Here is a 101,154-nt window from a genome sequence, read left to right on the forward strand (position 1 = left end):
CCACCGTGGACCTGTTCGCGCAGGTGCCGCTGTTCGGCGCGCTATCCTCCGTCGTGCGGGCGGAGAACCTGCTCGATGAAACGGTCGTCACCCGCAACAGCGGGGGCGACCTCGATCTCGGTGCGCCGCAGACATTCTGGATTGGCCTACGCTATGGTTTCTGAAGTGGTAAATAGTTGAAAGCCGCCTAGGCTGGCCATCGAACAGGGGAGAGCGTGATGGGCAAAATGGAAGTCATCAACCCGCGCACCGGGGTGTCGGACCATGCCATAACACCGGCCAGCCGGGACGACGTGGCGGCAAAGGCCGCCGCGCTGCGCAAGGCCCAGCCCGCCTGGGAAGCGATGGGTGTTGGCGGGCGGTGCGGCGTGATGGCGCGCTGGTTGCAGGCGGTGAAGGCGCGGGCTGCCGATATCGGGGAGGCCGACGCCCACGACACCGGCGGCTGCCACACCAGCTACCTTCAGGGTTTCATTACCATGGGCAATATCGGCGGCTGGCTGGAGGACGCGCCCAAGGCCTTCGCCGCGCTGGACTTCGACGCGATGAGCCCCTCCATGCCCAGCGTGCGTGTGCAATCGCAGGTCGTGGCCTATCCGCTGGTGGGCGTCATCAGCCCGTGGAATGCGCCGCTGATGCTGGCGTTGCTGGATGCAGTGCCCGCGCTGTTCGCGGGCTCCGCCGTCCTGCTCAAACCCTCCGAAGTCACGCCGCGCGTGATCGAAACGCTTTTCGAAACCGTACGCGAAGTGCCCGAACTTGCCGCCGTCTTCGATTACGTCGCCGGGCCGGGCGAGGTCGGACAGACGGTGATCGAGCAGGCGGACACGATCTGCTTCACAGGCTCCGTCCCCACGGGGCGCAAGGTGGCCGTGGCCTGCGCGGAGCGGCTGATCCCTTGCCACCTCGAACTGGGCGGCAAGGATCCGTGCATCGTCACCCAGAGCGCCGATATCGAGCGCGCGACCACCGCCGTGCTGCGCGGTGCCGTCTATGCGACCGGCCAGGTCTGCTACTCGGTGGAGCGGGTCTACGTGCACGAGGCAATCCACGATGCCTTCGTCGTCAGGCTGCTGGAGAAAGCGGGAGAAGTGCGCCTCAACGCCGGGAACCCGCGCGCCGGGCATATCGGGCCGTTCACCCACGGGCCGCAGGCGGATATCGTGGCGGGCCACATCGCTGATGCCGTCGCCAAGGGCGCGAAGGTGGAATGTGGCGGCGAGGTCGAGAATATCGGCGGTGGCCGCTACCTGCGTCCCACGGTGCTGACGGGCGTGACGCACGACATGGCGATCATGCAAGACGAGACGTTCGGCCCTACGATCCCGGTCATGGCATTCTCCGATACGGAGGAGGCCGTGCGCCTCGCCAACGATACGCAGTTCGGCCTCACCGCCAGCGTGATCGCGGGGACCGCAGAGGAAGCCGAGGCTATCGGGCGGCGGCTGAACGCGGGCGGGATCTTCCTGCAGGACACGTTCCTCACCTTTGCCAAGATGCGCACCTTCGGCACGGACAGCTTCGGCTGGTCCGGCCACGGGAGCCCACGCATCGGGCCGGAGAGCCTGCGCCGGTTCCTCAGGCGCAAGAGCCTGCTGACGCAGACCGGCGAAGTCGCGGATATCCGCAATGATCACCATCTGGGAGAAGACGCGTGAAGATCACCGCAGCCCTCTCCGGACGGGGCGGCGAAGCGCCGCAATTGGTCGAACTGGAACAGGAGGCCCCGCGCGCGGGCGAAATGCGCATTCGCCTTGTCGCCACCGGCATCTGCCATACGGACCTGCACGAACATCCCGGCAGGCACTCGCCCCAGCCGATCGTGCTGGGACACGAAGGCGCGGGCGTGGTGGAGGAACTGGGCGAGGGTGTGACGGACTTTGCCGTGGGCGACCACGTGATCCTTTCGGGCAATTCCTGCGGCCAGTGCCCAAGCTGCCTCGCCGGTCTTCCGACATACTGTGACCTGGCCATGCCGCTGTGCTTCGGCGGCAAGCGGCTGGATGGCTCCACCGCGCTTTGTGCGGGCGACGAGACGGTGCATTCGCACTTTTTCGGCCAGTCCAGCTTCGCCACCCATTCCATCGTGCCCCAGCGCACGGCGGTGAAGATGGCGAAGGACCTGCCGCTGGAAAAACTCGGGCCGCTGGGCTGCGGTGTGGTGACGGGCGCTGGCGGCGTGATCGAGGCGCTGAAAGTCGGCTTCGGCGATACCATCGCTGTCTTCGGCACCGGCGGCGTGGGCCTGTCCGCCGTGATGGCGGCCAAGCTGGTGGGCGCGAAACGCATCGTGGCGGTGGACCTGTCTGACGAGCGGCTGGAAATGGCGCGCGAATTCGGCGCGACCGATACCTTCCGCGGCGACCAGGACGGGCTTGCCGATGCCATTCGCCAGGTGACCGGGCGAGGGGTGGACTACACTTTCAACACCACCAATGCGGGCGCGGTACACACCCTTGCGCTGGAAGTGCTGGCGATGAATGGCATGGCCGGGTTCGTGGCCGCGCCGCTGCCGGACAAGGACGGGCCGTGGTCGCCGCAGATGTTCGCGATGCTGGCGGGCGGACGGCAGCTTCGCGGCATCCTTGGCGGCGACGCCAACCCGCGCACTTTCCTGCCGCAACTGGCTGAGTACTGGCGGCAGGGCCTGCTGCCGTTCGACCGAATGCTGAAATTCTATCCCTTTGCCGATATCGAGCGCGCCTTCGCCGACGCGAAAAGCGGCGTCGCGATCAAGCCTGTCCTGCTGATGGAGAGCCAAGATGACGCCTGACATGCGAACCGAACTGAAAGCGCTGGGAACGGAGCTTTCGCCCGAACTGCTGGGCGGCACGCAGGCCATGATGAAGGCGTTGAACAAGGGGCTTGCCGCAGAAACGCAGGTAACGCGCGATCTCGCCTATGGCCCCGACGAGCGGCATCGGCTGGACCTGTTCACCCAAGGCTCTCCTTCCGGCGCGCCGGTGCTGGTGTTCCTGCACGGCGGCGGCTTCGTGATGGGGGACAAGCATTCCGAAGGCTCCCCGTTCTATTCCAACATCGGCGATTTCGCCGCCCGCATGGGCTGGGTGGGCGTGACGGCGACCTATCGCCTTGCGCCTGCCCACCGTTTCCCCAGCGCCGTGGAGGACATGCGTCTGCTGGCCGAATGGCTGCGGTTGAACGTGGCTGAACACGGCGGCGACCCGGCGAAGATCGTGCTGATGGGCCAGAGCGCAGGCGCCAGCCACGTGGCGAACTACCTCGCCCACGCGCGCGACCACGCGAAGGGCATTGCCGGGGCCGTGTTCCTCAGCGGCATCTACGATACGCGCACCAGTGCGCAGAACGATTTCAACAAGGCCTATTACGGCGACGACGAGAAGGGCTGGGGACCGGCTTCCGCGCTGGCGGGGCTGCTGGCATCGGGCGTGCCGATGCAGTTCAGCGTGGCGGAATTCGATCCCGACGATTTCCAGAAGCAGGCTGCGCAATTGGTCGCGCAATGGTCAGCAACCAAGGGCCGCCTGCCCGAGATGCATTACCTCACCGGCCACAACCACCTGACACCGGCCCTCTCGTTCGGCAGCAGCCAGACGGAGGTGGAGCGCATGGTGGCAGGTTTCGTGGATAGGGTGACGGGCTAGCCCTCCTCAGGGCCAGTAGGCTTCCTTGCGGCGACGCTTGCGGACGCGCTGCATCTGCCAGTAGGCGACGAGGCATCCGATAACGACCAGGGCGATAAGGGCGATCCCCACGAGTTCACGCATTTCACTTTCAACTTTCCGGTTTCCCCCCGGTCACATGGCTTTCAACACATGGACCAGGGGATGTATCCGGAAAATCCCGTGAATTCGCCGCTATCCCTTCTTCGCGCAGTTTATGCAGAGTGCTGATTCGGGTCGCGCTTCCAGCCGCCCGTCGGAAATCTCCTCCCCGCATTCGACGCAATAGCCGTATTCGCCCTTCTCGATGCGATCGAGCGCGCGCTTGGTAGAGGTGATCTCGCGCGTCACCAGCCTGCCCTGCGCTTCCAGGCTCTCGTCATCCTCCATCTGCACGGCGCGTTCGCTGGAATCGGGATCGTGCGGCTCGTCCAGATCGCGCTCGATCCGTTCGAGACGGCTTTCCAGTTCGCGCAACTGTTCTTCCAGGCGGGCCTTGTACTTGTCGTCGCTCATGCTGCTTTCTCCGAAGGAACCCAGCAGCCGTGAAAGGCCATGGGCATGGCAAAGGGTAGCTTGATGGTCGCCAGCGGCGGCTTGCTCACGTCGTTGCCGTCGAGGATCAGCAGGTCGGCCCGCTTTTCTTCGAACCGGTCGACCACGGTCAGGATATAACCGTCGCCTTCGGGCGCATCGGGTGCGCGGGGGATGAAGACAGGCTCCTGTGCGGCGGCACCGGCCAGTTCGTGGACCCGCAGTTCGCCCCCAAGGCCAGACTGGTCCCACATGATCTGGCCCACGCCCATCTGGGGAAAATCGCGCAGGGCGAAATAGCCGATGGAATGTTTCGACATGGCAAAGCGATCGTCGATCTTGGGCATGTCGCCCAGCGCACCCTCGACTGGGTGCAGGCTGACGGCCTCGTCTTCCGGTTTCGACAGGTCGAAGACGATGCGGGTGATCTGGGTGATCGTCTCAGGCATGGTGGGGAAGCGGCCGGACTTGTCGGCGAAGAAGCTGAAGCAATTGCCCGGCGATGCCGGCGTATCGAGGATCACGCGGTCGCCTTCGGTGTAGGCGTTCATCACGTGCCCCATCACGAGGCCGGGAATGTCGAACCAGCGCATGTCCCTGGCCGGGTCCCCGTCGCGGGGCATCACGCCCCACTTGCTCGGCAGGTCCGGATCGTATTCGTAATAGGCCCCACCTTCGCGCAGGCGGGCTTCGTCGGCAACCAGTGGCATGATCGGGAAGACGAGGTGCTCGCGCGTCACGCCCCAGTCGTGGCTAAGACCGGGGAAAGGCGTTTCGAACATCTGTTCGCGCACCAGCTTTCCGTCCTTGTCGAACACGTGGAGGCTGGCAGTCGTGCTCGGCTCTCCGTCGGCAAAGACGCCGTAGCTCCACCATTCGCCGGTTTCCGGATCGATTTTGGGATGCGCGGTCAGCGCCGTGCTCTTGAGATCGCCGAAATCGCCGACGCCTTTCGTTTCCAGCGTGTTCATGTCGAGTTCGTAGGGGCGGGAATCCTCGCGCAGTGCATAGAGCTTGCCGTGATGCTCGAATGCGTAGGTGTTGCCGGTGTTGTCGCGCTGCGGAAGGTTGGAGACGCTGGGATCGTCGGTGTATTTGTTGCGGTAGTGGCCGTAGAGGCGTCGCCGCGCGCCGCGCTCTGCCTTCAGGCGCTCGGTCTGCACATAGCGGCTGCGGAAGGACACGTGGCCGTCCTCGAAACGGAACGCGCTTACCATGCCATCGCCATTGAGGATGATGTCATCCTCCAGGCTGGGATACTGGCGATCGCCCCCGCTGCGGAAATAGGAGCCTTCCAGTTCCGGCGGGATTTCACCTTCCACTTCGCATTCGAACACGTCGGCCTCAAACCGCATGGGCTTGCGCTCCTGCAGCCCGAAACTGGCGAAGGGGTGAAATACTTCCGGCATTGCTCTCTCCCGTGTTACCCCTTGATTGAAATGCCTATAGCGCCGCATTGCAAGCGCGCATTTGACGGGAGACAAAATCAATGAGTGCAAGTCAGGGCGCGTGCTGGCCGGACGGGGTGCCGCAAGTGATGCCGGCAGAGGACCGCGGCGAGATCGAGGAACTTTACGCCCGCTATGCCTGGGGCATAGACCTGGCGGACGAGGAGCAGGCCATCGCCACCTTCGCCCGCGATGCCGAGTTCGATCACCTGTGGCAGGGCCGCGTGAAAGGGCACGATGCCATCCGTGAGAACCTGCGTTCGCTGTGGTACGATCGGCAGCACTGGTGGTATGGCCGCCAACACTTGATGAACCAGTTCATCATGGACCCGCATCCCGAAGGCGCGCGGGTGCGCTGCTTCTTCCAGATCGTGCAGTGGAACGCCGACTATCGTACCAATTTCGTGTTCGGCATCGGTACGCGGGACGACCGGCTAATCAAGGAAGACGGTCGCTGGAAGTTCTGGCGGCTGACAGTGAACGCCTGGACTGAGGTGGACCAGGTGCCGTGGAAGGGCGAGCGCAAGCTGCCCCAGCGCCCGCCCTATCGCAGCCTGCCCGCCGACACCCGGCCCTTCGACGAGCAGACGAAGGACCCCTTCGAGGATTAGGCTTCGACGATCCCCTCGCAGCCGAGCCACCCGGCGAGCTTCGCCAGTTCGGTCTCGACCTGTTCGGACACCAGCTGCGCGCGGCCCGGCTCCAGCCATAGCTTCAGCACGTCGCCCTCGCGCGTCAGCCTGCTCGACAGCAGTGACAGGCGCGAGCCTGCGCCGAGGCGGCGGCAGAGGCGATAGGCGAGGCCCCAAGCGGTCGCCTCGTGAAGCGCCTCCTGGCTCGCCACCGCTTCGAGTTCGGGCATCGGCGCAAGCTGGCCGTTCGCCCCGCGCAAGGCCGCAGCCAGCATGGCGCGGCCCTTGTGCGTGATGCCCAGCCAGCGCTTGTCGAGCGCCCAGTCTATCGAGTGCTTTAGCCGCATGTTCGGCTCCAGCCGCCACTGCGCCTGCGCCAGCATGTTCGCCGCCAGCCGCAAACGCTCGCTGCCGTTGGTGCCGGAGCGGGCGGCGTCGGATGTCCACGCGGCGATCTGCGCGGCCATTGTCTGCGATGCGCCGCGCGGTTCGGTGAAGTGCGAAATCGCCGCCAGCAGCGGGTCCAGCTTCTGCGCGCCGTCCGACAGGTCTCGGTAGAGCACCCCCTCGCGAAGGCCCCACGACGAAAACACGAGGCCTTCCGGTTTCAGCGCCGCCAGCAGCGGGCGCAGCATGGCGGCAGCGTTGGGCAGACCTTCCGCGCGGTTCGCAGAAATGCCGGGAATGTTGGCCAGCTTCTCGGGCGATATTTGCGCCAGTTTCTTGGCGTACTTGTCCGCTTCGGCAACGGACAGGGTGAAGCCCTGCGGATCGGTGAGCGGGTAATTGGTCTTGTGAATGGCGTAGGCTGCCAGAGCGCGCCATGTTCCGCCCACCATGAACAACGGGCCGGGATGCACGCTAGCCCAGTCGGCGCGTCCCATCTCGCCCTTGATCGTCTTGTTGAACGCCTTGGTCCCGCTTTCGCGCAGGGCTGGCAAGCGCAGGGTGCCGAGCGGCAGGCTGACGCCGTGCGAAGCCTCGCCATTGCCGATGGCCACCAGTTCCAGGCTGCCGCCGCCAAGGTCCGCCACCACCCCCGTCGCGCCGGGAAAGGCGCCGATCACGCCGTAGGCGGAGGTGATTGCCTCCTCCTCGCCGGAAAGCACTTCCACCTTGAGGCCCAGAGCTTCCACCTGCTTGACGAATTTCGGCCCGTTCTTCGCATCGCGCACGGCAGCGGTCGCGACGGTGCGCACGTTCGTCACCTCGATATCCTTGAGGATGGTGGCAAAACGGTTGAGCCCGCGCATGGCGATTGCGATGGCCTCGGGCGGCATCTTCCCCGTTCGCGCGAGATCGCGGCCAAGCTGCGCCGTCACCTTTTCGTTGAGCCAGACGTCGGGCGCGCGCTGCGGGCCGGAATAGACCACCAGTCGCACCGTGTTGGAGCCGATATCGATCACCGCGCGCTGCGGTCTTACGGCATTCTTCGCCCGCTGGCTGGCGAAGGTCGCCGTCATACGGCTCCCTTGCGCAGCGTCAGCTTGGGAATGCGATCTTCCTTCAGCGCGTCTCCGCGGCCGGACAAGGACGGGTTGGTCATGAAGTATTCGTGACAGTTGAATCCGTCTTCCTCAAGTCCGGGCTCGCTTTCCACGCGCTCGTAATCCCCGGTTTCGCCGTCCAGCAGCCAGCTCTGCTCTGTATCGAGAAGGTTCGCCAGCAGCACCTGTTCGAGCACCTGATCGTGCACGGTATCGTTGATAATCGGCACCAGCGCCTCCACCCGGCGATAGAGGTTGCGGTCCATAACATCGGCGCTGGAGATGTAGACCTTGGCCTTGTCGCTGGGCAGCGGCTGGCCGTTGCCGAAGGCGTAGATGCGGCCATGCTCCAGGAAGCGGCCGATGATGGATTTCACCGTGATATTGTCCGAGAGGCCGGGCACACCGGGGCGCAGGCAGCAGATGCCGCGGCACACTATCACCACCTGCACGCCCGCCTGGCTCGCTTCGTACAGCTTGTCGATCACGGTCTTCTCGGTGATCTGGTTCAGCTTCCACCAGATCGTGGCGGGCTTGCCCTCGCGCGCGAAAGCGATCTCCGCCTCGATATCGGCCAGCAGCCTGTCGCGCAGATTCAGCGGGGATATGGCCAGCCGTTCCAGCCGGTCAGGCTCGACATAGCCGGTGATGAAATTGAACAGCTTTGCCGCATCGCGCCCCAGCGCGGGATCGGCAGTGAAGTAGCTGAGATCGGTGTAGATCTTGGTGGTGACGGGGTGATAGTTGCCCGTGCCGAAATGGCAGTAGGTGCGATAGCCGCCGTCTTCCTGCCGCACTACCATGCTGATCTTGGCGTGGGTCTTCCAGTCGATGAAACCGTAGATCACCTGCACACCGGAGCGTTCCAGCTCGCCCGCCCACTTGAGATTCTGCTCCTCGTCGAAGCGGGCTTTGAGTTCCACCACGGCTGTCACGGACTTGCCGTTCTCCGCTGCCTCGCACAGCGCGTTGATGACGGAGGATTGCTGGCCCGCGCGGTAGAGCGACTGCTTGATCGAGACGACGTTGGGATCGGCTGCCGCCTGGCGCAGGAAATCGACCACCACCTCGAAGCTCTCGTAAGGGTGGTGGATCACCATGTCCTTTTCGTGGATGGCGGCGAATACGTCGCCGTCGTGCTCCATCACCCGTTCGGGATAGCGGGGGGAGAAGGGCGGGAACTTCAGGTCCGGGCGGTCCTCCTCCACCACTTCGGCAAGGCCGACGATGCCCAGCATCCCGCTGGTCTTGGTGATGGAGGCCTGCTCCAACTCCAGCTTGTCGCGCAGCAGCTCCTCGGCCTCGGCATCGAAACCCTCGTCGATTTCCAGCATGATCACCTGCCCACGACGGCGGCGCTGGATAGCGCTGCGGAAATAGCGCACGAGGTCCTCGGCCTCCTCCTCCACCTCGATATCGCTGTCGCGCAGCACGCGGAACACGCCGTCGCCGGTGATGGTGAAGCCGGGGAACAGCAGGTTGGCAAAGCGCACCACCAGCCGCTCGATGGCGACGTAGATCGCCTCGTCGCCGGCGACCTCTTCAGGGATGCGGACGAAGCGCGGCAGGGCGCTGGGGATCAGCACCATCTCGACAAGCTGGCTGCCGTCCTCGTTGCGCGTCAGATTGAACAGCGCCCCGATGCCGAGGTTGGCGACGAAGGGGAAGGGGTGCGCGGGGTCGATCGCCTGCGGGGTGATGACCGGCATGATGTGGTCAAGGAAATACTGCCGCAGCCACGCGTCGGATGCCTCGTCCAGCCGGTCCTCGCCCTTGATGTGGATCCCCTGCTCGGCCAGCAGCGGCAGCAGTTCCAGCAGGGCGGCCTGCTGCCGTTCCTCCAGCTCGCGGAACCGGGCGCCGAGCGCGGCAAGTTGCTGTTTGGGCGTGCGCGCATCGAGCGACATTTCCGCCACCCCGCTGCGTACCTGTCCCGCAAGCCCGGCCACGCGGATCATCATGAACTCGTCGAGATTGCTGCCGGAGATCGAGAGAAAGCGCATCCGCTCCAGCAGCGGGTAGGACGCCCGCCGCGCCTCTTCCAGCACGCGTTCGTTGAACGACAGCCACGACATCTCGCGGTTGAAATAGCGTTCCTCGGGAGGAAGCTGTTCCGGATCGATCGCGGCGGATTGCTCGGCTTCGGGCGTATCGGGGGCGGTGCTCATCGGTCCTCGAAAATGTCAGGGAAGGGCAGGGTGAATCGGCGCCTGCCCGTCAGTTCCAGGTTTCCACCAGATCGCTGGCGCGCGCAATGGCGGCGATGCCGCGCTTGCCCTCTGCGCGTTTCAACTGGACGATCACGTCGATCACGCTGGCGGCGTAGGCGATGGTGTCGCTGCGCGTCAGGCCGATGCCGGTCTGCATCACCATCAGGCTAAGCTGCTCCAGTGCACCGCGCAGGGAATTGGCGTGAATGGTGGAGAAGCTGCCGGGATGGCCGGTGTTGATCGCGCGCAGGAAGCTGACGCTCTCCGCGCCGCGCAGTTCGCCCAGCACGATCCGGTCGGGCCGCAGGCGCAGGGCAGATTGCAGCAATTCGTTGGCCGTCACCTTGGCCTCGCCCAGTTCGCCCTTCACGGCGACGAGGCCTACGGCGTTCGCGCCGGGGAACTTCAGTTCTGGCGTATCCTCCACCATAACCACCCGCTCCTCACGCGGGATTTCGCCCAGCATGGCGTTGAGGAAGGTGGTCTTGCCGGTGGATGTGCCGCCGGAAATGAGGATGGTCTTCTTTGCCTTGATCGCGGCGCGCAGGAAATCGATCGGCGCATCCTGCGGATCGGGCATGTCCGCCTCGCTCGGCTGCACGAGCGGACCGGCGTCGTAGGCATCGAGCGGCAGGTCCAGCCGGCGGTGGCGGCGCACGGCCATGGCCCAGTGCTTGCGCGTGGCGGGCGGACCGCAGAACTGGATGCGCGCCCCGTCGGGCAGGGTCGCGCCCAGCAACGGGTGTTCGCGGTTGATGCCCTGGTGGCTGATGCGCGCCACCTGTTCGGCCAGACGCTGGATCAGCTTGTCGTCGACCGCATCCAGCTCAACACGCTGCATTCCGGGATGGGCGGCATCCTCCACCCACATCTCGCCCGGCTTGTTGACGAGGATTTCTGTTACGGTGTCCCGCTCCAGCCAGTCCTTGAACGGCGCGAGGTAGGCGTCGAGGTAGACCGAGCCGCTGGGAACCTGCGGCGCATCGGCAGGAGGCCCTGCCGCGATCGGCGCGCCTTCGTCGTCACGCTCCGGCTTGTCGCCAAGGTGGTGGATTTCGGCGGTCACGGCTGGCCTCAGCGAACCTGCGGAGCCTGACTGAAATCGAGATCGCGCGCGGTGTAGACGCGGATCGGTTCACCCATGCGCACGCGCACGGTGGGCGGACGCTGGCCATCCTGCTGCAGGGCCGTGCTGGCAGCAGACTCGCCGCCACCCAGGATGACCGAGGCGCCGCCGCTGGCAACGGTCGTCAGCCCGCCGATCACCGACAGGAGCATGGCGCTGCCGAAGCGGCTGAAGAAGTGCGTGTTCACATCGCCCTGAAGGCCCGCCGTGCCATCGAAGCTGGTGGCCGGGCTCTGGATCGAGACGGTCACGCCATCGGGACGAATCACGCGCTGCCAGATCACGTAGGCGCGGCGCTGGCCCGCTTGGAGGCCGGACTGGTACTGGCCGACAAGGCGGCTGGAACGCGGGATCAGCACGCGGCTGCCGTCGAAGCTGCGCACGTCCTGGCTCACCACGGCGCGCACGAAACCGGGCACATCGGTGTTGATCGCGGTTTCGAGGATCGCGGGAATCATCGTGCCCTGCGTCACCGTGGTGGCGGGGTTCACGTCCTGCATGGCAACGGCCGGGCCACCGCCGACGCCGCCGATGCGGGCGGCAAACTCGTTCGCCGCGCCGCCGCCGGGTGTAACGGCGTTGCCGGGCGTCGCCGCCGCAGCAGCTTCGGCAGCAGCGGCATTGGCCGCGGCAGAGGCGGGGGCGGTGCCGCCGTCGAACACCAGCGTGGGCGAGGAATAGGGATTGGTGGCCGGGCCGACAGCCGTGGTGCCGTCGGGCGCGCGGGCCAGAACCGGCGCGGGGGAGGGATCGGCCTGCGGCACGGCGCCTGCATTGGCGCTGGGCAGACCGTCTGTGGGCGCAGCAGCCATGTCCACCGGCGCGGGCGGTGGCGGAGCGGGCTGCGCGGCCTCTGCACCGGTCGCGGCATCGTCCCCGCGTCCGGCGTTCAGGCCCCACAGCGTTGCAGCGCCCAGCAGGGCGACGAAGCCGACGCCTGCCAGCAGGCCGAGTGCGTCCTTGTTGCCCTTGCGGTTGGCCACCGCCGGGTAGGAGGTGCGGCTGGCAAGGTCGATGATCTCGGTGGTTTCACCGTCGCGCGGGTCCGCATCGTTGGCGTGACCGACGTTCTTCTCGGGAAGGCGCATGGCAAGTTTCATGGTGCTGTTCTCCGTTACGCCGGTCAGGCGCCCTGTTGCTGTGCGGTACCGTCGGCATTCGCCGCGCCGACGGTGCCCTGGTTCACCAGCAGTGCCGCATTGTCGCCGGACCGCAGGATGATCTCGCCCGGCACGATGTCGAGCACGATGGTATCGCCGCGCACGGCGAAGTTGACAGGGCCTTCGGTACCCTCGTGATCTTTCACCAATATGGCAGGCATGGGTGTGCCCGTGGGCCAGGCGAGGAAGGTGGCGGTGCCATCGTCGTAGATGCGTTCGGGCAGCAGGGCGCGATCGCCACTGGTGGCCCATTCAAAGTTCAGGCGCGTGGGATCGAGCACGGCATAGTCGTCGTTCGCGGCGGCCATTTCCACGGCATTGGGCTGCTCGCCCGGATTAGCGGAGGCCATCTGCGTTTCCTCTTCCACCGGCTCCACCTCGATAGGGTAGGTGAAAGTGAGGACGTAGAGCGGCGTGCGGTTCGTGGGGCTGGAAACCAGATCGAACAGATAGGTGTGGCGGTTCGTCACCACGGTCATGTTCGTCGTGGCCCGCGGGGCCAGCGGCTTCACGAACAGCAGGTTCGCGCGGCGGTTGGGCGTGACCTGCCAACTCTGGCTGTCACCGATGGCGACGTTCTCGATCACTTCGCCTTCGCCGAACTGGATGGTCGACTGGACGTTCACCTTGCCCTCGATCCGCACGACCTGCGTGGGATCGTAGAGGCGTTCGACCAGGCGCGGGTCCTGCGCGGCGGCGGGAGCGGCCAGGAGGGCGGATGCCAGCAGCATCGCGGCGATGCCATTACGCAACATTACATTTTCTCCGAGGAACGGACGGGTGCGCTCTTGAAACGGCTGCCAATGCCGCGCGCACGCGATGGGGTGGTGGAGCCGCTGCGGCCCTGCTCGGCACCGCCACCTGCCTGCACGATCTTCGTCTCGCGCACGGTGGAAGTGCCGCCGGTATCGTTCGCGGCCGCAAGGGTGTTCGCCGTCACGCGGATATCGCGCGAGGCGGGAGGAGTGGACTGAGCGGCACGATCACGCGCGGTGGTGCTGGTAATGGTTGGCGCAACCGGAGCGGCGGCGGGCGCGCTGGCGGTGTTGAACCCGCCGCGTTCGTCCGCACGGTCACTGGTGGCGAGGCCGAATACGTTCCAGCCGCTCACCATCGTGGTCGTGACCTTCAGCACCATGAACATCAGCGCCAGGTGCACCGCGCCGATCATGAAGAAGGCCATGGCCGGGCGCACGTCAATCTGGCCGGGCGTCGCCATCAGGCTGGAGAGAACCGGCACGGCCAGTTCCAGCATCAGCGATCCGCCCAGTACCGCGAAGAGCGGGGCCAGCGCCATCAGGGTAACGCCTTTCAGCCAGCCCACGAACAGGCCGCGAGTGCCGTCGAACAGGGCGAGCAGGATGAAGATCGGGCCAAGGCCCATCAGGATGGCGAGCGCGATCTTGCAGGTGGCCAGTACGCCCACGGTGCCCAGCAGCAGCATGGTGCCGCCCGACCACAACAGGCCCGGCGGAGAGAAGATCGAGGTGTCGTTCGCCATCGCATCGCCGCCCGATGCTTCCATCAGCGAGAGCATGACGACGTCCAGCTTGTCGGCGAAGATGGTGGTGGCGGAGCCGTCTGTGCCCATGATCGAGGTGGCGATCCAGTCCGGCGCGCCGACGGCGAGGTTCCAGAACACCGCCTGGAAAGCGATCCAGCTGGTGGCAAAGGTGGCGACAAGGCCCACCGTCACCATCTTGGGCGTGAGGGCAGACAGGCCAAGGCGCGTGCGCCCGGTGATGAGGCCGAAGCCGATGAAGGCGACGAACAGCGTCAGCGCCAGCGTGAGCGTGGTGCCCATTGCGCCGTTGGCGAACAGGTTGTTGAACGCGGCCTGCGCCATCTCGCTGGCGGCGCAGTCCACGCCGCGAAGGGACGCGCCGATGCCTGCGCCCACGCCTTCCATGGCGCGCATGCATTCGACGCCTACGCCGCTGGTGGGAGTGGTGACGCTCATTCCGCGGCCTGCCAGTTGAAGCTGTCGTCGTCGTCCTGCGGCTGGCCGGAACCGGGCCACGGACGGTTCGTAAGCGCAGGATACCACTGCGCGGGATCGTCTCCCACGGCTTCGCGCAGCAGGTCGAGGCGGCGTACGCTCGATTCGCGGCCGGAGAGGATGGTCAGCACTTCGGGCGCGCCAGACAGGTCCAGCCGCACCACGACGCTGGCATCGGGCTGGCGCACGAGGAAGCAGCGGCTGTGCGCGGGCAGAGACTTGATCAGCGCAAGCTCGTGCTCGGTCAGACCGAAGCCTTCGCAATAGTCCTCCGCACGGGCGCGGGCGTTGGGCATGAACACCATGGTGGCCGTCTGCTCCACCAATGCGGTGGAAATGCGGCTGTCCAGCGCATCGCGGGCGGACTGCGTGGCAAATCCGACCAGTGCGTTGCGTTTACGCAGCGTCTTCAGCCAGTCGCGGATGCGGGCGGCGAAAACCTCGTCGTCGAGCGCCTTCCAGCCTTCGTCGATCAGCACCATCGTGGGGTGCCCGTCCAGCCGCTCGTCGATGCGGTGGAACAGGTACATCATCACGGGCGTGCGCAGCTTGGGGTTCTCCAGCAGCGCGGTCATGTCGAAGCCCATCACGCGGGTGGAGAGATCCAGCTTGTCATCGGCATTGTCGAACAGCCAGCCGTTCTCGCCATCCTCGATCCAGGCGGAGAGGCGATCTGCCAGGTCGCCCGGTTGCGGGCGGCGCGCGCCGGAGACGAGTTCCTTGAAATAGCGGAGGCGGCGCAGCGAGGGATCGTTGGAATAGGCCGCGTCCACGGCGGAGGCGATGGTGGCGTGTTCCTCTGGCCCCTCCGCCTTCAGCAGCACGGAAAGCCAGTCGCGCAGGAAGCCACGGTTGGCGGGCGTATCGGGCAGGGCGAGCGGGTTGAAGCCGGTCGGCTCTCCCGAACGGATGCGGTCGTAGCTGCCGCCGATGCCGCGAATGAACAGTTCCGCGCCGCGATCCTTGTCGAACAGGATCGTGCGGGGGCTGAACTTCTGCGCCTGCGCGGCGAGGAAGTTCATCACCACGGTCTTGCCCGAACCCGACGGCCCGATGACCGAGAAGTTGCCAAGATCGCCGGTGTGGAAGTTGAAGAAGAACGGGGTGGAGCTGGTGGTCTGGAGCAGCGTGACGGCCTCGCCCCAGTGGTTCCCCTCGGCCTGTCCCAGCGCGAAGCCGTGCAGGCTGCCGAAGCTCGCCATGTTGGCGGTGGAGATCATTGCGCGGCGCACGAGGTACTGCTCGTTGCCGGGGAACTGGCCCCAGAAAGCCGGCTCCAAGTTGGTGTCCTCGCGCACAGCAATAGCGCCGGTATCGGCCAGCGACGCAGCGACGGAAGCGGTGGCATCGTCCAGCCGCTCCAGGTTGCGCTCGCGTACCAGCACGGTCAGGTGATGGTCGCCAAAGGCCACGGAGCCTGCGCCCAGCTCGTCACGCGCGGCCATCATCTCGGCCCGCTCGCTCTGGGCTTCCTCGTCGGCGCTTTTCAGGCGGCGGATAGCAAGGTCGATCTTCTCTCGCGCGGTCTGCCGTTCTTCGGGAGCGAAGCTCTCGGTCACGATCATCTCGTAAGGGAGGCGCAGCATACCGTCGAGCAGGCCGGGGCTGGTCGCGTCAGGGTAGTCCTTCAGGCTGAGGATCGAAGCGAAGTCCGCCCCGCCGCTGCCGCGCAGTTCCATCGCGTCGAGGCCGAAACTGGCGCGGCGGTAGGGCAGCATCCGGCCCACGTCGGTATCGAAATCGGGGCGGCGCACCGGGCGCATCTCGCCGTTGTAGAGCGCGCTGAGCAGTTCCAGCACTTCGTTGTTGGTGTTGCCCGACGGGCCGACATAATCACCCAGCGGCTGCGCGCCGTAATCGCCAAGGCTGGCTGCCAGCGCCTGCAGGGCACCGCGCAGGGAGCGCAGATCCTTGGGATCGACCGGCTCTTCCTCGTTGCGGCGCTTGAAAATCTTGCTGGCCTTTTCGGCAAGGCCCGCCTTGCCCCGCGCCGGGCGGCGCACCAGCGAGACGAACTGATCGTTCACGAACAGCGATCCGCTCGACAGTTTCTCGCGCCAGCGCGCATCGATATGGGCGGACAGCGGATCCTCGAAACTGGCGTCCAGTTCCACGCTCACCCGGCGGCGGATCACGTGGTGATAGAGCACGAAGCGTGCATCGAGGTTGGAGCGCAGCATCACCTCACGCGTCTGGGCGTGGGCGTTCAGCGCTTCGGTATCTTCCGTCTCGAACAGCAGGCCGGGCACCTGCATGGCGGCCATCAGCGAGCCGTCGCGCAGCAGCACCACGTTTTCATCGACCAGCCGCGCATAGGGCAGGCGCTCGCCCGCCTGCGCTTCCTTGGCGCTCCAGGCGGCGGCTCCCAGCCGGAACTTGGGCAGCTTGCTCTTCATGGTCTCACTCCATGCCGCCCACGAACGGGCGGCGGTTCAAATGGCGCGCGGCTTACGCGGCGTAACTGTTGCAGCCCCAGCGGCTGTAATTTCTCACCCGCGGACACTTGCTGACCTTGGTCAGCCACAGGTCGAAAATGCGCGGTTCGCGAAGGCAGGCGAAGTAGCCGATAACATGCATGATGACGGGGATCGGCAGGATCCACAGGCTTTTCAGAATCAGGAAGGCCTCCGTCGTCACCAGCGCGTTGATGATGAAATAGTTGAACGTCACGCCCGCAAACATCTGCGGCCGCGTGAGCGCGCGATGGACACGGTGGCGGACAAGCTGCATCGATCCCGCTCCCTTACCCTGCCGCGCCCTGGATACCGGCCACGATGGAGGCGGCACCGAAAATGATGAAGCAGCCCAGGATCACCGTCGCGCCAAAGCGCCAGTTCATCCGGCCTGTCAGCATCATGAAGCCGACGGCCGCCACGGCCATCACCGCAACTGCGGTCGCCACGCTGCCCAGCAGCGTGTTCTGCATCCACGCCAGCGCATTGTTGATCGGGCCCGAACCCGCCGGGTCCTGCGCGTAGGCAGCCGTAGGCGCGATCAGCACCGCGAAAGCAGCGGCAAGGCGGTAAAAAACATTCATTGTCAGTCGGAACTCCGGGAATGGTCTGCAAGACGGCCCATGATCGAGGATACATAGACCTGTGTTTCACGAATACGCGGGATACCGCCCGAACGGATCACCCGTCCGGGGCCCGCGTTGTAGGCGGCAAGGGCCTTTTCCAGGTCGCCGTCGAACCGGTCGAGCTGCTCGCGCAGGTAGCGCGCGCCGCCCTCCAGATTGGCGAGCGGGTTGTCCGGGTCCACGCCAAGATCGCGCGCGGTGCCGGGCATCAGCTGGGCAAGGCCTCGTGCCCCGGCGGGGGAGACGGCGTTCTCGCGCCAGCGGCTTTCCTGCCAGACCACGGCTTCCAGCAGCGCGGGCGAGAGGTCGAAACGCTCGGCCAGCTGCGCGACGTGGGCGGCATAGGCGGGCGGGATGGCGGAGGAATGGTCTGCCGTGATGGCAACGGCGCTGTCGGGCACGATCGCGATCGCTTCCACCGGCACTTCCGCCAGCGGCGCTGCAGCCCCGTCATGGGTCGCGTTCATGTCCACGCTGGTTGCCGCCATGGCCATCGGTCCGGCGATCCACTGCGCTTCCCCGTCAACTGACACTTCCAGCACATCGGCCTGCGCCGGCAGCGCGCACGCGGCGGCGACCGCGAACGCGAGCGTGGATGTGCAGAAACGCAGAATCATGTGGGACCCTCCAAAGCCGCCCCAATGCTTACAACAAATGACAACGGCATGACAGTGCAGGCCAATTCGGCCCTTCGCGCTGCCATACAGCAAAAGCCCGGCGAGCCGAAGCCAGCCGGGCAGTTTGCTGGGCCGGCGCGCTCTAACGGCGGCTCGGCCCTATATAATATGGTCTGTCGCGCCGATTAATCGGCACTCGAGTCCAGCGACAGAAGGGCAAGGCGCGCGGCCTGGCGGGAATCGACCCACTCGCCGCTGGCGAGTTCGAGGTCGTAGCGATCGTTACTGGCGATGGCTTCGCGATAGGCCTGCTCGGCCATACGGTATTCGCCGACGGCGGCGTAAGCCGCGCCGAGGTTGATCAGCAGTGCCGGGTCGCCAGGGTTCTCGGCGCGAGCGGCCTCCAGGCGTTCGATAGCGGCACGTGCCTCACCCGAGGCGAGGGTTTCGTAAGCGACATCGCGGGTCTCGATTTCCGACGGGGTGGTGGCGGCCGTAGGGCCGGCCTGGACCAGCATCAGGAAGGCAAGGGTGGTAGTGGCAAACATGATGGTTCTCCCAAACTCTTGCCGACGATAATGCGCCGTCTTGCCGACGACTGCAACAAAACCGTCATATTGTCACAAAACTGCAATATGCTGCAGCACGGAAAGATTTTTTCGCTCAATTCCAGCGATTCTCGGGAAATGTGACAATCCGTCACACAATTCCGTCACACGGTCGCCAAAGTGTCATTTGGCTCGCCTAGCCGTCCTCTCGCGACATCGCATTTCGCTTCGCTTCTTTTTCGATTCTCGGTTTTTTGAGGGGACCGTTCGCCGTGACTAATCTTTCTCGCTTCCTGATCCTTGGTTGTTCCGCCATGGCGCTTGCCGCTTGCGGTGCAGAGGAAATCGCTTCGCCGGGCACCGGCGGCAACGTGGTGATCAACAATCCGCCCGCACCCGCGCCGACGCCTTCGCCGACGGCAACTCCCGCGCCGACCATCACCCCGGCAGCCGGTTGCCCTACCATCAGCGACCCGCAGGGCCTGACTGACGAGGGCACCATTTCCAACAGCAACGGCGACGAATGGCGCGTGTGCGCCACGCCGCAGCGTTTCAACGCCTCTTCCACCCTGCGCCAGATCGACGGCCTGCTCTATCGCCTGCCCGGCCAGGTGAACGTGGGCACCGACGGCGGCCCGGCTCCGGACGCGAGCGACGGCCTTTCCGACACCAATGTCGAACTGACCATCGAGCCCGGTGTCATCATCTACGCTGCCGGTTCCTCGTTCCTGAACGTGACGCGCGGCAACACGATCGATGCCAACGGCACCGCCGACAGGCCGATCATCTTCACCAGCCGCGACAACATCGTTGGCCTGAACAACGAAAACTCCTCCGGCCAGTGGGGCGGCGTGGTGCTTTCGGGCCGCGCTCCGGTGACGGACTGCTTCGAACCTGCCGCAACCCCGGGCACCGTGGATTGCGAACGCCAGGTGGAAGGCGCGGCTGCGCCCAGCTTCTTCGGCGGCGCCACGCCGGACGACAGCTCCGGCTCCATGAGCTACGTGCAGATCCGCTACTCGGGCTTCGTGCTCTCGGGTGACAACGAGCTGCAGTCTCTCACCACCGGCGGCACCGGTTCGGGCACACAGCTCAGCCACATCCAGTCGGTCAACTCGTCGGACGACGGCGTCGAATTCTTCGGCGGCATCGTCAACATCTCCAACCTCATCGTTGCAGGTGCGGAAGACGACTCGCTCGATACCGACACCGGCGTGAAGGCGAACATGCAGTTCGTGATCGCGGCGCAGCGTGCGGGCATCGGTGACACGATCATCGAAGCGGACTCCAGCAACGGCCTGGAAGAGCAGACCCCGCGTCAGAACACCACGATCAGCAACTTCACCTTCATCCAGCGCCGCGCCGCCGACCAGGTGGTGCGTATCCGTGGCGGTGCCGACTACGGTCTCTACAACGGCGTGATCTTCGATGCCTCGGGCTCCACCCCCTGCATCCGTATCGACGACGAGGAAACGATCCGCGCGGCCAATGCCGGGCTGGACGATGTGGGCACCGTGCGCTTCAACTCGGTCGCGCTGGATTGCACCACGAACTTCCGCAACGGCAGCAACGGCGGTGCCACCGCCGCCCAGGCCGAGGCGATCTTCGATGCCGGCGCGGGCAACACGAAGGACTACACGCACACGATCACGGGCGGTTACCTGAACGGTGCCAGCGAGGATGGCTATACGCCGATCTTCGATCCGACCGCGCTGTCCAGCTTCTTCGTCACCACCACCTTTATCGGTGCCGTGACGGCGTCCGACGACTGGACGCAGGGCTGGACCTGCGACTCCTCGGCCGTGGCCTTCGGTAACAACACCGGCCTCTGCACCGAGATCCCGGTCCTTTAATGAAACGTGGAAGGGGGAGCGCAGGCGGGAAATCCGCTGCGCTTCCCCTTCCAGTCTTTTTACCTGATCGACTCATAGGGGAGTCACGACAATGACCACTGGCAAGCGGCTGGCGGGGCTGCTTCTGCTCACCACCGCGCTCACCATTCCGGGCGCGGCCTTCGCACAGGATTCGGCAGGCAGCGCCGTATCGCCCACGCAACAAGACGTGGAGCGGGACGAACTGCTGGACGACGAACCCGAAGGGCAGGAGGAAGACTTCGACGATACCGACGTCTCCATCCCCGGTGGCTCGATCATCGTGACGGGGCGGATCAACCGCAACCCGGAACGCAATTCCACCCAGGTGGTCAACGTCCTCTCGACAGAGCAAATCGCGCGAACGGGCGAAGGCGATATCGCCGGCGCGCTGGGCCGCGTGACCGGCCTCTCGGTGCAGGGCCAGGGCTTCGTCTACGTGCGCGGTCTCGGCGACCGCTATTCGCTGGCACTGCTCAACGGCCTACCGCTGCCTTCGCCGCAGCCGCTCAGCCGCGTGGTGCCGCTGGATATCTTTCCCACCAACGTGGTCGCCTCCAGTCTCGTGCAGAAGACCTACTCCGCCAACTTCCCCGGTGAATTCGGCGGCGGCGTGATCAACCTCACCACCCGCGCCGTGCCGGACGAGAGCTTCCTCGAAATCAGCGCCGGGATCAGCGGCAACACCGAGACGACCTACCAGCGCGGCCTGTCCTACTACGGCTCCGACTACGACTGGTTCGGCTTCGACGATGGCACGCGCGACGTCCCGCCCGCGTTGCAGACGTTCTTCGATAGCGGCATCCGCATGAGCGACGTCCCGCTCGACCCGCAGCAGAACGTGAACGGCGCGCCTTTCACGCAGCTCGACGTTGCCAAGCAGCTTGGCAACCCGAACCTGATCCTGGTGCAGCAGATCGGGGACGTGCAGCCCAACTGGTCCGCCGGCCTTACCGCGGGCACCTCTCTCGACGTTTTCGGTGACGGCCTGTTGGGCATCGTCGCCACCGCGTCGGTCAGCAACTCGTGGCGCACGCGCGACATCACCTCGCAGTCGATTCTCGCCGACTTCACGCTCGACAGCGATTTCCGCGACGTGGTGACGGACAATTCGGTGCTGGTGAACGCGCTGCTGGGCTTTGGCCTGGAAGTGGGCGATCACCAGTTCCGGTGGACCAACCTGTTCATCCGCGACACCTCGAAGCTCGCTCGCCTTTCCACCGGCGAGGATTTTCAGGACGACGATTCCATCGTGCAGCAGCAGACGGCTTGGTTCGAACGCCAGCTGATTGACACGCAATTGGTGGCCGAGCTGGAGTTCGGCGATCTCGGCATCGACCTGCGCGGCGGCTACGCCCGCACCGATCGCGAGGCACCTTACGAATACACTTTCACCTATGTGCGCGACAACGCCAACGGCCCGCTGAGCGACCAGTTCATCAACGTGCTGGACCGCCAGACCGGCGATGCCTCGGTCGTGTTCTCCGACCTGCAGGAAGAGCTTTACGCGGGCGGCATCGACGTGAGCTATCCGGTCCTCGAAGGACTGGGCGTGACCGTGGGCTATGCCTACAGCGATACCGAGCGCTTCTCCGAGCGCCGCGAATTCCTGTTCAACGCACCCACCAGCTTCCCCGACGGCATTGGCCTGCTGCGGCCGGACCTGCTGCTGGGCGATGCGATCATCGACTTCTTCGATATCGGGCTGATCGAATCCACGCAAAACGACCCGGCTTTCACATCGGCACTCACCGTTCATGCCGGTTACGGCAAGATCGAGTGGGAGCCGGTGCTGGGCGTGCTGCTGGACGTGGGCGTGCGTTACGAGGACGCGGAGCAGACGGTGGATCCGGTGGAAGTGTTCAACACCCCGCTCAACTCCGCCAGTTCCACCGCGCTCAACAATGATTACTGGCTGCCCGCCGCCACGATCACCGTGGAGCCGATGGACAACCTGCAGCTGCGCGCCAACGCTTCAAAGACGCTGGCCCGCCCGCAGTTCCGCGAGCTGATCTTCCAGACCTATTACGATCCGGAAACCAACCGCCAGTTCAACGGCAACCCGTTCCTGGTGGACAGCCGCCTGACGAACTTCGAGGTCCGCGGCGAATACTACTTCGGCGGCAGCGACCGGATTTCGGTGGCAGGCTTCTACAAGGATATCGAGAACCCGATCGAGGCGTTCTCCAGCTTCTCCGACAACGCTCAGCTCACCAGCTTCGCCAATGCCCCCAGCGCCACGCTGTGGGGTGTGGAGGCCGACGCGCAGTACACCTTCGATCTCTACAACTGGGGCGGCTTCTTCGAGAGCAAGGCTTTGGTGGTGCTGGGCAACTACACCTACACCAACTCCGAAATCTCGGTCGAGGCAGGCGATATCACGCGCCTGTTCCCCGGCGGCGACACGGCGGCGAGCAACCTGTTCGTGGACGGCGTGCCGCTGACTGGTCAGTCAGACCATCTCGTCAACTTCCAGATGAGCCTGGAGGACGTGGACACCCTGCAGCAGTTCACCGTGCTGGTGAACTACGCCAGCGAGCGCGTGACCAGCCGCGGCACCTCGGGCCTCCCTGATATCGTGGAAGACCCCGGCCTCACGGTCGATCTGGTCGCGCGGCAAGGGTTTGACCTGCTGGGCAGCGAGGCGGAACTGAAGCTGGAAGCGCGCAACATCTTCAACCGCCGCAACGAGGAATACCAGACCGACGGCGTGAACCGGGCTGAGATCAACACCTACGATCGCGGCACCGAGCTGGCGGCATCGCTGTCGTTCACCTTCTGAGACAGGACCAGCAAACAGGGGAGGGGCCTCTCGCCAATGCGCGAGGGGCCCCTTTTGTTATTCGCGATGGAAGAATTCAGATCAGGTCGAGGACATAGCCGCGCCCGTGGACGGTGCGCAGCAGGTGTCCGGCACCAGCCTGCCGCAATCCTTGCCGCAGCCGCTTGATCCACACGTCGACGGTACGCAGGTAATCGGGGTCGCCATCCTTGCCCAGCGCCTCGATCAGTTCCTGCCGGGTGAGTACGCGGTTGGGGTTCTCCGCCATGAAGCGCAGCACCCTGAATTCGTTGGGGCGCAGGCAGACGAGGTCACCCTGCCAGCGCGCCTGTTCACCCGCCACATTGATCTGCAGGTCGCCCAGTTCCATGATTTGCACCCGGCGGGCACAGGCACGCTGGGCGAACAGCGCCAGCACGCGGTCGAGCATTGCCTGCCGGTCCAGCGGGCCGACGGCGTAATCGTCTGCCCCTGCCTTCAGCGCGCGGCGGCGATCCTCGGGATCGTCCTCCTCCAGCACCATCGTGATGTGCGCATCCTGCATCCGCGGATCGGCGCGCAGGCGGCGCACCATCTCGAGGCCGGACAGGCTATCCATCACCCAGTCGACGAAGACCCACGCCTGCCCGTCCACCAAAGCCATCGGCCCCTCGGGCGGCAGGTGGCGGAACACGAACACGGCCTCGCCCTGCGTGAACTCGGCAAAGCGTGCCGCCGCGGCGTCTGTCGTGAATATGCTGATGCGGTCCATTGGCCCCGACCCGGTGAATTCCGGTTCGGTAAGTGCCAAGCCTGCATGACCGATCTATGACAGACGCGCGGCAAATTCGCGTTGCCGCCCGCCTGCCTCAGCCAACCGGCGGGGCGGGGCAGTATTTCGCGATGTATTCCGCGTGCGGCGGCATGTTCTTGACGAAGAACCGGATCGATTTCTCGATCTCGTCCAGCTCGCTCTTCGTCTCCCCCCGGTCCAGCGTATCGACCATGGCGATGTTGCCCTGCATCGGGATGCCCTGGCCCATCATCACCGCGGCCCAGCTGGTCTCGGTGAACAGTTCGTCCTCCTCGCGGAAAATCTGCCCGGTGGTCTGGAACAGCTCAACCTTCTCGGTCAGGCTGTCGGGCACGCTCATCGTGCGGCAGTAATTCCAGAACTCGGTGTCGTCGCGGCTGGTGGCGTTGTAGTGCAGGATCAGGAAGTCGCGGATGCGCGCGTATTCCTTGCCGGTCAGCCGGTTGAAGGTGTTGCGCGTCGCCTCGCTCACCCCGTCGAGGTTGAGCATGGCGATCAGCTTGTTGATGCCGGTGTTGATCAGGTGAATGGAGGTGGACTCGAGCGGTTCCATGAACCCAGCGGAAAGGCCCAGCGCCACCACGTTGTGGTTCCAGAATTTCTTCCGGCGGCCGGTCACGAAGCGCAGGTGATTGGGGTCCGCCGTAGGCTTGCCCGCAATGTTGTTCACCAGGATATCGGTCGCCTCGTCCGCCGACATGAAGGCATCGCAATAGACGTGCCCGTTGCCGTTGCGGTGTTGCAGCGGCACCTGCCATTGCCAGCCCGCGCCGTGGGCGATGGCACGGGTGAAGGGCGGGGGCGGCGATCCGTCGTCGCGGTTGCAGGGCAGGGCCACGGCGCGGTTGCACGGCAGCCAGTGCGTCCATTCCTCGTAACCCGTTTCCAGCACCTGCTCGATCAGCAGGCCGCGAAAGCCGGTGCAGTCGATGAACAGGTCGCCCTCGATCCGGGTGCCGTCCTCGAGCTGGATCGACGTGACGTCCCCGCTCTCGGCATCGCGCTGAACGTCGCAAACCTTGCCTTCCTGCCGCACCACGCCGCGCGCCTCGGCATAGCGGCGCAGGAACTTCGCATATTGCCCGGCATCGAGGTGGTAGGCGTAATTGACCGGCGGCAGGTCGTCGCGCTTCACGTCGGCAGAGCGCATGAAGCGGCCGAAGTAGGCGGCCATCGTTTCCACGTTGAAGGCCTGGATGGGGCGGTTGTCGCCCAGCGATTTCATGTGGTGCCACACCTGGTGGAACGACATGCCGCCGATGGTGTAGCCGTAGTTGCCGAAAGGGTGGATATACCTGTCACCCCTGGCGCCCCAGTTCTCGAACTGGATGCCCAGCTTGAACGTGCCCTGCACGTTGGAGAGCATTTCGCGGTCGCTGATCTCCAGTGCCTGGTTGAACTCGCGGAACGGGGGGATCGTGGCTTCGCCCACGCCCACGGTACCGATGACTTCGGATTCGACCAGCGTGACGGAGAGGTTGCGTCCCCCGTTCTGGCCACCTCTCATCAGGCGCGACAGCGGTGCGGCCGCCATCCACCCGGCGGTGCCGCCGCCGACAATCACGATCTTTTCAATAGCCATCAGTCTCTCGCCAATTTCCCGTTTTCCCGGTTCTAGCGTGAATGCCCCCTGTTGGTAAAACCCGCCCGAAAGGCGGTGATGCAGAGGGCGGCGAGGCCGGGTAATGCAAAAATGTTACACCATGCATCTGCAAATGGGAACGTTCATTTTTGCTATTGTGAACGCTCACAATATCGGTATGCAGAGGGTGAAGCGCCGCATGGGCGCTGTGAGTTTTGGAGCGATACCGCCCGCGAAAAAGCTGGCGGATCAAAGGGGAGAGCATTCTGTGTCAGCTCGAATCGATAGTCGTACTGTAGCCTTCGGCCGCCGCGGCCGCGCACTTGCCGGGGTTTCCGGCCTTGCCCTGTGCATGGTGGCCGCCAACGTGGCCCACGCGCAGGATACCGTCGAAGAAGAGATGGAGCAGGAATCCGGCGAGGCCATGCCCGCGGATGAAAACGTCATCATCGTCAGCGGCTTCCGCGCCTCGCTGCAGTCGGCGCAGGACTTCAAGGAAAACGCCGACACCGTGGTCGACGTGATCACCGCCGAAGACGTGGGCGCGCTGCCCGACCGTTCCGTGACCGAGGCGCTGCAACGCGTTCCCGGCGTCAACATCGGCCGCTTTGAGAAGACGTCCGACCCCGACCGTTTCTCGGTCGAAGGCACCGGCGTCATCATCCGCGGCCTGCCCTACGTGCGTTCCGAACTGAACGGGCGCGACATCTTCTCCGCCACCGGTGGCCGCAGCCTCAGCTTCGAGGACGTGTCGCCCGAACTCGTGGGCCGCGTGGAAGTGTTCAAGAACTCCACCGCCGACATGATCGAAGGCCAGATCGCCGGTCTCGTGAACCTGGTGACGCGCAAGCCGCTCGACAATCCGGGCCTCAACATCGCCGGCTCGATCGAGGCAAATTATGGCGACCTTCGTGAAGAGTGGTCGCCCACCTTCAACATCCTGGGCTCCAACACCTTCGACAGCGCCATCGGCACTTTCGGCCTGCAGCTGTCCTATTCCTATTCCGAACTGAAGAGCCGTACCGACGCCTCGCAGGTTGCCGATCCGTGCTACCGCAATGCCGACCTTTCGGGCGGCTGCCTGCGCGTGTTCGACGTGAACTCGGGCGGTTTCGGCGACACCCAGAATTTCGATGAGAGCAACTTCCCGCCCGCGAACTCGGTCATCGTGCCGCAGTACGCCGGTGTGCGCACGACCGACCTCGACCGTGACCGCGAGGCGATCTCCGCCGTAGCGCAGTACGAAAGCAACGACGGCCGCTTCCTGGTGACCGCCGAGTACCTGCGTTCCGAAGCGAATTTCTTCACCGAGGAATTCGCCCTGCTCGGCCGTATCGACGATGGCGTGTCCTCGCCCGATCCGCGCGAAGGCAGCACCTGGACCTTCGACGAGAACGGCCTGTTCCAGTCCGGCATCCTGACCGACCAGGTCGGTAACATTTTCAACAACCCGTTCGGTCGTGGCGGCATTCCGATCGATTCGCTGCGCTTCCTGCGTGACACCCAGACGGTGACCGAAGACTACTCGATGGATGTCTTCCTCGAAGTGACCGATCGCCTGCGCTTCAATTTCGAAGGCCAGGTCGTGAAGTCGGACCTGTCGCGCGATGCCGTGTTCGGGGCAATGAGCACCTGGGCCGACATCGATCTCGACCTGTCGGGCGAAACGCCTGACGTGCAGTTCCTCGCGCCGATCGGTTCGCCGGACGACTACTTCTCCAGCGGGTTCTACACCTACTACTGGTTCGGCCTCGACAGCCGCGAGCAGAACGACGGCGAGATGTACACGCTGCGCGGCGACGTGGAGTACGACATCGGCGACGGCTTCTTCCGCAAGGCCGCTTTCGGCGCGCGCTGGGCGGACCGCGATCGCACCACCCGCAACACCAACTTCAGCACCTGGGGCAACCTGTCCGCTCCGTGGGCCGGCCGTGGCGGTTGTACGCCGTGGGGCGAAGGTGGCGGTTGCCAGCCGGGCGCTCCGGGCACAGTGGTGCAGGACTGGAACGGCAACGGCGTGGTCGACGGCGACGACGGCTTCACCGGCTATACTCCGGGCCGCTTCTATGTCGGCGGTACCTATCCTGGCACCGAGTTCCTCGTGCCGGGCAACATCGACGGTATCGGCGGCGGTGCCTACGTCAGCGATTTTCCCGACTATGCCAACCTGCGCGATCCGTTTGCCAACGGCTTCCAGCGCGGCGAAGCGTCAACGCCTATCCCCATGGGCCAGGCGTGGTTCTATGGCGGTGACGATTTCCTGGCGGATTACCTCGCCGGCGACGTCGACGATCAGTGGGACGAGATCACCGAGTTCGGCCTTTCGCCGGAACGCTTCAACCTGGGCGTGAACGGCCGCACCTACACCAACCCGGTGAACGGTGAGACCATCGCCTGCGATCCCTTCTGCCCACCCGAAATCTCCGGCGTGTCGGAAATCACCAAGGCGGCCTACGCCCGTGTCGACTTCGGCCACGATTTCAGCAGCGGCTGGTCGCTGGCTGGCAACATCGGCCTGCGTTACGTCGAGACCTCCATCAGTTCCGATGCGCTGGTCGGCTTCCCGCAGGCCAACCAGTTCGACGATCCCTCGATCGGCGGCAACGGCGACGGCGTGGTGCAGGTGTCGGAAATCCAGGCGCTGTGCCGCACCCCGGTGCCCGCAGGCCAGGAGCGCCGCTATTGCGAACTGACCGGCGCCCGCCTCGAGGAATTCGCCTCGCTGTTCACCGGCGAAGCGATCCCCGATGATCGCGACATCACCTTCGACCACTGGCTGCCCTCGCTCAACGTCCGCCTCGACAGCGGCACGGGCTGGGTCATCCGCGGCGCGGTGTCCAAGGGTATCTCGCGGCCTGACCTGCAGCTCTTCAACGCCGGCGGCGTGCTGGGCTTCAGCGGCCGCGTGGACTCAGGGCCTCTGCTCAGCATCGATACCGGCAACCGCAACCTGCTGCCGGTGGAATCGTGGAACTACGACCTGTCGGCCGAATGGTACTTCGACGATGTCGGCTCGATCACCCTTGCCGGTTTCGTCAAGGACATCACCGGCATCATCAGCCGCGGCACGGGCATCGTGAACTACACCTCGCCCAGCGGCGTGTCGCAGGACGTGATCATCAACGGTCCGGCCAACGACATCAGCGGCACGCTGTACGGTATCGAGTTCGCGCACCAGCAGACCTACGACTTCCTGCCCGGTTTCCTCAGCGGCCTCGGAAGCCAGTTCACCTACACCTACGTGAACGGCAACGATTTCCCGAACCCGCTGATCTCGAACATCGGCAATCCGTCTGTGGCGAATGCGGGCAGGCCGCTGAACGGCAGCCCGTTCGTGAACCTCCAGCCGCTGCAGGGTATTTCGGAGCACACGGTAAACGCGACGCTGTTCTACGAGCGCGGTCCGCTGGCGCTGCGCGGTGCCTACAACTGGCGTTCGGCCTTCCTGATCACGCCGCGAGACGACATCTTCCCGTTCTCGCCGATCTGGCAGGAAGCCACCGGCCAGCTGGACGCGTCGATCTTCTACGACATCACCGACTCCATCAAGATTGGTGTGCAGGGCGTGAACCTGCTCGATGAAGTGACCGAAACCTCCCAGGTGATCGACTACGACGGCACGCGCGTCACGCGCTCCGCCTTCCGTAACGACCGCCGCTTCACCTTCCTCGTCCGTTTCGACTTCTAAAGTCGGAGCTCCTCCGGATGAGATGACCAGATGGGCTCCCGCGTGTTCCCTCGCGGGGGCCCATTTTTTCATTGCCTTAAGGCTGTCCGATAAGGACGACAAGCTTGGTGGCAGAGGGAAGGACGAACCGATGATTGCAGACTGGCCCGGTTGGCGCGCAAGAGGCGCCAGCGCGCTATTGGCAGCGATGCTCTCCGCCTGCGGTGGCGGTGAGGCACCCTCGGCCAACATGCCGCCGCCACTGTCTACCGCAACGCCTATTCCCACCCCGACTTCCAGCCCCGCAGCAAGCGGCAACTGGCAGCTTGTCTGGGCGGACGAATTCGACGCGCCGCAGCTCGATACTTCGCGATGGAACGTCATTGCCGATTGTTGGGGCGGCGGGAATCGGGAACGGCAATGCTACACCGCGCGGGCCGACAACGTTCGCGTGGAGAACGGCGCACTGGTGCTGTCCGCGCGAGAGGAGAGCTACACGGGCGATGCCTGGCCCGCGCACATGGCCCCGTTCCAGAACGATCCCGACGAGCAGAAGACGCAAGATTTCACCTCCGGCAAGATCACCACGAAGGGCAAGGCGGACTGGCGCTATGGCCGGTTCGAAATGCGCGCGCGCCTGCCGCAGGGGCAGGGCGTGTGGCCCGCGTTCTGGATGCTGCCGGAAGACGAGGTCTATGGCGGCTGGCCCCTGTCGGGCGAGATCGACATTCTTGAAGCGGTGAACCTCGGCGTGGAATGCGCCACCTGCGAGGACGGCGGAGAGAATTCGATCCTCGGCACGCTGCACTACGGTGCGCAGGTGCCGGGCAACGAATACACCAACCGCGAGGTTTCCGCGCCGCAGGTGCTGGACGGCGACTGGCACACCTACGCCGTTATCTGGGAGGAGGGGCGCTTCACCTGGGAGCTCGACGGGGTGCCCTATGGATCCATCGATTCCTCTGAATGGTGGACCGGGGCGAGCAGCGATCCGCTGGCACCGTTCGACCGCGACTTCCACCTTATCCTGAACCTTGCCGTGGGCGGCAACTGGCCGGAATCGACCGCGCTTGGCGGCGTCTCCACGGGGGGTTTTCCCAAGCAACTGGAAGTCGACTGGGTGCGCGTCTGGCAATGCGATGCCGATGCCGCTACCGGTCGAGGCTGTACAGGGAACTGAATACTCATGGCACGCCGCCGACAATCCGTGACCATCAAGCACGTTGCCGCCGATGCGGGGGTCTCGCTGCAGACGGTCAGCCGCGTCATCAACAACGAGGCCAATGTCCGCCCGGAGATGAAGGAGCGGGTGCAGGCATCCATCGACAAGCTGGGTTACGTGCCTTCCATCGCCGCCCAGCGCATGAGCGGATCGCGCAGTTACATCATCCTCGCGCTCAATGATCGCGAGCGCACGATTGAGGACTGGCGCGCGCGGGAGGGCAGCGACTGGATCGACCAGATGCTGCTTGGCGGAATGCTGAAATGCGCCGAATACGGCTATCGCCTGCTGTTCGAGCTGGTGGATACCCATTCGGATCACGTGGAGCGGGAGCTGAAAGGCGCGATTGCCGCGCTGCAGCCAGACGGCGTGGTCCTCACCCCGCCGCACGGAGAGAACAAGCTGATCACCGGTCTGCTCGACAAGCACAAGATCCCCTACGTGAAGATCGGCGCGCGCCTGAACGGCGGGCTGGCGATCACCATGGGTGACGACCAGCTGGCGCGCATGGCGACGGATTACCTGGTCGAGAAGGGCCATACCCGCATCGGTTTCATCGCCGGATCGCGGGAATACATCATCAGCCAGTGGCGCAAGGATGGCTGGCTTTCCGCGATGGAGGCGCACGGTCTCGATACCGAGGGTCTGTGCGAGCGCGGCGATTTCAGCTTTGCCTCTGGCGAACAGTCAGCGCGCATCCTGCTGGGTCAGGCGAACCGTCCTACTGCCATCATCGCCAGCAACGACCAGATGGCGATGGCGACGAACACGGTGGCCCACGAAATGGGGCTGGAAGTGCCGCGCGACCTCTCGATCATCAGCTTCGACAACACGCCCGTCGTCCGCTTCGTGCGTCCCCCGCTGACAGCGATAGACCAGCCGATCGCGGAAACCGTATCGCGCGCGGTGGAGCTGCTGATCAAGACGCAGCGAGGCGAGGAACTGCCGCCGATGCCGGTGGTGGTCGAGGGCGGGCTGGTCGAACGCGAATCGGTCGCGCCGCCGCCGAAACCCGCGTGAGCGAGCCGCCCGCCGAGCCGCCTGCGGGTGAACGGCAGCACCCGCGTTTCATGCTGCTCTATGCGCTCGCCGCTGCTGGCGGGGCGATGGCCTACGTTCCCTTCCTTACTATTCTGCTCCCCGTGCGGGTGGAAGCGATGGCGGGCGGCGCGCATGTCAGCTGGCTGGCCTACTGCGCCTTTGCGGGTGCGGTGATGGCGAGCCTTTCCAACGTCCTGTTCGGCTGGCTTTCGGACAAGACCGGCAGGCGCGGCCTGTGGGTCGCGGCGGGACTGGTGCTGACCTGCGCCCTGCTGCCGGCGATGGCCCTGGCAGAGGGGCTGCCCGCACTGCTGGGCCTGCTGGTCGCGTGGCAACTCGGCCTTAACATGATGCTGGCACCGCTGGCGGCCATGGCGGGGGACTTCGTGCCGGACCGACAGAAGGGCTTCCTCGGCGGCCTCCTCTCGCTCGCCCCGGCGATGGGCGCTGCATCGGGCGTGTTGGTGACGATACCTAGCCTGGCCGGGCCGGACACGCGCCTCGCACTGGTCGCCCTGCTTGTGGCGATGTGCGTGCTGCCGGTGCTGTTGTTCGGTCGTCCCCGCGCCTTTCCCGAACTGATGGCTGCGGTGCCGAAGCGGGACGGGCCCGTCGACCCGCGCCCGCGACAGGTGGTCGTTCGCATGTGGATCGCCCGCCTGCTGGTGCAGATCGCCGAGGCTGCGCTGTTCGCCTACCTCTACATCTGGCTGCGCTCCATCTCCGGACGCATCGAGGACAACGACGCGGCGCAGGTTTTCGGGGTGGTGCTGTTCCTGGCCGTTCCCGCCACCTTGCTGGTGGGGCGCTGGACCGACAGGACCAATCGCCCGATCCTGCCGCTGGCGATCTGCGCTACCGTTACCGGTGCCGCGCTGCTGGGCATGGCGCTCGCGGCGGAGCTGCCATTGGCGCTGACGGGCTATGCCCTGTTCGGTCTCGCCTCCTCCATCTTCCTCGCCCTGCATTCGGCGCAGACCCTGCGCGTCCTGCCGCGTCCGCAGCACCGGGGGCGGGACCTTGGATTGTTCAACCTCACCAACACCGTGCCTTCGCTGGTGATGCCGGGCCTGACGCTCGCCATGGTGCCGGTGTTCGGCTTCGGCGGCCTGTTCGTGGTGCTCGCCGTGCTGGTGATCCTGGCGGCCGCGCTGCTCTTCTCGATCCGGCGTCCAGAATAGCCTGTTCGAATAGGTGCTTGCCAAAGCGGCGATTGCGTGTAGGGATATTGTGAACGTTCCCAACATAAGAGGAAGTCAATGCGTTTCGGGATTGGATTGCGTGCAGGTGTGGCAGTGGCGGCTCTGGGTCTTGGCCTTGGGGCATGTGCTACCGTGCCTGCGGAAACTACGACGGCTGCGGTCGCGCCGACAGCGGTAGCGGACAGCGAAGACGCCGTGATCGCGGACATCGTTTCGCGCATGTCGCTGGAGCGCAAGATCGCCCAGCTGATCCAGCCGCAGATCAATTCCTTCACGCCGGAAGACATGGAACGCTACCGTTTCGGCAGCTACCTCAACGGCGGGAACGGTGGCCCCTACGGGGATGAATATGCGCCCGCCAGCGAGTGGCTGCGCTATGCCGACGAGATGTTCGATGCCTCCGTGCAGCCGATGGCGAACGGCGAGCCTGTGATCCCGACCATGTGGGGCACCGATGCCGTGCACGGGCACACCAACGTAGTGGGCGCAACCATCTTTCCGCACAACATCGCGCTGGGTGCGGCAGGCGATGCGGACCTGGTGCGCCGCATCGGGCAGGCGACCGCCGTCGAGATCGAAGTGACGGGCATCGACTGGAACTTCTCTCCCACCGTGGCCGTGGCGCAGGATGATCGCTGGGGCCGCACCTACGAAAGCTACTCGGAAAACAAGGAACTGGTCGCCACGCTGGGCGCCGCGCTGGTCGAAGGCTTGCAGGGCACGCGCGGCGATGCCGATTTCCTTGGCGACGGGCGCGTGATCGCGACGGCAAAACACTTCTTCGGCGACGGCGGCACGGACAACGGCGTGGACCAGGGCGAAGTCACCGGAGACCTTGCCGAACTGATGGACATCCACGCCTATCCCTACCCCGCCACGATCGAGGCGGGTGTCGAGGCGATCATGGCCAGCTTCAACTCCATCAACGGCCGCAAGATGCACGGTAACGAGGAGCTCCTCACCGGCGTTCTGCGCGAACAGATGGGCTTCGACGGGCTGGTCGTGGGTGACTGGAACGGCCACGGGCAAGTTGCCGGTTGCACTGTCACCGATTGCCCGCAGTCGCTGCTGGCCGGGCTCGATATCTACATGGTGCCCGACGACTGGAAGGGCCTGATGGAAACCCTGATCGCGCAGGTCCAGGATGGCACCGTCCCCATGGCCCGCGTGGACGAGGCCGTGACCCGCGTGCTGCGCGTGAAATACCGCGCCGGTCTGCTGGGCGACAACGTGGAGCGTCCTTCCGAACGCGGCGTTGGCGGCCGGTTCGATCTGCTCGCATCGCCCGAACACCGCGCCATCGCGCGTGAAGCCGTGGCGCGCTCGCAGGTGATCCTGAAGAACGACGGGGTCCTGCCGCTTGCTGCGGGTGCCAATGTCCTGGTGGCCGGCGCAGCGGCGGACAATATCGGCCAGGCGGCTGGTGGGTGGACGCTGACCTGGCAGGGCGGACGCGAGCTTGAGCGCGAATTGTTCCCCAACGCCACCTCGATCTGGGAAGGGCTGGAAAGCGCCATCGAGGGCAGCGGCGGCACGGCCACCCTGTCCGAGGACGGCAGCTTCACCCAGCGGCCCGACGTGGCCGTGGTGGTGTTTGGCGAGCGCCCCTATGCCGAGTTCGCGGGCGACCGTCCCGATCTCGTCTTCCGCGACGAGGAAGGGCTGGATCTGCTGCGCAGCTTCCAGGAGCAGGACATTCCCACCGTTGCCGTGTTCCTCTCGGGCCGCCCGCTGTGGATGAACCGCGAGATCAACGCATCGGACGCCTTCGTCGCATCGTGGCTGCCGGGCAGCGAGGGTGCGGGCGTTGCCGACATTCTTACAGGCGCCAGGCAAGCGACGGGCCGCCTGTCCTTCAACTGGCCTGCCGAATGCGAGGGCGAACCGCTGAACAACCCCGAAGGCGCGCAATTCCCCTTCGGCTATGGCCGCTCGCTTACCGATACCTCGTCCATCGGCACGCTGCGCGAGGATTGCGCTGCTCTGCTCGTCGGCCCCTCACGCGAACTGTTCGGCTCCGGCCGCCTTGGCGAGGGCGTGACGGCGACCGCCGGAAGCGGAACCCTGCCTAACCTGCTGGGCAGCGCAGGCGGCGTGACGGCACGCGGATACGATCGCAACGCGCAGGAGGATTCGCGCCAGATCGCATTGGCCGCAGGATCGCAGCTGACCCTGGCGCAGGACGAGGACAGCGGCGGTGCCTACCGCATCACCTACGAAGTGCTGGCGCGCCCTTCCGGCCCTGTCACGCTCACCAGTGGTGATGGCCTTGTCGACCTGACGCCCCACTTCGCCCACGCTTTCGAGAAGGGGTGGCGCGAGATGGTGATTACCGAGGCATGTGCGGGCACGCTGGGCGATAGTATCACTTTCGCGACCGAAGCGGACATTTCCTTCCGCATCGCCGAGGTCTCTCGCGCAGAACTGCCGGAAGGCACCGAGTGTTCTTTCTAGAATACGTATCCATAACGGTCTTTCGCGATTGCGACGGCAATCGCGAAAGACCATAACCACCGTTTCTTGCGGACCTGCCTGGCGAAAAGGCAGGCCGCCACAAGGGAGAATGACATGGCCCTGGCGCCCGATGTTTCCAGCAGCACCGATCCCCGCCCGGCGGTGGACGACGATACGCCCCCGGTAAACGCACCGGGCCTGCAATACTTCGTCTTCGGCCTGTTCTTCATTTTCGGCGGGATCACTTCGCTCAACGACGTGCTGATCCCCAAGCTGCGCGAACTGTTCACGCTTTCCTACACCGAAGCGATGCTGATCCAGTTCTGCTTCTTCGCCGCCTACCTGCTGATCGGCATTCCCGGTGCGAAGCTGGTGAAGAAGATCGGCTACATGCGCGGAGCGGTGGCGGGCCTGTGCACGATGATCGTGGGCTGCCTGCTGTTCATTCCCGCCAGCCAGACGGCGACCTACGCCATCTTCCTTGGCGCGTTGTTCATTCTCGCCAGCGGCGTGGTGATCGTACAGGTGGTGGCGAACCCGCTCATCAGCCTGCTCGGCCCGCCGTCGACGGCGCACAGCCGCCTGACCTTCGCGCAGGCGTTCAACTCGCTTGGCACCACGGTCTTCCCCATCGTGGGCGCAGCCGTGATCCTGGGCAGCCTGGCCGACGTTTCGGCGGACCAGCTGGAAGGCGCAGCCCTGCAGGCCTATCGCGCCGCGGAGAGCGAGGCGATCTGGCAGGGCTACCTCGGCGTTGCCGCGCTGATCGCGCTGGTGGCGGCAGCCGTATGGATGTTCCGCAACCGCCTGCCGCACGATGCGAAGACGATGGGCGAGGGCGACCTTGTGTCGTCCAAGCGATACCTGATCGGGCTGGCGCTGGCCGCTATCGGTGTGTTCGTGGCCCTGCAGGTCAGCGGCTGGCTGGGTGTGCTCATCATCCTCGCGGCCCCCGTGCTGTGGCTTTACGATAACGAATTGCTGCGCCGTTCACGCTTCAGCTACGGCGCACTGTGCATCTTCCTTTACGTGGGTGCAGAGGTGTCCATCGGCTCGATCGTCATCAACTACCTTTCCACCGAGCGCGTGCTGGGTGAACCCGAGAGCGTGATCGGCTGGATGATCGGCCTCTACTGGGGCGGGGCCATGGTGGGCCGCTTCATCGGTTCGGCTGCGCTGCGGGTGTTCAGCCCCGGCAAGATCCTGGCCTTCAACGCCTTGGGCGCGATCACGCTGATCGTCATCTCGGCGCTGACTTCCGGCGAAGTGGCGGCCTATTCGCTGCTGGCCGTGGGCCTGATGAACTCGATCATGTTCCCTACCATCTTCTCGCTCGCGTGCGAGAAGCTGGGGCCGCTCGCGGCGGACGGATCGGGCATCATCAACGTCGCCATCTTCGGCGGCGCGGTCGTGCCGCTGCTCTACGGCGTGGTGGCCGACGCCACCGGGGGCAACCTGGCGCTGGCCATGGTGATCCCCATCGTGTGCTACGCGATCATCGCGGGCTTCGGCGTGTTTGCCCGCCGCCCCGCCTGATCGAGCCGACATTGCTGATTGCCGAGGCGGCGGCGTACCTATGGGTGCGCCGCCGCTTTCCTACCTGATGAGCGTCATGCTTCGACGCCAGTCATGCAGACACGCCGAAATCGTTTTCCAAGCCGGGTCGAACCAACGCGGCCAGCACAGGATGACGGTCCCGGAGTTTTCACTCCAGGACCGTGTTCCATGTGTTCCAGGTTAGCGCCGCGAGGCCGCTGGATCAGGCGTCGTCCTGCCCATTCCAAGCGAGTACCGGCTTGCGCGCGGCGTGCGCCTCGTCCAGCCGGGCGCGCGGCGCATGGTGGGGTGCGGACTTCAGCGTCTCGTCGCCCGCCTTCGCCCGCTCCGCCAGCGAACGCATGGCCACAACGAACTGGTCGAGCGTGGCCTTGCTCTCCGTCTCGGTCGGCTCCACCAGCATCGCGCCGTGCACCACCAGCGGGAAGTACATGGTCATCGGGTGGAAGCCCTCGTCGATCAGGCCCTTGGCAACGTCCAGCGTGGACATGCCCTCGGCAAAACCGTGATCGCTGAACAAGGCCTCGTGCATGCAGTGCCCCGCATCGCCAAATGGTGCGTCCAGCACGTCGTCGAGGCTACGCAGCAGGTAGTTGGCGTTCAGCACGGCATCGCCCGATGCCTGCCGCAGACCATCGGCACCGTGGCTGAGGATGTAGGTGAGCGCGCGGGTGAACATGCCCATCTGCCCGTGGAACGCGGTCATCCGGCCAAAGCTGCCGGGGAACTCGTCGCCCACGTTCTCCTCTTCCACCAGCCGGATCTCGCCATCTGCATCCTTCACCACGAAGGGCAGGGGGGCAAACGGCGCCAGCGCTTCGGACAGCACCACCGGGCCGGAGCCGGGCCCGCCGCCGCCGTGCGGGGTGGAGAAGGTCTTGTGCAGGTTGATGTGCATGGCATCCACGCCAAGGTCGCCGGGCCGCACGCGGCCCATGATGGCGTTGAAGTTGGCACCGTCGCAATACACCAGGCCGCCTGCTGCGTGCACCGCGTCCGAGATCGCTTTCATGTCCTTCTCGAACAGGCCGCAGGTGTTGGGATTGGTGATCATCACGCCTGCCACATCGGGGCCGAGGCGCGCCTTCAGCGCATCGAGGTCCACGCGGCCATCCGGCGCTGCCGGAATGTCCTCCACTTCGTAACCGGCGAAGGCGGCGGTGGCGGGGTTGGTGCCGTGCGCACTTTCAGGGACGAGCACGACCTTGCGCATGTCGCCGCGCGCTTCCAGCGCCGCGCGGATGCACAGGATGCCGCACAGCTCGCCGTGCGCGCCCGCTTTGGGGCTCATGGCAACGGCGCTCATGCCGGTCAGCTCGATCAGCCAGTGCGACAGTTCGTCGATCACGCCCAGCGCGCCCTTGATTGTGTCGACCGGCTGGAGAGGATGCACGTCGGCAAAGCCGGGCATGCGCGCCACCTTCTCGTTCAGACGCGGATTGTGCTTCATGGTGCAGCTGCCCAGCGGGAACAGGCCAAGGTCGATGGCATAGTTCTGGCGGCTGAGGCGGGTGTAGTGACGCACCGTCTCCGGCTCGGACAGGCCGGGCAGGTCGATGGGCTTCCGGCGGGCGAACTTGCCAAGGCGGTTCGGCGCGCTCGCATCCGGCTCGGGCAGGTCGACGCCGCAGGTTTCGCGCGTGCCCAGTTCGAATACCAGCCGCTCTTCCAGCATCAGCGCCTTGTTGCCGGTGACGGTGGGGTAATCGCCTTCGTTATCGACGGAGACGGGCGTTCCGGGCTTCCAGCCGCTTGCATTCATCTTGTTCATGCCAATGCCTCCTCAAGCGCGATCGCAAGGGTTTCGATGTCCTCCTCGGTCACGGTCTCAGTGACGGTGACGAGCAGGCCGTTCTCGCGCCCCTCTCCATCGGGGAAGAGGCGGCCCAGCGCGACACCGGCCAGTACGCCCTTTTCCGCAAGTGCGCGCACGATGGGGCGGGCTTCCTTGTCGAGCACGAGGGTGAATTCGTTGAAGAATGCCTCGTTGAGGACGCTGACGCCCGGCACTCTCTCCAGCCTGTCTGCCGCAACACAAGCCAGGCGGTGGTTCTCTGCCGCCAGCGCGGTCAGCCCCTTCTCGCCCAGCAGCGTCATGTGGACCGAGAACGCCAGCGCGCACAGGCCGGAATTGGTGCAGATGTTGCTGGTCGCCTTCTCGCGGCGGATGTGCTGCTCGCGGGTGGAGAGGGTGAGCACGAAACCGCGCTTGCCGTCTGCGTCCACCGTCTCACCGCACAGGCGGCCCGGCATCTGGCGCACGTGCTTGGGATTGGTGATGGCGAACAGGCCGAGATATGGCCCGCCGAATTGCAGGCCGACACCTATCGCCTGGCCCTCGCCCACCACGATATCCGCGCCAAGGTTACCCGGCGCTTCCAGCGCGCCCAGCGCCACGGGTTCGGTGTTCACCACGATCAGCAAGGCACCCTTGTCATGCGCGGCATCGGCGATGCGCTGCAGGTCCGGAATCCGGCCCATGATGTCGGGATACTGTACCACGACGCAGCTCGTTTCCTCGTCGATCCGACCGATCAGGGCGGCGTCGCCGGGTTCGGATGCCAACACGGGCAACTCGTAATCGATATGGCCGGGGGTGAAGCGGGCCATGGTCTGGGCAACGGAAACGTAGTGCGGATGTACACCACCGCTCATCAGCACGCGGTTACGCTTGGTCAGCCGCGCGGCCATGACGATGGCTTCCCAGCACGCGGTGGAGCCGTCGTACATCGAGGCATTGGCAATCGCGCAGCCATAGAGGCGGGCGACCTGCGTCTGGAACTCGAACAGCATCTGCAGCGTGCCCTGCGCGATTTCCGGCTGGTAGGGCGTGTAGGCGGTCAGGAACTCGCCGCGCTGGATGATGTGGTCGACCGTGGCGGGCACGTGGTGGCGATAGGCACCCGCGCCGCAGAAGAAGGCCGCATCGGCCGCGGCGAGGTTTTGCTTCGACAGCCGCCGCATGTGCTTTTCCACCGCCATCTCGCCCGCCGCCAGCGGCAGGCCTTCGACGGGGCCATCGAGGTAATGCTCATTAGGGACGTCGGCGAACAGATCATCGACGGATGCTGCGCCGATAACGTCCAGCATCGCCTGCCGGTCGGGCTGGGTGAGAGGGAGGTAGCGCATGGATCAGTCGAGCCCTTCGCAGAAGGTCTTGTAGGCGGCTTCGTCCATCAAGCCTTCCAGTTCGGAAGCGTCGGAGACGGTCAGGCGGAAGAACCAGCCTTCGTCTTCGGGGCTGGAGTTCACCAGTTCTGGATCGTCATCCAGCGCCGCGTTGCCCTCGGTCACGGTGCCGGAGATCGGGGCGTAGACGTCGCTTGCCGCCTTCACGCTCTCCACCACCGCGGCCTCGGCACCCTTGGCGAGTTCCGTTCCCGTCTGCGGGGTCTCGACGAAGACGATATCGCCAAGCTGTTCCTGCGCGTAATCGGTGATGCCGATGGTGGCGCTGTCGCCTTCGACGTCGATCCATTCGTGTTCTTCGGTGAAATAACGGGGCATCAGGAGGCTCCTTTGCGGACATATTTGTGAGGGACAAAAGGCAGGGGAACGACGCGCGCGGGCAAGCGCTTGCCGCGAACGTCGATAGTGAGCTGCGTGCCGGGTTCGGCGCGTTCGGTTTCGACGAAGGCCATGGCGACGGAGTGGCCGAGCGTGGGCGAGAAGCCGCCGCTGGTGACAGTGCCGACCAGCGCCTCGCCGGAATAGACCTTTGCGCCCTCCCGCGCAGGCAGGCGACCTTCGAGCGCGAGGCCGACGCGCCTGCTGGCGGTGCCGCCGTCTTCGAGCCGGGCCATCGAGGGAGCATGGCCGATATAGCCACCGTCTTGGCGGCGGGACTTCGCCAGCGCAAACCCGAGGCCGGCGCTGACGGGGTCCGTGTCCAGCGTCAGGTCATGACCGTAAAGCGGAAGGCCCGCTTCGAGCCGAAGACTGTCTCGCGCGCCGAGGCCAGCGGGCTTCACCCGCTCGTCTGCCACCAGCGCATCGGCGAGGGCGGCCGCGTGGGACTGGTGAATCGAAATCTCGAAGCCGTCCTCGCCGGTATAGCCCGCCCGGCTGACCCAGACGTGCTGGCCGTTCCACTGGAACAGCCCTGCGCGCATGAAAGATAGGTCTGCCGTGCCTGGCACCAATGCTTCCAGCACGTCTGCCGCTTCTGGCCCCTGCAGGGCGAGCAGGGCGAAGTCGTCAAAATGGGTGAGGGTGACGTCGTCGTCGAGGTGTTCGCGCAGGTGGGCGATATCGTCCCACTTGCAGGCACCGTTCACCACCAGCGCAAAATGCGGGCCGGTGTTGGTGACGATCAGGTCGTCGATAATGCCGCCTGCCTCTGTCAGCAGCAGCGAATAGCGCATCTGGCCTTCGGGCAGGTTGGCGACGGCAGTCGGGAGGATTTTCTCCAGCTCGTGCGCGGCGTTGTCCCCGCTGACGGCAAGCTGGCCCATGTGGCTGACATCGAACAGGCTGGCATGGCTGCGCGTCCAGTCGTGCTCGGCCTTGATCCCTTCATACTGAATCGGCATCTCGTAGCCCGCGAAAGGCACCATGCGCGCGCCGTGATTGCGGTGCCAGCTGTCGAGCGGCAGCTTTTCGGGCGGCTGGTCTTCGAAATCGTCGTTGTCACTCATGGACAGGTTCCCGGCGCAGTGTGGCAGCGCCCGCAAACCGGGCCCTTTCACCATGCCCCCTCTGTCTTTTGAACCTGAGAGACTTGACGACGCCTTGCCAATGGCGCGCCGCTTACCCCTTCGGTGGCCACGGATGTATCCCGCGGCGCTTTCCAGAGTGCCTGAACCAGATGCGCGGTCCGTTTTGCCTGAGAGTTTCCGAGGCGGTTGCTCCTTCGGCCTCCCCGGACCACGTCCGGGGATGTCTCCCGCGCACCCAGCCGATTTCACATATGCGAATCGACAGGCAAGGCCCCCTTTGCTGGAATGTGGTTTGGCGGTCAATCGCCGATGTGGGCGATTGCGGGGGAAATTGCGCTATTTGCGGCGAAATCGATCCGCCACGACGGCACCGACGAACAGCGGTGCGGAAACGACCATGCGCCGCCACAGCCGCTTCGGCTCGCCCACAAGGCGCGGCAGCCATTCAAGGCCTAGGTCGCGCCAGACCTTTCCGGGGCGCTGGATGCGCCCGGCGTAGAAATCGAACACCGCGCCGATCGAGCCGATCACCCTGGTGTCGAGACGGGCGCGGTTGGCCTCCACCCATTTCTCCTGCTTGGGCGCGGTCATGCCCACCCACAACACGTCTGGCCGGAAGCCGTTCACGGCCTCGTGCATCGCGGCGTTATCCGTGTCGGAGAACACCGGCTTGTAGGGCGGGGAATAGGTCTTCACCTCGATGTCGGGATAGTCCCTCGCCATGTTGGCGCGGATCGTTGCCAGCACGTCCTCGGAAGAGCCAAGGAACATCATCCGCCCCTTGCGCTGCGCCACCAGAGTGCTCGCCACCTGGAACAGGTCGAAGCCCGTCACCCGCTCTGCAATGTCGCCGCCGTTGAACTTTGAGGCATAGACGATGCCGACCCCGTCGGGGATCAGCATGTCGGCGCGCGCGAGCGCATATTTGAACGCCGCGTCTGTGCGGGCAACCTCGATGGAGTGCGGGTTGGCACAGGCGATATGCCGCGCGGTGCCGTCGCCGGCATTGAGCCAATGCTCGACATGGGGGGCAAGGGACGCAGGCGGAAGCGTGCACACTTGGTAATCGAGCATGCGCTCTGTCGGGAAAGTCGCTGTCACTGCTTGCTATCCTGTCCGCCGGGCACTGGTGGAGTGCCTCATCGCCAATGCCTTGTCGTAGGTTGCCATCAGCCGGTTGTAATAAAGATCGTTGGTATATTCGCGCTTCACCCGCGCGAACCCGGCCTCGCCAAGAACCTTCCGCCTGGCCGGATCCCGCATCAGCGCGCCGATCGCCGTTGCCAGCGCGGCATCGTCGCCAGGCGGCACGAGCATTCCGCTTTCCCCGCCGCCAACGAGTTCCGGCAGGCCGCCAATGTCGGAAACCACCACGGGGCGGGTGTGGCGCATGGCTTCGATCACCACGCCGGGGAAGCCTTCGTACCAGATGCTGGGGGTCACGATCATGGCTGCTTCGCGGTAGAAAGCGGCAAGTTCTTCCGGACCGAGGTTGCCGAACAGTTCGACGTTCGCCGGAATGTCCGTGCGCCCTTCGTACTCACCCATGCTCCCGGCCAGGCGATAGGCGATGTCGGGCGTTCGTCTCGCTGCGGCGAACAGTGTTTCGATACCCTTTTCCGGGCTCAGCCGTCCGACGAACCCCACGAAACTGCCCGGCGTCCATGCGGGCGCATCCTCGGCCACTTCGATCATGTTGGGGATCACGTCGATCCGGTCTGCCGGATAACCCTCGTCAATCAGCTTGCCGCGCTGGAACTGAGTCTGCGCGTAGTAGCGGGTGACGTTGTCGCGGTAGTATCCGCGCTTCCGTGCGAAGGCGTTGCGCGCGGCGTAGGCGGCCGATTTGAACAGGTCCTCCTCGCAATTCTTCGCCACGCAGTTCCACTCGCGCCCACCCGTGCACGCCTCGCACACCTTGCCGTGGGACAGGAACAGGCCGTTCGGGCAGACGAGCCGGTAATTGGACAGGCGCATCACGATCGGAACGCCCGCTTCGGCTATCACCGGCAGCACGGCGGGCGAGATCAGCGGGAAAAGGTTCTGCACCTGCACGATGTCGGGCCGGTCATCGGCAATGCGCTTCGCTATGGCCTGCATGGCGGAGGGCGAGCGGATTCCGGAAACCGCGGCCCGCAACTTGCCGGCAGTGCCCGTTATCTGCGCGCTGTCGGCGAACCAGGTGTCCACCTCGTGCCCCCGCTCCCGCAGCAGGGCCACGATGCGATCGAGCATGATCTCCTCGCCGCTGCGCTTGCCGTACTTGTTGTGAACGAACAGCAGTTTCATGAATGCAGGGCGGAGGCTCTGCCGGCGGTTTCAGGCGCCGTACGCTGCCCCGATGCCGCCGCCGCTTCCTTCGCGCGGGCAGCACGCAGGGTGAAGACGTGGAAGAATGCGAGCATGGCGAACACGCCGACAACCGACGGGTCGTAGGCACCGCCCAGGATCGATTTCGAATTGTTGTTCACCATTATCATCGTCATGGCGACAAGGACCCCAAGCCCGCCCGCGACATAGCTTCTGCTGGCCTTGATGCATTCCAGGATCAAGCGGACGGAATAGGCCAAGAGGGTGATGAAGCCGATGATGCCAAGGCCGACCAGTGCTTCGATGAAGCCATTGTGGGCGTTGGTGGTGGCGATCGTGCCGAACTGGTCGCCCAGGCGGGCGACGATGGCGAAGCCGCGCCCGACCATGGGGCTTTCCAGGAAGGCCTGCCAATAGGCGTTCCACAGGGACCAGCGCCCGGTCAGTGTGCTTGCCTCCTCGAGGGAACGACCCGACAGGAGCGTGGTGGACACAAGCTCCTCGCTCGTTCCCATGATGGCAATCACTCCCAGACATCCCAGACCGGCTGGAATGAGGATCACCTTGCTGTGCGACAGGAAGGGAAGCAGGACGAGCATGCCGACGGCTATCCCGATGTTCGAGCCTGCGCTGGTGCCTATGATGGCAAAGAAGAGAAACACACCGCTCCAGATGCGCAGCCTGCGCTTCCTTGCAGGATCGGCACGCAGGCTTTCGGCCAGCGTGTAGAGGAATCCCATGCCTGCCGTCACGCTGTAGAGGTTGGTGTGGAGGCCCGCTATACTGAAATCCCCGATGATGATGCGTTGCCCGACGCCGAGAAGAGTCACCAGCATCAGCACGATCAGCATGGCGCGCTCTGCCTTGCGCCAGTCAGTAAAGCCTTCCATCAGCACGAAGAGGGTACCGAATACGGCAAGGACCTCTCCGGCCCGGAACAGGGTGAACTGGAAGTTTTCGGACCACGCCGCGCTGACTGCCGCGTAAACGAGGTAGATCAGGAAGATCATCACCGAGGATTCGCGCATGCGCATGAGCGCTGCTTTCCCGCGCGGATGGATCACCAGCAGGGCCAACAGGCTTGCGACAACGAAAATCGCGAAAGTGGCGGACGTGTCGACCTCGGCGAATTCGCTGGTATCGCGGCGCCGTACGAGGATCGTGGTCCTCAACAACGCAAGGGTGAGCAACACCCACATCATTGCATCAACGATCTTCGTCAGCCGCATTACTTTCTCCTCCGGTGCGCGATGGCGATCCGGCATGCCTCCACTATCGAGCGAGCCGCATTCACGGGCCCGTAGTCCTGCACGATTTCGCGCGACTTGCGGCCCATGTCGGCCAGGCCCTGCCTTCCCCGGTTCTTCGCCTGCTGCAGGCAAGAAACCAGTTCGTTCGTGTTTTCGGGTGTGAATGTCCACCCATTTTCCGCTCGCACGAATTCCGGCCAGCACCCATTGTGGACCGAACTCAATACAGGCAGCCCGCTGGCCATCGCTTCCGGCACGACCAGCGACCAGTTGTCTTCCAGCGTCGCGATCAGGAAGGCATCGGCCGCGGCATAATACGGTGGCAGTTCGTCGTAGGGGACACGTCCCGCCATCACCACGCCCTGCATGCCGGCCACGCGCGCCTGCAGTTCCTCTCTGAGAGGACCGTCGCCAACGAGGAGCAAGGTGGCTGTGTCCGGCGCGAAATCCGCTGCCTGCCAGCCATCCAGCATTTCGTGCAAACCCTTGCAGTCGTGCAGCCGGCCCACATAGAGAAACGTGACGCCGGAAACGCCGAGTTTGGCGCGCAGCTCCTCGCGATCCGTGACGGAGATCGCGTCAACCGCAGCTTCAAGTCCTTCGGTATCCGCGCTCATATGGCCCAGGGTGATACGCGCCGGATCCATTCCCAGGTCCTCGACCGTGTATTCCTTGCACAGCTGTCCGCTGCAATCCATTGCGTCGGTCCGCTTCACCACCTGGCGGCGGTACATCGTCCGCAAACCCTGTGCATTGCGCTCCGTATGGCGCGTCCGTTCGTAGGCGATCACCAGCGGCGTACCGAAGCGAACGCGGTGTATCAGGGCAGGGAGGGTCCACTTGAAGAAACCATCGGCCACGATCACGTCCGGTTTCAGGCGGGAGATATGCCCGACGAGGCCCGGCTGCCAGCGGATCGAGAGGTTGCGATTGGCCAGATATTCCCGGTCCTCTCCGCCGAACTGCATTTCGCCGGTCAGTGGATAGGCCCGGTCTCCCAGCACATGGATCGCCTTGCTTGTCACGCTTTCCGGCACGTAGCTGCCGGAAAACGTGAGATGAAGCCCGCCTTCGACCATCGCGTCCACCTCGCGAAAGACGGGGATGCGATAGTCGAGGAAGGAACGGGTGACCCAGGCGATGCGCATGGAAAAGGTCAGCTCCTGGCCGACGACGCCAATTGCTCGAACCGGCGAAGGTGCCCGAAGAGGATTTCGGGGGCCGCATCGACGTAGGCGTTCGCGCGTTCCTGCGTTACCGGATCGAACAACCGATCGAGGATGGTCTCGGCGTCCGTCGCCATCAGGTCGTCGCGATGGAAATAGCGATCGAGAATGCCCGTCCGACGGGCAAGATCGTTATTGGGATTCCGGCCATCGGCCTTGCCCCACCGTTTCTTGGTCACATCGACAGTCACTACCGGGGTCTTGTTCGCCATGCACGAAACAAAGGCGTGGAACCGCATTCCGACGAAGCCGGCGCAGCTTGCCAGGCAGGCATACCATCGCAGCGGTGACATCGGCAGGTCCAGCGTGCCGTCAGTAAAATCGACGCTTTCCGTCTCATCGGGATTGGCCAGGGTCATGACGCGATAACCGCGCGCGCGGATGGCATCGACCAGGCGGCGCAACCACTCCTCCTCGAAGTCGCCATTCACCAAGATGACATCGGAGAGGTCGATGTCCGGCTTCTCATGGTCCGGAACGGTGAATGCCGAATTCAGGCCGAATACCGGATCGGGGCTATAGAGCGGCTTCGCCCGGTCGCGCGAAAGCCAGCTGACAAGCTTGCCCGTCCAGTCGTCGCGCACTGTGACGAAGTCGAAGTCGGCAAGAGCATTGCCCGCATCCCTGATCATGTGCGGCTTCATGAAATAGAATGGCGTTCCGCGAGACGAGGCCGCGATCGAACCCTTGATCACGCCGGGAGTCTCGAAAGGCAGATAGAACGGCGGCAGGCGGTCGCTCCAGCTGAAAGCCTCGAAAGGGTTCTTGCGCCCGAGCAGCCGCTTGGCAAGGCGATATGGCTGGTAAGGCGCGCCAAGGCGGAAAACGGCGTCAGAGCCGGATACCACGCCGTCAAGTTGCGTACGGCAGTATTCGCCCACCTCTTCAGTTGTGTCCAATGGTGGGGAGAGGTTGAAATAGCTTTCGGCAAAGCGTTCATGCACGACCCGTTGCTCTTCCCCGTGCATCTTCTTGAGAGCATCGAGCTTGCCCTTGTCGCGGTAGTTCACAACCACGGGCTCGTATCCCAGCTTGCGCAGCATTTCCTGCGTCGCCAGCGTCTGCAACTGCGCACCGAAGTTTACCGTGTTGTGAAAAGTGAGAACGCCGATGCGCATCATGCCGGCTCCCTTGCTGCCGGTATCATGGTGCGCTTGCCGTCCACGCCCGGGCCAACTCCTCCGTTTGAGCGGGGGAGAGTACGCGGCAAATAACTCGCGGGACTCTTGATTTGCGTCTTCATTCGTATTCCTTCTAAGGGCGCGTCCGCGGTATTCCTCGCGGCGCCGGTGCTGATTATTGTTTGCCAGTCCCGCGGCGCTCCAGGCGCGTCAGGAAATGAGCGAGATCATACCGCCGCGAACCGGCCGCGAGCGGTTTTTCGGGCATCGGGCCAAAGGCGATCATCATGATGATCACCTCGTCTTCGGGAATGCTGACGGCCGCTCGCAGGTTCTGATCCTGGCGGAAACTGGCCGACCAGTTCAGCGGACAATTACCCAGCCCGTGGTGGTGCAAGGTCAGCATCAGGCTCATGGAGAACAGCCCGCCATCGACGAAGCCCTGGTTACGCTCGCTGCTGGCGGTGAAAATCGACAGGGAGCAGGTGACGATCATGAGGCCGGGAACGCGGTCCCCGAAACCTGAATTGCCATTCTGTTGCCTCAACGCCGCGTCGATCGTTGCCCGATCGAGAGAATAATGCGCGCGAAACCCCTGCCTATTGCACACAGATGGTGTGGAAAGCGCATCCGTGACGGCGGCTTCGACCACTGCCGGGTCGATTGGACCTTCGCCAAACTCGCGAATACTGCGGCGCTCGCGCATTCCGGCCAGAACGATTTCCCGCTCCGCCCGAGTAAAAGCCTCCGGATCGACGAGGCGAACGGACTGCTCCACGCAGTCTACATCATTCCGATGGAGATGTTCCGCATCGCTCAGAAGGTCATCAATATCCACGCCTGCCTCTGCATGGCGCTGGCGGTAGTGATGAATCGCATCGAGGGCCATCACCAGCGCGGGATCGTCGGCGGGAAGCCCCATGGCGCGATGCTTGCGTATCAGGGACAGGGCATTGCGCAGTTTCGCAACGCCGCGTCGCGGCTCGAACTCCCGGAAACTCAGCCCTTTCTCGATTCCGTGTGCTGCAATCATAAGGCGGGGCTGGAGGTGTTTCGCCCGCCGGGCAGGGTCCTTGCCGAAAGCCGAATGGCGCCAGAACCGACGCAGGTCGTAGAGGTAGTCCGCCAGCGCGACGATATACTTTTTCATCGTCGCGCGCTCCAGGCGAAGATGCCAAGCGGCGTGGCGGACAGGAGAAGCGCGAGGGCCATCATCCACAGCGTTTCCTGCCGGTGGCCAACGGTGGCAAGCGTAGACGCCCCTGCGGCCAGCAGCAGTGGCAGGCCAACCGACAAGAGGAAGGAGCGCGCGAACATCGCGACCACATAAACAACGGAGAGAGCGACCATGACTGCCTCCGCTAGCATGTAGGCCCAAGCCAGTGATAGTGCTGTTGCTTCCGAGCGCAAGACCGCGAGAGTAATCACGAACGTGGCAGCCCAGATCACGGTAAGCGCCGAGTGGCGCCACACGTGGCCGGTCCCATCCATGATTCGCCGCAGCGACTGGTTGAGGGCAAACAGCAGCACGCTGATCATCAGGACCGGCAGGACGTCTGCAGCGTCTGCGTAGTCGCTTCCGAACAGCAGCATCAACCAGTCGCCAAACACGATTATGCCGACCGATATCGGCAGGGCTATGGCGAGAATACCGTTGAACTGGAGGCTGATGGCCTGGTCGAACTTGCCTTTATCGTTCTTGCCGAAAGTGTCGGCGATGATGGGCATGGCCGCCAGCGCAAGCGCGCTTGGAACAAGCAGCACCATCGTGCGCCACTGGTTTGCAGCTTCAAACAGACCGACCTGCACGAGACCGTCTGGAGCCGCGGCAACATAGACGCGGCCCCCCCACTGGCAGGCCGCCATCAGCGCTCCCGTCAGGAGGCCGGGCAGGGCGAAGGTCCAGAGGATCGACAGCTCGCTCTTCCATTGGGCAATGGGCAGGTCAGCAGAAATGTCGTGATTCTTGAGCTCTCGCCGGACCGACCTTTCCAGTACGACGAAATAGAGGAAGGTGCCAAGGCCCAATCCGGCCACCGCACCGACGACATCGGCCACCAGCGCGCCTGAAACCAGCAATATGCTTGTGGCCCCTCCCTTGACGCCGTTGATCCAGGCGAATGTGCGGAAGCGTTCTGCGCCGACCAGGATAGTTTCGCGCACTGCGCCATAGGACTGGAAGAACATCATGACCGAGCTGATCCGCAACGGCCATTCCAGCCCCGGATCGCCGACCATATCGCGCGCGATCCAGCCTCCGGCGAACAGCAAGGCGAGGCCCAGCAACGCGCACAGTACAGCGGAAACGAACAGGACCATCGACAGGATCCGACCTGCCTTTGCCGGGTCTTTCTCGCGATATTCGGCCATGTGCTTGCTGGCCGTCGTGCCCAGCCGGAAGATGGCGAAGGTCTGGAAAATGTTGGCGGTGGACCTGACGATGCCGAGTTGCCCGAAGCCGGCGACACCCAGGATGCGCGCTGCAAGGATCGAACTGACCGCCGTCATGGCGCGCCAGCCCAGCGTGCCGAGCGAGCTCCATGCAAAGCCACTCGCCAGCCGGCGAGCGACGCTTTTGGGAGCAGGTTGGGGGTGGGTGGTCATCGACGCAAATTTCGTTGAAGGGGCTGCGATCCTCTCGAAGGGGACCGGCTCGGGTCTGCCATGTACTTGTCGTTCATCAGCATCGCACTGCCGGGCCTTGTGTGGTGTTCACCTGACCCGGGCCGTGCGAGCGGGGTCATTTTAGCCTGTCGATCAACCGAAGGGCCTGCGTGGCAACGAACCAGCCGGGCCGGCCAAGGCGATCCGCGGCCTTAAGGAGGCTGATGCTTGTTCCGGAGGACATTTCATCGCCGTAGCGATTGAGAATGTTCCTCCCTTCGGTCGGGCTGCCACCGAGGGTATGAGCCATCATGTATCCAGCCGCGACGCGGCCACGCAGCTTCTTGAAACCTTCATCCTGCTCAGCGGAAAGTCGCGGCAGGATCCGGCGCTCCCATGCCGACACCGTTGGCGCTTTCTTGCGCCGCGGAGCATATTTCTTTCGCCAGCCGGTTTTGCGGCCCATGGCATCGGACGTCCCTACATAAAGAATCTCGGGCAGCAGGCCCCATTGGCCGACTGTGCCGATCATCGCCCAGTATTCTAGATCCTGGCTGATCCGCAAATCTGCATTCTGGTAGCCGATCGTGTCGAGCACATTGCGGCGGAACATGACTCCGCCGGTGCGGACGTGATCGTACTCGCCCCAGAAGGCAAAGAAGTTGTCCAGCACAAGTCCGTCGGGATGTTCGGCCTTCAGCATTTCGTGATGCGGGGGGCCGTAATAATCGCCCTTCTTCCGCTTGATCCAGAACGCGCAGCTCACGGCAAGGCACTCGGGATGGGTCTCGAGAAAGCTCTCCATCCTCTCCACGAATTCGGGTTTCTGGTAATCGTCTGCGTCGAGGAAGGCGATGAATTCACCCGTTGCCGCACGCAGGCCGGTATTTCGCGCAGCACCCTGGCCTGCATTCTCTTGCGAAAGATGGACGACTTTGTCGCCGAAAGAGGCAATGACCTCGCTCGTCCTGTCGGTCGATCCATCGTCGACGACAATGATTTCCTTTGGGGCACGAGACTGTGCCAGCGCACTCTCAATGGCTATGCCGACGCAGTGTTCGCTATTGTATGCCGGAATGATGATTGAGGTCTGATGCATGCGTTCTCCGGCGCGCCACTTAACCGCAGGCCCGTAAGGGGGCAAGGTTTGTCATTTTGCAAGCTGTGAAGCCGCATATCCTGCTCATCGCCCCGAGCTCTTTGCGGGGCTTGCAGACACGTACACATTCTCTAAGCACGTGAAACAACGATGGATTAGGGCAGGACAACAAACGTGCGCGGACGACAGGACCAACTTTCCTGGGGTAAGAGCCTGTCGGTAATCGACAGGCCGCAGCTTGCATTGCTGGCCACGCTTCTTATTGCGGCGGCCCTTCTTGGCGGAAGTTCGCGCTACGACGTGATGCAGAACGCCCTGATGCAGCCGATCGCGTGGGTGGTGGCGGGCTTTGCCCTCGTCTTTGCCGGCGCCGTTCGCACTTGGCCAAAAGAGTTGCGCTGGCCTCTGGCCATGTTGCTTACTCTCCTGGTCCTGGCCGCGGCGCAGCTCGTGCCCCTGTCCGAGTCCTTGTGGAGCGGGCTTCCGGGCAGAGAGCCGCTGGCGGATATCGCCGCAGCCATCAACAGCGACGCGGCGCGGCCGATGTCGATGGTGCCCTCACGAACCCTGAACGCGCTTGCCGCGCTCGGTATTCCGCTAGCCGCTTTGCTGGTCATGGCGGGCATGGGCCAACGCGGCGTCTACCCGCTGCTGGCATCCATCGTGGCACTCGCCCTTTTGAGCGCGCTGCTCGGTATTCTGCAGATCACCACCGGTTACTCTGATGCCGGATATTTCTACCGTATCACCAGCGAAGGGGCGCCTGTCGGCATCTTTGCAAACCGCAATCATACCGCCGTGTTCGGGTCGCTGGCCCTGCTGGTCATCGCGTTTCTCGTTACGCGACAAGAGCGACGGGCTTTTCCCGGTGCCGACGTGCTGCTGTGGAGTGCATACGGCGCTATCTTCCTGACGATCCTGGTCAACGGGTCGCGCGCGGGCTTGCTCACCACCGGCATTGCAATGGCTGCCACAGCCTTGCTGGTTATCGGCAGCAGGGATGCTGCCCAATTGGCAAAGCCTGGCCGTAAAGGGGGGGCGCGGAGCGTGATCGTGCGCTACCTGCCGGCAGCCGTCATCATCGTCTTCGCCGCAATAATCGTCGCAATCTTCTTGCTTGCAGATCGATTGGCGGCGTTCCAGCGAATCGTGGCTCAGAATCCGCTGGAGGACCTGCGCTTCCGCGTCGTTCCCCAGCTTATCGAAATGATCGAAACCTATTTTCCGCTTGGCACCGGACTGGGAGCGTTCGAGCGGACTTACCGCATTCATGAGGCGTCGGATCTATTGGGGCCGAACTATCTCAACATGGCTCACAACGATTGGCTGCAGTGGCTGATCGAGACGGGTCTGCCAGGTTTGATCCTGCTCTTAGCATTCCTAATCTGGCTTGGATTTCATCTTTTAAGACTGAGAAGAGTGGGCCGTGGCCATCTCGTCCTCGGTATTGCTGGATTCGCGATATTCGCAGTGGCGAGCTATTTCGATTACCCCCTCCGCACGCCGCTTTTCCAGGTGGCAGGGGTGTGGTTTTTCTGTGCGCTGGCCCTGTTGGGTAATGCGGCTGCCCGTGGAACGACGCGTGATCAGGCGATTGCCGCAGGATAGACAAGGTGTGGTATATCAACCATAGGCGTTTCAATCCCGAGTTGGGGGTTCCGCTGCAGCCTTCGCGCGGCTAGGGACGGTAACAAGATAAGGAGTGCGAACGTCTTGACCGGAAAGAACATTGTGAGGGGCGCGGCTCTCCTCTTCGCAACACTGGTGCTTGGTGCCTGTGCTTCCACCGATCGCACCTATGGTACCTCCGGCGACATTGCTGTCACATCGCTGACTGCGCTCCCCGCGCCGGAATCAACGATGCCGCGGTTCTCCTCGATGGGCATCATTGAAGTAACCGTCGCACAGGATGAAACGCTCAGCGGTACTTACGTCATCGGCGAGAACGGAATGCTCGACTTCCCGCTCATCGGCGAAGTCGCGGCGCTTGGCCTCTCGCCGACGCAGCTTGCCGCAGTGATTGCGAGCCGTCTCTCCGGTGAATACGTGATCGACCCCAGCGTCACGGTAAATCCCATCAACGCCACGCCGCCCGCGATTTCGATCGGCGGCCAGGTCGAGCGTCCGGGCAATTACCCGATGGCCGAGGCTACCACCCTGATGCGCGCAATCAACACGGCTGGCGGCCTTGGCGATTATGCTCGTGAGGACGATGTCCTCGTCTTCCGCGAAGTATCGGGCGAGCGGTACATCGGCCTTTACAATCTCGAAGCGATCATGCGCGGAAACCTGCCTGATCCGGAACTCTACGACGGTGATATCGTCATGGTTGGCGACAACCCCGGCGAACGTCGCCTCGAGCGCATCTTGCAAATCCTGCCCGCGGTAACCTCCAGCCTGGTGTTGCTGGACCGCGTAGGCAGAAACTGATTCAGGACTAGAATGCAATCCCACAATGATATGAACGTAGCCCCGTCCGTGGCTGCCGGCGGCGCGCAGCATATGGACGATGCTTTGGAGCTGCTGCTGCAGCGCCTGTGGCAGCGCGCCAAGGAGCTGAAGTACCTGCTCCTCTTCGTCGTCGCGGCGACGATCCTGCTGGGCGTGGCCGTTACCCTGCTGCAGTCTCCGCAATACGAGGCCAGCGCGAGGATCGAGATCAGCCGTCTCGATGCCGGTGCGACCGGGCAAGACGACCTGCGCCTGGACATGCAGGTTCGCGACAACCAGTACTACGAAACACAGTACGAGCTGCTGCAATCGCGCTTCCTGGCCGATCGCGTGGTCGAGGCCGAGAACTTCGCGCAGGACCCGGTTTTCCGCGAAGCGTTCGATATTGAGGAAAGCGATCTGTCTCCGCGGGCACTTGGCGGACTTGTCCGTTCCACGATCAGCGTCGTGCCGATCGAGGGATCTCAGCTTGTCGATATCGTTTCCACGTCGCCTTCAGCCGAGATTTCCGCCCGGATTGCCAATGCCTGGGCGGAGCAATTCCTTGCAGCCAATTACGACAAGCGTTTCGGCGACACGCAGCTGGCGCGGGACCGCCTCGAAAACCAGCTGGCCGAACTGCGCGTTGCGCTTGAAGAATCCGAGGCCGAGTTGGCGGCCTATGCCAACGAGAACGAGATCGTCGTCCTCAATTCCTCGGCCACCGAAACCGGAGAACAGACCGCAGGGCAGGAAACCCTTTCGACATCTCAGCTTTCGGCGCTCAACGAGGCATTGATCGCGGCATCCCTGCGCCGCATCGAAGCCCGCAGCGCGCTTGATGCGGAGCGTAGTAACGCGGAGGTCGACAGCGCCCTCGCCCTTCGCTCGCGCCGGGCTGAAGCGGAAGCGCAGCTTGCCAACCTGCGCACGACTCTGGGTCCGGCAAACCCTAGAGTGCAGGCTCTGGAAGCTGAAATCGCATCGCTCGAACGGTCGATCAGCAGTGAAGGCGGGGTGATGAATTCTGCCAGGCAGGCCGCTTACGAACGTGCCCTGCGCGAGGAGGCGGAACTTCGCGAACGCTTCAATACGGCGCGCGGTCGCTATCTGGCCGAACAGAACCTCGGCACCGAGTACGGCATCCTGCGACGCGAGGTCGATACCAACCGCGAACTCTACGATGCGTTGTTGCAGCGTTACACAGAGCTTGGCGTCGGCGAGGCCGGCAGCAACAACATGACCATGATCGAACGCGCAACCCCGCCGGGCAGCCCGTCCGGTCCGTCGCTTACGCGCAACCTGCTGATTGCCCTGATCCTTGCGACGATTCTTTCGCTGGCGATTGTCTACCTCGCCGACTTCTTCGACCGCAGCCTGCGCCATATTTCGCAGATCCGGCAACAGCTGGGGCTTCAGGTCCTAGGAGCCATCCCCCGCGCCCAGACCGACGACATGGTGGAAGAACTGCAGGATCCAAAGTCCCAGCTTACGGAAGCCTACGGTTCAAGCAGAACCACGATGCTCTCTGCCCTGCCTAGCGGTGCACGGCGCGTCATCATGCTCACCTCGACCAGGCCGGCAGAAGGTAAGACGATCTCCTCGCTTGCCCTGTCGCGCAGCCTGCAACGCGTGGGCAAACGTGTTGTATTGCTTGACCTCGACATGCGCCGGGCGGGTCTCTCCCGCCTGCTTGGACAGTCGGCCAAGGTGAAGGGCCTGAGTGAACTTCTATCGGGTTCGATGACGCAGCCGAACATCATGCACCTAGAGGAACACGGTATAGACTTTATTCCCAGCGGATCGATACCAAGCGATTCGGGCGATCTCATCGCACGCGGGGGATTGAAAAGTCTGGTGGCCGACCTCGAACAGCAATACGACTACGTCATCATTGACAGTCCCCCCGTGCTTGGTCTGGCCGATGCGGTGGAAATCGGGCATCTCGCAGGCGGCGTAATATACGTGATGCAGGCAAACGAGACTTCGATCTACGCGATACGCAATGCCCTTGCGCGTCTGCGCCAACCGGGTGTCGACATCATCGGCGCGCTCGTCACCAAGGTCGATCATCGCAACGACGAATACGGCTATGGCAGTGAGTACGGCTACGGGTACACCTACGAATCGACCACGTCCTAGCCCTTGTGAATTGCTCGGTCGGTGGAAGGAAGGGGCACATGGTGCGCAAGTTTGCGATCGTCGCTGTAGCTGCGGTCCTGGCAGTCGGATCCGCGAGCCAGGCCCTCTCCAATGTCCTGGCGGACGGCCAGCCAGCGCTGGCCGTGTCGCTTTCTCTCTTCGCTGCGCCCGCTTTCGAGCAGCGAGCCGTGGCGCAGGTTACCGCTGACCCGGACTCAAACGTCGTCGATTTTTCCGCTGCGATACCTGCGGCGCAACACGCCGTCGGCCGGGAGCTCCTGGCGACTGAAGCGCTCGCCGTTCTCGCCATGGGGACCCAGAGCGCCGCCGAGCGAGATGCCATTCTCGATGCCGCGCTTGCAGCATCCCGGCGGGGCCGCGTGCTTAATTCCGCTGCTTTGATTGCGGCGGTGGAGAGGCGCGACGACGACCAGTTGCTCGCCTCCCTCAATCGCACCCTCCTTCTCTATCCATCGCAGGAGGAAGCGATGATTCCCCTGCTTGTAGATCAGTTGTCCAATGAAACGCTGGTGCTGGCTTTCGTTCAGATCCTGAATACTGGTCCCGAATGGGGGGAGCAGTTCTTCAGGCAGGCCGCGGCCCGGGATGAACTGGTTGGCAATCTTTCTCGCGTCCGCCTCGACATGTCGCCGGATGCGAGCGTCGAACTCGAGGCCGACCGGGCGATTCTGCGCGCCATGGCACGCACCCAGCGCCTTGATGAAGCAGCAACATTGTTCGCCAGGATTCGCAGCTTGGAGGCCGTTCCGGTGAGTAGCGGTGCGCTTGGCTGGGAAGACGTCTACACGCCGTTCCACTGGGAATTCTACGAACAGCCCGGAGCCTTCGCGCGGCCGACGACCGACGCCGAAGCGATCCTCGTTTCGGTTCGTAGCGGCTATGGCGGACCGCTCGGCCAGCGTCTCATAAGATTGGGCGAAGGGACCACGGTATTCGAGGTGGAACATTCGCTTGATGCCGGCGCTGCCGGCAGGGCGCGGCTGACGCTTGCATGCCCGGGCGGGGAAATGGCCTGGTCGGACGCGCTCGGCCCCTCTCCCACCATCATGCGCGTGGACCAGAACGTGGGCTGCGAATTCGCATGGCTCGGCCTTACCGCGCGCGCGCCGTCCGGCAGTCCCGCGATATCGGGCGAGATACTCAGCATATCCGTCAGGGAACCGGGGCGGCAACGGTAGCTGTCCGTTCTGCATTGCCTTGCTGCTGGTAATCTGTGTTCCGCAGCTTCCTCTCTGGCTTCCAACCGCAATCAGCCAGTCATTGCGGGACGCGGCTGTCAGAGCATTGCAGCCCGCGTCACGCTCTGCTCCTGCATCAGGACATCGGACGCGACGAACAGGTTCAGGTCGGACTTGTCGAGCCGCATGATCCATCGACAACAGTGATGGTTCTCGAGGAAATAATAGACTTAACTAATCGACTGTCCGGGCGAGAATCATTCGCAACGAAAAGCGCGACATCGACTCGATCGCGGCAAGCGGGTTAGGCCCGCAGTCAGTGCGATAGGGGTATGGTTGCTGATGGCACGCGCGATCCGAGAGTGCGCAAAGGGTACGTCGCCGACGAGCACATACCCCAGCGTGCACCCAACAGGAAGCTTCTCGGCGTACTGCTCGGTGAGAAAACGCTCCATGCCCTGAGTGACGTACGCTGTAGCTAAGGAGCTGCGGCTTCTCCATTGATCACGTTGAGCCGTTTGCACTCATAGCCAGGTATCTCTCCCGGTCCCAATCGAACAGCACGGCGAGATCGATGATGCCCTTACTGTATTTTGACCCGTCCGTCGCAAGCCCGAACGGCTCAAACTGATACTCCACTCAGTGGCACAGTCCACGCACGACAGCATTCTTGGCGAGGTGATCGACGAGGTTGATTGTGATGCAATCCTCGTCAGGATGTTCTGGAAGAACCGCCATGCAGACTGGCCATGCCGCCGCTACCCTTTCCAGAAAGCGATCATCGAAAGAAACGAAATTTTCTAGCCACCCCTGCGCATGGCCGATGAGCATCAATCGACGCCTCTCTGTTGCGCCAGGGCAGCTGCTTGTTGGAGTTCGAGCGCTACTCCGTCGGCGTCGGCCAGCGCCGTGGATCGCAACCAGAAACGCATTTGCATGGGTTTGATAAAATGAAGGCAGTCACCGACGAAGACGCGCAGGTCTGGCATGAGCTGGAAGTTGCCATCGAGAGGCCTGTGAATGTGGTCTGTAAGTTGCGCGAGCACGTCGCTGGGTTCGCCGAGGACATCCTACGGCAAGAGTGTTGACGAATGAGAAACGAGAGCCTTGCTCAAAACCTGGATCAATCCCGACTTGAAAAGTGCGGCAGCCCTTGTCGTGCCGGACTCGTTTCTTCAGCAAGAATCTCATCCTGCAGCCTTGAGATTTCCTAGCGCGGTGACTTAGTTCTTCTTGGCAAGCTATCTGCCCGTCTCGAAGCGTTTACTCGTTTACTATAGGGATGATCACTTGTCAGACGCCGGGCCGTTAGCTGACAGGCGGCTTTTCGACGAAGTAGGCCGAAAGCAGACCCTACACCTTGCATCTGATTTCCTGATAACGTTTTCTTCCGGAACAACTGTATCCAGGAACGTCACCGGGTTGTATATCTCACCAAGTTATAAGGAGAGTTCCGCGGCTGGCAGCGCTCCAAGCGCAGCGAGCCGCCAACAAGCCGAGAGTTATTCGCAGAATACTGCTCCGATCGTTGGCTCCCGGTAATTCTAGTCAGCGGGCAAGATAAAGGCGGAGATAGTATTGTCCGAGCCAAATATTTCGTGCGCCAATTCCCCGATCTCGCCTGCCGTAGCTGTACGGTAAACCGCTTCGCGCGCGACCAGGCGATCCAGTCCTTCGCCGGTGGTCTGCGCATTCCCAAGGATATCCAGCCAGTAGCTGTTGCTTTCAAGCGAACTCCCCAGGTCCTCCACCAGCGGCGTTAGAGCACGCTGGAAATCGTCTTCGTCGATTTCTTCACGCGCCATCTCACGGGCAACGCGAAGAACGCCTTCGCGAACCGTCTCCACCTGCTCGGGCGTCGTCGTGACGCGCGTGTAGATATATCCGTAATCAGGATAGAGCGGGTCCGAATAGGTGCCTGCACCCGGCGAATAGGTCGATCCCATCTCCTCGCGCAGGACTGCGGTCAGGCGATTACGGAATAGGCTCCGCAATATTGCCATGCGGTAGCGGTCGCCTGGATTGCTGGCATCCGGAGCAGGCCAGTAGACATAGACCAGCGCCTGTTCTTCCGCCCCGCGATGATAGAAGCGGAAAGGCCCTGCGTCATCAGTGGGAAATTCGAGTTGGCGCCGATCAAGATGGGCAGTCTTCTCGTCTGCACGCTCCGGCAAGGCGCCGAACGTTCGCGCGACTTCGGCAATGGCGGTTTCCCGGTCCACATCTCCCACGATGGTGACTTCGATCAGTCCGTTTTCCAGCTCTGGTTCGATCCAGGCACGAACTTCCTCGATTGTCGGGGACATGAAGCTTTCCAGGCCATCGAAGCCGAAACGCTTGTCTCCCGAACGCACAAGCCTTGGCAGGTACTTGTTCGCGACTTCATTGGGTGATGCATCGTGCGTGGGATACCAGGCACGGAGGCTGCGGCGGAGGCGGTTTGCCTCCGTTTCCCGGAATGCAGGCGCCATGACTTTCGCCGTCATGAGATCAAGCTGTGAACCCAGGTCTTCCCGGTCCGTTGCGCCGAGCAATTCAAAGGCATCGTTGTCAATCTGTGTGCGCGTGCGCAACCCAACTCGGCGCCCGGCGAAGATCCGGTCGATTTCATCCTGGGTATGTGCCTCCAACCCGCTGTTGTTGAGCAGGTTGAGGCCCATGCGCCGCAAGCCCTCGCTCGGCCTTGGCATGGCAAGCCATCCTTCGCCAACGCGAGCGCGCACGTAGATTGTCCCGGTATCGAACTCCGTCCGCTTGAAATTCAGCAAGACGTTGTTGTCGAAGCGAATAAGGTGTGCGCCAGCGGCTTCGGAGAATTTTTCCGCAACAATCTGTCCGGGAACACCGAACTCCGTGTAGGCGAATTCTTCGACATCTTCCGTTTCGGGAGGAGAGACCGCGACTTGCCGGGAATTGGCAACAGCTCTGGCCAGTGCCTGTTCCCCTCCGTCAGGAGCTTCGGTCGAAACATAGTAGATGGCAGGGTCGTCTACCCCTGACCAAAGCTCTCCAAATGCCTGTTCCACCTCGCTGAGTGTCAAGTCGGTTACCGCTTCCTCGAACAGTTCGAGATTTGTTGCTGGCGAAGTAAAAACGCGCTCGGCAGCAAAGGCGTCGATGATTGCTTCGGCATAGTTGTATTCGAAGCCGGCGAATGTCTTTCGCGTTGCGGCCCTCTCTACGGCAGTTTCGCTTGCCTGCCGAATGATGGCGAGCTGTTCATCCAGCTCACTCTGCGTAAACCCATAAGTGAGAGCGCGGCGCAGTTCCTGCTCGGCATCGGCCAGAGCGGTCTCCCAATCCTGCGGTGAGGTGCGGATCGTCAGCATCGCACCTTCGATCGTTTCCTCAACCGAGTAGGTGCCGCCCCTGGCGCCCAGGAACGTCGCCTCACCGCTGTTCACCTTTTCGTGCATTCGCTCGTTGAGAATGCGGAGGCCCAATGCCCGAACCAGCCTTGCACGCCGTTCCGCACGCGTGTCAGGTCGATCAACATAGGGTTTCAATGCTGCCAGGGTGATCGTGGTTATCGAACCTTCGTCGGTATAGATGCCGATCTTGCCTGGCTCAATCAGGGCTGGTTCGCGCGTAGCGGCAGGCAATGGCTCTCCTACCGCCTGCCAATCGCCGAAAGTCTCCTTAATCCTGTTCACGGCTTCCTGCGTGTCGATGTCGCCGATCACCGCAATGAAGGTATTCTCGGGACGGTAGTAACCGCGATAGTAGGACACAAATTCCTCGCGCGGCACGCTGGCGATGCTTTCACTGGTGCCAATGGGCAGGCGGTCTGTCAGGCCGCTGCCATCCGTAAAGAACGCCAAGCGATCAACGAATGCACGAAAGGAAAGATCGTCTCGCGCTGCCAGTTCCGACGCGATTACGCCGCGCTCGCGCTCGATGGCCTCTGCGTCCAGCAGCAGCTTGTCGGCCGTTTCACGCATGAGGAAAAATGCTTCGTCCAGAACTGCATCTTCCACGTTCGGCAGGTTCAGCTTGTAGATAGTCTGATCGAAGCCGGTGCTTGCATTCGTATCTGCGCCAAAGGACAGGCCGTATCGCTCGAGCCGCCGGACCATCTCGCCTTCAGCCACATTTTCGGAGCCGTTGAAGGCCATATGCTCCAGGAAGTGAGCGAGGCCGCGCTGTGTCTCGGTCTCGTTCAGCGACCCGGTGTCGATCCGCATGCGGATAGCCGCAGCTTCGCTCGGCGTCGCGTTGTGCATTACGGCATAGCGCAAGCCATTCTCCAGCTGTCCATAAATGACGCGGTCATCCGCGGACAGATCACTGGCGTCCTGAGTAAAAGCAGCTTCCTGCTCCGTTTCCTGGGCCTGAACGACCGTACCGCCTGCATACGGGAGTGTGGCACCGCCTGCCAGCAAGGCCGCTCCAGCAACAGTAGACGCAAGAAAACGACGAAGATGACGAGGCATGAGTTTCTCCGGTTGGATCGGGAGGCGCAGCGCATTCGGCTGGCTATTGTTCAGTAAGATGCAGTGACGCCGGTTTTCCTCAGTCGAGCATCGGCGAAATCTGCCATGGTGGTGCTGGCAAGACACTCTTGACGCCCGCGCGCCTGATCGGGCGCGCGGGCGCCGAGCCTAGAAGCGGGCGCGAATGCCTGCTGTAAGTGTACGACCGCCATTGAACTGGAAATTCAGTGGGAAAGCGAAGTCTGTATTGCCATCGCCGAACTGCGATCCTGTCAGCAGGCGGACCTCGGCGTCCTTTCCATCTTGCAACAGGTTGTCACCTTCCACATAGACAGTGAAACTGTTGCCGTTCCAATCGAACGTGTACGAAAGCCTTGCGTCGAGCGTATCGTAGGAAGGCACGATCGTGTTGATATTGAATTCATCGAAAGCCTGGGCGGTTGCCGATTGATAGGTGTAGATCACGGTGCCATCGAAACCGCCGCGATTGTAATTCAGAGATAGATTGTAGACCCACTCGGCCTGGTCTCGCAGCGGACGATCGAGGGCGACCTGAATTATGTTACCGTCATCATCGCGGGCAGAAACCAGCGTGGGAAAATCGGCGGTCGTATAGGTAGCATTCGCAAGCACGCCAAAGTCGCTCAGGAAGCCGGGCAGAAAATCCAGTTCGCGAACAAGTTCGACTTCGAACCCGTAGATTTCGCCACCTGCACCATTTTGCGGCTGATTGAGGACGAATTCGGTCCACTCCGGGAATTCGAACAGATCAGGACGGTCCGCCCGCAGGGGCGCAAAGAATTCCTCGTAGGCTTCACGTACGCCGTCACCCGACCCGTCGAGAAACTCCACATTGGTGAAATTGTTCTTCACATCCTTGTAGAAGAAGCCAGCTCTGACCAGGCCGATCGAGTCCTCGAAATAGTAGGAGAGGTCTATGTCGATGTTGTCAGTGACAGTCGCTCGCAAGTCCGGGTTGGGAAGGAATACGGTCACGCGTCCATTTCCCGGTCGCAGATCGGCGAAGAAGCGCTGGGTGCGGTTCAGCAATCGCAGGTCCGGGTTGACAGTGGACCGGAAGTAGCCAAGCCGGGCAACGATATTGTCCGCCGGGCGGTAGTTCAGCAAGAAACTTGGTGTCCAGCTGTCGGTCGTGCCTGAAACCTCTTCGAATGTGATCAGCCCGGCGTCCAGGAAGGTCTCTCGCGGTTCGGAGGTGAAACCCGGACCAGTCCTGATCGATGGCGAGACAATGGTGATGTTGGACCGGCTTTCGGCCTCGTACCGTACGCCTGCCGTGAGGTCGAAATCGCCGAATTTCAGCTGTGCTTCGAAATAGGCGGCATACTTCTCCTCACTGGTTTCCGTTGGCTGGAAAGCGCTGGAATCGAGAATCGGGTCGAGGCCGGTGCGGTTTGTCGCACTATACCGCGTGCCGTTGTCGGCGCGCAGGAATTCGAAGACTGTCGGCAACACGCTCGGATCGACCGAAGCGACACTGAAGTCTGGCAGCCCGATGATGTCGAGGTCGCGAGACCCCAGGATAGCCCCGTCGATTTCGCCGATAGCTATTTCCTGGTTCAGTCGGCGAACGTAACTCTCGATCGTTGAATTGCGCGGATTGGTTGCATCGTCGAGGGTGTTGCGCTTTGTGGGACGGTATAGCCCGCCCACTTCGACGTACTCGATGAAATCGGGCGCGGGGCGATAGCGAACCTGGAGCTCGGCATTCCAGCTCTCTGTCGAATTGTCGATCAGGTTGCGACTGGCGATCAGCACATTGAACTGGTCTGGATCGATGATCGCGGCCTGACCTAATGCGGAAAGGGACGGAATGGGGACACCGTTGGCCCCGGTTGTGTAGAGGCCATCGATTACCCGGAGCGTGCCGTTGGTGTCGGGCGCCGTCACAATCGTCGACGGGTCGATGATCTCCTGGATATTGTTGTTAAGCGCGCCTTGCAGGTTGAGAGAGGAGTTGTCGCCTTCGGCGCGCGCCTTCGTATAGCCCAGCCGATATTCGAAATCCCAGCGACCCATGGTGGTGTCGCCGCGAAAGCTGACAGTGTCGGTTGTCAGCTTGTTGTCGAGTGTATCGATCGTGTAGCTTGGCCGAAAGTTGGAGATGTACTCTCGGCGACGCACTTCGCCGTCGAGTTCGGGGATCGGCATGTCGATTGTCGGCGTGGCTCCCACAAACGAAGTGCTGGTCGTCACCCCCTCGACATCTCGCATGTTGCGTTGCAGATCGAGCCGGAGACGCGTGTGCCCACCAAGATCCCAGGCAAAGCCCAGCGAGCCGGTCAGCGTTTTCTCTTCGCGATCGCGCTGGACGATGTTGCTGCCGATAATCAGGCGCAGCGGTAATTCGGGGTCGAATGGAAACTCGAAACTAGCGGGCACGGTAAAGATCGAGGTGAAGCCGTCGGGAAGCACCGGGGGGATCACATCGGTCACGCGGCTATCGATGTTCGTACGGTCTGTGTTGCGATACTGCAATGTCGCCACAACGCCGAAATCGGGGGTGAGCTGCCCTGCAATCGTACCGTTGAGCTGATATTCCTCGCCGTAGGCACGCTCCGGGCTGAACTCGCCTTCCGCGTTCAGATTGAGCGCGAAACTACCATAGTCGAGCCCGGACTTGGTTTCGATTTCGACAAGGCCGCCCGAACCAGTGGCTTCATGGCTTGGCAGGAGTGATTTGTGAATCGTGACCTGCGAAAGGTTCTCTGTAAGGAAGCCGCTCAGGTCAATCGTTCTCTCGAAGCTCGTACCCTGCAGTTCGACACCGTTAAGCTGCACGTTGATGGCTTCGGAACTGAAGCCGCGCACTGTGATGCGCGAGCCTTCGCCTGTTTCATCATCGCGCCCGAAACCGACGCCGGGCACACGGCGCAAAGCTTCCGATATTGTCTCTGCAGGAAAACCGCCCAGCATGTCAGCCGACACGACGGTCGAGTTGTTGGATGCGCGTAGCTGCTCGTTCAACGATCGCTGGATACTGTTAAGGTATCCGGAGACGACGATATCCTCGCCGTTATCGCCCAGGGCGAGGTCCAGATTTCTGCGATCAGCGGCTGACCTCGGTATGGGGAACATCTGCGGGGCGCGCCCCAGATACCGCACACGCAGTTGGTTGGCCCCGGCTGCAACTTCCGGAAACGAGAAAAACCCGCGATCATTTGTCGTTACGGCAAGTTCGGTTCCGATAATTTCGACCAGCGCACCAGAAAGGGCTGCGCCTGTGCTGGCATTGCGCACTGTCCCCGAGAGGCCGTTGTTGCTGGCGTCGATCGGAGTTGCGCCTTCTTCCTGTGTGAGTGAAAAGACATTGTCTGAGACGCGGGCCGCCATCACTCCGGTGCCTGCGAGCAATTCGCCCAGAGCTTCGTCCGATGGAAAAACGCCGCGCACAGCGCTGGATCGCTTTCCCTCTACAAGATCGGAGGAATACAACAGGTCAACCGAGGAAATCTCCGCGAAGTGATCGAGTGCGCTTGAAAGCGGTTGCGCCGGGATATCGTACTCCTGCGCATTCAATTGTATCTCGGGATCGCTGGCTTGCTGGGCATGAGCGCCTGTTGAAATTGCAGTCAGGCTGCAACCAGCTGCCAGTGCCGCGAGTGCAAGTCCTCGATTGAGCATAAATTTCCCCTGAGCAAATTTGATTATTCTCCGACAGAAACGGCAAATCGATCCCGGCTGTCATCCAATCAAGATGAACCGGGCGCGCGTTTCCTCAGGGCAACAAGACGAAAAAATGCGTGTGGAAAGGGGAGGGACAAGGCGCCCCGGGCTACGAGAGCGCCTGCTGGATAAGTTAAGGAGCTGAAGTAGCTGGACTAACTTCCAGAATGTTGGCGTCGCCGCGCTTGGCAACTTTTACCGGGAAGCCTGCTTCCAATGCAGCAGAAAAGTGTTCTGCCGATCGAATGCGGAAAGTGCCGCTGACCAGCAGGTCGCCCAGTTCCTCGCCCTTCAGGACATATTGCGGGCCGGAATAGCGATTGAACTCAGCGAGGACATCCCGAAGCGGTGTCTGGTCAAAAACCAGCCTGCCGCTGCGCCAGCTGGTGGCTTGGGCGAGGTTCGAGCGGCTGATCGCAAAACTGCGATCTGGCAGGATGCGCAGTCGCTCTCCCGCCATCATGTGTGCGCTGTTGGCGCCGATAGACTGGCTGATCAGGTCGACCCGGACCTCTCCCTCAAGCAGGAGGACTTCGGCTTCTTCTCCCGAACGCCGGACGGAGAATACCGTGCCCAATGCGACGACCTGCTGACTGCCGGCAGTCACGATGAAAGGACGCGACCGGTCCTTGGCAACTTCGAACAAGGCCTCGCCTTCCAAGAGTTGCAGGTTCCGGTTTTCCGCAGTGTAATTCACACGCACATGCGATGCGGTATTCAAGGTAAGCTTGGATCCGTCCGGGAGATCGAACACCGCCATTTCACCGACAGTCGTCGTATAGGTGGAACTGAAAGAAAGAGACGCAGACGAGTGTGCAGCGCCTTCACCGCTGGACCGCTGAGGTGTCGCGAAATCTTCAGTCTCGCTGGACGCTAGCGTTTCGGCACTCGGGTGAAATGAAGGTGGTACGCGATCTTGATCAGTCCATCCAACTCCCAAGACAACCAGCAGGCCAGCAGCAATGCAAACAAGAAAGACGGCTGCCGCAGACGCGAGTTGCCAGCGAGGGTGCCGGTCCGGTGTCTCGGCGAGTGCTGCAACACGCAGACGCACGATCTCCGGGGTCTCGGCAAAATCACCGGCCGCCTGCCAAGTGCGGGCAATATGGTCGTAGGCATCGGAATGAGCCGAAGATTTCGAACACCACTTGCGGAAATTCTCGCAATCACGCTCCGTAACGGAATCGCTGGACATGCGCGCGAACCAGTCCGCAGCGTCTTGCATGACTGCGCTGTCCTCCTGTTCGCCAGTCAGGGTATGGCTGGACGCCATTATTCCCGCCCCATCCTTTCGGCCAGATGACGTGCGGCATTCGCAATATGCTTTTCTACCGCACTCACTGAAACGCCAATCCTTTTCGCAATCTCGCGATACTTGAAGCCTTCGAAGCGGTGCAAGAGGAACACCGTTCGCGTACGGGGAGGAAGTTCCGCCAGTACCTTTTCCAACTGGCGAAGCTCATCCTTGCCCTGCAAGATGCGCTCTGGCGTAATCTCCTCATTAGCAGCCTGAAAAAAAGACAACTCCCGGATCGCGGAGTTGCGAGTTCCGACCTTTCTATACCTTTCCTTCAGCAGGTTTGCGGCTGCCTGGAACATGTACCCGTCCGGGTTTTCAATCAGTCTGTCACCATTCGAAGACCACATGCGACGCATCAATTCCTGCATCAGGTCATCTACGTCGTCGTGCGCAGGCATCCGCTTGATGAAATAGGCTCGAAGAGGTTTTTCATAGCGATCGATGAACTGTTGGCGTTCATCATCCTGCGCATATGATTTCCGTACTTCGTTTCTGCTCTTCATGAGTTGCATCATGTCGGCACGCGCATTGTTCGACAAGATACGCAGGCAAGATTCTCAAGCCGCTGTGCTCTCATGGTGCATCAAGCGGCTAAATAAACCCGAGAAGTAGGCTGGATGGCGGCGGAGCTTCCAAACGCCCGCCGCGAGTAATTCTCTGTGCTTTCAGGGCCGGTCCCAGTCGCAAGAGTGGCTCAAGAATTGACGCTCGCTACCCAATCTTCTCAGGCAATGCGAAGAGGGTGATAAACCGTTCGGCTGCGGCCAAGTCTCCGTCAACGCGCACGCCCGCCTCCTTCGCCGGAACGCCGACGTAAAACATTGCCGCGAGTGGCGGTCCAGCAGGCGCGACGAAAATCGCATCGCAACTCTCCGGTTCGATGCGCCTTACCGGCATTTGGCCTTCAGCCAGTTCCGCCATGAATGCTACCCCGGGAAACCGAAAGCCGATCCGCGTTTGCCAGTCGCCCGCTTTCGCCGGGTCCAGCATGGTGCGCAGCGAGAGCATGAAGCTGGTGGGCGATAGCGGCAGCGTGGGATCGTGCTGCGTGCTTTTCGCGGCCCAGCGGCCGAGTTCCTGGATCAGCGGCTCGGCGGCATATCCCCATTCGGTCAGTTCGTAGACCTGCGCGCCCGAAGGCGGCGGCAACAGGCGTCTTGCCAGCACCTTGGCTGCCTCCAGCTTCTCAAGCCGTTCGGTCAGTACCTTGGCGGAGATTCCGGGCAGGTTGGCGCGCAACGCGGAAAAGCGAAGCGGTCCAAACATCAATTCGCGCACAACCAGCAGCGACCATCGCTCGCCAATAAGTTCCATCCCGAATGCTGTGCCGCAAGCGTCATTATACCACTTGCCATGCATGCCCGACCCCGCTTGGGTTTCTTTTTGTAACTTCATAGTTGCTTTTTATAACTCACGCTCTCATCAAAGGCAAGTTTCGAGTCGCGGCCAGAGGAGAGAGGCGATGCGGTATTTCGACGGTTTCGTAATTCCGGTACCCACCGGCAGCCAGCAGCGGTTCATCGATCACGCCAACAAGGCTGACGCCGTATTCAGGGACCAAGGCGCCAAGCGCATCGTGGAAGCCTGGGGCGACGACATACCAACGGGCAAGTTCACCGATTTCCAGGGGGCCGTTCAGGCGAAGGATGACGAGACCGTTGTCTTCAGCTGGATCGAATGGCTCGACAAGCAAACCCGCGACACCGGTCAGAAGAAGATGATGGATCAGGACTTCGACGGCGAGATGCCTTTCGACGGCAAGCGCATGATCATGGGCGGCTTCCGCCCAATCGTTGAACTTTGAGGAGAGGGAAGATGGCAGACACGCAAGGCGACTTCATCTGGTACGAACTGATGACAATCGATGCCGATGCGGCGCGCAAGTTCTACGAGCCGTTGTTTGGCTGGAAATTTGCCGACAGCGATATGCCAGGTCTGGATTACCGGCTCGGCAGCAAGGACGGCACCGACGTGGTCGGCATGCTCGAACTCACTATAGAGATGATCAACGGGGGCGCCCGTCCGGCATGGATAGGCTATATCGCGGTCGACGATATCGGCATCTCGATCACCGCCCTCAAAGACAAGGGCGGACAAGTGTTTATGGGGCCGGACCACTTGGAAGGCGTGGGCCAGATGGCGATGGTCGCCGACCCGCAAGGCGTGCCATTCTACCTCATGCAGCCCGAGGGCGAAGGGCCGGCCACATCCTTCGCCAAATACGAGCCGCAGGTCGGCCACTGCGCATGGAACGAACTGGTGACGGAAGACCCACAGGCTGCCGACGCCTTCTACACTGGCATGTTCGGATGGCAGAGGGGCGAGGCAATGGATATGGGCGAGACAGGTCTCTACCAGATGTACACGCAGGACGATTACGGCCTGGGCGCGATCACGCAGCGCCCGCCCGAAATGCCCGCCTCGGCCTGGGCCTTCTATTTCCGCGTGCCCGAAATCGAAGCGGCCAAGAGCCAGGTCGAGAAAAGCGGCGGGCAGGTCGTAAATGGCCCGATGGAAATCCCCGGCGGCGAATACGTCCTCCAGGGTCTTGATCCGCAAGGGGCCTTCTTCTCCATCATCGGACCCAAGGGGAGCTGACCCAATGGCTGACAAGCTTAGAACGGTGCTCTGGTACGATGGCAATGCGGAACAAGCCGCACGTTTCTATGCCGAGACTTTTCCCGATAGTTCGGTCGGTGACATTTTCCGGGCACCCTCCGATTTTCCCAGCGCCAAGGAGGGTGATGCCCTGACGGTCGAATTCACCGTTCTTGGCCGCGCTTTTTCCGGACTCAACGGAGGGGACGCGTTCAAACCGAACGAAAGCGTCAGCTTCATGGTGGTGACCGAGGACCAGGCGGAAACCGATCGCTACTGGAACGCCATCGTGGGCAATGGCGGGCAGGAAAGTGCGTGCGGCTGGTGCAAGGACAAATGGGGCTTCAGCTGGCAGATCACGCCGCGCACACTGCTGGAATCGCAATTGGCAGGCGGCGAAGAAGCTCGCCGCGCCTTCGAGGCGATGATGACCATGCAGAAGATCGACATCGCGACGATCGAAGCCGCGCGCAAGGGGAAGTAAGGCGATGCCGCGCAAGATAACAGGTGCCGCCTTCCTGTCGCTCGACGGGGTAATGCAGGCTCCGGGCGGGCCGACCGAGGATCCGACTGGCGGGTTCGATGAAGGGGGCTGGGTCTTCAAGCTGTGGGACGAAGGTGTCGAGGATACCCTCGGTTCGCTGTTCTCGGGCGATTACGACCTGCTGCTGGGCCGACGGACCTACGACATCTTCGCCGCCTACTGGCCTTATGCCGAAGGTGAGGAGAAGCCAATGGGCGAAGCCTTCGACCGCGCCAACAAACACGTCCTCACCCGCAGTAATCATCCGCTGGAATGGCAAAACAGCCATCGCCTTGCAAAGGTGGAAGACATCGCCGCGATCAAAGACGAAGACGGCGCGGATATCATCATTCAGGGGTCGAGCACGATTTACCCCGCTCTCCTGGCAGCTGGCTTAATCGACACTCTAATCACCATGACCTACCCCGTGCTGCTGGGAAGCGGGAAGCGGCTATTCGGAGAAGGAACACCCATCAGCCGGCTTGAAATGACCGACTGCCGGGTGACAGGCAAGGGCACGGTCATTGCGACATACCAACCCGGCGGACCATTGCCTCCTTGCGCCGACGAGAGCCCGATCCCCGTAACCAGCGAACGCGAACTTGCTCGCCGCGCGCGAATGGAAGCAGGAAACTGGTGAGATCGTTGCCGTGTAGGTCCTTGCACCACCAACGTGCAAGAATGGGAAGATGACGCGGTCATTTGCATGAAAAGTATGACCGCTTTGAGGTAACTTCTGACATTGCCCCGATGTCTGGAATGAGGGCGCGAAGCAGATCCGGCCATCCTGACGCTCACGGACTACTAGGGCATTTGCTCGAACCACCTCCCACTAATCTCGGCGTCTAGAACCTGGATTAGGTTGTCCGGCGATCAGCGTGGCGTGCAAGTCGCGAACCGCATGTGTAGGGTGCCCCCAACGTGCCCCACTTGCATCCGGATGATATTGGAACCCAACGGCCCCTAATGGAATCCTTAAGCCGCAGAACACTCGGGAATAATTCGGAGTCCGCACCTTGTCGGACCATCCCGGAACGGTCGCTGGCGGAGACGGAGGGATTCGAACCCTCGATACCCCGATAGGGGTATGGTTCCTTAGCAGGGAACTGGTTTCAGCCACTCACCCACGTCTCCGGACCCAAGCGGCAAGACGCGGCCTATAACGAGGGGTGGGCATCGCTTCAAGGGCGCATTCTCTTTTTGCTTATCAGCATCGTGCGGCCGCGTGATGGATTCGGTTCACCGCGAATTCGATTCGATTCGCCGCCTATTCATTGCCGCTTCAGCACCCGGAGACTCAATGTAACGCTCGTGATCGCGCGCCTGCCTTTGCGCGGGCGAAACCGGAGGGAATACCATGCACTCGATCCGCAAAGCCCTTGCTGCCGCTGCCTTGCTGGCCCTGCCCGCGCTGGCCATGCCGGTGCTGGGCACCCCTGCGGCCGCGCAGGAAATCGAGACGGTCGATCCCGACCTGATGATCGATGGCGACCTGATGGGCGAAGACGAGCCACAGACCACGCCTGAATATCGCGGCACTCCCAATCCGCAGCCGAACGAGATTCCGGCAGAGCCCGGCTTCGAAGGCGCTTACGATTCGAATGAACCGTCGACCCGTTACCAGACCAGCCCGGCCCCCGAGCTGCCGCCGCAGGATACGCCTGCGCAAGGTTCGACGGTTGACGTGGCAGAAGCACCGGCACCCTCGTCCGCGACCTATGCCGAGGACGACCTGATCGGCGCTGCCGAGGGACTGTTCGGGCGCGGCGCGGAAGGGCTGGCGCGGCTTATCCAGGATATCCTTTCCGACCAGGGCGAACCCAACGGCTATATCGTCGGGCGCGAAGGCGGCGGAGCCTTCGTCGTCGGCGTACGCTACGGTTCGGGCACGCTGCATCACGCCGTCGAAGGCAACATGCCGGTGTACTGGACGGGGCCCTCTATCGGCCTCGATGCGGGTGCCAATGCGGGCAACACCTTCGTGCTGGTCTACAACCTCTACGATACGGACGAGCTTTACGAACGCTTCCCGGCGGGCGAGGGGCAGGCCTACTTCGTGGGCGGCTTCAACGCCAGCTACGTGCGCAAGGGCGACGTGGTGCTGATCCCCATCCGCGTGGGCGCGGGCCTGCGCCTCGGCGTGAACGCGGGATACATGCGTTTCTCGCGCAAGCAACGCTGGCTGCCGTTCTGATCCGGCGCTGCTGACCGGGCAATCTGCGCACTTGCAGATTGCGCCGGGTGGCGGCATTGAGCCGCCATCATGCTCGACAGACTCAACCAGCAACCGCCCGACGCGCTTCTCGCGCTGATCAAGCTCTACAACGCGGACCCGCGTCCCACCAAGATCGACCTTGGCGTGGGCGTCTATCGCACCGCCGACGGCGCGACGCCCGTGTTCGGCGCGATCAAGGAAGCGGAGAAGCGTCTGGTCGAGGGCCAGGACACCAAGGCCTACCTCGGCCCCGAAGGCGACATGGGCTTCGTCAATGCGCTGATGCCGCACGTGTTCGGCGATGCCCTGCCCACGGATGGCCGCATCGACGGGATGCAGACGCCCGGCGGCACGGGGGCCGTTCGCCTGGCCGTGGCGCTGGCGCGCAAGGCGGGTGTGGCAAAGATCTGGATGGGCACGCCCAGCTGGCCCAACCACGCGCAGATCCTGGCCGATTGCGGCATGGAAGTGGGCACGTTCAACCACGCAGGCGACAACGGCTCTGCCGATATGGACGCGCTTCGCGACGTGCTGGCGAAGGCAGGCAAGGACGATGCAGTCCTGCTGCATGGTGCCTGCCACAACCCTACGGGCGTCGATTACACCGATGCCGAGTGGGACGAGATCGCGGACCTGCTGAACGACAGCAGCGTGCTGCCGATCATCGACCTCGCCTATCAGGGCCTGGGCGACGGGATGGACGAGGACGCCTACGGTGTGCGCAAGGTCGTCTCGTCGGTGCCGGAAGTGCTGGTGGCCTACAGCTGCGACAAGAACTTCGGCCTCTATCGTGACCGTGTGGGCGCGCTCTATGCCATTGGCGCCGATGCCGATGCGGTGACGCGCATCATGTCCAATGGCGCGGCGCTGGCGCGGGCCAACTGGTCCATGCCGCCCGATCACGGCGGCGCTGCCGTGCGCATGATCCTGGAAGACGAGGGCCTGACCGCCAACTGGCAGGTAGAGCTTGAATCGATGCGCAAGCGAATCGGCCAGGTGCGCGCCAAGCTGGCCGCATCCGGCACGGCAGGCAGCGTGGACCTGACGCCGCTGGGCAAGCAGAAGGGCATGTTTGCCATGCTGCCCGTCAGCAAGGAGCAGGTGCAGCAACTGCGCGAGGAACACGGCGTCTACATGGCAGGTTCGGGCCGCATCAACGTGGCGGGCCTGACGATAGGCAACATCGACGCCTTCGTTGCCGCACTGGCCGAAGTGACCGGCTGATTCAGCGATAACCTGGAACGCCGAAAGGGGCGTTCTGAAAAAGTTGGGTTTCATGTGCCCGGCTCTTCTTCGGAAGGCCGGGCGCTTGTCGTATCGAGCCGCCTCAACAGGCGCAGAAGCGCGCAATTGTCGGCTTTCTGACGCATTCCGCACACTTTTCCGCGATGGATCAGCGGGGCGAACAGGCCCGCCTGCAGGCGGCGAAACAGCTCTTCATCTGTAACCTTTCGCCAGTCGACATCGCGCGCGGTCCTGTCATTGCCCGTGCGATTGAGGACGAAATCCCATGCATGGGCGAAACTCGTGGCATCTTTGCGGCGACGCAGGCGATAGGCGCTCATCCGGCTCATCCCGGCGGCGCACGCGGAACTGGAGACGCAGCCGGTGAGGTAGAGATGGCCGAGAAAATTGCATTGGCGATCGACGGTCCATCCGTCGCGGCGTGAGCGTAGGGGGGCGGGGTGGAAGAACGGCGGGCGTCGGCGTTGCGGATTGCTTGCATTTGGCATGCGCACGACCTGCGCAGGCGAAACCTTGTAGGACAGCGACCTCGCACTTTGCCGAGGACGGGAAAAGGATTACGCTGTCGGCAAGTCGGAGCCGGGGAGAGTGATTTGGCAAGTCAGACTAGAGAAGATTTCGGAGCCTTGGTTGGCTGGACAGCAAAACGGGAGGGCAACCGCGTTACCCTTCGCATGCAAGCGGTCGACAAGCCGCCGCCGCACGCCAGCGAAGACGTTTATTCGCATTTCTACGTGCTTGATACCAATCAGGCCGTGCAGCTCGGCAACATGCTGTTCGAAATGGCGGACCAGACGACGCCGGTTCGCGCGTCCCGCGGATTGTTCGCGCGCCTGTTCGGCTGACCGTCAGCCGCGCAACGCCTGCATCCGGTGCAGGTAACGCGCGATGGTATCGACCTCGAGGTTCACTTCGGCATCCTGCGCCAGTTCGCCCAGCGTGGTGACATCGGCGGTGTGGGGAATGATGTTGAGGCCGAAGTGGACGGAGCCATCTTCCCGGTCCTGCACCGAATTCACGGTCAGCGACACGCCATTGACCGTGATCGAGCCTTTCTGCGCGATGAAGGGAGCCAGCTCTGCCGGGGCGGCAATGGTCAGGCGCATCGAATCGCCTTCCAGTTGCCAGTCGGCCACGCGGCCCACGGCATCGACATGCCCGGTCACGATATGGCCGCCCAGTTCGTCGCCAAGCCGCAGCGAGGGTTCGAGGTTCAACTGGGCGCCTTCCTTCCACATGGCTTTTGCCGTGCGCGAGGTTGTTTCGGCAGACACGTCCACCACGAAATGCGCGTCACCCTTGGTGCCGCCGCGATCAACGACGGTCAGGCACACGCCGGAACAGGCGATGGAGGCGCCGATATCGATCTCGGCAGGGTCGAACGGGCAGGCGATGGTCAGGCGCAGGTCGCCTCGCTGCTGGACCTGCGTGATCGTGCCGATGGCGGTGACGATGCCGGTGAACATGGATAGCCCCTTTGTGAATCAGCCGCGCTGATAGACTTCGAGCGTGTCGCTGCCAAGCGTGCGACGGTCCTGCATGGCGAGCCCGTCCGCGAAAGCCTGCTCAAGCGTCTCGTGCCCGATATTGCCGATGGCAGGCGTGCCGCCGCCCAGCAGCACCGGGGCGCGGTAGATCAGCAGGCGGTCGACCAGTCCAGCTTTCAGGAAAGCCGAGGCGGTCTGTGCGCCGCCTTCCACCATAAGGTATCGCACGCCCTCGAGTTGGTTGATTTCCTCGGGACCGCGGATTGCCTGCCAACCTTCGGGCACTTCGCCCGATGTCAGCGCAACGCGGCGGGGCGAGCGCCCTTCCAACCCCGGAAGGCGCACGTCGAGGCGCGGTGCATCGGCGCGCAAGGTGCCACCACCGACAAGAATGGCGTCTGCACGTGCCCGCTCGCGGTGGCCGTGGGCGCGGGATGCCTTGCCGGTGATCCACTGGCTCTCGCCGCTGGAGGTGGCGATGCACCCGTCGAGCGACATGGCCAGTTTCAGCGTCACGTGCGGGCGATTCTTCGCGAGGTGCGCGGCATGGCCGGAAAAGCCGAGGCGCTGAGGCTCCCAGTGCAGTAGCGAGACTTCGGCTCCCGCGTCCTGCAACCGCGCGGTGCCGTTGCCCGCGGTGCGCGGATCGGGGTCGTCCATGCCGATCACCACTCGGGCGAGGCCAGCTTCGGCGACAAGGTCCGCACAGGCCGGGCCGCGCTGCGACTTGTGCGCGCAGGGCTCCAGCGTGACGTAGAGCGTCGCGTCTTTCGCCGCGGTGCCTGCATGTTCGAGAGCGACGGCTTCGGCATGGGGCCGCCCGCCCGCCATGGTCCACCCACGCCCAATGACCACGCCGTCCTTGACGATGATCGCGCCGACACCGGGATTGGGGCTGGCGAGGGCGCGCGCGCGTTCCGCAAGAGCGGCGGCCGCGGCCATCCAGCGTGCGTCGTCAGCCAGCGGCATTGGCGCAGTATTCCTCCAGGGAGAGCGCCAGTTCCTCCGCCGTGGGGCCGGTGTCTTCGGGTTGCTCGGCGGCCTGCTCCTCCGCGATTTCCTCCTTCATCGAATCGACGTCGATGAAAGTCGCGCGGCCCAGCGCCTCGTACATTTCGCGGCGGGCCTGCTCATTCGCTGCGATGGCGGCCTGGATCTCGTTCTTCAGTTCCTGGTTGGCGCAGTTGGAGGCGATGATCTCGCCCTCGCTGCGCCCTTCCTCGAAGGTGGAGATGTACATGACATCAGGTGGCGCGATCTCGCCGCGCTGGCTGTCGGGGATGAACAGCATGAACACGCAGAACGTGGCGGCAATGGCCACGCCGAGGATCTGCCAGCGGTGCGGCGTTGGCTGTTTCCATTGCTCGTGGAAATCGGTGACCGCGCGGCGCGGCGAAACTCGGCGGAAGAAACCTTTCATGGCGCTAAGAATAGGGACGCAGCGGACTTTTCGCCAGCAATAGGTTCAACCGAATGCGGCGTAGAGCAAACGCCCCTCGCGCTTGAGCCAGCCGTCGGCTTCCGCCAGCCGCCCCTCGAACAGCCTTGCCAGTAGCGCGTGGAATGCGGGCGAGTGGTCGAAATGGACGAGGTGTGCGACCTCGTGCGCCACGACCGAGCGGCGCACGTGATCGGGTGCCATCACCAGTCGCCAGTTGATGCGGATGCAACGCCCCGTCCTGCGGTCGCCCGAGCACGATCCCCAGCGTCGCTGCGCGCGCGAGAGGCGCAGGGCGGGCTGCGGGAGGTCGGCCCGCTCGCAGTAGAAGGCGAGGTCTTCGGCGCACAGGCGCAGGGCCTCGGCCTCCAGCCAGCGGCGCACGCGCCCTTCCAGCCCGTCCGCCGTGCCGCCCACGCGCAGGAATGCGCCATCGACCAGCGGCTTGCGTCCGGCGCTCCTGTCCCACGCGATGCGCAGGTGCTCTCCGCGATAGGCGATCGCCTCGCCGTCGCGCACGCTGACGCGGGCGGGCACCTTGGCCAATTGCCGCTCGATCCACTTGGCACGCGCCCTGGCGAAGGCCAGCGCATCGCGCGTGCGGCCCCAGGTGGGGAGGGTGATACGCACCTCGCTGCCGTCAGGGGAGAGCCGCATGGTCAGGCGGCGGGCGCGGGCATGGCGGCGGATGGCGATGGGAAGCGTCTGGCCGGCCACGTCTATGGCGGGGTTCTGGTGATCGTCGCGCAGCCAGTCGATCACGCGCGCTCCTCCTCCCAGTCGACCACGTGGTGTTCCAGCGGTCCGGCCACGGTCTCGCTGATGCAGCGCCCGGCGACGCTGGCGCCCGCTTCCATCATTGCGTCGCGGCTGCCGGTCAGCAGGTGGTGCCATTCGGGCAGTGGCTCCCCCTCGGCGCGGCGCACGTAGGCGCAGGTGGAGGGCAGCCAGCGGATGGACTTCAGCAAGCGCGGCGTCAGGCGCAGGCAATCGGGCACGAAAGCCTTGCGGTGGCGATAGTCGCGGCACTGCGCGGTGCCGGTGTCGAGCAGCTTGCAGGCGACGTTGGTGTCGACGATCTCGCCGGTGTCCTCGTCCTCCAGCTTGTGCAGACAGCACTTGCCGCATCCATCGCACAGGGCTTCCCACTCGGCGCGGCTCAACTCCTCGAGCTCGAGCTCCCAGAAGCGGTCCCTCAACGCACCCATTTTTCCAGTTCCGCGGCCACGGCTTCGGCCGATTCCTCGACGGGGATCAGCGCCATCGGTTCGCCCTCGCGGTTCACCAGGTATCCTGTGCGCGAGTGGTCCATCAGGTAGTCTTCCTCCGCCTCACCCATCTTCTGGTAGTGGGCGAAGAAGGCTGCGGCGGCAGCCTCGATCTGCTCCGGCGTTCCGGTGAGGCCGATCAGGTCTTCGGAGAAGGCGTTGGTGTATTCGCCCACTTTCTCCGGCGTGTCGCGCGCAGGATCGATGGTGATGAAGATGGGCTGCACGTCGACGGCCAGTTCCGGCTCTGCCTCGGCAAACTGGCGGTATCCGGCCATCATGCGCGTCATGTCGAAGGGGCAGACATCGGGGCAATAGGCATAGCCGAAATAGATCAGCTGATACTTGCCCGCGAAGTCCGCCTGGGTGACCTGCGCACCTGTGGAATCGACAAGATCGTACTCGCCCGTCAGCGCGCTGTTGTACAGCGGCGCGTCGGTGATGGGCGGCTGGCTCGCCCCGCCATCGCAGGCGGCAAGAAGAAGGGCCAAAAGGACGGGGGTGACAACCGGAATACGTGCTGACATGACGTAGCGTTCATGCTCTGCTAACGCGCTATACGCAAGCAAAGTCCCGCACGACAGCGGTGCTTTTGCGCACATCATTGATACAGGAGAGATGGGAAGTGGCACGCGCCCCCATTCGCACAATTTGTCTTGGTCTGGCCGCGCTGGCCGCCACCGCCCTGTCGGTACCTGCCGCTGCGCAGCTCTATTCCGAAGGCTATCAGTTCCTGCAGGCGGTGAAGAACCGCGAGGGCGACGAGGCGACAGAGATGCTGAGCCAGCCCGGCACCACCATAGTCAACTCGCGCGATGTCAGCACGGGCGAAACGGGCCTGCACATCACGGTGGAACGTCGCGACGTGACCTGGACCAAGTTCCTGCTGCAGGAAGGCGCCAACCCCAACATCGCGGACAATCGTGGACGCACCCCGCTGATCGCTGCCGCGCAGATCGGCTTCATCGAAGGGGTTCAGGCGCTGGTGGATGCAGGGGCACGGATGGATATCGGCAACGAAACGGGCGAAACCCCGCTGATCGCTGCCGTCCATGCCCGAAATGTGGAACTGATCGAAGTGCTGGTGAGCGCAGGCGCCGACCCCGACCGGGCGGATAACGCCGGACGCACCGCGCGCGACTATGCCGCGATGCCGGGCGTGTCGGGCCGCGTGCTTGCCGCCATCGAACGCAGCGAGGACGACGCCGAGGCGAACGAGGCTCGCACCTACGGACCGGTGTTCTGATGACCGAGACAGACCTGAGGGACGCCACGCTGGACGAACTGCGGGTCGCGCTCGCCCCGGATATCGCCACCGCCGCCATGTTCGACGGGTGGACCGACGCCGCGCTGGAATCCGCCTGCGAGATGGCGGACGTCGATCCGGCCGTCGCGCGCCTCGCTTTCAAGGGCGATGGATTCGGGGGTCGGGCGATGGACATGATCGATGCCTGGATCGCCTCGGTCGACGAGAAGATGCTTGCTCACTTCGCCGACGGGCGGCTGGACAACATTCCCATCCGCGAGAAGATCCGCAGCCTCGTGTGGTTCCGTCTGGAAGCCGTGATGGGCCTGGAAGAATCGCTGCGCCGCGCCGCCGCCGTGCAGGCCATGCCGCAGAACGCGCCCAAGGCGCTTAAGCAGGGCTGGGCCAGCGCAGACAAGATGTGGCGGCTCGCCGGCGACACCGCCACCGATTACAACCACTATACCAAGCGCGCCATTCTTGCCGGCATCTACGCCGCGACGCTGGCCGTCTTCGTGGAGGACCAGAGCGAGGACAAGGCCGAGACCGCCGCCTTCCTCGACCGCCGGATAGAAGGCGTGATGAAGTTCGAAAAGGCCAAGGCGCAGCTGCTCGGCAAGGACCGCGAGCACTTCGACGTGGCGCGGTTCCTCGGCCGGTTGCGCTATCCGCAGAAGTGAGCGGCGTTTTTCTATTGCGAAGCAGTTGCAATTAGCGCGCGGCTCTGGCACCGGGCGATCTGTGGAAAACGACCTGACACTCGACCTTCTCGCGCCGCTCGAGCGCGCTGAAATTACCCATGTCGACTGGAGCGTGCTGGCGCCCGACGAAGGCAAGCGGCTGCGCGCCATGGGCATCGACGAGGGCGCGCGCGTGGCGATTGCCCATCGCGGCATTTTCATCGGGCGCGATCCGATTGCCATCATGGTGGGACGCATGAACGTGGCGATCCGCCGCGTCCACGCCCGCGCGATGCAAGTGAAGCGGGTATGAGCCGCCTCCGCACCGCCGCGCTGGTCGGCAATCCCAATGCGGGCAAGAGCGCGCTGTTCAACGCCTTGACCGGCGCGCGCCAGAAGATCGCCAACTATCCCGGCGTTACCGTGGAGCGGAAGGCCGGACGCATGTTCCTGCCTTCGGGCGAGCCGGTTGAGCTGATCGACCTGCCCGGCTCCTATTCGCTGGACCCTGCGAGCCCCGACGAGGAAGTGACGCGGCAGGTGGTGCAGGGCGATTTCCCCGGCGAGCCGGTGCCCGACGTGCTGATAGTCGTGGTCGATGCGGCCAATCTCGAACAGCACCTCGTCTTCGCGCAGGAACTGATCGCGCTTGGTCGCCCGACCGTTGTAGCGCTCAACATGGTCGACATGGCTGAGCGGGATGGGCTGGTGCTCGATGCAGATGCCCTGTCGGCGGCGCTGGGCGTGCCGGTGATCTCGACCGTGGCCGTGCGCAAGCGCGGGATCGACGCGCTGGTGGAAGCCATGGGCGATGCCGAGAACCAGGACCCTTCCACCCGGCACGAGGTTGCAGGGCAAACCCTGCCCGAACGGCGGCTGGCCGCGCGCAACATGGCCAAGGGCGCGATCCTCACCGAGGACAGCAAGCACCGCTTGCACGCCAAGCTCGACAAGGTGCTGCTGCACCCGTGGCTCGGTCCGCCGATCCTGTTCGCGCTGCTGTTCGTCATTTTCCAGGCCGTTTTCGCCTGGGCAACACCTTTTGCCGATGCGCTGGATGGCGGCATTACCGCGCTGATCGGCGTGGTGGAAGGCGCCATGCCCGATGGCGTGGTGCGCGATTTTCTTACGGAGGGCGTGCTGACCGGCGTCGGCTCGGTCGTCGTGTTCCTGCCGCAGATCATCATCCTGTTCGCCTTCATCCTGGCGATGGAGCAATCAGGCTACATGGCTCGGGCTGCCTTCATCATGGACAGGCTAATGGCCTACGTCGGCCTGTCGGGCCGCAGCTTCATCCCGCTGCTCTCCAGCTTTGCCTGCGCCATTCCCGGCATCATGGCAACGCGCTCCATCGCCGATCCGAAGGACCGGCTGACCACGATCCTTGTCGCGCCGTTGATGACCTGTTCGGCGCGCCTGCCGGTCTATGCCGTGATCATCGCTGCCTTCATTCCTGCGACCACGGTGGGGCCGGGCATCGGCCTTCAGGGATTGGTGCTGTTCGGGCTTTACGTTGCCGGTATCGTCGGCGCGATGGCCGCTGCCTTGGTTCTTCGCCGCACGGTGGCCAAGGGTGGGGCGAGCGGCTTCATCATGGAAATGCCGCGCTACCAGATGCCCCCCTTGCGCGACATGGCCATCGGCCTGTGGCAGCGTGCTTGGGTGTTCCTGCGCCGCGCGGGCACGATCATCTTCATCGCCACCATCGCGCTGTGGGTGCTGCTGAGCTTCCCCAAGGCAGAGCCGGGCGAGAGCCAGGTGGACGCCAGCATCGCCGGGCACGTGGCCGACGGGATGCACGTGATCCTGTCGCCCATCGGCTTCAATCGTGAAATCAGCCTGGCGATTATCCCGGCGATGGCCGCACGAGAAGTGGCGGTGTCGGCATTGGCGACGACTTATGCCGTCGAAGGCGCGGACGAGGAGGAAGAAGCCGAGGGCCTGATCCCGCGCCTACAGGCCGGATGGACCTTGCCGACAGCGCTCGCATTCCTCGCATGGTTCGTCTTTGCGCCGCAGTGCATCTCCACCATCGCTGTCGCCAAGCGCGAGACGAACGGATGGAAATGGCCTGTCTTCATGCTCGTCTACCTGTTCGGCGCGGCCTACGTGTTCGCTGGGCTGACCTACTGGAGCGCGGTGGCCCTGGGGCTGTAGCGCCGCGCCTGCTGATAACCCGGTCCGCGTTGGAGATAACTGGCCTCGCAGGGGTGGCGACTCACTTGCCGCTTCGATAGGCCGGTCTGCGAACAGACAAAGGATGCGAATCGATGGCGGGTAGTCTCAACAAGGTGATGCTGATCGGAAACCTGGGCCAGGACCCGGAAGTCCGCAGCTTCCAGAACGGCGGCAAGGTGTGCAACCTGCGCATCGCCACCAGCGAGACGTGGAAGGACCGCAACACCGGCGAACGCCAGGAGCGTACCGAGTGGCACACGGTCGCCATCTTCTCCGAAGGCCTCGTCAACGTGGCCGAGAATTACCTGAAGAAGGGCTCCAAGGTCTATGTCGAAGGCCAGTTGCAGACCCGCAAGTGGCAGGACCAGAACGGACAGGATCGCTATTCCACCGAAGTCGTGCTGCGCGGTTTCAACGGCACGCTGGTGATGCTCGACGGCCGCGGTGAAGGCGGCGGCGGTGGTGGCGGCTACGCCGGCGGCCAGCGCAGCGGCGGCGGATCGAGCGGCGGCTTCGGCGGCGGCGGTGGTGGTGGCTACGGCGGCGGCAACCAGGGCGGCGGTGGCCAATCCTCCGGCGGCATGGGCGGCGGTGGCGGCTCCAACTACGACGACCTGGACGACGATATCCCGTTCTGATCGGCAGGACGGCCGGGGCCTGGGCGGCTAGAACACCGCTCGGGCAAACCCGGCCCACGCCTCGGTTCCGCCCAGCATCATACGCAGGGCGAAGCAGACAACATAGAGCACCAGACCGAACACGCTCGCCCAGTGTGGGCGGCCGCGTGTGCGCCAGTCGTAAATCGGGAAAGCCAGCAGGATCGCCAGTTCCACGAGCAGGGCCAGTGGCGGCGCGCCCAGCAGAACGATGGCGGTGCGCGCCACCGCCGGGTCCATCATCATCACGCCTGCCAGCACCATCAGCCGCTTGTGCGCTTCCCGTTCTTTCCGGTTGGCAATTCCCAGCGTGTAGACGACCGCGAAAGTCAGGATGTCGAAGAACGGGAAGATCGCTGAGCCAACGGGGTCGAACCCGGCGATGGACCAGTCGGGGTTACCCATGGCAACCGCCGTGGTGTTGTAGCCCAGCACGACGATCATCCCGGCAAGGCCGAGGCTGGCCCAGCCGAACTGGCGATGCAGGGCGAAGTTCGCGCGCCGGATCAGCAGCGCCTGTATTAGCGTAAGTGCGAACCACGCCAGCGTGACCCCGCCGTGCAGCAACAGCGCAGGCGGCGGGACATAGCCGTTGCCGCGAACGGCGATGGCAGAGCCGAAGCCGACGACGATGAACGCGACCACGACCAGCGTCATGATCGGGAAAAACGGTTCCGAACGCGCGTACCTGGCCATCGAATCCCCCCGGAAATGGCCTCTCCCTTCCGGGGAAATATCCACGAATCGGCTGCCAAGGCAAGCAAGCGGACTTCCGGACCCATTTCGCGCGCCAAGCATAGAATTGGCATGAGCCAGCCCAGCGATTTCCTTTTCGGCACCCAGGTGCGCAAGTCCCCGTTCTTCGATGCGACGGTGCGATGGGGCGTCGAGGCCTTTTCCATCTACAACCATATGTACCTGCCGCGCAGCTTCGGCGACCCGGTGGCGAACTTCTGGAACCTCGTCGATCACGCGATCCTGTGCGATGTGGGGGCGGAGCGGCAGGTGGAGGTCTCCGGGCCGGACGCGGCGCGCTTCATGCAGTTGCTGACCCCGCGCAACCTTGCGAAAATGAAGCCGGGCCAGTGTAAATACATCCTGCTGACCGACGAGGACGGCGGCGTGCTCAACGATCCCATCCTGTTGAAACTGGCTGAGGACCGGTTCTGGATCTCGCTTTCGGACAGCGACATCCTGCTGTGGGCCAGGGGCGTCGCCGTCCATTCCGGGATGGACGTGACGCTGGACGAGCCCGACGCCTCCCCGCTCCAGCTGCAGGGGCCGAAATCGCTGGCGGTGATGCAATCGCTGTTCGGCGATGCGTTCGACGACCTTGCCCACTTCCACCACCGCGAGGCGGAGTTGCACGGCATTCCGCTGATCGTCTCGCGCACCGGCTGGTCCAAGGAATTCGGCTTCGAGCTGTTCCTGCTCGATGCGTCACGCGGGGACGAATTGTGGGAGCTGGTAATGGCGGCAGGGCTGCCGCACGGGCTGAAACCGGGGCACACTTCCACCATCCGGCGCATCGAGGGCGCGCTGCTGTCCTACCGCGCCGATGCCGATTCGCGCACGAATCCCTACGAACTGAACCTCGGCCGGCTCGTCGATCTCGACATGGAGGCAGATTTCATCGGCAAGGCAGCGCTGCGCCGGATCAAGGAAGAGGGTCCGAAGCGCAGGCAGGTCGGGCTGGTGATCGATGGCGAGCCGCTGTCGGGGGCGAATACCGAATACTGGGCCGTCACCCGCGACGGCACCGATATCGGCACGGTCACATCGGCCATCCACTCGCCGCGGCTGAACCAGAATATCGCGCTAGCCCTGCTGGCCGCGGACGAGGCGGAGCGGGGCGCGAAGGTGCAGGTCGAAATGCCGGACGGCAAACGCAGTGCCGAGGTGACGGACCTGCCCTTCTACGATCCGGGTAACGAGAAGTCCGCCTAAGCCCCTTTGAGGCCGCGCAGCATGTCTGCCAGCGGTCCGTCGGCTTCGCCTTCCTCCACCATGCCGTGACGGCGGCGCGCATCGTCGGCTTCCGGGCCGGTGGCATAGGGGTCGATGGCGAGCGCCAGCGATTGCGCCACGGCTTCGCCAAGGTCGAAACTGGTGCCGGAATAGCCGATTTCGTCCAACTCGTCCTCCTCCAGCTCGATCTCCTCGTCCTCCTCGGCGGCTTCCAGCGTGGCCATCGGCACGAAGCGCAAGGTGACCTCGTCCTCGATGGTCATCGGCAGGTCGTCACCCGATACCGCGCAGCTTTGCACGAATGCGGCTGACAGCGTGCCGTTCGCGGCGATCTCGTCACCATCGGCTTCGAGGGAGAGAGTGGCAGCCAGCTTGCCGATGGATATGAGGCCGAAGCGGCTGGCCAGCGCAGCGCGTTCGGCTTCGTTCGCTTCCAGCGTCGCCGGCTCTGCCGTGATGCCCCGAATGTCGAAGGGGCGGGAGAATTCGGGCGCATCGCTCATGGCCGGATGCTCCCTTCCAGCAGTGCGTCGTCGCTCTGCGCGGCAAGGTCGCCCGTCAGCGCGCGGGTGCGCACGGCAAGGGCGAATGGCTTCTTGTCGTTATCGACCAGCGTGACATTGCGTTGCAGGATCGCCGCCAGCGCCGCATCGCTCTCCGTCATCGCTTCGCGCAGCGCGCCCATGCGCCCGCCCAGGGCCGCCATCAGCCTGCCCATCTTCTTGCCCACCATCAGGTCGCCCACGCCCGTATCGCGCAATTGCCGATCCATGTCGGCCACGAACAATTCTGTAAGGAGGCCGGTTTTGGGGGCCAGTTCCTCGCTGTTCGCCATGCGAATGAGAGTGAGGGAAAGAACGAGCGAAATCATGTCGAAGCGCCCTTCTACCGAATCTTCCACCCCGCAATCGGCATACCACTCGGGCTCGCGACTGGTGGCCACCACGCCGTGCCACAGCGGGCGCAGCGGCTCTCGCGGATCGCGTCCGAGGCCAAGGAACCGGGAGATGATGGACATGGCTGGCAGGGCCTCTTCATTAAGCGGTTGTTCAAAGCCGGGCAGACAATCACGTGACGCACGTTGCGCGCTTGCGCATGCTGCCCTAAGGCTTTGCCGCATATAGGAGCGGGGCGGGCCGGCGCAAAGCTGACCTTTCTCCCGCCATGAAGACAAGAAGGATTTCTCGATGGGTTCGATCATGCCCAAGGTCTGGGTTCAGGGCACGACTGTCGCCGCACTGGGATTGGTGCTGGCGGGTTGCTCGTCGATCACCAATCACCGCGGCTACATCAACGACGAGGTGCTGATCGCCTCGGTCCAGCCGGGCCTGGACAACCGGCAATCGGTGCGCGGCACCTTGGGCCAGCCGACCATGACCAGCCAGTTCGGCGATCCGGTGTGGTATTATGTGTCGAGTCAGACGGAACAGTCGCCCTTCCGCCAGCCCAAGATCGAAGAGCATTCCGTCCTCGCCGTCTATTTCGACGAGGCTGGCAATGTCGTGTCCACCGACCGCAGCGGCATGGAACAGGTCGTGCGCATCAGCCCCGATGGCGACGAAACGCCCACGCTGGGCCGGGAGCGCGGCTTCCTGGAAGACCTGTTCGGTAACATTGGCACCGTTGGCACGGGCATGCCGGGCGGTGGCGGCGGTCCGGGCGGCCCCTAGGCCTTATCTGACATCCTGCGCGATGCACGGCTTCATCTGACATCCTGCGCGATGCACGGCTTCGCTTGAAGCGGCCAACGGGCTTGCCCATATGCGCAGGCATGAGCGAAGACAGGGCGAGCCACGGCCTGACACAGTGGCACGGCACCACCATCATCGGCGTAAAGCGCGGGGACCAGACCGTGATCGCGGGCGACGGCCAAGTGTCGATGGGCAATACCGTGATGAAACCCAACGCCCGCAAGGTGCGGCGCATCGGTGACGGCGGAAAGGTCGTGGCCGGGTTTGCCGGGGCGACCGCGGATGCCTTCACGCTGTTCGAACGGCTGGAAAGCAAGCTTGAGCAGTATAGCGGCCAGTTGCTGCGTGCGGCGGTGGAACTGGCCAAGGACTGGCGCACCGACAAGTACCTGCGCAATCTGGAAGCCCTGATGATCGTGGCCGACAAGGACACGCTGCTGGTGCTGACCGGCAATGGCGACGTGCTGGAGCCCGAAGGCGGGATCGCGGCCATCGGTTCGGGCGGCAACTACGCACTCGCCGCCGCCCGCGCGATCGCCGATTACGAGGACAATGCCGAGACTATCGCCACCAAGGCGATGCAGGTCGCGGCCGATATCTGCGTCTTCACCAATGGCAACGTGACGGTCGAAACCGTCTGATTACCCAAGGCAAGAACTCTACACATTATGGAAAATCTCACCCCCAAGGCGATTGTCGCCGCCCTTGACGAACACATCATCGGCCAGAAGGAAGCCAAGCGCGCCGTGGCCGTGGCCTTGCGTAATCGCTGGCGCCGCCAGCGCCTCAATCCCGACCTGCGCGACGAAGTAACGCCGAAGAACATCCTGATGATCGGCCCCACCGGCTGCGGCAAGACAGAGATCAGCCGCCGCCTGGCAAAGCTGGCCGAAGCGCCGTTCGTGAAAGTGGAAGCCACCAAGTTCACCGAGGTCGGCTATGTCGGCCGCGACGTGGAGCAGATCGCGCGCGATCTGGTGGAAGAAGCGATCCGGCTGGAAAAGGACCGCCGCCGCGATGCCGTGCGCGAGGCGGCCAGCGAAGCCGCGATGGAGCGCTTGTTGGACGCCCTCGTCGGTGCCAATGCCAGCGAGGCCACGCGCCAGAGCTTCCGCCAGCGCATCACCGACAATTCCATGAACGATACCGAGGTCGAGATCGAAGTCGCCGAACAAGGGGGGATGCAGATGGACATTCCCGGCATGGGCGGCGGCGCGACCATGATCAATCTCTCCGACATGATGGGCAAAGCCTTCGGCGGCCCACCCAAGAAGAAGCGCAAGCTGAAAGTGCCCGACGCGTGGGACAAGCTGGTGGACGAAGAAGCCGAAAAGCGCATGGACCAGGACGACGTTGCCCGCGTCGCGCTGCAGAACGCAGAGACGAACGGCATCGTCTTCCTCGATGAGGTCGACAAGATCGCCGTCTCCGACGTGCGCGGCGGCTCCGTCTCGCGCGAAGGCGTGCAGCGAGACCTGCTGCCGTTGATCGAGGGCACGACGGTTGCCACCAAGTATGGCCCGATGAAGACCGACCACGTGCTGTTCATCGCTTCGGGCGCGTTTCACGTTGCCAAGCCTTCGGACATGCTGCCCGAATTGCAGGGCCGTCTGCCGATCCGCGTCGAATTGCGCTCGCTCACCGAAGAGGACTTCGTGCGGATCCTCAGCGAAACGCGCGCCAACCTCGTCAGCCAGTACAAGGCGCTGCTCGGCACCGAGAAGCTGGACGTGCAGATGGACGAGGAGGCCATCGCCGAAGTCGCGAAGATCGCCGCGCAGGTGAACGAAGGGGTCGAGAACATCGGCGCCCGCCGCCTGCAGACGGTGATGGAAAAGCTGTTCGAGGAACTCAGCTTCGAAGCCGAGGAAATGAGCGGCCAGAGCGTGACGGTGGATGCCGCCTACGTGCGCAGCAAGCTGGCCGACCTCGCCAGCGATACGGACCTGTCGAAGTACGTCCTCTAATTCGGACCCATTCGGGCTTCGCGAGCGTCTCTTTTCGGTAAGGGAAGAAACCTGCCGGCAATGGAGAATGCGGCATGCTGACGTGGGTCGGACAGAACAGCGGCGTCATCAGCGTCTTCATCAGTTTCCTGATGCTGATCGTGTGGATCACCTATCTGCAGATGCTGTTCCTGCAATACAGGGCCAGCCGCCGCGCCTATATCCTGGTCACACGGGCAGCGGGGAAGGGCATTCGCAGCCGTTGCCTCATCACCAACATGAGCCCGCAGCCGGTCTACGTCACCAGCCTGATCGGCACGCTGCACGTTCCGGGCCGCGAGATCGAGCTGGCGCTGACGGACCTGCGCGAACTGCCCGAGGAAGAGCTGCAACACGATCCCCGCTCCCGCATGGGGCAGGGCAGCCTCGGCACCGGCGATTATCTGAACCTGGGCCATTTCGACGAGATCGCGCAGGCCATGCTGGAGGCCAACAACGAGGACGAGATAAAGGTTAGCGAGGTCAACCAGTTGGACCTGGTGGTCGTGGCGCTGACCGCGAGCGACAAGTTGCCCATCGGCGCCGCGCGCAGTTTCCAGTTCGAGCGCAATTCACGGCGCGGAACGAAGGTGCAGCCGCTCAGCATCGCCACCAAGCAGATCAGACAGCGCCGCGCGCGCAAGGCCATCATGCAGAAGGCCGAATACCACACTTGAGGGGGCGGTGACGGCCCCGTCGTCAGGGGTGCGGCGCCAAGCCGATTTCCACGCCGGTCTTGTCGGTCAGGGCGAACTTGTCGACCAGGTCCGCGCTTGCCTCGTTCAGGCCCACCACCTGCACGCTGCGGCCGTTACGGCGCATCCGGTCCACCACCTTGTCCAGCGCGCCGACGCCGGAAATGTCCCAGAAATGCGCCTTCGTCACGTCGATCACCACGTTGTTTGCGGGATCGTCCATGCTGCTTTCCGGGCCGATGGCGTAGAAGAACCGGTCCACGCTGGCGAAGAAGATCTGGCCGGTGATGTGGTAGGTGGCCGTGTCCCCTTCGCGCACCCGCTCCACCTTGAACATGCGCTGCACCTTGCCGGTGAAGAAGATGCCCGACAGCAGCACGCCCGCCAGCACACCCAGCGCCAGGTTGTGCGTCCACACCACGATGATCACCGTCGCCAGCATCACGACGGAGGAGGGCCACGGGTGGTGGCGGATGTTGGGAATGGAATTCCAGCTGAAGGTGCCGATGCTCACCATGATCATCACCGCAACCAGCGCCGCCATCGGGATTTGGCCCACGATCGGGCCGAGCACGGCCAGCAGGATCAGCAGGGTGACGCCCGCGGTGAAGCTGGACAGCCGCCCGCGACCGCCGCTGGTGACGTTGATCACCGACTGGCCGATCATCGCGCAGCCGCCCATGCCGCCGAAGAAAGCCGCGACGATATTGGCCGAACCCTGGCCGGCGCACTCGCGCTGCTTGTTCGATTCGGTGTGCGTCATGTCATCGACGATCTGCGCCGTCAGCAGCGATTCCAGCAGGCCGACAGCTGCCATGGTGAGCGAATAGGGCGCGATGATCTGGAAAGTCTCGACGGTCAGCGGCACGTCGGGAATGATGAAATACGGAAGACCCTCGGGCAGTTCGCCCATGTCGGCGACGGTGTTCACGTCCCAGTTCAAACCGATGGAAAGCGCGCCCAGCACGATGATCGCGACAAGCGGGGAGGGAACGGCCGTGGTGACGCGCGGCAGCAGGTAAATGATCGCGAGGCCGCCTGCGACCATGGCATAGGTCAGCCAGCTCACGCCTTCGTTAGCGAGATTGAGCTGCGGCACCTGCGCCATGAAGATGAGGATCGCCAGCGCGTTCACGAAACCGGTGATTACGCTGCGCGAAACGAACTGCATCATCAGGTCCAGCCGCAGCACGGCGGCAATCGCCTGGAAAATGCCCATCAGGATCGTCGCGGCGAACAGGTATTCCACCCCGTGATCCTGCACCAGCGGCACCACCACCACGGCCACTGCGGCGGTCGCGGCGGAGATCATGCCGGGGCGGCCACCGGTAAAGGCGATCACCATTGCGATCGAGATGGAGGCGTAGAGACCCACGCGCGGATCGACGCCCGCGATGATGGAAAAGCCGATGGCTTCGGGAATAAGGGCAAGCGCCACCACGATGCCTGCAAGGATGTCGGCGCGCGGCTGGCCCAGCCAGTCGCGTTTCAGGGCGGCTGTGTCGATCATGGGAATGTCCGTTGTTTCAGGGCCGCGCGGATCGGGCACGGCAGTTCACGTGAAGGGTTCACCTATATGCTGCAGCGCACAATGCAAGGGTGAAGTCAATAAAGGTCAAGGTCGCGTTATGTCGTTGGCAGAGAGCAAATGGCCTTTGGTCCAGTAGCAATGCCAATGGGTTGCTTATTCGCGGGGGCAATGCTCTAGTTTCACCCTCAACTATTTGTCCAAGGGGAACGGGACCGTGATGAACAAGGCTTTTCTCGCAGCTACTGCCGCAATGCTGCCAATGGCGCTCGCCGCGCCGGCCTGGGCGGAACATCACGAGGAGGCGGAGGCGCAGGCTGCCCCGGCCCTCACCGCGCCGGAAATCGAATTTACCGAATGGACGCTGGACAACGGCCTGCGCGTGATCGCGATCGAGGACGATTCGACCGGCACCGTCACCACATCGCTGTGGTACGAGATCGGCTCGAAGCTCGACCCCGAGGGCCGCAGCGGCTTTGCCCACCTGTTCGAGCACATCCTGTCGCGCAAGACGCGCAACATGCCCTACAACATGATCTACGATCTAACGGCGGACGTAGGCGGCACGCGCAACGCGTCAAACGGCACCGACCGCACCAACTATTACGAGACAGTGCCCGCGCAGTACCTCGAAGCCATGCTGTGGACGCACCGCGAGCGCATGGCATTCCCGGTGGTGGACGACGACGTTTTCGAAACCGAACGCGCCGTGGTGAAAGAGGAATATCGCACCCGTGTGCTGGCACCGCCCTACGGCCTGCTGAGCCGCGTCGTCCTGCCCGAACTCGCCTATGACGACCTGCCACACCGTCGCCCCGGCATTGGCTCGATGGAAGATCTCGACGCGGCGACACTGGCCGATGCGCGCGCGTTCCACCAGGCCTACTACGGCCCGGATACTGCCACGCTGATCATCGCCGGCAATTTCGACATGGGCGAACTTCGTTCGCTGGTGGACGAGTATTTCGCCGACATCCCGCGCCGGATGAACCCGGTGGACGTGACCATCGACACGCGTGAAGATCGCCGCACCAGTCCGCGCTCTGTCACCGTGGCCGCGCCGAACACGCCGCTGCCGATGGTGGGCACGGTATGGCAATTGCCCGAAGCGATGCATCCCGATGCACCCGCCATCGAAGTGCTCAACGCGATCATGGCGCGGGGCGAGAACAGCCGCTTCCACACCGCGCTCGTGAAAACCGGCATCGCGGTGGAGGCGGCGCAATTCGCCAACCTCACCGAGGAAGGCGGGATGCTCGCGCAATATGCCATTACCAATCCGCAGGCCGATCAGCAGCAGGTCGCGACAACGCTTTCGGCCGAGACAGCCCGCGTGCGGGAGGAAATGGTAAGCGCTGCCGAACTGGCCGAGGCCAAGAACGAACTGATTTCCGATTCGCTCCGCCAGCGCGAGACCGCCCGAGGCCGCGCTTTCGAACTGGGCGAGGCGCTGGTCTCGACCGGCGATCCGCGCGCGGCAGATACGCGGCTGGCCGCGATTGCCGCCGTCACCGCCGAGGACGTGCAGCGCGTGGCGCGCGAATGGCTCGATCCGCAGGCGCGGGTGGACATGGTCTACACGCGCGGCGAATTCGACCCGTCGAGCTTCGCCAATCCCGAACCGATGCCAACGTTCCGCACCCTGCCGCCCGCCGTGGGAGAGCCGCTGGAAGTACTGCCTGAAGGCGAGCGCGAAGCCCCTCCTGGACCGGGCGAAGCGCCGGACGTGGCGCCGCCCGCGTTCGAGACCGCGTCCACCAGCAATGGCATTACCGTGATCGCGGCCAAGACCAGCGACGTGCCGATCGCTACCATGACCGTGCTGTTCCCCGGCGGGAGCGCGGCGGACTCGCGCGACCTTTCCGGCGCGGCGGACATGGCCGCGGCTCTCGCCACCAAGGGTACGTCCACGCGCAGCGCGGAAGAGATCGCGGCGCGGATGGAAAGCCTTGGCGCCAGCATCGGCGGCTCGGCTCGCAGCGATGGCACTCTCTATTCGCTTACCGCGCCGGTGCAGAACATGGCGGCAGCGGGCGAGGTCTTTGCCGACGTGATCCGCAACGCCAGCTATCCGCAGGCCGAGTTCGAACGCGAGCGCGCCCGCGCTCTCGATGGTCTTCAGGTTTCGCTGAACGAGCCGGGCTCGCTGGCGGGCATGGTGCTGCGCCCCGTCCTTTACGGCGACGCGCCCTACGGCTCGATCACCGGCGGCACGCCTGTTTCGCTCGCCGCGCTCACCCGTGAAGACCTGCTGGAACACCGCCAGACCTACTGGCACCCCGAAGTCATGCAGATCGTAGCGAGCGGCGGCATCGCGCCTGAAGAGGCCCTTTCGCTGGCGGAAAGCATGTTCGGTGACTGGACAGTCGCCGCCCCTGCTCCGGCCCCGATCGACAGCCCCGCTGGCGCACCCGAAGCTCCACGCACTGTGGTGATCGACATGCCTGACGCGGGACAGGCCGCCGTTCTGCTGGCTGGGCGCGGACCGGAGCGCACCAGCGAAGGCTATTTCCCGCTGCTGCTGGCCAACGCCGTGCTGGGCGGCGGATCGAGCGGGCGATTGTTCGAGGAAATCCGGACCAATCGCGGCCTTTCCTATGGCGCCTACTCGGGCCTCGGCTCGCTGCGTGAAGATCCCGTGCTGCAAGCCAGCTCGCAGACGGCCAACGAGACCGTGCCCGAAGTGGTGGAGGTGATGCTGAACGAGTTCGCGCGCATCGGCACCGAACCGCTCAGCGACGACCTGCTCGACCGCCGCCGCCTCTATTTGCAGGGTGGCTATGCCCGCAGCCTGGAAAGCTCTTCGGGCTTCAATGGCATTGTCGCAGACCTGCTGACGCTGGGCCTCGATCCGTCGGAAGTGTCCCGCTACGCGGAAAGCCTGGAAACGGTCGACGCGGCGGCAGCATCTGCGGCGGCGGGGCAGTATTTCGACCCGGCCAATATCTCGGTGATCGTGGTGGGCAACGCCTCTGCATTCATCGACGAGCTTCGCGCCGTGCGCCCGAACGTCGAAGTCATCCCGGCGAGCGAGCTGGACCTGTTCGATCCGCAAGCGCCGGTGATGGGCGGCTGACGATTACCGGTTCTGGTATTCCTCGGGATACCAGAACACGTCGTGGCAGGCTTTGCACTGGGGCTGCATGTCGTTGACCAGCTGTGTCACCCGCCCTGCGTCCTGCGCGCGGGCGGCGGCCAGCAATTGCTCGGCATGGCGCGCGGTGTTCTGCGACAGTGCGCGGTAGGCGGCCTTGTCCCGGTCCAGCCGCTGCTGGATCGCGGCAAGGTCCGTGCCGACCGGCGCATCGCTGTATGGCCCATCCGCATTCGCGGCGACGAAAGTGCTGGCAGTGGCCATGCGCTGCGTTGCGGCGGCCAGCGCCTGCGCGTGCCGCTGCAGGTCGGCCCAGTTCTGGGGCGTCATCAGCGCAGGGTCGAAATTGCCGAAGTCGTCCATCACTTCCACCTGCATGTTCCACATGGCTTCCATCGGCGGATTGATCTCCTCGATCATCCCGGCGCGAAGGTAATAGGTATCGCCCGCCGCGCTTGCCTGTAGCTGGGCAACCTCGTCCGGCGCAGCGGCGCAGGCCGCCAGCAGGGCGGCCCCGGCGGAAGCGATCAACATGGTGTGACGCATCGTGTCTGTCTCCCTCATTCCGCCGCTTCGGCAACGGCGGTATCCTCACTTTGCTGGCGGTTCCACATCTCGGCATAAAGCCCGTCGCGGCGCAGCAGGTCCGTATGACTGCCCTGCTCCACGATGCGGCCCGCTTCCATGACATTGATCAAATCGGCATCGGCAATGGTCGAAAGCCGGTGCGCGATGGCGATGGTGGTGCGGCCCGAGGCAACGCGCTTCAGTGTGGCGAGGATATCCTGCTCGGTGCGCGAATCGAGGGCGCTCGTCGCCTCGTCCAGCAGCACGATGGGCGGGTTCTTCAGCAGGGTGCGGGCAATCGCCACGCGCTGCTTCTCTCCCCCCGAGAGTTTCAGACCGCGCTCGCCCACTTCGGTTTCAAACCCATCAGGCAAGGCCTCAACGAAGGGCAGGATCGCGGCATCGGAAGCGGCGCTGCGCACCTCCTCCTCGCTGGGATCGTCGCGCCCGTAGGCGATATTGTAGCGGATGGTGTCATTGAATAGCACGCTATCCTGCGGGACGATGCCGATGTTTCGGCGCAGGCTCTCCTGCGTCACCTCGCGGATGTCCTGTCCGTCCACGCAGATGCGCCCCTCCCACGGGTCGTAGAAGCGGAAGAGCAGCCGCCCGATGGTGCTCTTGCCCGCGCCCGAAGGGCCGACAAGCGCCACGGTGCTGCCCGCCGGCGCCTCGAACGAAAGGCCGTGGAGGATCTGCCGCTCCTTGTCATAGCCGAAGCTGACGTCCTCGAAGGTAACCGTGGGGCGCTTCACCACCAGCGCGGGCGCGCCGGGCCTGTCTTCCACTTCAACCTCGCGGTCGAGCAGGCCGAACATGTCCGCCATGTCGATCAGCCCCTGCCGGATCGTACGATAGACCCAGCCCAGCATGTCGAGCGGGCGGAACAGCTGCATCAGGTAAGTGTTCACCAGCACCAGGTCGCCCGGCGTCAGGTTGCCCTGAGACCAGCCCCAGACGGTCCACGCCATCGCGCCGCCCATCATCAGGTTGAGGATGCTCGCCTGCACGATGTTGAGCAGGCCCAGCGAATTCTCGGTCTTGATCGCGGCCTCGGCATATTGCCCGGCGCTGCGCGAATAGCGTTCGCGCTCGCGGTGTTCGGCACCGAAGTATTTCACCGTCTCGTAATTCAGCAGCGAATCGACGGCGCGGGCCATCGCCTGCCCGTCGAGGTCGTTCATTTCCTTGCGCAGCTTCACCCGCCATTCGGTGATCGCCTGGGTAATCCAGATGAAGCTGACCACGGTGACGGCGACGGCCGCCACCAGTTCCCAGCCGAAGATCGTCCAGAAGATCACGCTCACCACCACCAGTTCGATGGCGGTGGGTGCGATGTTGAACAGCAGAAAATACAGCATCGAGCTGATCGACTTGGTGCCGCGCTCCACCACGCGGGTGATCTCTCCCGTACGGCGGGAAAGGTGGAAGCGCAGCGATAATTGGTGGAGGCGCGCGAACACGTCTTCGGTCAGGCCCAGCACCGCGTCCTGTCCCACGCGGTTGAACGTGATGTTGCGCAACTGGTCGAACAGGACGGTGCCGAAACGCCCCGCGGCGTAGGCAATCACCAGTGCCATCGCCAGCCATACGGCGGGATCGCCATCAGCGCTCATGGTGTCGACGGCGCGGGCGTAGGCGAAGGGAAGGGTCAGGACCACGACCTTCGCCAGCAACACCAGAACGGCAGCGCCCACGATGCGGCGCTTCAGGTCTGGCCGGCCCTTGGGCCACAGGTAAGGCAGGAACCGGCGCATCGTCGCCCAGTCGGCGGTTTCGCCATTGGCGGTCTTCGTGCGGGTGCGGTCTCCGAAATCTCTCACCCGCGCAAGGTGGGGCCTTGCGCGGTGAAGGGCAAGCTTGGGCGAATGTCGGGTACGGGCTACCGGATCCGCGTCGCCCTGTCGGGGGTGCGGAACATGTTATCCAGTTGCGCGCCGCGAGGCAGGTCGAACAATACGCGGCTGGAACGGAAATCGATCGCCACGCGCCGGAACAGCCTTAACTCGCTCATGCCCAGGATCATCGCCGGACGATCCGACAGCCCCAGAGCCCCGAACGTAGGCGATTCGGCGAACGAGATGACGATGTTGCTGACTACGGCAGAGCCGAGTTCAAGCTGCCGCACCACCCGTGCCTCGCCGCTGATGCGCACGCCGTTGACGTCGGTCATTACCGAATCGCCCAGGTGCCGGTGGCGACGCAGCCTGTCGCGCAGCGCCATGTTACCGACAGATCCCTGCGCGCCGGTATCGACGATCACGTTCACATCGATTCCATCGACTTCGGCCTGGTGGATGATCAGCTGGCCGAGCCGCTCACGCGCACGCACCACGATATCGAACCCGCGCGAGCCCTGCGAGCCGAGCGAATCAGACACGTGCATCTCCCCGTCATGGAAATCCAGGAGCACCCGCTGATCCTGTAATGAATCGAGGCCAAGGATGCCGTCCGCGCCGCCGATGTTGGCACCTTCCACCAATGGCGCGGTGCGGATCGTCATGTTGCGCTCGCCCAGCTTGAATTCAGGCACCATGGTGGTTTCCACTGGGCGGCGGCTGGCCATTCCCACCAGCGTTGCGGGCGCGCGGTCCATCAGTTGCAACTGGTCTGCCAGCGCGCGGGAAAGCACGGTGGCCTGCGCGCCGGTGTCGACCATGAATTTGAACGGCCCTTCGCCCATGATTGTGACGGGCACGGTCATGCGGCGATACCGCTCTATCTCCATCGCGATGATATCGACGATGGGCGGGGTCTGCTGCGCGATCTGTTCGGGGGTCGCGGTGCGCGGTTCGGGCTGCTGCGGCGGCTCCACGGTATTGGCCGATGCTGAACCCGGTGTCAGGGCCAGCGCCCCCGCGACGGCGATTGCTGAGGCAATCCGATGCATGGTCTCTCTCCCACCCGCCGGGCGAGTCCCATCACTGGCGGGCTTGTGCCATAGAGTACCACGCTGGGGGCCTTTGCCCAAATAGCTCTGTCAGGATGCGGCGCGCGGTGCCGGAACCAGCCTGTCCAGCCCGAACCGCCCCAGCGCCAGGCTGGCGAAGTGGTGAATCTCGAAATAGGCCGGATGGCGGATTTGCCGCAGCGCGAGGAGCCACGCCGCAACCCCGACCAGCGCCGCACCGCACACTTGCACGAAGCCCGCCTCGATCGCAGGCGCGACGTATATATAGGACAGCCACGCCGGCAGCACGGCGACGCCCGTCACCAACGCGGACTGCAACCAGATGCGGATAAGCGCGCTCCAGCTAAAGCCCACCACGGATTGCAGGAAAGGCGCATGGATCGCCAGCCATGCGAAACCATAGGCAACGCGGCTGGCAGCGGCTGCCTCCAGAGAGAACATCGCACCGATGGCCAGCAGCACCACGGAGACGGCGGTATCGAGGCCGAATCGCCACAGTAGCGGACGGGTTCGCTTGAGCAGGATCGGCAGCTCCACATGGAGGGGCAGGGCAATCATCAGGATCTGCGCCATGGCGATCCATTCCAGCGGCCGCGCCGCGCCTAGCCAGCGCTCGCCATAAAGGATGTTGACCACCGGCACCGAACAGGCGGCAAGGCCCGCCATCGTGGGCCAGGTGATCGCGGTGAAGCTGGCCGTCACCCGCTCGTAATGCGGCCCCAGCGCATCGCCCCTGTCGCGAAAGCGGGCGAAGGCGGGGTAGAACACTGTGGTCATCCCGCCGCTCACCAGCCAGCGCAACTGCCAGGCAAGGCCGTAGGCTCTGGCGAAAAGGCCCACGGCCACGGTATCGAGCAGGCGGCCGATCAGCAGTTCCGGCAAGCGGGAGCCCAGTTGCGACATCCCGTTCAACACGGTCGAAAAGCCGCCGAAACGCAGCACCGGCATCGCGCCTGTTACGCGCGGCGGAATCGGCAGGCGGCCGCCGATGCGCCACTGGGCAATGGCCGCCCTCGCGACCTGCTGGGCAAAGGCACCCCAGGCGAGCGCAATCGCGCCGTAGCCGTGCCAGGCCAGCGTGATCGCGACCGCAGCATTGGTGAGCACGACGCCGATCTCGATCATGGTGTTGCTCTTGAAGTCCATGCGCCGGTGCAGCAGCGCCATGGGCACCGTTGCCAGCGGCACGAAGAAATAGCTTGCCGCCACCACCAGCAGCAGCGGCAGCAGGCCGGGCAGATCGTAGAAGGCAGCGGCAGGCCAGCTCAGCAGCACGCAGGCGATGGCAATGGCCCAGCTGATCGCCAGCGACACGGTAAAGGCCGTGCGGATACCGTCCTCGCCCAGGTCCGGCTCCCCCGCGACGTAGCGGTTGATGCCGAACTCCTGCAGCACGGCCAGCAGGGAGACGAAGGAGAAAGCGATGGTGAACAGGCCCAGCTCATCGGGATCGATGAACCACCGCGCCAGGATGACACTGGCCGCGAACTGGATGGCGAAGGCCCCCATCTGGCTCGCCATCGCCAGGAGGGCTGCGCCCCGCACGCTCATCGAGGCACTCATGCTGGCACTGCCCGGCTATCGATGCGCGGCTCTGTCTCGGAAACACCGGCGCCGCGCGCATTACGGCGGCGGCGGAAAGCGAGCATCGGGCCGGCGAGCGCGGGGGCGAGGGACCACAGCGCGAAATAGACCTGCCACACGCGGCCCAACTCAGGCGCGGCATTGGCTCTCAGGTCGGCAAGGGCTTTCCGGTCACCGGATATGATTCGGTCTGCGGCAAGCCCGAATCGCAGTTCGCGGGCGTTCTCCGCGATCATGGCCCGTGCCGCGTCTGCTTCCGGCGCATTTTCGGGCAAAGCTTCCAAGGCTTTTTCGAACGTGCGGATATTGCCTTTCAGCATCTTCAGCTCGGACGCGGAGGCAGAGGCGCCGCGCACGCGGTAGTCGCCCAGCACCTTGTCTATATAGAGAGCGTGCCCGCCCAGCAGCATCAGCCGCACCCACAGGTCGAAATCCTCTGCGTGTGTCATGCTGGTGTCGAACCCGCCCACCGCATCGAAATCCGCGCGTCGGAAAGTCGACCCTATATAGACGCCGAAACTGCGATCCAGCACGTCGGCAAGAGTGCCGCGCACGCCGTCACCCTTTCCCTGCCGGGATGCAAAGCAGTTCCGCTCCTGCCGAACCGCTCCGAATATGCGGGCGTTCACTGTAACGAGCCGCGCCTCGCTATCCGCCTCCAGGGCATCGCAAGTCTCGGCCAGGTAGTCGGGTCGGAAGATGTCGTCCCCGTCGAGCAGCGCGACGAGCGGAGCCGTCGTCATGGCAATGGCGCGGTTGCGCGCAGTCGAGACGCCGGCGTTGTCGGTCTGCAGCAAGGTAATGCGGGAATCGCCGAGGAACGGCGAAATGGCTCCGGCGACATCATCCGGCGCGCCGTCGTCGACCACCACGCACTCCCAGTCGCCCATGGACTGCGCCTGAAGCGATTCGAGTGCCTCTCCCACCAGGTGCGCCACGCCATAGGCAGGCACGATCACGGCCACGCGCGCACGCGCACGCGTAGAAGAGGGGCGGGGCAGGGGGTGGGTAAGCGAGTCCATTCCATGCGCGCATTACCCGCGCGGGCGTAAAGATTGGCTCAATGGCATGGGAGATTCGCGATTCGAGCATTCAAATGCGGTGGGATCGAATCCCGGAACCGCGCTTCCTGCCGGTCTGCCGGCCCAGCTCGGGGCGATTCAGGCTCTAAAATGCCGTGATCACGTCGATTCATCCCGCCTGAATCGCAAAATCAGCCCGCGAGAGCTCGGAGACTACAGGGGGAAAGCGCATGCCAGCGCCTTCCGCGCCAGAGAAAATCGTTTGTTTTCAGTGGCTCGGAGAGAAAAACGTCATTTTTGAAAGAAAATTGCAAAAAGGCCGTTGACCGAATCCCCGACCCCGCCTAGATGGGCTCCACCGACGCGGCGCTGACGGCTTCCACCGCCACTTCGCATCGGTCGCCAACTTAGTCGGATAGCCGGATCCCCCGGTGCAAATCGGGGAACCCTTAGCTGTCCGCCTTTAAATGTTGAGTGGCTCTTTGAAATCGTTGGTTTTTGATGAAGGGACATGTGGGCGACGGCGCCCCGTCTGCGAAACTCAAGGTCGCAGTAACGGGTAACCAAGCCGACGCCGCATCCTGATGGAGCTCCACGCTCTGTCTGTGATGATGCATGTTCATTCGTATCCATTACGTTTGACAGTGCAGGTATCGGCTCCTTGAAGCTCATGCCAAGCAGGTCGATGGGGTTTTCCCCATGCCTGTTTAGTATGTGACACAAACTTGAGAGTTTGATCCTGGCTCAGAACGAACGCTGGCGGCATGCCTAACACATGCAAGTCGAACGAACCCTTCGGGGTGAGTGGCGCACGGGTGCGTAACGCGTGGGAACCTGCCCTTAGGTTTGGAATAACGTTCCGAAAGGAACGCTAATACCAAATAATGTCTTCGGACCAAAGATTTATCGCCTTTGGATGGGCCCGCGTAGGATTAGCTAGTTGGTGGGGTAAAGGCTCACCAAGGCGACGATCCTTAGCTGGTCTTAGAGGATGATCAGCCACACTGGGACTGAGACACGGCCCAGACTCCTACGGGAGGCAGCAGTGGGGAATATTGGACAATGGGCGAAAGCCTGATCCAGCAATGCCGCGTGAGTGATGAAGGCCTTAGGGTTGTAAAGCTCTTTTACCAGGGATGATAATGACAGTACCTGGAGAATAAGCTCCGGCTAACTCCGTGCCAGCAGCCGCGGTAATACGGAGGGAGCTAGCGTTGTTCGGAAATACTGGGCGTAAAGCGCACGTAGGCGGCTTTTCAAGTCAGGGGTGAAATCCCGGGGCTCAACCCCGGAACTGCCCTTGAAACTGGATCGCTAGAATATTGGAGAGGCAAGTGGAATTCCGAGTGTAGAGGTGAAATTCGTAGATATTCGGAAGAACACCAGTGGCGAAGGCGACTTGCTGGACAATTATTGACGCTGAGGTGCGAAAGCGTGGGGAGCAAACAGGATTAGATACCCTGGTAGTCCACGCCGTAAACGATGATAACTAGCTGTCCGGGTTCACAGAACTTGGGTGGCGCAGCTAACGCATTAAGTTATCCGCCTGGGGAGTACGGTCGCAAGATTAAAACTCAAAGGAATTGACGGGGGCCTGCACAAGCGGTGGAGCATGTGGTTTAATTCGAAGCAACGCGCAGAACCTTACCAGCCTTTGACATCCTTCGACGGTTTCTGGAGACAGATTCCTTCCTTCGGGACGAAGTGACAGGTGCTGCATGGCTGTCGTCAGCTCGTGTCGTGAGATGTTGGGTTAAGTCCCGCAACGAGCGCAACCCTCATCCTTAGTTGCCATCATTTAGTTGGGCACTTTAAGGAAACTGCCGGTGATAAGCCGGAGGAAGGTGGGGATGACGTCAAGTCCTCATGGCCCTTACAGGCTGGGCTACACACGTGCTACAATGGCATCTACAGTGAGCAGCGATCCCGCGAGGGTTAGCTAATCTCCAAAAGATGTCTCAGTTCGGATTGTTCTCTGCAACTCGAGAGCATGAAGGCGGAATCGCTAGTAATCGCGGATCAGCATGCCGCGGTGAATACGTTCCCAGGCCTTGTACACACCGCCCGTCACGCCATGGGAGTTGGTTTCACCCGAAGGTGGTGCGCTAACCGGTTTACCGGAGGCAGCCAACCACGGTGGGATCAGCGACTGGGGTGAAGTCGTAACAAGGTAGCCGTAGGGGAACCTGCGGCTGGATCACCTCCTTTCTAAGGATATTGGCGGAAAGCGCCGGGCCTCGTGCCTGGAAGTGCTTCCTCCTCTTCCAAAGAACATTGCCGTCGTCCTCATGTCCTTTCATCACTGGAGAAACGCACAGCGTCAGTTGTGTGTTTGCGCCTGAGCTGGCTCACGCCGCCCGCGGCCTTTTGGCCAGCGCTGGCACGTGTGGGCCTGTAGCTCAGTTGGTTAGAGCGCACCCCTGATAAGGGTGAGGTCAGTGGTTCGAATCCACTCAGGCCC

The 101,154-nt window shown here is 63.5% G+C and carries 84 protein-coding genes, 2 tRNA genes, 1 rRNA gene and 1 riboswitch (2 of these 88 only partly in view); of the genes, 38 read left to right on the forward strand and 49 right to left on the reverse strand.

The window, feature by feature from the left end; translation table 11 throughout:
- The 4 genes in view from D4Q51_RS09815 to D4Q51_RS09830 are tightly spaced (at most 54 nt apart) and all read left to right on the forward strand, a layout consistent with a single transcriptional unit that may run on beyond the window.
- Positions 1-164, forward strand: the 3' end of a protein-coding gene (locus D4Q51_RS09815) for a TonB-dependent receptor plug domain-containing protein (RefSeq protein WP_120077593.1). 1,843 nt of this gene lie to the left of the window's left edge; only the last 164 of its 2,007 coding nucleotides appear in the window; its start codon lies beyond the left edge, outside the window; its stop codon occupies positions 162-164.
- A 54-nt stretch (positions 165-218) separates the two neighbouring features.
- Entirely contained in the window at positions 219-1,658 is a 1,440-nt protein-coding gene (locus D4Q51_RS09820) for an aldehyde dehydrogenase family protein (RefSeq protein WP_120077594.1), read from the forward strand.
- Positions 1,655-2,773: an NAD(P)-dependent alcohol dehydrogenase gene (locus D4Q51_RS09825; RefSeq protein ID WP_120077595.1), complete on the forward strand. Its 1,119-nt coding sequence runs from the start codon at positions 1,655-1,657 to the stop codon at positions 2,771-2,773. The genes D4Q51_RS09820 and D4Q51_RS09825 overlap by 4 nt, the downstream gene beginning before the upstream one ends.
- The gene (locus tag D4Q51_RS09830; protein WP_120077596.1) at positions 2,763-3,626 is read left to right on the forward strand and encodes an alpha/beta hydrolase; all 864 of its coding nucleotides are present in this window, start codon (positions 2,763-2,765) and stop codon (positions 3,624-3,626) included. The genes D4Q51_RS09825 and D4Q51_RS09830 overlap by 11 nt, the downstream gene beginning before the upstream one ends.
- Positions 3,627-3,839: 213 nt before the next feature.
- On the opposite strand, the gene D4Q51_RS09835 is transcribed toward D4Q51_RS09830, so the two are convergent.
- Together D4Q51_RS09835 and D4Q51_RS09840 are read right to left on the reverse strand one after the other, a co-directional pair.
- Positions 3,840-4,160, reverse strand: coding sequence for a TraR/DksA family transcriptional regulator (locus D4Q51_RS09835; protein ID WP_120077597.1), 321 nt, complete (start codon positions 4,158-4,160; stop codon positions 3,840-3,842).
- A complete protein-coding gene (locus tag D4Q51_RS09840) occupies positions 4,157-5,587 on the reverse strand; it encodes a carotenoid oxygenase family protein (protein ID WP_162925283.1) in 1,431 nt (476 codons plus the stop codon). The genes D4Q51_RS09835 and D4Q51_RS09840 overlap by 4 nt, the downstream gene beginning before the upstream one ends.
- 80 nt (positions 5,588-5,667) lie before the next feature.
- On the opposite strand from D4Q51_RS09840, the gene D4Q51_RS09845 reads away from it, so the two are divergent.
- Positions 5,668-6,237, forward strand: a complete 570-nt coding sequence (locus tag D4Q51_RS09845) for a nuclear transport factor 2 family protein (protein WP_120077599.1) — start codon at positions 5,668-5,670, stop codon at positions 6,235-6,237.
- On the opposite strand, the gene D4Q51_RS09850 is transcribed toward D4Q51_RS09845, so the two are convergent.
- From D4Q51_RS09850 to D4Q51_RS09900, 11 genes are all read right to left on the reverse strand, one after another.
- Positions 6,234-7,721, reverse strand: a complete 1,488-nt coding sequence (locus tag D4Q51_RS09850) for a Ppx/GppA family phosphatase (protein ID WP_120077600.1) — start codon at positions 7,719-7,721, stop codon at positions 6,234-6,236. The genes D4Q51_RS09845 and D4Q51_RS09850 overlap by 4 nt on opposite strands.
- Positions 7,718-9,913 (reverse strand): RNA degradosome polyphosphate kinase, encoded by a 2,196-nt coding sequence (locus tag D4Q51_RS09855; protein WP_120077601.1) that lies wholly within the window; start codon positions 9,911-9,913, stop codon positions 7,718-7,720. The genes D4Q51_RS09850 and D4Q51_RS09855 overlap by 4 nt, the downstream gene beginning before the upstream one ends.
- Positions 9,914-9,962: 49 nt before the next feature.
- Positions 9,963-11,021, reverse strand: a complete 1,059-nt coding sequence (virB11, locus tag D4Q51_RS09860; RefSeq protein WP_420807537.1) for a P-type DNA transfer ATPase VirB11 — start codon at positions 11,019-11,021, stop codon at positions 9,963-9,965.
- A gap of 8 nt (positions 11,022-11,029) precedes the next feature.
- Positions 11,030-12,181 carry a TrbI/VirB10 family protein gene (locus D4Q51_RS09865; RefSeq protein WP_240624667.1) on the reverse strand — a complete coding sequence of 384 codons (1,152 nt, stop codon included), beginning with the start codon at positions 12,179-12,181 and terminating at the stop codon, positions 11,030-11,032.
- A gap of 23 nt (positions 12,182-12,204) precedes the next feature.
- Positions 12,205-12,996, reverse strand: coding sequence for a TrbG/VirB9 family P-type conjugative transfer protein (locus D4Q51_RS09870; protein WP_120077602.1), 792 nt, complete (start codon positions 12,994-12,996; stop codon positions 12,205-12,207).
- Positions 12,996-14,201, reverse strand: coding sequence for a TrbL/VirB6 family protein (locus D4Q51_RS09875; RefSeq protein WP_240624668.1), 1,206 nt, complete (start codon positions 14,199-14,201; stop codon positions 12,996-12,998). Before D4Q51_RS09875 ends, D4Q51_RS09870 begins: the two co-directional genes overlap by 1 nt.
- Positions 14,198-16,636, reverse strand: a complete 2,439-nt coding sequence (locus D4Q51_RS09880) for a VirB4 family type IV secretion/conjugal transfer ATPase (RefSeq protein WP_120077603.1) — start codon at positions 16,634-16,636, stop codon at positions 14,198-14,200. Before D4Q51_RS09880 ends, D4Q51_RS09875 begins: the two co-directional genes overlap by 4 nt.
- A gap of 52 nt (positions 16,637-16,688) precedes the next feature.
- The gene (locus D4Q51_RS09885) at positions 16,689-16,970 is read right to left on the reverse strand and encodes a VirB3 family type IV secretion system protein (protein WP_120077604.1); all 282 of its coding nucleotides are present in this window, start codon (positions 16,968-16,970) and stop codon (positions 16,689-16,691) included.
- A 13-nt stretch (positions 16,971-16,983) separates the two neighbouring features.
- Positions 16,984-17,277 (reverse strand): TrbC/VirB2 family type IV secretion system protein, encoded by a 294-nt coding sequence (locus D4Q51_RS09890; protein WP_120077605.1) that lies wholly within the window; start codon positions 17,275-17,277, stop codon positions 16,984-16,986.
- A gap of 2 nt (positions 17,278-17,279) precedes the next feature.
- Positions 17,280-17,936, reverse strand: a complete 657-nt coding sequence (locus tag D4Q51_RS09895; RefSeq protein ID WP_120077606.1) for a lytic transglycosylase domain-containing protein — start codon at positions 17,934-17,936, stop codon at positions 17,280-17,282.
- Between the two features lie 185 nt (positions 17,937-18,121).
- The gene (locus D4Q51_RS09900; protein ID WP_240624669.1) at positions 18,122-18,484 is read right to left on the reverse strand and encodes a tetratricopeptide repeat protein; all 363 of its coding nucleotides are present in this window, start codon (positions 18,482-18,484) and stop codon (positions 18,122-18,124) included.
- Positions 18,485-18,756: 272 nt separating this feature from the next.
- On the opposite strand from D4Q51_RS09900, the gene D4Q51_RS09905 reads away from it, so the two are divergent.
- Both D4Q51_RS09905 and D4Q51_RS09910 read left to right on the forward strand, forming a co-directional pair.
- Complete coding sequence (locus tag D4Q51_RS09905) at positions 18,757-20,337, forward strand: hypothetical protein (RefSeq protein ID WP_120077607.1); 1,581 nt, start codon at positions 18,757-18,759, stop codon at positions 20,335-20,337.
- Positions 20,338-20,428: 91 nt separating this feature from the next.
- The gene (locus tag D4Q51_RS09910; RefSeq protein ID WP_120077608.1) at positions 20,429-23,137 is read left to right on the forward strand and encodes a TonB-dependent receptor domain-containing protein; all 2,709 of its coding nucleotides are present in this window, start codon (positions 20,429-20,431) and stop codon (positions 23,135-23,137) included.
- 76 nt (positions 23,138-23,213) lie between these two features.
- Here D4Q51_RS09910 and D4Q51_RS09915 read toward each other — a convergent pair whose 3' ends face one another.
- Positions 23,214-23,927, reverse strand: a complete 714-nt coding sequence (locus D4Q51_RS09915) for a response regulator transcription factor (protein WP_240624670.1) — start codon at positions 23,925-23,927, stop codon at positions 23,214-23,216.
- A 58-nt stretch (positions 23,928-23,985) separates the two neighbouring features.
- The gene (locus D4Q51_RS09920; protein ID WP_120077610.1) at positions 23,986-25,512 is read right to left on the reverse strand and encodes a tryptophan halogenase family protein; all 1,527 of its coding nucleotides are present in this window, start codon (positions 25,510-25,512) and stop codon (positions 23,986-23,988) included.
- Between the two features lie 268 nt (positions 25,513-25,780).
- Between D4Q51_RS09920 and D4Q51_RS09925 the strand changes: the two genes are divergently transcribed.
- The 6 genes from D4Q51_RS09925 to D4Q51_RS09950 all read left to right on the forward strand — a co-directional run bounded on the left by D4Q51_RS09925 (position 25,781) and on the right by D4Q51_RS09950 (position 36,634).
- Positions 25,781-29,200, forward strand: a complete 3,420-nt coding sequence (locus D4Q51_RS09925) for a TonB-dependent receptor domain-containing protein (protein ID WP_240624671.1) — start codon at positions 25,781-25,783, stop codon at positions 29,198-29,200.
- Positions 29,201-29,330: 130 nt separating this feature from the next.
- A complete protein-coding gene (locus D4Q51_RS09930; protein ID WP_240624672.1) occupies positions 29,331-30,359 on the forward strand; it encodes a glycoside hydrolase family 16 protein in 1,029 nt (342 codons plus the stop codon).
- 6 nt (positions 30,360-30,365) lie between these two features.
- Entirely contained in the window at positions 30,366-31,421 is a 1,056-nt protein-coding gene (locus D4Q51_RS09935) for a LacI family DNA-binding transcriptional regulator (protein WP_120077611.1), read from the forward strand.
- On the forward strand, positions 31,418-32,623 hold the full coding sequence (locus D4Q51_RS09940; RefSeq protein ID WP_240624673.1) for an MFS transporter: 1,206 nt from the start codon (positions 31,418-31,420) through the stop codon (positions 32,621-32,623). The genes D4Q51_RS09935 and D4Q51_RS09940 overlap by 4 nt, the downstream gene beginning before the upstream one ends.
- 78 nt (positions 32,624-32,701) lie before the next feature.
- Positions 32,702-35,098, forward strand: coding sequence for a glycoside hydrolase family 3 protein (locus D4Q51_RS09945; protein WP_120077612.1), 2,397 nt, complete (start codon positions 32,702-32,704; stop codon positions 35,096-35,098).
- 114 nt (positions 35,099-35,212) lie between these two features.
- Positions 35,213-36,634 carry a sugar MFS transporter gene (locus D4Q51_RS09950; RefSeq protein ID WP_120077613.1) on the forward strand — a complete coding sequence of 474 codons (1,422 nt, stop codon included), beginning with the start codon at positions 35,213-35,215 and terminating at the stop codon, positions 36,632-36,634.
- Positions 36,635-36,857: 223 nt separating this feature from the next.
- Here the strand turns inward: D4Q51_RS09950 and gcvPB are convergent, their stop codons facing one another.
- The 12 genes from gcvPB to D4Q51_RS10010 all read right to left on the reverse strand — a co-directional run bounded on the left by gcvPB (position 36,858) and on the right by D4Q51_RS10010 (position 50,923).
- On the reverse strand, positions 36,858-38,426 hold the full coding sequence (gene gcvPB / locus D4Q51_RS09955) for an aminomethyl-transferring glycine dehydrogenase subunit GcvPB (RefSeq protein ID WP_120077614.1): 1,569 nt from the start codon (positions 38,424-38,426) through the stop codon (positions 36,858-36,860).
- On the reverse strand, positions 38,423-39,784 hold the full coding sequence (gene gcvPA / locus D4Q51_RS09960; protein ID WP_120077615.1) for an aminomethyl-transferring glycine dehydrogenase subunit GcvPA: 1,362 nt from the start codon (positions 39,782-39,784) through the stop codon (positions 38,423-38,425). The genes gcvPB and gcvPA overlap by 4 nt, the downstream gene beginning before the upstream one ends.
- A 3-nt stretch (positions 39,785-39,787) precedes the next feature.
- The gene (gene gcvH, locus D4Q51_RS09965) at positions 39,788-40,162 is read right to left on the reverse strand and encodes a glycine cleavage system protein GcvH (RefSeq protein WP_120077616.1); all 375 of its coding nucleotides are present in this window, start codon (positions 40,160-40,162) and stop codon (positions 39,788-39,790) included.
- Positions 40,162-41,292: a glycine cleavage system aminomethyltransferase GcvT gene (gcvT, locus tag D4Q51_RS09970; protein ID WP_120077617.1), complete on the reverse strand. Its 1,131-nt coding sequence runs from the start codon at positions 41,290-41,292 to the stop codon at positions 40,162-40,164. Before gcvT ends, gcvH begins: the two co-directional genes overlap by 1 nt.
- Positions 41,293-41,457: 165 nt before the next feature.
- Positions 41,458-41,553: riboswitch (glycine riboswitch) on the reverse strand.
- Between the two features lie 96 nt (positions 41,554-41,649).
- Positions 41,650-42,414 carry a WecB/TagA/CpsF family glycosyltransferase gene (locus tag D4Q51_RS09975; protein WP_162925284.1) on the reverse strand — a complete coding sequence of 255 codons (765 nt, stop codon included), beginning with the start codon at positions 42,412-42,414 and terminating at the stop codon, positions 41,650-41,652.
- Positions 42,415-42,420: 6 nt separating this feature from the next.
- Positions 42,421-43,602 carry a glycosyltransferase family 4 protein gene (locus tag D4Q51_RS09980; RefSeq protein WP_120077619.1) on the reverse strand — a complete coding sequence of 394 codons (1,182 nt, stop codon included), beginning with the start codon at positions 43,600-43,602 and terminating at the stop codon, positions 42,421-42,423.
- A complete protein-coding gene (locus tag D4Q51_RS09985) occupies positions 43,599-44,852 on the reverse strand; it encodes an O-antigen ligase family protein (protein WP_162925285.1) in 1,254 nt (417 codons plus the stop codon). The genes D4Q51_RS09980 and D4Q51_RS09985 overlap by 4 nt, the downstream gene beginning before the upstream one ends.
- Positions 44,852-46,021 (reverse strand): glycosyltransferase family 4 protein, encoded by a 1,170-nt coding sequence (locus D4Q51_RS09990; protein ID WP_120077621.1) that lies wholly within the window; start codon positions 46,019-46,021, stop codon positions 44,852-44,854. Before D4Q51_RS09990 ends, D4Q51_RS09985 begins: the two co-directional genes overlap by 1 nt.
- 8 nt (positions 46,022-46,029) lie before the next feature.
- Entirely contained in the window at positions 46,030-47,220 is a 1,191-nt protein-coding gene (locus D4Q51_RS09995) for a polysaccharide pyruvyl transferase family protein (RefSeq protein ID WP_120077622.1), read from the reverse strand.
- 175 nt (positions 47,221-47,395) lie between these two features.
- Complete coding sequence (locus tag D4Q51_RS10000; protein ID WP_205689482.1) at positions 47,396-48,253, reverse strand: nitroreductase family protein; 858 nt, start codon at positions 48,251-48,253, stop codon at positions 47,396-47,398.
- 113 nt (positions 48,254-48,366) lie between these two features.
- Entirely contained in the window at positions 48,367-49,824 is a 1,458-nt protein-coding gene (locus D4Q51_RS10005) for an oligosaccharide flippase family protein (RefSeq protein ID WP_120077624.1), read from the reverse strand.
- A 136-nt stretch (positions 49,825-49,960) separates the two neighbouring features.
- A complete protein-coding gene (locus D4Q51_RS10010) occupies positions 49,961-50,923 on the reverse strand; it encodes a glycosyltransferase family 2 protein (RefSeq protein WP_120077625.1) in 963 nt (320 codons plus the stop codon).
- Positions 50,924-51,097: 174 nt separating this feature from the next.
- Between D4Q51_RS10010 and D4Q51_RS10015 the strand changes: the two genes are divergently transcribed.
- The 5 genes from D4Q51_RS10015 to D4Q51_RS15865 all read left to right on the forward strand — a co-directional run bounded on the left by D4Q51_RS10015 (position 51,098) and on the right by D4Q51_RS15865 (position 57,782).
- Entirely contained in the window at positions 51,098-52,531 is a 1,434-nt protein-coding gene (locus D4Q51_RS10015) for an O-antigen ligase family protein (RefSeq protein ID WP_162925287.1), read from the forward strand.
- A gap of 105 nt (positions 52,532-52,636) precedes the next feature.
- The gene (locus D4Q51_RS10020; protein ID WP_120077627.1) at positions 52,637-53,353 is read left to right on the forward strand and encodes a polysaccharide biosynthesis/export family protein; all 717 of its coding nucleotides are present in this window, start codon (positions 52,637-52,639) and stop codon (positions 53,351-53,353) included.
- 12 nt (positions 53,354-53,365) lie between these two features.
- On the forward strand, positions 53,366-55,495 hold the full coding sequence (locus tag D4Q51_RS10025) for a GumC family protein (RefSeq protein ID WP_120077628.1): 2,130 nt from the start codon (positions 53,366-53,368) through the stop codon (positions 55,493-55,495).
- Positions 55,496-55,533: 38 nt separating this feature from the next.
- A complete protein-coding gene (locus tag D4Q51_RS10030; RefSeq protein WP_120077629.1) occupies positions 55,534-56,694 on the forward strand; it encodes a hypothetical protein in 1,161 nt (386 codons plus the stop codon).
- Between the two features lie 866 nt (positions 56,695-57,560).
- Positions 57,561-57,782 carry a hypothetical protein gene (locus D4Q51_RS15865; RefSeq protein WP_205689483.1) on the forward strand — a complete coding sequence of 74 codons (222 nt, stop codon included), beginning with the start codon at positions 57,561-57,563 and terminating at the stop codon, positions 57,780-57,782.
- A 456-nt stretch (positions 57,783-58,238) separates the two neighbouring features.
- On the opposite strand, the gene D4Q51_RS10045 is transcribed toward D4Q51_RS15865, so the two are convergent.
- The 5 genes from D4Q51_RS10045 to D4Q51_RS10065 all read right to left on the reverse strand — a co-directional run bounded on the left by D4Q51_RS10045 (position 58,239) and on the right by D4Q51_RS10065 (position 67,428).
- Positions 58,239-61,253, reverse strand: coding sequence for a M16 family metallopeptidase (locus tag D4Q51_RS10045; protein ID WP_162925288.1), 3,015 nt, complete (start codon positions 61,251-61,253; stop codon positions 58,239-58,241).
- A 42-nt stretch (positions 61,254-61,295) separates the two neighbouring features.
- Complete coding sequence (locus D4Q51_RS10050) at positions 61,296-64,772, reverse strand: TonB-dependent receptor (protein WP_120077631.1); 3,477 nt, start codon at positions 64,770-64,772, stop codon at positions 61,296-61,298.
- A gap of 175 nt (positions 64,773-64,947) precedes the next feature.
- Positions 64,948-66,039 (reverse strand): FecR family protein, encoded by a 1,092-nt coding sequence (locus D4Q51_RS10055; protein ID WP_162925289.1) that lies wholly within the window; start codon positions 66,037-66,039, stop codon positions 64,948-64,950.
- A gap of 47 nt (positions 66,040-66,086) precedes the next feature.
- Positions 66,087-66,629, reverse strand: coding sequence for an RNA polymerase sigma factor (locus D4Q51_RS10060; RefSeq protein WP_120077633.1), 543 nt, complete (start codon positions 66,627-66,629; stop codon positions 66,087-66,089).
- Positions 66,630-66,825: 196 nt separating this feature from the next.
- Positions 66,826-67,428 (reverse strand): winged helix-turn-helix transcriptional regulator, encoded by a 603-nt coding sequence (locus D4Q51_RS10065; protein ID WP_205689484.1) that lies wholly within the window; start codon positions 67,426-67,428, stop codon positions 66,826-66,828.
- 148 nt (positions 67,429-67,576) lie between these two features.
- Here D4Q51_RS10065 and D4Q51_RS10070 point away from each other — a divergent pair, with 148 nt between their 5' ends.
- Genes D4Q51_RS10070 through D4Q51_RS10085 form a run of 4 tightly spaced genes read left to right on the forward strand, consistent with a single transcriptional unit; the run spans position 67,577 to position 69,875 of the window.
- Positions 67,577-67,918 carry a DUF1428 domain-containing protein gene (locus D4Q51_RS10070; protein ID WP_120077635.1) on the forward strand — a complete coding sequence of 114 codons (342 nt, stop codon included), beginning with the start codon at positions 67,577-67,579 and terminating at the stop codon, positions 67,916-67,918.
- Between the two features lie 11 nt (positions 67,919-67,929).
- The gene (locus D4Q51_RS10075; RefSeq protein WP_120077636.1) at positions 67,930-68,712 is read left to right on the forward strand and encodes a VOC family protein; all 783 of its coding nucleotides are present in this window, start codon (positions 67,930-67,932) and stop codon (positions 68,710-68,712) included.
- A 4-nt stretch (positions 68,713-68,716) separates the two neighbouring features.
- Positions 68,717-69,196, forward strand: a complete 480-nt coding sequence (locus tag D4Q51_RS10080) for a VOC family protein (RefSeq protein WP_120077637.1) — start codon at positions 68,717-68,719, stop codon at positions 69,194-69,196.
- 4 nt (positions 69,197-69,200) lie between these two features.
- Positions 69,201-69,875 carry a dihydrofolate reductase family protein gene (locus tag D4Q51_RS10085; protein ID WP_120077638.1) on the forward strand — a complete coding sequence of 225 codons (675 nt, stop codon included), beginning with the start codon at positions 69,201-69,203 and terminating at the stop codon, positions 69,873-69,875.
- 402 nt (positions 69,876-70,277) lie between these two features.
- On the opposite strand, the gene D4Q51_RS10090 is transcribed toward D4Q51_RS10085, so the two are convergent.
- Positions 70,278-70,369, reverse strand: a tRNA-Ser gene (locus D4Q51_RS10090).
- 223 nt (positions 70,370-70,592) lie between these two features.
- On the opposite strand from D4Q51_RS10090, the gene D4Q51_RS10095 reads away from it, so the two are divergent.
- Both D4Q51_RS10095 and D4Q51_RS10100 read left to right on the forward strand, forming a co-directional pair.
- Positions 70,593-71,429 (forward strand): DUF1134 domain-containing protein, encoded by an 837-nt coding sequence (locus tag D4Q51_RS10095; RefSeq protein WP_120077639.1) that lies wholly within the window; start codon positions 70,593-70,595, stop codon positions 71,427-71,429.
- A gap of 69 nt (positions 71,430-71,498) precedes the next feature.
- A complete protein-coding gene (locus D4Q51_RS10100) occupies positions 71,499-72,674 on the forward strand; it encodes an amino acid aminotransferase (RefSeq protein ID WP_120077640.1) in 1,176 nt (391 codons plus the stop codon).
- 50 nt (positions 72,675-72,724) lie between these two features.
- Here the strand turns inward: D4Q51_RS10100 and D4Q51_RS15735 are convergent, their stop codons facing one another.
- On the reverse strand, positions 72,725-73,183 hold the full coding sequence (locus tag D4Q51_RS15735) for a hypothetical protein (protein ID WP_162925290.1): 459 nt from the start codon (positions 73,181-73,183) through the stop codon (positions 72,725-72,727).
- Positions 73,184-73,369: 186 nt separating this feature from the next.
- On the opposite strand from D4Q51_RS15735, the gene D4Q51_RS15740 reads away from it, so the two are divergent.
- Positions 73,370-73,540: a hypothetical protein gene (locus D4Q51_RS15740; protein WP_162925291.1), complete on the forward strand. Its 171-nt coding sequence runs from the start codon at positions 73,370-73,372 to the stop codon at positions 73,538-73,540.
- A gap of 3 nt (positions 73,541-73,543) precedes the next feature.
- On the opposite strand, the gene D4Q51_RS10110 is transcribed toward D4Q51_RS15740, so the two are convergent.
- The 6 genes from D4Q51_RS10110 to D4Q51_RS10135 are packed head-to-tail and all read right to left on the reverse strand — an operon-like array spanning position 73,544 to position 77,415.
- On the reverse strand, positions 73,544-74,161 hold the full coding sequence (locus D4Q51_RS10110; protein WP_120077642.1) for a riboflavin synthase: 618 nt from the start codon (positions 74,159-74,161) through the stop codon (positions 73,544-73,546).
- 18 nt (positions 74,162-74,179) lie between these two features.
- Positions 74,180-75,151 carry a bifunctional diaminohydroxyphosphoribosylaminopyrimidine deaminase/5-amino-6-(5-phosphoribosylamino)uracil reductase RibD gene (ribD, locus tag D4Q51_RS10115; protein ID WP_120077643.1) on the reverse strand — a complete coding sequence of 324 codons (972 nt, stop codon included), beginning with the start codon at positions 75,149-75,151 and terminating at the stop codon, positions 74,180-74,182.
- Positions 75,138-75,602, reverse strand: coding sequence for a hypothetical protein (locus tag D4Q51_RS10120; protein ID WP_120077644.1), 465 nt, complete (start codon positions 75,600-75,602; stop codon positions 75,138-75,140). Before D4Q51_RS10120 ends, ribD begins: the two co-directional genes overlap by 14 nt.
- A gap of 45 nt (positions 75,603-75,647) precedes the next feature.
- Positions 75,648-76,382, reverse strand: coding sequence for a M48 family metallopeptidase (locus D4Q51_RS10125; RefSeq protein ID WP_120077645.1), 735 nt, complete (start codon positions 76,380-76,382; stop codon positions 75,648-75,650).
- Positions 76,379-76,828: a YcgN family cysteine cluster protein gene (locus tag D4Q51_RS10130; RefSeq protein WP_120077646.1), complete on the reverse strand. Its 450-nt coding sequence runs from the start codon at positions 76,826-76,828 to the stop codon at positions 76,379-76,381. Before D4Q51_RS10130 ends, D4Q51_RS10125 begins: the two co-directional genes overlap by 4 nt.
- Positions 76,816-77,415 carry an SCO family protein gene (locus D4Q51_RS10135; protein ID WP_120077647.1) on the reverse strand — a complete coding sequence of 200 codons (600 nt, stop codon included), beginning with the start codon at positions 77,413-77,415 and terminating at the stop codon, positions 76,816-76,818. Before D4Q51_RS10135 ends, D4Q51_RS10130 begins: the two co-directional genes overlap by 13 nt.
- 98 nt (positions 77,416-77,513) lie before the next feature.
- Here D4Q51_RS10135 and D4Q51_RS10140 point away from each other — a divergent pair, with 98 nt between their 5' ends.
- The 5 genes from D4Q51_RS10140 to ssb all read left to right on the forward strand — a co-directional run bounded on the left by D4Q51_RS10140 (position 77,514) and on the right by ssb (position 81,630).
- Positions 77,514-78,134, forward strand: a complete 621-nt coding sequence (locus D4Q51_RS10140) for an ankyrin repeat domain-containing protein (RefSeq protein WP_240624674.1) — start codon at positions 77,514-77,516, stop codon at positions 78,132-78,134.
- Positions 78,134-78,814, forward strand: a complete 681-nt coding sequence (locus D4Q51_RS10145; protein ID WP_120077648.1) for a COQ9 family protein — start codon at positions 78,134-78,136, stop codon at positions 78,812-78,814. The genes D4Q51_RS10140 and D4Q51_RS10145 overlap by 1 nt, the downstream gene beginning before the upstream one ends.
- 73 nt (positions 78,815-78,887) lie before the next feature.
- Complete coding sequence (locus D4Q51_RS10150) at positions 78,888-79,127, forward strand: FeoA family protein (RefSeq protein ID WP_120077960.1); 240 nt, start codon at positions 78,888-78,890, stop codon at positions 79,125-79,127.
- A complete protein-coding gene (gene feoB, locus D4Q51_RS10155) occupies positions 79,124-80,971 on the forward strand; it encodes a ferrous iron transporter B (RefSeq protein ID WP_120077649.1) in 1,848 nt (615 codons plus the stop codon). Before D4Q51_RS10150 ends, feoB begins: the two co-directional genes overlap by 4 nt.
- A 113-nt stretch (positions 80,972-81,084) precedes the next feature.
- Positions 81,085-81,630 carry a single-stranded DNA-binding protein gene (gene ssb / locus D4Q51_RS10160; RefSeq protein ID WP_120077650.1) on the forward strand — a complete coding sequence of 182 codons (546 nt, stop codon included), beginning with the start codon at positions 81,085-81,087 and terminating at the stop codon, positions 81,628-81,630.
- A 27-nt stretch (positions 81,631-81,657) separates the two neighbouring features.
- Here ssb and D4Q51_RS10165 read toward each other — a convergent pair whose 3' ends face one another.
- On the reverse strand, positions 81,658-82,344 hold the full coding sequence (locus D4Q51_RS10165) for a hypothetical protein (RefSeq protein ID WP_120077651.1): 687 nt from the start codon (positions 82,342-82,344) through the stop codon (positions 81,658-81,660).
- Between the two features lie 111 nt (positions 82,345-82,455).
- On the opposite strand from D4Q51_RS10165, the gene D4Q51_RS10170 reads away from it, so the two are divergent.
- Complete coding sequence (locus D4Q51_RS10170; RefSeq protein ID WP_120077652.1) at positions 82,456-83,595, forward strand: glycine cleavage T C-terminal barrel domain-containing protein; 1,140 nt, start codon at positions 82,456-82,458, stop codon at positions 83,593-83,595.
- Here the strand turns inward: D4Q51_RS10170 and D4Q51_RS10175 are convergent.
- The gene (locus D4Q51_RS10175) at positions 83,592-84,119 is read right to left on the reverse strand and encodes a YceD family protein (protein ID WP_120077653.1); all 528 of its coding nucleotides are present in this window, start codon (positions 84,117-84,119) and stop codon (positions 83,592-83,594) included. The two genes, D4Q51_RS10170 and D4Q51_RS10175, sit on opposite strands and share 4 nt — an antisense overlap.
- Positions 84,116-84,634 (reverse strand): ubiquinol-cytochrome C chaperone family protein, encoded by a 519-nt coding sequence (locus tag D4Q51_RS10180; RefSeq protein ID WP_120077654.1) that lies wholly within the window; start codon positions 84,632-84,634, stop codon positions 84,116-84,118. The genes D4Q51_RS10175 and D4Q51_RS10180 overlap by 4 nt, the downstream gene beginning before the upstream one ends.
- Before the next feature lie 169 nt (positions 84,635-84,803).
- Here D4Q51_RS10180 and D4Q51_RS10185 point away from each other — a divergent pair, with 169 nt between their 5' ends.
- From D4Q51_RS10185 to D4Q51_RS10200, 4 genes are all read left to right on the forward strand, one after another.
- Positions 84,804-85,286, forward strand: coding sequence for an outer membrane protein assembly factor BamE (locus D4Q51_RS10185; RefSeq protein WP_420807538.1), 483 nt, complete (start codon positions 84,804-84,806; stop codon positions 85,284-85,286).
- A 101-nt stretch (positions 85,287-85,387) separates the two neighbouring features.
- The gene (gene hslV / locus D4Q51_RS10190; RefSeq protein ID WP_120077655.1) at positions 85,388-85,948 is read left to right on the forward strand and encodes an ATP-dependent protease subunit HslV; all 561 of its coding nucleotides are present in this window, start codon (positions 85,388-85,390) and stop codon (positions 85,946-85,948) included.
- 24 nt (positions 85,949-85,972) lie between these two features.
- Complete coding sequence (gene hslU / locus D4Q51_RS10195) at positions 85,973-87,274, forward strand: ATP-dependent protease ATPase subunit HslU (RefSeq protein ID WP_120077656.1); 1,302 nt, start codon at positions 85,973-85,975, stop codon at positions 87,272-87,274.
- 74 nt (positions 87,275-87,348) lie between these two features.
- Positions 87,349-87,969 (forward strand): hypothetical protein, encoded by a 621-nt coding sequence (locus D4Q51_RS10200; protein WP_120077657.1) that lies wholly within the window; start codon positions 87,349-87,351, stop codon positions 87,967-87,969.
- A gap of 22 nt (positions 87,970-87,991) precedes the next feature.
- Here D4Q51_RS10200 and D4Q51_RS10205 read toward each other — a convergent pair whose 3' ends face one another.
- The gene (locus D4Q51_RS10205) at positions 87,992-89,497 is read right to left on the reverse strand and encodes a SulP family inorganic anion transporter (RefSeq protein WP_120077658.1); all 1,506 of its coding nucleotides are present in this window, start codon (positions 89,495-89,497) and stop codon (positions 87,992-87,994) included.
- A 238-nt stretch (positions 89,498-89,735) separates the two neighbouring features.
- Between D4Q51_RS10205 and D4Q51_RS10210 the strand changes: the two genes are divergently transcribed.
- A complete protein-coding gene (locus tag D4Q51_RS10210) occupies positions 89,736-92,591 on the forward strand; it encodes a M16 family metallopeptidase (protein ID WP_120077659.1) in 2,856 nt (951 codons plus the stop codon).
- Between the two features lie 3 nt (positions 92,592-92,594).
- On the opposite strand, the gene D4Q51_RS10215 is transcribed toward D4Q51_RS10210, so the two are convergent.
- From D4Q51_RS10215 to D4Q51_RS10235, 5 genes are all read right to left on the reverse strand, one after another.
- Entirely contained in the window at positions 92,595-93,173 is a 579-nt protein-coding gene (locus D4Q51_RS10215) for a cytochrome c (RefSeq protein ID WP_120077660.1), read from the reverse strand.
- Positions 93,170-94,933, reverse strand: a complete 1,764-nt coding sequence (locus tag D4Q51_RS10220; RefSeq protein ID WP_120077962.1) for an ABCB family ABC transporter ATP-binding protein/permease — start codon at positions 94,931-94,933, stop codon at positions 93,170-93,172. The genes D4Q51_RS10215 and D4Q51_RS10220 overlap by 4 nt, the downstream gene beginning before the upstream one ends.
- 125 nt (positions 94,934-95,058) lie before the next feature.
- Positions 95,059-96,066: an aspartyl protease family protein gene (locus tag D4Q51_RS10225; RefSeq protein ID WP_120077661.1), complete on the reverse strand. Its 1,008-nt coding sequence runs from the start codon at positions 96,064-96,066 to the stop codon at positions 95,059-95,061.
- Between the two features lie 90 nt (positions 96,067-96,156).
- Positions 96,157-97,638 carry an oligosaccharide flippase family protein gene (locus tag D4Q51_RS10230; protein WP_205689485.1) on the reverse strand — a complete coding sequence of 494 codons (1,482 nt, stop codon included), beginning with the start codon at positions 97,636-97,638 and terminating at the stop codon, positions 96,157-96,159.
- Positions 97,639-97,646: 8 nt separating this feature from the next.
- A complete protein-coding gene (locus D4Q51_RS10235; protein WP_205689486.1) occupies positions 97,647-98,636 on the reverse strand; it encodes a glycosyltransferase family A protein in 990 nt (329 codons plus the stop codon).
- Positions 98,637-99,414: 778 nt separating this feature from the next.
- Here D4Q51_RS10235 and D4Q51_RS10240 point away from each other — a divergent pair.
- Positions 99,415-100,901: ribosomal RNA gene (locus D4Q51_RS10240) — 16S ribosomal RNA — on the forward strand.
- 180 nt (positions 100,902-101,081) lie between these two features.
- A tRNA-Ile gene (locus D4Q51_RS10245) sits at positions 101,082-101,154 on the forward strand; it runs 4 nt beyond the window's last position.

The organism is Aurantiacibacter odishensis (assembly GCF_003605195.1).
GTDB lineage: Bacteria > Pseudomonadota > Alphaproteobacteria > Sphingomonadales > Sphingomonadaceae > Alteraurantiacibacter > Alteraurantiacibacter odishensis.

Bases quoted from the DNA above. Each gene is read 5' to 3' on its own strand.
- D4Q51_RS09820 (WP_120077594.1), top strand. From the start codon at position 219: ATGGGCAAAATGGAAGTCATCAACCCGCGCACCGGGGTGTCGGACCAT.
- D4Q51_RS09830 (WP_120077596.1), top strand. From the start codon at position 2,763: ATGACGCCTGACATGCGAACCGAACTGAAAGCGCTGGGAACGGAGCTT.
- D4Q51_RS09835 (WP_120077597.1), bottom strand. From the start codon at position 4,160: ATGAGCGACGACAAGTACAAGGCCCGCCTGGAAGAACAGTTGCGCGAA.
- D4Q51_RS09840 (WP_162925283.1), bottom strand. From the start codon at position 5,587: ATGCCGGAAGTATTTCACCCCTTCGCCAGTTTCGGGCTGCAGGAGCGC.
- D4Q51_RS09845 (WP_120077599.1), top strand. From the start codon at position 5,668: ATGAGTGCAAGTCAGGGCGCGTGCTGGCCGGACGGGGTGCCGCAAGTG.
- D4Q51_RS09850 (WP_120077600.1), bottom strand. From the start codon at position 7,721: ATGACGGCGACCTTCGCCAGCCAGCGGGCGAAGAATGCCGTAAGACCG.
- D4Q51_RS09855 (WP_120077601.1), bottom strand. From the start codon at position 9,913: ATGAGCACCGCCCCCGATACGCCCGAAGCCGAGCAATCCGCCGCGATC.
- D4Q51_RS09865 (WP_240624667.1), bottom strand. From the start codon at position 12,181: ATGAAACTTGCCATGCGCCTTCCCGAGAAGAACGTCGGTCACGCCAAC.
- D4Q51_RS09870 (WP_120077602.1), bottom strand. From the start codon at position 12,996: ATGTTGCGTAATGGCATCGCCGCGATGCTGCTGGCATCCGCCCTCCTG.
- D4Q51_RS09875 (WP_240624668.1), bottom strand. From the start codon at position 14,201: ATGAGCGTCACCACTCCCACCAGCGGCGTAGGCGTCGAATGCATGCGC.
- D4Q51_RS09880 (WP_120077603.1), bottom strand. From the start codon at position 16,636: ATGAAGAGCAAGCTGCCCAAGTTCCGGCTGGGAGCCGCCGCCTGGAGC.
- D4Q51_RS09885 (WP_120077604.1), bottom strand. From the start codon at position 16,970: ATGCAGCTTGTCCGCCACCGTGTCCATCGCGCGCTCACGCGGCCGCAG.
- D4Q51_RS09890 (WP_120077605.1), bottom strand. From the start codon at position 17,277: ATGAATGTTTTTTACCGCCTTGCCGCTGCTTTCGCGGTGCTGATCGCG.
- D4Q51_RS09895 (WP_120077606.1), bottom strand. From the start codon at position 17,936: ATGATTCTGCGTTTCTGCACATCCACGCTCGCGTTCGCGGTCGCCGCC.
- D4Q51_RS09900 (WP_240624669.1), bottom strand. From the start codon at position 18,484: ATGTTTGCCACTACCACCCTTGCCTTCCTGATGCTGGTCCAGGCCGGC.
- D4Q51_RS09910 (WP_120077608.1), top strand. From the start codon at position 20,429: ATGACCACTGGCAAGCGGCTGGCGGGGCTGCTTCTGCTCACCACCGCG.
- D4Q51_RS09920 (WP_120077610.1), bottom strand. From the start codon at position 25,512: ATGGCTATTGAAAAGATCGTGATTGTCGGCGGCGGCACCGCCGGGTGG.
- D4Q51_RS09930 (WP_240624672.1), top strand. From the start codon at position 29,331: ATGATTGCAGACTGGCCCGGTTGGCGCGCAAGAGGCGCCAGCGCGCTA.
- D4Q51_RS09935 (WP_120077611.1), top strand. From the start codon at position 30,366: ATGGCACGCCGCCGACAATCCGTGACCATCAAGCACGTTGCCGCCGAT.
- D4Q51_RS09945 (WP_120077612.1), top strand. From the start codon at position 32,702: ATGCGTTTCGGGATTGGATTGCGTGCAGGTGTGGCAGTGGCGGCTCTG.
- D4Q51_RS09950 (WP_120077613.1), top strand. From the start codon at position 35,213: ATGGCCCTGGCGCCCGATGTTTCCAGCAGCACCGATCCCCGCCCGGCG.
- gcvPB (WP_120077614.1), bottom strand. From the start codon at position 38,426: ATGAACAAGATGAATGCAAGCGGCTGGAAGCCCGGAACGCCCGTCTCC.
- gcvPA (WP_120077615.1), bottom strand. From the start codon at position 39,784: ATGCGCTACCTCCCTCTCACCCAGCCCGACCGGCAGGCGATGCTGGAC.
- gcvH (WP_120077616.1), bottom strand. From the start codon at position 40,162: ATGCCCCGTTATTTCACCGAAGAACACGAATGGATCGACGTCGAAGGC.
- gcvT (WP_120077617.1), bottom strand. From the start codon at position 41,292: ATGAGTGACAACGACGATTTCGAAGACCAGCCGCCCGAAAAGCTGCCG.
- D4Q51_RS09980 (WP_120077619.1), bottom strand. From the start codon at position 43,602: ATGAAACTGCTGTTCGTTCACAACAAGTACGGCAAGCGCAGCGGCGAG.
- D4Q51_RS09985 (WP_162925285.1), bottom strand. From the start codon at position 44,852: ATGCGGCTGACGAAGATCGTTGATGCAATGATGTGGGTGTTGCTCACC.
- D4Q51_RS09990 (WP_120077621.1), bottom strand. From the start codon at position 46,021: ATGCGCATCGCCTGGGTCACCCGTTCCTTCCTCGACTATCGCATCCCC.
- D4Q51_RS09995 (WP_120077622.1), bottom strand. From the start codon at position 47,220: ATGATGCGCATCGGCGTTCTCACTTTTCACAACACGGTAAACTTCGGT.
- D4Q51_RS10000 (WP_205689482.1), bottom strand. From the start codon at position 48,253: ATGATTGCAGCACACGGAATCGAGAAAGGGCTGAGTTTCCGGGAGTTC.
- D4Q51_RS10005 (WP_120077624.1), bottom strand. From the start codon at position 49,824: ATGACCACCCACCCCCAACCTGCTCCCAAAAGCGTCGCTCGCCGGCTG.
- D4Q51_RS10010 (WP_120077625.1), bottom strand. From the start codon at position 50,923: ATGCATCAGACCTCAATCATCATTCCGGCATACAATAGCGAACACTGC.
- D4Q51_RS10025 (WP_120077628.1), top strand. From the start codon at position 53,366: ATGCAATCCCACAATGATATGAACGTAGCCCCGTCCGTGGCTGCCGGC.
- D4Q51_RS10030 (WP_120077629.1), top strand. From the start codon at position 55,534: ATGGTGCGCAAGTTTGCGATCGTCGCTGTAGCTGCGGTCCTGGCAGTC.
- D4Q51_RS10050 (WP_120077631.1), bottom strand. From the start codon at position 64,772: ATGCTCAATCGAGGACTTGCACTCGCGGCACTGGCAGCTGGTTGCAGC.
- D4Q51_RS10055 (WP_162925289.1), bottom strand. From the start codon at position 66,039: ATGCAAGACGCTGCGGACTGGTTCGCGCGCATGTCCAGCGATTCCGTT.
- D4Q51_RS10060 (WP_120077633.1), bottom strand. From the start codon at position 66,629: ATGATGCAACTCATGAAGAGCAGAAACGAAGTACGGAAATCATATGCG.
- D4Q51_RS10065 (WP_205689484.1), bottom strand. From the start codon at position 67,428: ATGGAACTTATTGGCGAGCGATGGTCGCTGCTGGTTGTGCGCGAATTG.
- D4Q51_RS10070 (WP_120077635.1), top strand. From the start codon at position 67,577: ATGCGGTATTTCGACGGTTTCGTAATTCCGGTACCCACCGGCAGCCAG.
- D4Q51_RS10075 (WP_120077636.1), top strand. From the start codon at position 67,930: ATGGCAGACACGCAAGGCGACTTCATCTGGTACGAACTGATGACAATC.
- D4Q51_RS10080 (WP_120077637.1), top strand. From the start codon at position 68,717: ATGGCTGACAAGCTTAGAACGGTGCTCTGGTACGATGGCAATGCGGAA.
- D4Q51_RS10085 (WP_120077638.1), top strand. From the start codon at position 69,201: ATGCCGCGCAAGATAACAGGTGCCGCCTTCCTGTCGCTCGACGGGGTA.
- D4Q51_RS10095 (WP_120077639.1), top strand. From the start codon at position 70,593: ATGCACTCGATCCGCAAAGCCCTTGCTGCCGCTGCCTTGCTGGCCCTG.
- D4Q51_RS10100 (WP_120077640.1), top strand. From the start codon at position 71,499: ATGCTCGACAGACTCAACCAGCAACCGCCCGACGCGCTTCTCGCGCTG.
- D4Q51_RS15735 (WP_162925290.1), bottom strand. From the start codon at position 73,183: ATGCCAAATGCAAGCAATCCGCAACGCCGACGCCCGCCGTTCTTCCAC.
- D4Q51_RS15740 (WP_162925291.1), top strand. From the start codon at position 73,370: ATGCAAGCGGTCGACAAGCCGCCGCCGCACGCCAGCGAAGACGTTTAT.
- D4Q51_RS10110 (WP_120077642.1), bottom strand. From the start codon at position 74,161: ATGTTCACCGGCATCGTCACCGCCATCGGCACGATCACGCAGGTCCAG.
- ribD (WP_120077643.1), bottom strand. From the start codon at position 75,151: ATGCCGCTGGCTGACGACGCACGCTGGATGGCCGCGGCCGCCGCTCTT.
- D4Q51_RS10120 (WP_120077644.1), bottom strand. From the start codon at position 75,602: ATGAAAGGTTTCTTCCGCCGAGTTTCGCCGCGCCGCGCGGTCACCGAT.
- D4Q51_RS10130 (WP_120077646.1), bottom strand. From the start codon at position 76,828: ATGGGTGCGTTGAGGGACCGCTTCTGGGAGCTCGAGCTCGAGGAGTTG.
- D4Q51_RS10135 (WP_120077647.1), bottom strand. From the start codon at position 77,415: ATGTCAGCACGTATTCCGGTTGTCACCCCCGTCCTTTTGGCCCTTCTT.
- D4Q51_RS10145 (WP_120077648.1), top strand. From the start codon at position 78,134: ATGACCGAGACAGACCTGAGGGACGCCACGCTGGACGAACTGCGGGTC.
- feoB (WP_120077649.1), top strand. From the start codon at position 79,124: ATGAGCCGCCTCCGCACCGCCGCGCTGGTCGGCAATCCCAATGCGGGC.
- ssb (WP_120077650.1), top strand. From the start codon at position 81,085: ATGGCGGGTAGTCTCAACAAGGTGATGCTGATCGGAAACCTGGGCCAG.
- D4Q51_RS10165 (WP_120077651.1), bottom strand. From the start codon at position 82,344: ATGGCCAGGTACGCGCGTTCGGAACCGTTTTTCCCGATCATGACGCTG.
- D4Q51_RS10170 (WP_120077652.1), top strand. From the start codon at position 82,456: ATGAGCCAGCCCAGCGATTTCCTTTTCGGCACCCAGGTGCGCAAGTCC.
- D4Q51_RS10175 (WP_120077653.1), bottom strand. From the start codon at position 84,119: ATGAGCGATGCGCCCGAATTCTCCCGCCCCTTCGACATTCGGGGCATC.
- D4Q51_RS10180 (WP_120077654.1), bottom strand. From the start codon at position 84,634: ATGTCCATCATCTCCCGGTTCCTTGGCCTCGGACGCGATCCGCGAGAG.
- D4Q51_RS10185 (WP_420807538.1), top strand. From the start codon at position 84,804: ATGGGTTCGATCATGCCCAAGGTCTGGGTTCAGGGCACGACTGTCGCC.
- hslV (WP_120077655.1), top strand. From the start codon at position 85,388: ATGAGCGAAGACAGGGCGAGCCACGGCCTGACACAGTGGCACGGCACC.
- D4Q51_RS10200 (WP_120077657.1), top strand. From the start codon at position 87,349: ATGCTGACGTGGGTCGGACAGAACAGCGGCGTCATCAGCGTCTTCATC.
- D4Q51_RS10205 (WP_120077658.1), bottom strand. From the start codon at position 89,497: ATGATCGACACAGCCGCCCTGAAACGCGACTGGCTGGGCCAGCCGCGC.
- D4Q51_RS10210 (WP_120077659.1), top strand. From the start codon at position 89,736: ATGAACAAGGCTTTTCTCGCAGCTACTGCCGCAATGCTGCCAATGGCG.
- D4Q51_RS10215 (WP_120077660.1), bottom strand. From the start codon at position 93,173: ATGAGGGAGACAGACACGATGCGTCACACCATGTTGATCGCTTCCGCC.
- D4Q51_RS10220 (WP_120077962.1), bottom strand. From the start codon at position 94,933: ATGCGCCGGTTCCTGCCTTACCTGTGGCCCAAGGGCCGGCCAGACCTG.
- D4Q51_RS10225 (WP_120077661.1), bottom strand. From the start codon at position 96,066: ATGCATCGGATTGCCTCAGCAATCGCCGTCGCGGGGGCGCTGGCCCTG.
- D4Q51_RS10230 (WP_205689485.1), bottom strand. From the start codon at position 97,638: ATGAGCGTGCGGGGCGCAGCCCTCCTGGCGATGGCGAGCCAGATGGGG.